The following is a 115,343-nucleotide window of genomic DNA, read 5'->3' as shown; positions in this document are numbered from 1 at the left end:
CGCTTCCTTGAAGTGGAAGACGATGGTCTTGTCGTTCGGCGTCGCCAGGGCCGTGTCCGGCAGCTCCTTGCCGTCGTACGGGCCCTTGTAGGCCTTGCGGTAGTCGACGCCGAGCATCCACTTCTGGACGTACTGCGGGCCCTGCGTCTGGTAGTCCGCGAAGAGCCGCTCGATGCCGTACTTGATGTCCTTGGACGTGATCGGCGAGCCGTCCTCGAACTTCAGGTTGTCCTTGAGCGTGTACGTCCAGGTCTTGGCGCCGTCCGAGGAGGTGCCCGTGTCGGTGGCGAGGTCGCCCACCAGAATCGTTTTGCCGGTCTTGGCGTCGATCTTGTAGCCGGTCAGCGAGCGGTTGTAGAGCAGCTGCAGCGAGAGCATGTCGCTGACGTACTGCTGGCCCGGGTCCAGATAGTCGAAGCCCGCCTGGTCCAGGTCATAGGCCGTGCCCCCCGGCTTGGCGCCCTCGACGGGCACCGCCGGTCCGGTGGAGTCGGCCTTGGAGCCGATGCCGAAGTTCTGCACCGACGCCTTCTTGTCGTCGCCCGCGGGTTTCTTCTCGTCGTCGGCTCCGCCGCTGCTGCACGCAGCAGACAGTGTCAAAGCCCCCACCGCCAGAAACGCGGAGGCGTAGCGCGCCTTGCGAATTCTCATTGATTCCTGCCTGTCAGGATGTGGACGGTTCAGCGGACGGTCTTGGGGTCGAGTGCGTCCCGGACCGAATCCCCGAGCAGGTTGAAGGCGACGACGAAGATCAGCATCGCGATGCCGGGGAAGAACATGAAGGTGACGTCGGACTCGAAGTACGAGGCGCCCGACTGGAAAAGCAGCCCCCAGTCCGGGGTCGGTGGCTGGATACCGACACCCAGAAAGGAAAGTCCCGCCTCCGCGGTGACATTGGCCGGAAGCAGGAGTGTGGCCTGGACGAGGACGGTCGACCAGATGTTCGGCAGGACTTCCTTGCGGATGATCCGCCAGTTCGAGGCGCCGCTGAGTCTGGCCGCCTCGATGAACTCGCGCTCCCGCAGCGAGAGCACCTGGGCCCGCACCAGCCGGCCCACCACCATCCACCCGAGCAGGAACTGCACCAGGATCAGTGCCACGATCCGCACGTACGTGGGCTCCTCGTCCCGGGGCGAGACGAACAGCGCCACGATCACCGGGGTGAAGGCGATGAAGAACAACTGCTGGGGGAACGACAGCATCAGGTCCGAGAACCGGCCGAGGAAGTAGTCGACCTTGCCGTGCATATAGCCCTGGACCAGGCCGATCAGCACCCCGGTGACCACCGAGACGATGGTGACCGCCAGCGAGATGAACAGCGAGGTCCGGATCCCGTAGATCAGCAGCGTGAACACATCGCGGCCCAGGTTCGGCTCGACGCCGAACCAGAAGTCCCCGTCGACGCCGCCGTTGGGCTTCAGCGGAATGCCGTAGCTGTTCAGCAGCCCGCGGTCCTGACCGTAGAGCTGATAAGGATCTTTGCCGTACAGCTTCGCGATCAAGGGTGCCGCGAAGGCGATGAGAATGAAGGCGAGCACCGTGACCGCGCAGGCGATGCCCACCCGGTCGCGTTTGAATCTCGTCCAGGCGAGACTGCCGGGAGAGCGTCCAATGAGTTCGGTCGCCGTCAGTCCCGTGCCCGTTCCGGAATCCCCGCCGGGCGGAAGGGGATCAGTTGGTTCTGTGGCGGCCTGGGTTGAACTCGTCATCGCGCATAGCCCCCGCACCGAGAGAGTCGAACGGCGCCCGAAGGCGTCATTGATTGACCGGAACATTCATGGGCCCGGCCTTGTGCGTCAAGAGGTTTGAGCATGCTTGTGTGTGATCACGGGAGAACTTGGCACAAGATTTCGCACATCGAGGCGACTGCGTGCTTGACAGGGCGGCGGAGCGGGCGACATGACTCCATAAATGCCCATCAATTTCGTTAACAAGCAGGCAACTTGACTGACGCAACACCGATATACGAACGCGTCACGCTGAACACCGTACGGCCGTGCGGGTGCCGTAGGCCGGCCGGGGCGGTCAAGTCGTCCCGGTCGGCCGCCCACGCCACGCCCGGGTCACGCACCCCTCTTGTCCATCCGAGCACCGCGGGTGGAAGATTCGCCCGAGCAGGCGCTCGCCACGCCAACCGGGGGGACGGCAAGGGGCATGACGCAGCCACAGACACTCACGGCCGGAGCCCGGCTGACCGGCGCCGTCCTGTGCGCCTTCCTCGCGCTGCTCGCGGCCGCCTGGGTCGCCCGTGACATCCACGCCGCCCGCAGCCTGGGCGACCTCTGGTGGTTCTGGACCGGCGCGCCCAAGCGCGGCGGCCGCGCCCCGCTGACCACCGGCATCCTCGACCCCGTCCTGCTCGTGGTCTACGCGGTGGCGGCCGCGGTCGTGCCCCGCTCACCGTCCGCCGCGGCCGTGCTGTGCTGCGTCGGCGCGGTCACCGCGGCGCTGCGGGTCTCCTCGCTGTGGGTGCTGCACGACGACTGGACGGACTCGACCGCCCTGCACGATCTGCACCGGCGGGCGCTGCTCAGCACCTTCGCGGCGCTCGCGGCCGGGCTCGCCCTGGTGATCACGGCCGCCGCCGGCCGCAGACCCGACGCGGCCCCGGGCCCGAGGCCGCGGACCCGGCCCGGCGCGGGCGCCGGCACCACCGCGTTCCTGCTGCTCGGCGCGGCCGGCCTGGTGGCGGTGGCCTGGGAGATCTACTGGTCCGTGGAACTCTCCGGCGACCTGTACAGGACGCGGTTCACCGGCAAGCACCTGCCGCTGCTGTGGCTGCCCGGCGGCTGGGCGTCCCTCGTCCTCGCGGCGATCGCGCTGACGGCCGCGGGCGGCGGCCTGGCACGCGCCGTCTACGTACGGCCGCTCGGCCTGGTGGCGGCCGCCGTCCTCGCCGCCTCGGGCGCCACCGGTATCAGCCTGGCCGTACGGTTCGAACTGCTCGACCGCTTCGGGGACTTGGAGGCCAGCGCCCAGCTGCAGGTGGTGACGTGGTTCTTCCAGCTGGCCGCCGGTCTCGCCCTGATCCCGGTGCTCGCCCGGCGCGGCCCCGAGGACCCGGCGGGCGCGCCCGGGACGCCGTGGGCGCCGGCCTACCCGCCGTACACGCCTTACTCGCCGCAGGGCCCGCAGGACAGCCACGGCGGCTTCGGCCCGCCGCCCCGGGGCTTCGGGCCGCCCCCGCCGCCCTCCTCCCCGCCACCCGGCTGGTGAGGTGCGCGAGCGGCGGGGAGCGGGGCTCAGATCCCCAACGAGCGCTTCAGGAAGTCCACTTGGAGCAGCAGAAGGTTCTCCGCCACCTGCTCCTGCGGGGTCATATGGGTCACGCCCGTGAGCGGCAGCACCTCATGGGGGCGTCCGGCGGCGAGCAGGGCCGAGGAGAGCCGCAGGGTGTGTGCGGCCACCACATTGTCGTCCGCGAGACCGTGGATGAGCATCAACGGCCGGTGCTGCTCGGCCGGTTGGGACAGCCCGGAGTCGGTGACCAGCGAGTTCGCCTCGTACACCGAGGGGCTGCCCTGCGGGTCGCCGAGGTAGCGCTCGGTGTAGTGGGTGTCGTAGAGCCGCCAGTCGGTCACCGGCGCGCCCGCGATCCCCGCGTGGAAGACGTCGGGCCGACGCAGCACCGCGAGCGCCGACAGATAGCCGCCGTAGGACCAGCCGCGCATCGCCACCCGGCCCAGATCCAGCGGGAAGGTGCCCGCGAGGCCGTGCAGCGCCTCGATCTGGTCGTCGAGGGTGAGCGTGAAGTCGTCCCGGATCGCCTTCTCCCAGCCGGGGGAGCGGCCGGGGGCGCCGCGCCCGTCCGCCACGATCACCGCGAACCCCTGGTCCGCGAACCACTGCGAGGTGAGATGGGCGTTGTGGGCGGCGTGGACCCGCGGGCCGTGGGGGCCGCCGTAGGGGTCCATCAGCACAGGAAGGGGACCGTCCGATTCCGAGTAGTCGGCGGGGAGCAGTACGGCGCATGGGATCCGCCGTGCGCCCCCCTCGGTCAGCCGGACCCGGGCCGTGAGCACGGGAGTCTCCGCGTACGAGTCGACCACCGCGACCGTCTTGCCGTCCCGCTCCACCCGGACCGTGGTGCCCGGGCTGTCCGGACGGGCCGAAGTGAGAACCGTCACCGGTCCGCCCCGGACCGCCGAGTGCACCCCGACACCCTCCGAAACCCGCTCGATACCCAGCTCATTGACCCGGTACACATGGATCTCCCCGGTTTCGGGAGCACGGGCCGCCTCGCCGGCCGACGCCGAGACCAGGATGTCGTCGTCCCCGATGTCGAGCACGGCCCGGATCTGCAGCTGCCCTCCGGTCAGCGGACGGTCGCCCGCCGCGAGCACGCGCGCCCCGCCCTCGTCCGCGATCCGCACCAGCCGGCCGTCCGGCGCCCAGGCCGGGACACCGGGGAAAAGATCGAGCCACACCGCGTCCTCGTCCGCGTGGACCGTCCGGGTCGTCCCCGAGGCGGGTTCGACGGCCAGGTGCAGCTGCACCCGCTGGTCCCGGGCCTGCACCAGGAGCAGCGGCGCACCCGCCGCCGACCAGTGCACCCGCGCCAGGTACGGGTAGCGCACCCGGTCCCAGACGACCTCGGTCCGGGAGCCGTCGAGCCCGTACAGGAACAGCCGCACCTCGGCGTTGGGCGTGCCCGCCGCCGGATAGGCGACCCGCTGCGGCTCGCGGTCGGGGTTGGCCGGGTCGGAGATCCACCAGCGCCGCACGGGGCTCTCGTCGGCCCGCGCCACGAGCAGCGCGTCCCCGTCGGGGGACCACCAGTAACCCCGCGGGCGGCCCATCTCCTCGGCCGCGATGAACTCCGCGAGACCGTAGGCGATCTCCGGCGACTCCGGCTCGGCCAGCGCCCGGTCGCCCTCGCCGTCCGCTCCGGTGACCCGCAGGGCGCCCCGCGCCACATAGGCGACCAGACGGCCGTCGGGCGAGGGCCTCGGGTCGATCACCGGGCCCGGCACGGGGAGTTCACGGGTGGTCCCGGCCCGCAGCTCGGCCGTGAACAGCCGGCCCGAGAGCGTGAACGCGGCCAACTCGACGGCCGCGTCGGTCGCATAGCCGACGATGCCCGCCGCGCCCTCGCGGCTGCGCTCGCGCCGCGCCTTCTCCTGCTCCGACAGCTCCTCGGAGGCGCCGCCGAGGAGCGCCCGGGGGTCCGCCGCGAGCCGTTCGCGCGCGCCGTCCTCCAGATCGAGCACCCACAGGCTGTTGGCCGGATCCGTACCCCCGGGCGCCCTCAGAAAGGCCACCCGGCTGCCGTCCGGCGCCACCGTGAAGGCGCGGGGCGCACCGAGCGTGAAGCGCTGGGTCCTGGCGTACTGACGGGGAAACGAGGTCTTTCCGGGGGCAATTGAGGTCATGGGGCGAACCTAGCGGCACCCGCCCGCACCTGCTCGTACGTGGGGGGTGTGCGCCCCTTGTGCGCCCGTGCACCGATCAATGCGTTCCGCCGGATAGTTATGATCCATAGTGGGGGGTGGGTATGACTCTGCATGCCCCCTGGCACGCTGCTCTGCCCCTACCGACTGGCTCTGCCCGACCGACAGATGGAGGTGAACCGCCGTGGCACTCTCGATTTCGGCGGTGGTGCTGCTGGCGATCATCGTCTTCCTGCTGGTCAGGAAGTCCGGGCTGAAGGCCGGACACGCGGTGGTCTGCACCCTGCTCGGCTTCTACCTCGCCAGCTCGTCCATGGCCCCCACCATCAACGACCTCTCCAACAACGTCGCGGGCATGATCAGCGACATCAAGTTCTGACGGCCGTGCCGCCGCCCGGCACGGCCGGGGGATCCGAGGCATGCCGCCGCGCGGCATGCCTCGTAGGCTGTCCCGTATGACGGATCTCCCCGCCCGGCGGCTGCTCCTGGTGCACGCGCACCCCGACGACGAGTCGATCAACAACGGCGCCACCATGGCCCGCTATGCCGCCGAAGGCGCGCTGGTCACGCTGGTGACCTGCACCCTCGGCGAGGAGGGCGAGGTCATCCCGGCCGACCTGGCGCACCTCGCCGCCGACCGCGAGGACCGCCTCGGCGCCCACCGGGTCGGCGAACTAGCGGCCGCGATGAAGGAGCTCGGGGTCACCGACCACCGCTTCCTCGGCGGCCCCGGCCGCTTCCGCGACTCCGGGATGATGGGCCTGGAGCAGAACCGCCGCGCGGGCGCCTTCTGGAACACCGACGTGGACGACGCGGCCCCCCATCTGGTCGAGGTGATCCGCGAGGTCCGCCCGCAGGTCCTGGTGACGTACGACCCGAACGGCGGGTACGGCCACCCCGACCACATCCAGGCCCACCGGGTGGCGATGCGCGCCGCCGAACTGGCCGCCGAGCCCACCTACCGCCCCGACCTGGGCGAGCCGCACACCATCGCCAAGACCTACTGGAACCGGGTGCCCCGCTCGGTGGCCGAGGCCGGTTTCGCGCGGCTGCGCGCCTCCGGGGTCTCCTTCCCCGGGATCGCCGACGTCGGCGACATCCCGGGCGTCGTCGAGGACGGGCGGATCACCGCCGAGATCGACGGCGCCGCCCACGCCGGGGCCAAGGCCGCCGCGATGCGGGCGCACGTCACGCAGATCGCCGTGGACGGCCCGTTCTTCGCGCTCTCCAACGACCTGGGCCAGCCGCTCTTCTCCGTCGAGTACTACGAGTTGGTCGACGGCGAGTCCGGGGCCCCGGCCGGAGAGCGCGAGCACGACCTGTTCGCCGGGGTGGACGCGCGATGAGCACTTCGTCCCGTACGTCCGCTCCGTCCGTCAACTCCCGTACGGCGGGCGCCCGCCCCGGGCGGATCGCCGCCTTCGTGGGCCTGTTCGTGCTCGGCGCGCTCACCGGGGCCGCGGGCGCGCTCGTCCAAGCCGCCTGGTTCCCCGGCGGATTGCTGCTCTCGCTGGCCGCCGCGGGCGGACTCTTCTACGTCGGTACGAACCTGACGGGCAGCCGGGCCGGGGTCGGTGCGGCGGGCGCGGGATGGCTGGTCGCCGTGCTGTTCCTGACCGCCACCCGGCCCGAGGGCGACTTCGTCTTCGGCGCGGGGCTCGGCTCGTACGTCTTCCTGCTCGGCGGGATGGCCGCGGCTGTGATCTGCGCCACGGTCGGCGTCCTGGTGCAACCGCCCCGTGATTCGGTCCGACTTGGCAAGTGACGTGCGCGGTCGCGGCGGCGCAGTACAGGGTGTGGTGCCCCGCTTCCCCGGGCCGTCCGGTGCTTCTCGGCGGCGGCCAGTATGGTGGTGCGCGCCGCCGAGCCGCCCGCACAGAGGAATTCGAGACAAGAGCGGGTGGTGGAGCCGATCGGGAGAGAACCTGCCTTGAGTCGTGAAACTGACAGTTCGACCTCCGGCCCCCAGGGGCGCGGCGGAGCTGCGTACCCGTCGGGTACCCCGCCGTACGGAACGCCGCACTCTCCGGCGCACGACGCCCCGGAAGCCGCCGTCGCCGAGCCGGACGAGCCGAAGACCGAGACCACGCTGACGACGCGTATCCGGATCAACATCCCCGGGTCCCGGCCCATTCCGCCGGTCGTGATGAGAACGCCGGTGAGCGACGCCGACAAGGCGTCCGCCGCCGAGAGCGAGCGCGCACAGGCCGCCGAGGCCCAGGAGGCGGCCGCGGCCGCCGCGCCCGCGGCCGAGGAGAAGCCCGCCAGCGACTGGTTCGCGCCCCGCAAGGCGGGCTCCGGCGCGACCCCGCCGTCCGGCACGCCGCGCGCGAACCTCCCGTACTTCTCGGACGGCCCGCAGGGCGCGCCCGCCGACGGCCCGGCCACGGGCGCGGACGCCTTCGGCAACGGCACCGGCACCAACGGCGGGGACTTCGCCTCCGCCAACGGCTCCAACGGCTTCGCGCCCGGCCCCGACGCCAACGGCTTCCGGCCCGGTACGGCCTCCGCCAACGGCTCGGCCCGCTCCGCGCTCGCCGGCAACGGCGGTCCCGCCGGGCCCACCACCGGCCCGGTCACCGGCACCGCCGCGCTGCCCACCCGCCCGGTCGGCAGCCGCAAGGGCCAGCAGCGGCTCGGCGGCGCGCCGGGCGGCCCGCACGGCACCCCGAGCCACGGGACCCCGGTCCTGGGCGCGCAGGGTCCCGGCGGTACGCCGAGTCACGGCACCCCGGTGCCGGGCGGCCAGGGCGTGCGGCCCGGGCCCGTGGCGCCGCCCGTGCCCCAGATGTCCGACGACACGGCGATCCTGACCCCGCAGGCCCCGGCCCCGGTGCCGGGTGCCGGGAGCGGTGGGGGCAATCCGGCCCCGCCGGCCGGGCATGTCTCCGGGGACACGCTGACCAGCGGGATCCCGGTCGTACCGGCGGAGGGCCGGTCCCCGTTCGCGCCCGGCGGCGCGGGCACGGGTCCCGACCTCACGCCCCGGCTGCCGGACGGGCCGCGCGCGGCACAGGAGCCGCCCGCCCCGGCCCGTACGAGCGCGCCCGCGCCCGCCAAGAAGAAGGGCCGCTCCAAGCTGGTCCTGCTCGGCGTCGCGGCCTTCGCCCTGGCCGGTGTCGCGTACGGCGCGGGCCTGCTGCTCAACCACTCCGAGGTCCCCAAGGGCACCACGGTCCTGGGCGTCGACATCGGCGGCGGCAGCAAGGAGCAGGCCGTCGCCAAGCTCGACGCCACGCTCGGCAAGCGCGCGGCCCAGCCGCTGCGGCTCACCGTCGACGGCAAGAAGGAGACGCTCGCGGCCGACAAGGCGGGCCTCACCTTCGACAGCCAGGCGACCGTGCGCAACGCGGCGGGCAGCGACTACAACCCGGTCTCCGTCATCTCCTCCCTCTTCGGCGGCAAGCGCGTCGCCGAGCCGGTCATCCCGGTCGACGAGGAGAAGCTGGGCGTGGCGCTGACCGACCTCGCGGGCGCCTCGGGCTCGGCGGTCGAGGGCACGATCAAGTTCGTCCCGGGCAAGGCCGTCGCCGTACCCGGCAAGGCGGGCAAGGCGCTCGACGTCGACCGCTCGGTGATCTCGGTCAAGGACGCCTACCGGGCGCAGGTCGGGACGGGCAGGCCCAACGAGGTGCAGCTGCCGGTCACCAGCCGCCAGCCGACCATCGCCCAGGCCGAGATCGACCGGGCGATGAACGAGTTCGCCAAGCCCGCGATGTCCGGCCTGATCACCGTCAAGGCGGGCGGCAAGCAGATCAACTTCGGCCCGCAGAAGTCGCTCCCGAAGATCCTTTCCATGAAGCCGATCGAGGGCAAGCTGGTCGAGGTCTACGACAAGAAGGCCATCGAGCAGCTCATGGGCAGCACCTTCAACGGCGTGATGATCACCAAGGGCGACGGCCAGAAGCACCAGCTGACGTCCGACGACGTGGCCAAGGCGATGCAGGGCGCCCTGCGCGGCAAGACCCCGGCGGAGCGCATCGTGACGATCGAGCTGAACCCGAGCTGATTCATCGATGAACCCGAGCTGACCTGCGGTTTCGTTCCCGGCCCCCGTACGTCCTACGCGTACGGGGGCCGTGTCATGCCGTCCGCATGACATCTGTCATCCGACACTCACGACACCCGGCACTGCCCCGGGCCGGGCCCCGCGGGCGAACCTTGGGGCATGACCACAACGACCTCCACCCCCACCTCCGTGGTGAGCTTCGCGCACGTGAACAAGAGCTACGGCGACGTCCACGCCGTCGCCGACCTCTCCCTGGAGCTGCACCCCGGCGAGACGGTCGCGCTCCTCGGGCCGAACGGCGCGGGCAAGTCGTCCACGCTCGACCTGCTCCTCGGGCTGCGGGTCGCCGACTCGGGCGCGGTGCGCCTCTTCGGCACCACGCCCGAGCAGGCCATCAAGGACGGCCGGGTCGGCGCGATGCTCCAGAGCGGCGGTCTGATGGAGGAGGCCAAGGTCCGCGAGCTGGTCAAGCTCGCCTGCGATCTGCACCCGCGTCCACACCCCGTCGAGGAGGTCCTGGACCGCGCGGGCATCGCGCAGATCGCCGACCGGATGGTCAACAAGCTCTCCGGCGGCCAGGAGCAGCGCGTCCGCTTCGCGCTCGCCACCGCCGGCGCCAACGACCTGATCGTCCTGGACGAGCCGACCACCGGCATGGACGTCACCGCCCGCCAGGCGTTCTGGGCGACCATGCGCGAGCAGGCGCAGCAGGGCCGTACGGTCCTGTTCGCCACCCACTACCTGGAGGAGGCGGACGCGATCGCGGACCGCGTCCTGGTCCTGCACAAGGGCCGGCTGCTCGCCGACGGCACCGCGTCCGAGATCAAGGCGAAGGCCGGCGCCCGCCGGATCGCCTTCGACCTGGAGGGCCCGATCGACGAGGGCGTCCTGCGCGAGCTGCCCTTCCTGACCTCGTTCGACGTCTCGGGCCGCACGGTCCGCCTGCAGTCCACCGACGCCGACGCCACCGTGCACGCGCTCTACGGGCTGAGCCTGTACCCCCGCAACCTCGAAGTCGCGGGCCTCGGCCTGGAGCAGGCCTTCGTCGCCATCACCGAGGCCGAGGAGGCAAGGACCGCATGAACACCCTGATCAAGCTGGAAATCACCCGCACCCTGCGGAACAAGAAGTTCATGTTCTTCTCGGTGATCTACCCGTCGGCGCTCTACCTGCTGATCTCCGGCTCGCAGAACACCACGGACAGGATCGGCGGCACCGATCTGACCTTCCCCGTCTTCTTCATGGTCTCGATGGCCTCGTTCGGCGCGATCACCGCCGTCCTGATGGGCAACAGCGAGAAGATCGCCAAGGAGCGCGAGAAGGGCTGGGTGCGCCAGCTGCGGCTGACCGCGCTGCCCGGCCGCGGCTACGTCCTGGCGAAGATCGCCAGCGCCGCCGTGGTCACCCTGCCCTGCATCGTGGTGGTCTTCCTGGTCGCGGCCACCGTCAAGGACGTACGGTTCGACGCCTGGCAGTGGCTGGCGCTGACCGGCGCCATCTGGGCCGGCTCGCTCTGCTTCGCCGCGCTCGGCGTGGCCATCGGCTACCTCGCCAGCGGTGACGCGGTCCGCCCGATCACGATGATCATCTACTTCGGCCTGTCCATCCTGGGCGGCCTGTGGATGCCCACCACGACGTTCGCGCCCTGGCTCCAGTCGCTCGCCAAGTGGCTGCCCACCCACGCGTACGCTGCGCTCGGGCAGGCCATCGAGGCGGGCAACGCCCCGCGCGCCTTGGACGTGGCCGTCCTCGCCGTCTACTTCCTGCTCTTCGCGGGCGGCGCGGCCTGGCTGTACCGGAAGGACACCCTGAAGGCGTGACGATGGTGACGGAAGACCACAAGCCCGTGGCCGGGTTCGGCCGCCCGCCGGAGAACCGCCAGGAGGCGCTGCGCAAGCTGCTGTGGATCGGCATCTGGCTGGCGTTCCTCGGCGCCCCCGTCTCCGACCTCCTCAAGCGCGAGCACACGGCGTGGGCGACCGTGCTCGGCTGGCTCGCCCTGGTGGCGTTCGTCGCGGTCTATCTGGCCCTGGTCTTCCGCCACACCGCCCGCCCCTTCGCCCGCGCCACGGTCGCCTCGATACTGGTCTTCCTGGCCTCCATCGCGGTGGTCACCTCGCTGACCCTGGACGCGCCCTGGCTGGTGCTCTTCGTGTACGTGTCGGTCGGCTGCGGGGCGGTGCTGCCGCTGCCGCTAGCGCGCTGGGCGATCCCGGGCGCGACGGCCGCGATGGCCCTGATCGGCCTGACCACCAGGGGCGACTGGAGCGACTTCGTGCCCGGCCTGGCGATCCCGGCCCTGCTCGGCGGCTTCGCCATGACGGGCGTGCGCCATCTGGTGCGTACGACCGTGGAACTGCGCCAGGCCCGCGCGACCGTGGCCCAGCTGGCGGCCAACGAGGAGCGGCTGCGCCTCGCCCGCGATCTGCACGACCTGCTCGGCCACTCGCTCTCCCTGATCACGCTCAAGAGCGAGCTGGCGGGCCGGATGCTCCCCGACCGCCCCGACCAGGCGGCCCAGCAGGTCGCCGACATCGAACAGGTCAGCCGCCAGGCCCTGGTGGACGTACGGGAAGCGGTCACCGGCTACCGCCGCGCGACGCTCACCGGGGAACTGGCGGGGGCGCGCACGGCGTTGACGGCGGCGGGGGTGGCCGCGGACCTGCCGGTGGCGGCCGAACTCCCGCCCGGCCTGCCCCCGGGCGCGGGGGAGGCCCTGGCCTGGGTGGTCCGCGAGGCCGTCACCAACGTGGTCCGCCACAGCGGCGCCCGCAGATGCGTGATCACCCTCGGGGAGTGCCAGACCCTGGACGGCCGCTTCCTGGAGCTGAAGGTCGCGGACGACGGCCGAGGGGGTTCCGCCGTGACGGCGGGCAACGGCTTGACGGGCTTGGCGGAACGCCTGTCGGAGGTGGCCGGCAAGCTGGAACCGTCGACACAGAAGGGCAAGGGCTTCACGCTTACGGCGAGGGTGCCCCTTCTGTAGCCCGGTGTTCGTCTGCGGGCCGTCTGTGGCTGGTCGCGCAGTTCCCCGCGCCCCTAAAAGCGCCCCTCCGGGGCGCCCAGGGGCTTGCCGCGCAGCGGCATTTAAGGGGCGCGGGGAACTGCGCGACCAGCCCCCCACCCACCCGCAGCCAAACAACGGCGCACCCAGAACCGCGCCTAGAATCCCCGCATGATCCGCCTACTCCTGGCCGAAGACCAGTCCATGGTCCGCGAAGCACTCGCCGCCCTGCTCGGCCTGGAGCCGGACTTCGAGGTGGTCGCCCAGGTGGCCAGGGGCGACGAGGTGCTGGGCGCAGCCCGCGCCTGCACCCCCGACGTGGCGCTGCTCGACATCGAGATGCCCGGCAAGACCGGCATCGAGGCGGCGGCCGAGCTCCACAAAGAGCTCCCCGCCCTCAAGATCGTCGTCCTGACGACGTTCGGCCGCCCCGGCTATCTGCGCAGCGCCATGGAGTCCGGCGCCGACGCCTTCCTCGTGAAGGACGCCCCCGCCGCCCAGCTCGCGGCCGCGGTACGCAAGGTGCTCGCGGGGGAGCGGGTGATCGACCCGACGCTGGCCGCCGCCGCGCTCGCGGAGGGCGCCAACCCGCTGACCGACCGCGAGCGCGACGTCCTGCGCGCGGCGGCGAACGGCGCCACCAACGCGGAACTCGCCCGCACCCTCTCCCTCTCCCAGGGCACGGTCCGCAACTACCTCTCCATGGCCATCCAGAAGCTGGCGGCCCGCAACAGGGCGGAGGCGGTCGGGATCGCGCGGGAGAAGGGCTGGTTGTAGGACTCCTACGGGCCCGGGGTCAGTTCAGCATCGCCCGGGCCGCCCGCGCCCGCCCCCGGATCGTCTCCGCCGTGCGGGGTTCCACCGGCTCCAGGACGTCCGCGTACAGGTCGAGTTCCGCCGCACCCGCGAGGAAGTCGCCCCGCTGGACCAGGAGTTGGGCGCGGTCGTAGCGCAGCCGGGCCGGGTGGGTGGGCAGCAGCAGGGAGAGGTCAAGGGCCCACAGGGCGACCGCGCTCTGCTCCGGGCGGGCCGCCGCCCAGGCGCGGATGTTGTTGAGGATGCGCAGCACGATCGCCAGCGGGTCGGCCGGGGTGAGCATCGACGGGTCGAGCGGGGCGCCGGTGGCCCCGGCCACCAGGAGCTCCGCGTCCGCGCCCGTCAGCGGCCTGCCCCCGTCGAACGGATCCGCGAGCACCCGCTCCTCCGGGCGCCCGAAGCCCACCACGAAGTGGCCGGGCAGGGCCACCCCGTACACCGGCGCCCCGGCCCTGCGGGCCACCTCCATCCAGACCACCGAGAGCAGGATCGGCAGGCCCCGGCGGCGGCGCAGGACCTCCGGCAGGAGCGAGGACTCCAGGCGCTGGTACTCGGCCGGGGTGCCCCGGAACTCACAGCGGCAGCCGAGCAGTTCGGCCAGGGCCAGCGCCCAGGCGCGGGCCCCGGTGACGCCGTACGGGAGCATGCCCGCGAGGCGGTCCAGCTCCATCTGGGCGTCGTCGAGACCCCGCTGCCCGAGCTCCGGATCGGCCACCGCGCCGATCAGCAGGCACAGCGTCGCGAGGTCCGGCCGCTCGGACCGGGCCTCCTCGGTGAACTGCCGCCGCCAGTCCTCGGCGCCGGGGCTCTCGGGATCCATATCCGCCTCGTACCCGTTCATGGAGATCGCAACGTCCGCCGCGGGCTCACCCGTGCCGGAAGTGGTGGTAGGTGTGGTGGGTGGCGAAGCCCTGGGCGTCGTAGAGGGCCCGGGCCCCTTCATTGTCCGTCTCCACCTGGAGCCACGCAGCCGACGCCCCCTCGGCGAGGGCCTGCCGGGCCAGCGCGGTCATCACGGCCGTCGCGAGGCCCCGGCGCCGCTGCCCCGGGTCCACCTCGACCGCCATGAACCCCGCCCACCGGCCGTCGACCACGCACCGGCCGATCGCGGCGGGTGCCCCGCCCGCGTCCCCGGCCACCGTCGCGAACCACGTCGACGGGCCGCTCTCCAGTACCTTCAGCACATGGGGTCCGGGCGTGCCGGTGCGCTGGTAGCGGGCGAGCCAGGCGGAACCGACGGAACGGGACAGCTCGACCTGCGAGACGTCCGCGTCGAGGTCCCCGATCGGGGCAAGTGCGGCGATCCGCAGTTGGGCGCTTATCTCGCGAATCCACCCAAAGTTTTCAAGATCGACACAGAGGCCCTCCTGCGTCCCCTCGGCGCCCGTGGACGCCTGTACGTACGTGGGAAGACCGCGGGCCGTGTACCAGGCGCGCGCGTACGCCAGCGCGTCCGCGAGCGGCATCCCGGGGTCGCCGAGCGGCAGCACCGAATTGGCCCGGCGGGTGAATCCGCCGGCCGCCCGCAGCGTCCAGTCGCCCAGCGCCTCGCTCTCCACGGGCTGCCAGGAGCGTGCGCTGACCAGCGCCAACTCCCGGAAGGTGGCGGCCGGCCCGCGGCGCCGGGCGGGTTCGGCCGGGATGACCTTGCCCGCGACCATCTCGCGCTCGGGGATACGGACCGTCTCCCCGTTCCTGCGCACGATCGACAGCACCCCGGCGTCCCACGATGTGAGAACGCCGACCGTGTCGGTGAACTTCTCGCCCCACTCCCCGGTCATTGCCAGGTGCCTGACTGATACGCGTTTGCCCTGATCTTGTGGCGTGATTCTGACGACCAGCCGTCCGCCGGTGGTGAACTCCACAGCTCTCTTCGCCCCTCCTGTTCGGATCGCGCCCCGGAACGGAGATACTAGGTGTGGGCATCGACGACGCCGCGCTCCCGCGCGCCACGTGGACGGAGCCGCAGACCGGCCCGCCGCGCCCTATCGAGGAGGAACGACAGCGTGACCTACGTCATTGCGGAGCCTTGTGTCGACCTTAAGGACAAGGCATGCATCGAAGAGTGCCCGGTCGACTGCATCTATGAGGGCAAGCGGTCCCTCTACATCCACCCGGACGAATGTGTCGACTGTGGTGCCTGTGAGCCGGTCTGCCCGGTCGAGGCCATCTTCTACGAGGACGACACCCCGGAGGAGTGGAAGGACTACTACAAGGCGAACGTCGAGTTCTTCGACGAGCTCGGTTCGCCCGGTGGCGCCTCCAAGCTCGGCCTGATCGACCGCGACCACCCCTTCATCGCCGCGCTGCCCGCCGATATCAACGCCGACAGCGAGCACTGACACTGACACCCCGTGTCCCCCCGGTCCCGTACGGCGCCCACCGCCCTACGGGACCGAGGCGTTTCGTCCGTACGCGACTGAGTACGGGACCGAGCACGAGAAAGTGAGCACCTCCGTGGGCGCAGTCTCCGCACGCCTGCCCGTCTTCCCCTGGGACAAGCTGGAGCCGTACAAGGCGACGGCCTCGGCCCACCCGGACGGGATCGTGGACCTGTCCGTCGGCACTCCGGTCGACCCGGTCCCGGCGCTGATCCAGAAAGCGCTGGTCGAGGCCGCGGACTCGCCGGGCTATCCGACGGTGTGGGGGACCACGGAGCTGCGCGACGCGCTCACCGGCTGGGTCGGGCGCCGGCTCGGCGCGGTCGGCGTCGGCCACCGCAACGTGCTGCCGGTGGTCGGGTCCAAGGAGCTGGTGGCCTGGCTGCCGACCCAGCTCGGCCTCGGCGCGGGCGACAAGGTCGCCTACCCGCGGCTCGCGTACCCGACGTACGAGGTGGGCGCCCGGCTCTGCGGCGCCGAGCCCGTCGTCTACGACGACCCCACCGAGCTCGACCCGGCCGGTCTCAAGCTCCTCTGGCTGAACTCGCCGTCCAACCCGACCGGTCGCGTCCTCGCCAAGGACGAGCTGGTGCGGATCGTCGCCTGGGCGCGCGAGCACGGCGTCCTCGTCTTCTCCGACGAGTGCTACCTGGAGCTGGGCTGGGAGGCCGAGCCGGTCTCGGTGCTGCACCCGGACGTCTGCGGCGGTACGTACGAGGGCATCGTCGCCGTCCACTCGCTCTCCAAGCGGTCCAACCTCGCGGGCTACCGCGCGGCCTTCCTCGCGGGCGACGAGGCCGTGCTCGGCGAGCTGCTCCAGATCCGCAAGCACGGCGGGATGATGACGGCCGCGCCCGTCCAGGCGGCCACGGTGGCTGCGCTCGGCGACGACGTGCACGTCCAGGAGCAGCGGGCGCGGTACGCGGCCCGCCGCACCGCCCTGCGCGACGCGCTGGTCAAGCACGGCTTCCGGATCGAGCACAGCGAGGCCAGCCTCTACCTGTGGGCGACCCGCGACGAGGGCTGCTGGGAGACCGTGGCGTACCTCGCCGGTCTGGGCATCCTCGTGGCGCCCGGCGACTTCTACGGCGAGGCGGGCGAGCGGTTCGTGCGGGTGGCCTTCACGGCGACGGACGAGCGCGTCGAGGCGGCCGTCAAGCGGCTGGGTCAGCTGAACGAGTAGTACGGGCTCTTACGTACGAGAAGGGGCCCCGGGGACAGGATCCCGGGGCCCCTTCGGCCGTGTTGCCGCGCGGGGCGCGGCCGCGCGGCTCAGCCGACGGGCAGGCCCTTGAGCGGCAGCTGGTCGGTGGAGGGCAGGCCGTCGGTGGGCAGCGGGGCGCCGACCGGGAGGCCGTCCAGGCTGGCCGACTTGGTGGTGGAGCCGAGGAGGTCGCCCGCGTTGCCCGCGGCGTCGCCCGCCGTCTTCTGGGCCGCCGGGGTCGCCGTCCTGCCCGCCTTGCCGACGGCCTTGCCCGCGGCCGGGACCGCCTGCTTGACCGCCTTGCTGCCTGCTTCGCCCGCCAGGCCGGTGGCCTTCTGCGCGGCGCCGTCGACGGTGTTGCCGAGGTTGGCGCCGTCGAGTGCGGTCAGACCGCCCAGGTTCGGGGTCTCCGGAAGGGCCGCGGCGCTCGCCGCGCCGGCCGCGCCGACCACGGGAACTGCACCCGCCGCGATGAGCAGCGCGGCACGGGCGATCCGACGGGTCAGGGGGAGGGACATGATGCTCCTTGAGACGGGAGGAACGGCGTTCGGACGCTGTGACAACTCCTCGGGGTGCGGCGGAGGTTGCGGAGGCCCCAGGTAAAGAGTTCGCAATGCGTCGCATTATCGGTTTCGGATAAAAACGGGCAAAAGAACCGCCGTGACAATACGCTGAACGCCGCCGGGTCCCTTTGTTCCCAAGGGAATTGACGATTCTTCCGACGGGTGCGGGGGTGGGTGTACGAAACGGTGTACGCGAAAGCCATCTGTGCCCCGCACGGGTGGCCGTCCGAACGGGTGTCGCGCGCTATCCGGCGAGCTGGATCCGGACCTGGCCGAACGCGCCGGAATTCTCCGCGCCGCTCGTTTCGCCGCCCGCGTTCTGGCTGGTGGCGGTCGCGTCGGCCGCGGTGTCGTCCTTGTGCCAGCCCTTGCGGGAGCCGTCCACGCGCCAGGTGCGCCCGGCGTACGAGACCTGCTCGACGCGGAACGCCGCGGCGTGCGCGACCGCCCAGTGGGCCAGCTCCCAGCCGCGCTGCTCGGCGCCGCCCTCGGCGTTGGCGCCGGCGCGCGCCGGCGTGCGCACCGGGACCGTGACCTCGCGCCCGTCGCCCCGGTCCGGGGCCACCCCCGCGCCGAACGCCCGGGCCAGCTCGGCGCGCACCTTCGCCGGGTCGCCCGGGTGGGCGTCCTTGGCGATCGTGCAGGTCAGCGAGGCGGGGGTGCGGCCGGTGAGGGCGGCGGTGAGCAGCGCCGCGTCCGGCTCGTGCTTGGCGTAGGCCTGCGGGAAGCCGCTGCGCTGGACCCGCTGCGCGGCGACGGTGAGCGGCAGCCGCGAGTAGCCGGGCACCTCGGCCAGGCGCTGGTAGAACTTCCCGGCCGAGTAGACCGGGTCCATGATCTGCTGCACGGTGCCCCAGCCCTGCGAGGGCCGCTGCTGGAAGAGGCCGACCGAGTCGCGGTCGCCGTGCGTGATGTTGCGCAGACCCGACTCCTGGAGCGCGGTGGCCAGCGCGATCGTCACCGCCCGCTCGGGCATCCCGCGCGAGGTGCCGACCGCGGAGATGGTCGCCGCGTTCTCGGCCTGCTCGGGGCTGAGCCGGAAGGTGTCGTCCCCGGACCCCACCGTGCATCTCGGCGCCCCCGGCCCCCCGCTCACGTACTGCACCACCAGATATCCGGCGACGGCGAGCAGCACGACGGCCGCGGCCACGATACGGAAGAGGCGGCCGCGCCTTACGGGTCGGTCGGGGATGACGGGCTGGGACACGGGGACCACCGTACTGGAGGGCAGGACGGCTGCCCCCGGCCATGCCCTTGTGGACACCCCGGCCCAGCTCGGGACGGCCGCGCTAGGGTCGGGTCCATGGCAGACAGCGCACTCGACCTGACCCTGGACGGCCCCGCGCTCACCGCGTGGCTCGTGGACTTCCCGTCTCAGAGCGGGACGGAGAAGCCGCTCGCGGACGCGATCGAGGCGGCCCTCCGTACGCTGCCGCATCTGACCGTGGACCGCCACGGCAACAACGTCGTCGCGCGTACGAACCTGGGCCGGGCCGAGCGGGTCGTCCTCGCCGGGCACATCGACACCGTCCCGATCGCCGGCAACGTGCCGTCCCGGCTCGACGAGAACGGCGTCCTGTGGGGCTGCGGCACCTCGGACATGAAGTCCGGCGTGGCCGTCCAGCTGCGCATCGCCGCGACCGTCCCCGAGCCCAACCGCGACCTCACCTTCGTCTTCTACGACAACGAAGAAGTCGCCGCACACCTCAACGGTCTCGGCCAAGTGGCAGACGCACACCCTGACTGGATCGAGGGCGACTTCGCGGTCCTCCTGGAGCCGTCCGACGCCCAGGTCGAGGGCGGCTGCCAGGGCACGCTGCGGGTCATCCTGCACACGGCGGGCGAGCGCGCCCACTCCGCGCGCAGCTGGATGGGGTCCAACGCCATCCACGCGGCCGCCCCGATCCTGGCCAGGCTCGCCGCGTACGAGCCGCGCCGACCGGTGATCGACGGTCTGGAGTACCACGAGGGCCTGAACGCGGTACGGATCGAGGGCGGCGTCGCCAACAACGTCATCCCCGACGCCTGCGCGGTCACCGTCAACTACCGCTACGCCCCGGACCGCACCGCCGAGGAGGCGCTGGCCCACGTCCGCGAGGTCTTCGCGGACTGCCAGATCACCGAGTTCACCGTCGACGACCACTCGGGCGCGGCCCTGCCGGGGCTCTCGCACCCGGCCGCCGCGGCCTTCATGGCGGCGGTCGGCGGCACCCCGCAGCCCAAGTTCGGCTGGACCGACGTCTCCCGCTTCGGCGCGCTCGGCGTGCCCGCCGTCAACTACGGTCCCGGCGACGCGCTCTACGCGCACAAGCGGGACGAGCACGTGGCCGTGGACCGGATCACCCACTGCGAACGGCGACTTCACGCCTGGCTGACTGCCTGAATTTCGTCATTCGTAACGTAAGTCGTCCTACCCTGGCCGGACGCGTCATATGACTCAGTCAGCGGAGGGAGCACGCAATGGCCAACCCCGAGGGAGAGTTTCCGGGCGAACAGCGTCTTGAGCAGCGGCTCGGGCCGGTGCTGCGCCGCCGCGACCAGGTCCAGGCCGGGACCACCGACCAGCGGCTCCTCGACACCGAGGGCGACTCGGAGTGGGTGCACACCGACCCCTGGCGGGTGATGCGCATCCAGTCCGAGTTCGTGGAGGGCTTCGGCGCGCTCGCCGAACTGCCCAGCGCCATCAGCGTCTTCGGCTCGGCCCGTACGCCGGTGGGCTCGCCGGAGTACGAGGCGGGCGTGGCCATCGGGCACGCGCTGGTCGAGGCGGGCTTCGCGGTGATCACCGGCGGTGGTCCGGGTGCGATGGAGGCGGCCAACCGGGGGGCGCGCGAGGCGCGGGGCGTCTCGGTCGGCCTCGGCATCGAGCTCCCCTTCGAGCAGGGGCTCAACCCGCACGTCGACATCGGCGTCAACTTCCGCTACTTCTTCGTCCGCAAGACGATGTTCGTGAAGTACGCGCAGGGCTTCGTCGTCCTGCCCGGCGGCCTCGGCACGCTGGACGAGCTCTTCGAGGCGCTCACGCTCGTCCAGACCGGCAAGGTGACCCGCTTCCCGATCGTCCTGTTCGGCTCGGCGTACTGGGCCGGCCTGGTCGACTGGCTCCGCGACACGGTGGTCGGCGGCGGCAAGGCCTCCGAGCGCGACCTGCTCCTGTTCCACGTCACGGACAGCGTGGAGGAGGCGGTGGCACTGGTGACGAAGGAAGTGGGCCGGTAGTTCGTCCGCGGACCGCGGTGGGTTGCTCGCGCAGTTCCCCGCGCCCCTGGGGGGTGCCGCGCAGCGGCATTCAAGGGGCGCGGGGAACTGCGCGACCAGCCCCCACCGGGCCGCAGACGAAAGCGAGGGCCCGGCTACGCCAACCCGCGCCTGGCCACCGCAGGCTCGCGGTGGCCCGCGATGGACGCCACCATGTCAAGGACCTGCCGGGTCTCCGCGACCTCGTGCACCCGGTACACCCGCGCCCCCAGCCACGCCGACACCGCCGTCGTGGCCAGCGTCCCGAGGACCCGCTCCTTGACCGGCCGGTCCAGCGTCTCGCCGACGAAGTCCTTGTTGGACAGGGAGACCAGGACCGGCCACCCCGTCGCCGCCATCTCGCCGAGCCGCCGCGTCGCCTCCAGGCTGTGGCGGGTGTTCTTGCCGAAGTCATGACCGGGATCGATCATGATCCCGTCCCGCCGCACCCCGAGCGCGGCCGCCCGCTCGGCGAGCCCCACCGTGACCCGGAGGATGTCCTCCATCACGTCCTCGTACGCGATCCGGTGCGGCCGGGTGCGCGGCTCCACGCCGCCCGCGTGCGTACACACCAACCCCGCCCCGTACCGCGCCGCGACCTCCGCCAGCTTCGGGTCGACCCCGCCCCACGCGTCGTTCAGCACGTCCGCGCCCGCCTCGCAGACCGCCTCCCCGACGTCGTGGCGCCAGGTGTCGACGCTGATCACCACGTCCGGATGCCGCCGCCGCACCTCGGCCACGAAACCGACCGTGCGCCGCGCCTCCTCCTCGGCCGTCACCTCCTCGCCGGGGCCCGCCTTGACCCCGCCGATGTCGATGATGGCAGCCCCCTCCGACACCGCCTGCTCCACACGGGCCAGCGCGGGCTCGTCGCGGAACGTCGCACCCTGGTCGTAGAACGAGTCCGGGGTCCGGTTGACGATCGCCATGATCACCGGCTCGTGCGCGTCGAACTCGCGCCGTCCCAGCCGCAGCATCCGCTGTTTCCTCCTCGGGTAAGACGCCCGTGACCTCAGGTTCCGTGTCCGGCGGGCCCGGCCTGCGCCGCCCGACAGACCCTAACTCCCAGCCGCGCATGGCACGATCGGACCCGACGGTTTCCGGCTGCCGGGGAGAGGCTTCGCGCGTGTTCTGGTTCTTGCTGATCGCCATGGTCGTGGTGGTCGCCGCGGTCACGCTCGCCGTGGTGGGCGGCGGCGACGGTGCCGTACTGCCCGAGACGGGCCCCGAGCGGCTCTCCGACCCGCTGCCCGAGGGCCGCCCCGTCGAGCGCGCGGACATCGACGCCCTGCGGCTTCCGGTGGCCGCGCGCGGCTACCGGATGGCCGACGTCGACGACGTGCTGAGCCGCCTCGCCGCGGAGCTCGCCGAGCGCGACGCCCGGATCGCCGACCTCCAGGAGGCGCTCAGCGCCGCCCACGCACCCCGCGACGAGGAGCCCCGCAAGTGAGCACCGCCATCCCCGGCCCGGACGGCCGGCTGCGCTGCCCGTGGGGGCTGTCCACCGACGACTACGTCGCGTACCACGACACCGAGTGGGGCCGCCCGGTCCACGGCGACGACGCCCTCTACGAACGGCTGTGCCTGGAGGCCTTCCAGTCGGGCCTCTCCTGGATCACCATCCTGCGCCGCCGCGACGGGTTCCGCCGTGCCTTCGCGGACTTCCGGATCGCCAAGGTGGCCGCCTTCACCGACGAGGACGCGGCGCGGCTGCTGACCGACGAATCGATCATCCGCAACCGCGCCAAGATCCAGGCGACCCTCGCCAACGCGCGCGTACTGGCCGACTGGGCCCCCGGCGAGCTGGACGAGCTGATCTGGTCGTACGCCCCGGACCCCGCCTCCCGCCCGGCCCCCCGCACCCTGGCGGACGTCCCCCCGGTCACCGACGAGTCGACGGCGCTCTCCAAGGCCCTCAAGAAGCGAGGCCTCCGCTTCATCGGCCCCACGACGGCGTACGCACTGATGCAGGCGTGCGGCTTGGTGGACGACCACTTGGCGGACTGCACGGCCCGGGGCGGCCGTACCCCCTAGGGGGTACGGGCCCCGGATGGCTCAGCGCCCTACATATTTCGGCTTCTCCTTCGCCAGGAACGCCGCCACCGCGATCCCGTGGTCCTCGGACGCCCCCGCCCGCGTCTGGAGCTCGTCCTCCTTCTCCAGCGCCTCGGCCAGCGAGTGCCCCGCCCCGTACGCCAGGGACTCCTTGAGGGCCGCGTACGCCAGCGTCGGGCCGTCGGCCAGCGCGCGGGCCACGGCCGCCGCCTCGGCCGCCAGCGCGTCGGCCGGGACCAGCTTGTTGACGATGCCGAGCTCGTACGCCTCCTGCGCGGAGATCGAGCGCGGGAAGAGCAGCAGGTCGGCGGCGCGCGAGTGGCCGATCAGGCGCGGGAGCGTCCAGGAGACGCCCGAGTCGGCGGTCAGGGCGACCCCCGCGAACGAGGTGTTGAAGGCGGCCGTGTCCGCCACCACCCGGTAGTCGGCGGCCAGCGCGAAGCCGAAGCCCGCGCCCGCCGCGACCCCGTTCACCCCGGCCACGACCGGCTTGGGCATCTCGGTGAGGGCCTTCACGATCGGGTTGTAGTGCTCGCGGACCGTGCTCATCGTGGAGCCGGTGCCCGCCGCGCGGTCCGCCGCGAGCAGGGCCACGTGCTCCTTGAGGTCCTGGCCCACGCAGAACGCCCGGCCCGTCGCCGTGAGCAGGACCGCCCGTACCGAGGGGTCCGCCGAGGCGGCCCGCGCCGCGTCCCGCAGGGCGACCTTGGCCTCGGTGTTCATGGCGTTCATGGCGTCGGGACGGTTGATCGTGATCGTCGCGAGCCCGTCGGTCACCTCGTAGAGCACGGTGTCGGCCATTGGGATGGATCCCCTCCGTTGCGGTGTCGTGTCCGCCCAGCATGGCGGAGATCATCGGCGCCGCACATGTGACCTGCGTCAAACAATCCCGGCCACCACCCGGACCGGGGGTGGCGAAGTATCGCAGGCGGATCGCCGAATTGGGTGGTTTTGATAGAGCGCGTTGCGCAAGCGATGCCGACCGATGTTGGTCATCGGGTCCTGCGATGCGGGATAATGACCTGGAAGCAATGTGTTCGATGCCGGTAACACGGTGCCTGTCATGGGGCCGCCGGCTGCGATGAGCTGGTTTCAGGAAGGGGAAACAGCATGGCGGCCATGAAGCCGCGGACGGGCGACGGCCCGCTCGAGGTGACCAAGGAGGGGCGGGGCATCGTCATGCGCGTTCCGCTCGAAGGCGGCGGTCGGCTTGTGGTCGAGCTGACCCCGGACGAGGCCGAGGCGCTCGGTGACGCTCTTAAGAAGGTCGTCGGCTGATTCAGCGGGCTTGACCCCCAATCTGCCCCCGCCCCGGGCCGGTACGCACGTACCGGCCCGGGGCGGAGTAGTTTCCGGGGCCACGCGGAGTGGTTTCCGGGGCCACGGAGCCCCGTAAAAGGCCGTCAGCCGCGCTTCACGGCGCAGAGCAGCCCGTCGCCCACCGGCAGCAGCGACCCGACGAGCTCCTGGCTCTCGCGCACGGCCCGCAGCAGGTCGCGCAGCCGCAGCACCTCGGCGGGCTGGACGCCGGAGTCGACCGTACGGCCGTCGGCGAAGACCCCTTCGAAGCAGACGATTCCGCCGGGCCGCAGCAGGCGCAACGATTCAGCGAGGTAGTCCAGGGACTCCAGCCGGTCGCCGTCGCAGAACACCAGGTCGTATCCGCCGTCGGCCAGCCGAGGCAGTACGTCCAGGGCGCGCCCGGGGATGAAGCGCGCCCGGTTCCCGGCGAAGCCCGCCGCGCGGAACGCCTGCTTGGCGAACTGCTGGCGGTCCGCCTCGGGATCGACGGTGGTCAGCACGCCGTCCGGCCGCAGGCCCTGGAGCAGATAGATCCCGGAGACGCCGGTTCCGGTGCCGATCTCGGCGACCGCCTTCGCGTCGGCGGTGGCAGCGAGCAGGCGCAGCGCCGCGCCGGTCCCCGGGGACACCGAACGCAGTCCTGCCTCCCGGGACCGCTCGCGGGCCCAGCGCAGCGCGTCGTCCTCGGCGACAAAGGCGTCGGCGAACGCCCAGCTCGTCTGCCGGTTGGCGGTAATGGCCCTCTCCTGTCCCCGTAGTTGGCGCGCAACGGTGACTGTATCCGCTGCACCCGGGAACCCGCAGATGGGACCGGGCGTTATGAAGGGCGGGGGGATACATGGACGAGACGGCCGAGTACGGAATCCCGGTCCCCGAGCGGTCCGGGAAGCAGCGCGGTTCGAGGGACACGAAGCCAGTCCCAAATGCGCGTAAAGATTCTTATCCGGAGCTAACGGGCGAGGTGGCTATGGTAGGGGCTCCACTGGACACCACCAGAGCCGACAGGGGAGGTGCGGCTGCGCCTGTGGATCGGGGAGGAGTGCTCCGGCGCTTTCTCAGGTCGGCGGGTGAGCCGAAATCCGTGACCTACACCGCTGACCGTTCCACCGCCGCAGACTCCGCAGCCACCGCGACCTTCGCCGACGCGGATTCCCCGGCGTGGACCCCTCCCACCTGGGAGGAGATCGTCAGCACGCACAGCGGCCGCGTCTACCGCCTCGCCTACCGCCTGACGGGCAACCAGCACGACGCCGAGGACCTCACCCAGGAGGTCTTCGTCCGCGTCTTCCGCTCGCTGTCGACCTACACGCCGGGCACGTTCGAGGGCTGGCTGCACCGGATCACCACCAACCTCTTTCTGGACATGGTCCGCCGCCGCCAGCGCATCCGCTTCGACGCCCTGGGCGACGACGCGGCCGAGCGCCTCCCCAGCCGCGACCCCTCCCCCCAGCAGGTCTTCAACGACGCGCACTTCGACGCCGACGTCCAGCAGGCGCTGGACACCCTCGCGCCCGAGTTCCGCGCCGCCGTCGTGCTCTGCGACATCGAGGGACTGTCGTACGAGGAGATCGCCGCCACCCTCGGCGTGAAGCTCGGCACCGTGCGCAGCCGGATCCACCGCGGCCGCTCGCATCTGCGCAAGGCCCTCCAGCACCGCTCGCCCGAGGCCCGCGCCGAGCAGCAGCGTGCCCTCGCGGGGGTGGCGCCCGGCGCCCCGGGGGCGGTCGGAGAGGGGACCGCGTGACCGGCACCAGTCCCACTCCCGCAGAGCAGCATCTGGGGGACCGCCTCGCCGCCCTGGTCGACGGCGAGCTCAGCCATGACGCGCGCGAGCGCGTCCTGTCGCATCTGGCCACCTGTCCCAAGTGCAAGGCCGAGGCCGACGCACAGCGCCGCGTGAAGAGCGTCTTCGCGCAGACGGCACCGCCCGCCCCCTCCGAGGGCCTGCTGGCCCGGCTCCAGGGGCTGCCCGGGGGGCCCGGAGGTGACGACGACGGTCGGGGACCACTCGGCGGGAGCCGCCTTGCCGACGGGGTCTTCTCGCCCGGAGTCCTGAGCGATCCGCGCGACCCGGGCGGGCGCTTCGGCTATGCGCCCGGCGGGGCCCACGCTGCCGTCCTCGGCGGCGGGCTGCCCGGGCGGGGCTTCCGGATCCACGAAGTGGGCCGCCCGGAGGAGCGTTCGGGCTCGCCGTGGCGCGGGCGCAGGATCGCCTTCGCCGCCGCCAGCGCGGTCTCCTTCGCGGCGATCGCGCTCGGCGGCGCGGTCCCGTCGGACTCGGGAGCGGACACGAGCGCCCGGGGCGACGGCTCGGGCAGCAATGTCACACCGCTGCGGGCCCAGAGCCCGTCGGCCGGTCCGGCCTCGGGGACGTCCCTGTCCGTGGAGTCGGAGCGCAGACGCGGCGGCGCGGCGAGCGCACCGCTGGCCCCGGAGCCCACGGCACCGGTCCCGATGGGCCTGGCCGGGCTCAACGGAATCCCCTCCCAGCCGTCCCCGCAGCAGTTCGGCAATCCGTTCCGTGCGGCTCTGCTGAGCAGTTCGTCCCTGCCTCCGCTGATACGTCCGGCGGTCGCCACCCTGGCGATGCGGCCGGTCCCACCGCCGTCCGCGCTCCCCGGCGCGACCCCGTCCGTACCGCCGACGCAGCTGGCGGCTCCCCGGCACTGACCGTGCCCTGCGCTCCTCCCGGCAAACCTGGTTGAATCCCTGGGAGGGGTGCCCCGGGGGCACGCAGGACAGTTGCGGGGAGAGCATGAACGACGGGAAGCCCACCGGGCCGAAGGGGATGGCGCCGGAGGCGCCGGTACCGGGTGAGTCGGTGGGCGGGGACGGGTCGGTCCCGGGTGAGCCGGTTCAGGGCGAGTCGGTGGTTCCGGGTGCGACGGACGTGCGGGCTTCCGGGGCGGTGGAAGGCTCCGGCGACGGGGAAGAGCCCTACCCGCTTGCTCCGGGGCAGCCCGTCGAGGACGAGTCCGCGTATCGGCTCGCGCCGCCCGCGCCGGCCGAGCCTGTTCATGAGCCTGCTCCCGCCGAGCCTGCTCCGGCCGACGAGCCCGCGTCGGCTCGGCCCGCACCTGCCGCGCCGGTCGACGAGCCCGTCCAGGACCCCGCCCTACCCGAGGGCGAGGGCATTGCGGCCCCTCGGCAGCCCCTGCACGACCCCGATCCGTACGGGACGCCGCCGTACGGCGGGCCGGGGCCGTGGGCGCCCGCGCCGCCCGTGCAGCTTCCGGCGCCGCCCGCCGGGTCGGTCCCGCCCCAGGGGGCCTACCCGGCACCGGAGGCCCCGGCCCCGTACCCCGTACCGGAAGGCGTGCCGCCGGTGCCGCCCTCGTCCCAGTGGGTGCAGTACGACCCCTGGGGCGCGGCCGGGCAGCCGCTGACCACGGCCGGGGTGCCGCGGAAGCGGAAGCCGCGGCGCGGGGGGCTCGTCCTCGGGGCCGTCGTCCTCGCGCTGGTCGCGGGCGGCATCGGCGGCGGGGTCGGCGCGTACATCGAGCGCACCGGCGCCACGCACGTCGATCTGCCGCAGGCCGGCAAGGGGCCCACCGGGCGCGCGCCCGACAGCGTCGCCGGGATCGCCGCGAGCGCCCTGCCGGGCGTGGTCACGCTGCACGTCAGCGGGGAGAGCGAGTCCGGCACCGGCACGGGCTTCGTGCTGGACAACGCCGGGCACATCCTCACCAACAACCACGTCGTGGAGCCCGCGGGCTCGTCCGGCGACATCAGCGTGACGTTCAGCGGCGGCGAGACCGCCCGTGCCACGGTGGTCGGCCGGGACTCCGGGTACGACCTCGCCGTGGTCCGCGTCACCGGTGTCTCCGGGCTGAAGCCGCTGCCGCTCGGCAACTCCGACAACGTCCAGGTCGGCGACCCGGTGGTGGCCATCGGCGCCCCCTTCGACCTCTCCAACACCGTCACCTCGGGCATCATCAGCGCCAAGGAGCGCCCGATCACGGCGGGCGGTGAGAAGGGCGACGGCAGCGACGTCAGCTATGTCGACGCGCTCCAGACCGACGCCCCGATAAACCCGGGCAACTCGGGCGGCCCGCTGCTCGACTCGCGCGCCCACGTCGTCGGCATCAACAGCGCGATCCGCGCCGCGGGCAACAGCGACAGCGGCGGCCAGGGCGGCTCCATCGGCCTGGGCTTCGCGATCCCGGTCAACCAGGGCAAGCGGGTCGCCGAGGAGCTGATCAACACCGGCAAGGCCACCCACCCGGTCATCGGGGTGACCCTCGACATGAAGTTCACCGGCGACGGTGCCCGGGTCGGCGCCAAGGCCGTCGACGGCAAGCCGTCCGTGACCCCCGGCGGCCCCGGCGCCACCGCGGGCATCAAGCCCGAGGACGTGATCACCAAGGTCGACGGCCAGCGGGTGCACAGCGCCGAGGAGCTGATCGTCAAGATCCGCTCGCACCGCCCCGGCGACCGACTGGAGCTGACGCTCAAGCGCGGCGGCCGGGAGCAGCGGCTGACCCTCACGCTCGGCTCCGCCACGTCCTGACGAGCGCCTGACGAGCCCCTGCCGAGCTCCTGACGTGCCCCTCGGCCGCCCGCAGGGCCAGCCGCGCCCCGCCCCCCGGGTCACCTATCGGTCACCCGGGGGGCAAGCGGCGGCCAAAGGTCACCGGGTAGGTACCGTTTCGACAGTTTCGGCGGGTACCGTGGAGCGGTCCATGACTGGACCCGGGAGCAGAGCCACGAGGAGCAGCAGGTGTTCAACGACATAGGGCCCATGGAGCTCGTCACCCTCGTGGTCCTCGCTGTGCTCATCTTCGGCCCGGACAAGCTGCCCAAGCTGATCCAGGACGTCTCCGGCTTCATCCGCAAGATCCGCAGCTTCTCGGAGACCGCCAAGGCGGACATCCGTGCCGAACTCGGCCCGGAGTTCAAGGACTTCGAGTTCGAGGACCTGAACCCGAAGACGTTCGTACGCAAGCAGCTCATGGACAACGACGACCTGGGTCTCAAGGAGATCCGCAACAGCTTCGACCTGCGCAAGGACATGGAAGAGGTCGCGGACGCGGTGCACGGCCGCGAGAGCGCGCCCGCCGGGTCCGCCGGGTCCACGACGGCCGCCAACGGCTCGGCCGCGGGTGTGTCGGGTACGCCCGACCTCCTCAAGAAGCGCGACAAGCTCGACCCCGGCGAGCGCCCCCCGTACGACGCCGACGCGACCTGACACAACCCCCCGGCTTTCGTACAGGGCGTCAATCTGAGCCACGTCAGCACCGTCATTCCCGGTGGGCGGGGCAGGGGTGGCTATCCTCCATAGGTCCGGCAGCCAGGACGCCCGAGGGGGGCGGGCCGCTCCGGACACCTACGGATCGAGGAGGCGGCCGGGCAGTGGAGACGACGAGTCGGGTAGCGGCACAGGGGCCCGCCGAGGACACCCCGTCCACACCGGAAGGGGTGCCGGCGGCCCGGCGTGCGGTCGACGGCTATCTGCGGGCGCCGTTCGCCTGGTACGGCCTGGACGAGGCCTTCAGCGGGCCGCGCTGGCTGATGCAGGTCGCCACGGCGGCCGACGGCACCGTGCAGCACGGGTCCACCGGCCACGGCGACGAGCCGTCGATACGGCCCGACGCGGCCGACCGCTCCGCCGCCGACCGCGAGCGCTTCGCGGTGGTCGTGAGCGTGCCCGCCAACCCCACGCGCCGCAGCGGCGACGGTACGGGAGTGCTGGAGGCCACCTCGGTCTCCTCCGCGGCCTGGCTGGCCGGGTCCGGGCTGCTCTCGTTCACCTGGCCCGCCCAGATGGACCACGTGCTGCGCGGCGAGTGGCTGGACCAGCAGACCGAGGCGGCGTGGGAGCTGGCGGACGATCTGGCCGGGCCGGACTGGACGACGCTGTCGTTGCCGGTGGACGGGGTCGCCACGCCGTTCCACTACCGGGAGTCCGAGTTCGGGTGGGTGCTGGCCGGCTCCGCCGGGCCCGCCGGAGGCGGGGTGCATTTGGGGGCGTACGGGCGTGGGTTGAGCGCGTACGGGCTCGGGTTCGCCGTGGTGCGGGACATCACGTCATACGCCTAGGTCCGCTTCGGCCGGGGGCGTCCTGCGGCTGCGGGTTGTGATGGGTTGCTCGCGCAGTTCCCTGCGCCCCTAGCCGTTCGTGCCGCAGCCATTAGTAAGGGGCGCCCACAGTTGCTGGGCGCCCCTTACTCGTATCTGCTGCTCTAGAACTTGTTGCGCGGCGTGATCCCCAGTGACATGCCCGACAGGCCACGCTGGCGGCCGCCGAGCTTGCCCGCGATCGCTCGCAGGGCGGCGCCCGCCGGGGAGTCGGGGTCGGAGAGGACGACCGGCTTGCCGTCGTCGCCGCCCTCGCGCAGGCGGACGTCGATCGGGATCGAGCCGAGCACCGGCACGTTCGCGCCGGTCGTCTTGGTCAGGCCCTCCGCGACCTTCTCGCCGCCGCCCGTGCCGAACACGTCGACCATCTCGTCGCAGTGCGGGCAGGGCAGGCCCGCCATGTTCTCGACGACGCCGACGATCTTCTGGTGGGTCTGGACCGCGATCGAGCCCGCCCGCTCGGCCACCTCGGCGGCTGCCTGCTGGGGGGTCGTGACGACCAGGATCTCCGCGTTCGGGACCAGCTGGGCCACCGAGATCGCGATGTCGCCGGTGCCCGGGGGCAGGTCGAGCAGGAGGACGTCCAGGTCGCCCCAGTAGACGTCGGCCAGGAACTGCTGGAGGGCGCGGTGGAGCATCGGGCCGCGCCACACGACCGGGGCGTTGCCCGGGGTGAACATGCCGATGGAGATGACCTTCACACCGTTCGCCGACGGCGGCATGATCATGTTCTCGACCTGGGTGGGACGGCCGTCCACGCCCAGCATGCGGGGCACCGAGTGCCCGTAGATGTCGGCGTCGACGACACCGACCTTCAGCCCGTCCGCCGCCATCGCCGCGGCGAGGTTCACCGTCACCGAGGACTTGCCGACGCCGCCCTTGCCGGACGCCACCGCGTAGACGCGGGTCAGCGAGCCGGGCTTGGCGAAGGGCACCTCGCGCTCGGCCGTGCCGCCGCGCAGCGACGTGGCGAGCTCCTTGCGCTGTTCGTCGCTCATCACGTCGAGCGTGACGTCGACGCGCGTGACGCCCTCGACCCGCTCGACCGCCTCGGTCACGTTCTTCGTGATCGTGTCGCGCATCGGGCAGCCGGAGACCGTGAGGTACACCGTGACCGCGACCGCCCCGTCCGTCCCGATCTCGACCGTCTTGACCATGCCGAGCTCAGTGATCGGTCGGTGGATCTCTGGGTCGTTCACCGTCGCCAGTGCCTCGCGCACCGCGTCATCCGTAACCATATGGAGATGGTACGGCGCCGGGTCCCGCCCCCGGAAAGCCCTAACGGCGGTCTGATTCGTCACTTCCGTACGGGGCCTCCGGCGGGAATACGACGCGCCGGTCCTCCATCTCCTTGATCATGTCCTGTAGCTCCGAGCGGATCCAGTCGCGGGTGGCGACCTCGCCGAGGCCCATCCGCAGCGCGGCGATCTCCCGGGTCAGGTACTCGGTGTCGGCGATGGAGCGCTCGTTGGACTTGCGGTCCTGCTCCAGGTTGACCCGGTCGCGGTCGTCCTGCCGGTTCTGCGCGAGCAGGATCAGCGGGGCCGCGTACGAGGCCTGGAGGGACAGGGCGAGGGTCAGGAAGATGAACGGGTACTCGTCGAAGCGCACCGACGGCGGCGCGAAGATGTTCCAGACCACCCACAGGATGATGACCAGGGTCATCCAGACGATGAACCGCCCGGTCCCCAGGAAGCGGGCGATCTTCTCGGAGAAGCGGCCGAACGCCTCCGGGTCGTACTCGGGCAGCAGGCGCGGCCGGGGCGCGCGCGGCAGGTCGAGGCGGGTGCGCGGGCCGCGCGGCACGGCGCTCGACCCCGACGCGCGCGTGCGGTCGCGCTCCTCGGTGCGGTCAGCCATGCGAGCCCCCCTCGGCGGCGTGGAACTCCGCCTCGCGCCAGTCCTCGGGCAGCAGGTGGTCGAGCACGTCGTCGACGGTGACCGCACCGAGCAGCGAGCCGCTGTCGTCCACGACGGGCGCGGCGACCATGTTGTACGCGGCGAGGAACGCGGTGACGGCGGGCAGCGGGGTCTGCGGGGACAGCGGCGGCAGGTCGTTGTCCACGATCGAGGAGACCAGGGTGAACGGCGGGTCCCGCAGCAGCCGCTGGAAGTGCACCGTGCCCAGGTACTTGCCGGTCGGCGTCTCGTCGGGCGGCCGGCACACGTACACCTGAGCGGCGAGCGCGGGCGAGAGGTCCTGCTGGCGTACGCGCGCGAGGGCGTCCGCGACCGTGGCGTCCGGGCGCAGCACGATCGGCTCGGTGGTCATCAGACCGCCCGCGGTGCGCTCCTCGTAACTGAGCAGCCGGCGCACGTCCGCCGCGTCGTCCGGCTGCATCAGGGTCAGCAGCCGCTCCTTGTCCTCCTCGGGCAGCTCGGAGAGCAGGTCGGCGGCGTCGTCCGGGTCCATCGCCTCCAGGACGTCGGCGGCCCGCTCGTCCTTCAGCTTGCCGAGGATCTCCACCTGGTCGTCGTCCGGCAGCTCCTCCATCACGTCCGCGAGCCGGTCGTCGTCGAGGGCCGCGGCCACTTCGCCGCGGCGCTTGGGGGAGAGGTGGTGCAGCACGTTGGCGAGGTCGGCGGGGCGCAGCTGCTCGAAGGTGGCGAGCAGGCTCTCGGCGCCCTGGCCGTGCTCCTCCAGGGAGAAGCCGGTGACCGCGGACCACTCGACGGTCAGCGTCTCGCCCTTGCGCCGCAGGGCGCCGCCCTTGCCGCGCCGTACGAAGACCTTGTCGATCTCCCAGTCGCGGCGGGCGGGCAGCTGCTGGATGGCCACGTCCAGGACCGTCACCTCCTCGCCCTTCTCGACGAGGGTGACCCGGCGGTCCAGCAGCTCGCCGAGCACCAGCCGCTCGGTGGGGCGCTGTTCGAAGCGGCGCAGGTTGACGACGCCGGTGGTGATGACCTGGCCGGACTCGACGCCGGTGACCCGGGTCATCGGCAGGAAGATCAGCCGGCGGCCGGCCACCTCGACGACGACGCCTAGCAGCCGGGGCGGGCGGCGGCCGACCCGCAGTATGGCGACGAGGTCGCGCACCCGGCCCACCTGGTCGCCGTTGGGGTCGAAGACGGCGACGCCGGAGAGGTGCGAAACGAAGATCCGGGGGGCGCCTGCCGCCATGCTGAGCGCCTCCTCTTGGGCGTGATCCGACCTTGTCGTGGCCTGAAATTGGCGCTGAATATCTGATTCAGGCTAGCCGGTGACCATCCGGTGCGCCTTTGAGGGGCGTCCGTACGGCTCTCTGCCGGGCAGCGTAGACGGCCCGGGTAGGGTGCGGTCTGCCGACCCCGACTTCGCGCCCCCCACCCCGCGCGCTCCGACGAAAGGCCGTGTGCCGGTGACCACTCGCTCCCTGTCCGTACGGGCCCGCCGGGCCGCGCTCCCCGTCGCGCTCTGCGCGGGGCTCGCCACGGCCGTCACGGCGTGCTCCGCGGACCCGGACGAGGGCACCAACGGCGTCGGCAAGCTCTCCGCGACCGACATCGAGGGCAAGGCGCGCACGGCGGCGGACGGCGCCGACGCGGTGCACCTCAGCGGCACGCTGGTCAGCAAGGGCGGCTCGTACAGGATCGACATGCGGCTGAAGGGGACCGGCGCGACCGGCACGGTCACCTCGAAGAACAGCACGTTCGGGCTGCTGCGGGTGGGCGACGAGCTCTTCCTGAAGGCCGACGCCGGGTTCTGGTCGCACAAGGACAAGGGCGGCGACTCGGGGAGCGCGGCCGCGGCGGGCAAGCAGCTCGACGACAAGTACGTCAAGGTGCCGTCGGGCGACCCCTCCTACCAGGAGCTGCGCGGCTTCACGGACAAGAGCGCGCTCCTGAAGGGCATGCTCGGGCTCCAGGGCGAGCTCTCCAAGGGCGACCGGTCCAAGGTGGGCGAGGTGCGCACCATCCGCGTCAAGGCGGGCGAGGACGGCGAGGGCGGCACGCTCGACGTGTCGCTCCAGGGCACCCCGTACCCCCTGCGCTTCGAGCGCGCGGGCGGCGCGGGCGTGCTGGAACTGGGCGACTGGAACCAGGACTTCGCGCTGGCACCGCCGTCGAAGGACGCGACGGTGGACTACGGCCGCCAGCTCCCGAAGACGTAGGGCCCGCGCGCGTTCTTCGGCTGCAGGTGTTCGTGGGTTGCTCGCGCAGTTCCCCGCGCCCCTAGCCACCTAGGGGCGCGGGGAACTGCGCGACCAGCCACAGACGGCCCGCAGACGAACAGCCGCCCTTCAGGCCCGCTTCCGCTTGCGCTTCAGCAGCAGCCGCGGCAACCCCGCCGGGACCGGCTGCCGCGTCGTGGCCGACGTCTCCACCGGGCGGGCGGCCAGCGAGCCCGAGGGCATCTCGGTACGGACCTCGACCGGCGCCAGGCACAACACCCGGCACTCCCGCGCCCAGCGGCCCGTCACCGCCTCCCCGTCCGGCGCGTTCAGCCGCTTCGCCTTCAGCTCGGCGGCCACCGCCTCCCACAGCTCGCTGTGCGGCGCGACCTCGCTCACCGCGGCCGTCCAGGCCACCAGGCGGCCGCCCTTGTCCTTGCTGCGGACGGTCACCTCGGCGGTGCCGCCGTCGGCCAGGCCTTCGAGGGGCTGCTCGCCGGGGCCGCCGCCCACCACGTACGCGGCGCCGTCGTGCCACACGTGCCACAGTGCGCGGTCGGCGGTCCCGGTGCCCCGCACCCAGATCAGCCCCGACTTCTTGGTGGCCTCCTCGACGAGGGCCCGGTCGAGCAGCGCAGGTGTCATGGGGTCACTTTATGGGACGGCCGGGACGGGTGCGGCGGCGTTGTCCACCGCATGGACCGACAGTTCCGTAAATATGTTTAGCGCCTTACTCTCTTGTCGTGCCTACCACCACCGCGCCCGCCGCCACCCCGGCACTGACCGCCGCTCCGGCCGTCCCCCGGGTGGACTTCGCGCTGCTCGCCGTCGCCATCACCAGCGTGTCGCTCTCCGCGCCGCTCATCGCCGCGACGGCGGCCCCCGCGCTGGCCATCGCGTTCTGGCGCAACGCCATGGCCGTCGGGGCGCTCACCCCGCTGGCCGCGGTCAAGTACCGGGCGCAGCTGCGCGGGCTGACCCGGCGCGAGGTGGGCCTGGCGGTCGCCGCCGGGGCGCTGCTCGCGCTGCACTTCGGGCTCTGGCTGCCGAGTCTGCGGATGACGTCGGTGGCGTCCTCGACCGCGCTGTGCACCACCACGCCCATCTGGACCACCATCGCGCTGCGCCTGCGCGGCCACCGGCCGCCCGCGATGGTGTGGGCCGGGACGCTGGTCGCCTGCGCGGGCGTGGTGATGCTCACCGGCGTCGACATGACCACCTCGCCGCGCGCCCTCGCCGGTGACGCGCTCGCGCTCGGCGGCGGCATCGCGGCCGCCGGGTACGTGCTGCTCGGCGCCGAGGTCCGGCGGACCGTGGACACGGTCCCGTACACGTACCTCTGCTACGGGACGGCCGCCGCCGGGCTGCTCGCCGCCTGTCTGGCGAGCGGCGCGGACCTCACCTCGTACTCCGGGGAGACCTGGGCCAAGCTGGCCGCGCTCACCGTCGCCGCCCAGCTGCTCGGCCACTCCCTGCTCAACCGGGTGGTGCGCAGCCTCGGGGCGTCCGTGACGTCCACGGCGATCCTCCTGGAGACGCCGGGCGCCGCCCTCATCGCGGCGCTCTGGCTGGGCCAGCAGCCGCCCGCGCTGGCCTGGCCCGCGCTCGTGGTGATCCTCGCCGGGCTCGCGCTCGTCGTCAGAGCCAACCGTTCCGCTTGAGCGTGCGGTGGATGACGAGGCAGCTCCCGGCGATGGCGGCCAGTACGAGCGGGTAGCCGTACTTCCAGTGCAGCTCCGGCATGTGGTCGAAGTTCATGCCGTACACCCCGCACACCATCGTCGGTACGGCGATGATCGCCGCCCATGAGGTGATCTTGCGCATGTCCTCGTTCTGCGCGAACGACGCCTGGGCCAGGTTGGCCTGGAGGATCGAGTTCAGGAGCTCGTCGAAGCCGACGACGTGCTCCTGCACGCGCGCGAGGTGGTCGGCGACGTCCCGGAAGTACTTCTGGATGTCCGGGTCGACCAGCCGCATCGGCCGCTCGCTGAGCAGCTGCATCGGCCGCAGCAGCGGCGCGACCGCCCGCTTGAACTCCAGCACCTCGCGCTTCAGTTGGTAGATCCGACCGGCGTCCGTGCCGCGCGGGCTGCCCTTGGAGGGGGCCGAGAAGACGTCGATCTCGACCTCGTCGATGTCGTCCTGCATCGCGTCCACGACCGCCAGATACCCGTCGACGACCTGGTCCGCGATGGCGTGCAGCACGGCCGAGGGACCCTTGGCGAGCAGCTCGGGGTCGTCCTGGAGGCGCTTGCGCAGCGCGCGAAGGGAGCCCTGGCCGCCGTGCCGGACGGTGATCACGAAGTCCCGGCCGGTGAAGCACATGACCTCGCCGGTCTCCACGACCTCGCTGGTCGCGGTGAGTTCGGCGTGCTCCACGTAGTGGACCGTCTTGAAGACGGTGAAGAGCGTGTCGTCGTACCGCTCCAGCTTGGGCCGCTGGTGGGCGTGGACCGCGTCCTCCACGGCCAGCGGGTGCAGCCCGAACTCGGCCGCGATACCGGCGAATTCGGCCTCGGTCGGCTCGTGCAGCCCGATCCAGGCGAAGCCGCCGTCCTCCCGTACGCGCCGCATCGCCTCGCGCGGCGACAGGCACGAGTCGGCCTGGGTGCGCAGCCCGTCGCGGTAGACCGCGCAGTCGACGACCGCGCTGCTCGCGGACGGGTCGCGGGTGGGGTCGTACGAGTTGTACGGGGCGGTGCTCTTGCGCAGCGACGGACGCAGGGAGGGGCGGACCGCGGCGCGCAGGTCACGGATCATGGACATGGCAGGACTCCTTCACGGAGGGGCCGCCGGCGGGCGTGGCACTGCCCGGAATGGGGACGTGACGCGACGACTGCGTACATCTGCGTACGTCCGCAAAGCGGGCGGTACCGCGGGTGCGGTGACGGCGTTCGCTACTGAAACGGACTGGGCGAGGCGATGTGCTCTTCCGTCGTGCGAAATGCCATGAGACTCAGAGGTTTCCCGGTGAAACGGCCGGGTAGGGAGGTCTCGATCACAGGGAACAACGAAGGCGCACGGAAGAGCGGTTGGTACTGCCAGGCCGACTTCGATCCATCGCAGCCCCACCTCCTCCGGCCGGTCCCCCGTGAGGGACGTCCTGCTGCCCTGAACAGCGGCCAAGACTATCAGCCGACGCAAGTGTCAAGTCCGTACTTTGCTCGTTCGATACGGCTTCTATGCTCAACACATGGTTGATGTTCTTGCTCTCGTCGAGGCCAGGCTGCGCACCGCCCTCGGCGAACCGGACGCGCGCGCCGCGGTGACCTTCCTCGGCACGGACCGCATCGAGGTGCTGCGCTTCGCCGACGGGGACATCGTCCGCTACGCCACGCTCGGTATGTCGGCCCAGCCCATGACCGACCCGGCCGCCGCCCTCGCCGACCCGGTCAAGGGCCCGCGCGCCGAGCTGGTCCTGTCCGTACGGGCCGGGCTCGCCGACACCGACAAGGTGCTGCGGCCGCTCGCCGTCCTCGCCTCCACCCCGCAGGTCGAGGGCGTGATCGTGGCCCCCGGCGCCTCGCTCGACATCGGGGAACCGCTGTGGCCCGGGGCGCCGTTCAGCTCGGTCCTGGTCGCCGAGCCGGGCGGCCTCGTCGAGGACCTGGAGCTCGACGACCCGATGGACCCGGTCCGCTTCCTGCCGCTGCTGCCGATGACGACCAACGAGGCGGCGTGGAAGCGGGTGCGGGGGGCGCAGGAGCTGGAGGAGCGGTGGCTGGCGAACGGGACGGATCTGCGGGATCCGTTGCGGACGTCTGTGCGGCTGGATTAAGCGTTCCGCCAGGAGTGCGGTCCTTCGGGTGCGGGCCGTCTTGGGCTGGTCGCGCCCACGCGGCGGAGCCGCATATGTCACAGCCCCGCGCCCCTTATGGGGCATGCCCAGCAACCCCGATCCTTCCCGGTCCCCACACGCCGGACGGGTGATCGTCCTTGACGCGGCGCGGGACGGGGAGGACCGTGGGCATTTATGAGGGGCGAACCCAGTTGCCCGAAGTGCGGAGGCCGGGTCAGGGCGCCCGGTCTCTTTGCCGACTCCTGGCAGTGCGACGTGCACGGGACGGTGCATCCGCTCCAGCCGGTGGTCCCCCCGAGCGTCGAGGCGCTCGGCGTCGTGGTGCACCGGTCGAAGGTGCCCGTCTGGATGCCGTGGCCGCTGCCGATCGGCTGGCTCTTCACGGGCGTGGCGTGCGCGGGCGACGACCGCAGCGGCGGGCGCGCGACCGCCGTGGCCTGCTCGGGCCCAGGACCGCTGGGCGGCATCGGTGAGCTGCTGCTCGTCGCGGAGGAGCTGGGCGTCGGCCTCGGCGCGCGGTACGCGGGCATCGACGGCCCCGACCCCGGCCCGTACATCAGCGTCGACAAACCGCCGCACGCCAAGGTCCTCGCGGCCGGGCGCCCCACCCCGCTGTGGCACGTGACCGGCACGCCCGACGACCGCGCGGTCTTCGCGGGCGAGGCGCGCGGGCTGTGGCTGTGGGCGATCGTCTGGCCCGAGCAGTCGGGCCTGCTGCTCTACGACGAGCTGGTCCTCACCGATCTGCGCGACGCGGGCGCCGAGGTCGAGCTGGTGCCGTGCGGGGCGCTGTCGCCGCGGATCCTGTCGTGACGCGCGCGTGGCGGAGCGCCCCGAGTGCGGTGACCGCCACAGCCGTTACGGGCGGGACAGGGGCTACGCGCAGTTATCCTTGATTGTCCCCCCTGCCGGTTCTACGCCCTGGAGTCACGCGTGCGCATCGATCTGCACACCCACTCCACGGCCTCCGACGGTACGGACACTCCGGCCGAGCTGGTCCGCAACGCGGCTGCCGCCGGTCTCGACGTCATCGCGCTCACCGACCACGACACCACCCGGGGCCACGCCGAGGCGGCCGCCGCGCTCCCCGCGGGCCTGACCCTGGTGACCGGCGCCGAGCTCTCCTGCCGGGTCGACGGCATCGGGCTGCACATGCTGGCGTACCTCTTCGACCCCGAGGAGCCGGAGCTGGCGCGCGAGCGCGAGCTGGTCCGCGACGACCGGGTGCCGCGCGCCCGGGGGATGGTCGCCAAGCTCCAGGAGCTGGGCGTCCCCGTCACCTGGGAGCAGGTGGCGCGGATCGCGGGCGACGGCTCGGTCGGCCGCCCGCACGTCGCCGAGGCGATGGTCGAACTGGGCGTCGTCGGCTCGGTGTCGGACGCGTTCGTGCCCGAGTGGCTGGCGGACGGCGGACGCGCGTACGTCGGCAAGCACGAGCTCGACCCGTTCGACGCGATCCGGCTGGTCAAGGCCGCCGGAGGGGTCACCGTCTTCGCGCACCCGCTCGCCGTCAAGCGCGGCCGGGTCGTGCCCGAGACGGTCATAGCCGAGCTCGCCTCGGCCGGCCTCGACGGCATCGAGGTCGACCACACGGACCACGACGCGCCCACGCGCGAGAGGCTGCGCTCCCTCGCCGCCGAACTCGGTCTGCTGACCACCGGCTCCAGCGACTACCACGGCGGCCGCAAGGCCGTGCGGCTCGGGGAGTGCACCACCGACCCCGAGATCTACGGCGAGATCACCCGCCGTGCGACGGGCGCGTTCCCCGTCCCCGGCGCGGGCGGAACCGGCCGCTAGCCCCGGGCGGCCCCGGCCCCTTCGCTTCCCCTCTTCAGAGGACTCCGCCTGGCGGGGTCCCCCTCTGCTCCGTACACCCCTCTTCCTGCAAGGCACCACCGTGTTCGACGCTGCCGTCTTCGGCTCCCTGTTCCTCACCCTTTTTGTCATCATGGATCCCCCCGGGATCACGCCGATCTTCCTCGCGCTCACCTCCGGCCGCCCCGCCAAGGTGCAGCGCAAGATGGCGTGGCAGGCCGCGGCCGTGGCCCTCGGTGTGATCACCGTGTTCGGTCTGGTGGGTCACCAGATCCTGGCGTATCTGCACATCGACGTCCCCGCGCTGATGATCGCGGGTGGTCTGCTGCTCCTGCTCATCGCGCTCGACCTGCTCACCGGCAAGACGGACGAGCCGAAGCAGACCAAGGACGTCAACGTGGCGCTGGTGCCGCTCGGCATGCCGCTGCTCGCCGGGCCCGGCGCGATCGTCCAGGTGATCCTCGCGGTCCAGAACCACGACACGTTCTCCGGGCAGGTCGCCGTGTGGACCGCGATCCTCGCGATGCACATCGTGCTCTGGCTGGCCATGCGGTACTCGCTGCTGATCATCCGGGTGATCAAGGACGGCGGTGTGGTCCTGGTGACGCGGCTCGCGGGCATGATGCTCTCCGCGCTCGCGGTGCAGCAGATCATCAACGGCGTCACCCAGGTCATCCACGGCACCTGACCGCCGCCTGCCGCACGCACAGCAGACCAGGCACAGCAGAAAGCGCCCCCGCACCGACGATCGGTGCGGGGGCGCTTCGGCTTGCCGCGTAGAAGATCCTTACGCGTTACGAAGCCGGGCTGTCGGCCGGGCGGATGTAGATGCGCTGGCCGATTGCGGCGGCCTGCTGCACGATCCGGTTGACGGAGGCGGCGTCCACGACGGTGCTGTCCACGGCGGAGCCGTCGACGTCGTTGAGGCGCATGATTTCGAAGCGCATGGCTTCTCCCTTCGTCTGATCCTCCTGGAGGAGAACTACTGGTGCGGGGGGCTCGGCTTCTTCAGCCTGCACCCTCACGGAGTCCGGACGATTGCCCGCCCGTTACGACTGTTCAACGGGTTGCCCTTGGCAAACATTCCCTACGCTAAGGAAATTTTTTCACGGGCTAAATACTGGCAGGTAAGGCACCGGTTGTGTGGGATCGGTCACGCCGCGGAGAATGGGGGGCAATGAGCGAAGCAGGCGACATCCCAGGCATCCCCGACGGCCCGACCGACCCGGGCTACCCCACCGACGCGGGCGGCTCCGCGGCGTCCGACATCGGCGCGCAGCTGGAGCGCACCAACCAGCTGCTGCGGCGGATGCTGGCCGAGGTGGCCAAGACGCCCTCCACCCACGCGATCTTCGTGGACGCGGGCTATGTGTACGCGGCGGCGGGCCTGCTGGTCGCCGGGACGGAGGACCGCCGGTCCTTCGACCTCGACGCCGAGGGGCTGATCGAGGCCTTCATCGACAAGGCGCGCACGATCTTCGCGGACAGCCGGCTGCTCCGCGTGTACTGGTACGACGGCGCGCGCCGGCGCATCCACACCTCCGAGCAGCAGTCGATCGCCGAGCTGCCGGACGTGAAGGTCCGCCTCGGCAACCTCAACGCCAACAACCAGCAGAAGGGCGTCGACTCGCTGATCCGCTCCGACCTGGAGTCGCTCGCCCGCCACCGCGCCATCAGCGACGCGGCACTCATCGGCGGCGACGAGGACCTGGTCTCGGCGGTCGAGGCGGCGCAGGGGTACGGCGCCCGGGTCCACCTCTGGGGCATCGAGGCGGCGGAGGGGCGCAACCAGGCGGAGCCGCTGCTGTGGGAGGTCGACAGCCAGCGCACGTTCGACCTGGACTTCTGCAAGCCGTACGTCACTCGGCGGCCGGTGACGATGTACGAGGACAGCGGGCCCGCGCCGACGCGGGACGACGTGCGGTTCGTGGGGGCGCAGATCGCCGCGACGTGGCTCTCCTCGCGGGGGCGGGCGGCCCTGGCGCAGCTGCTGCCGGGCCACCCGTATCTGCCCGGCCCGGTCGACCAGGACCTCCTGGTGGAGGCGGAACGGCTGCTCCAGCGGTCGCTGCGGGGGCACGCGGATCTGCGGCGGGCGCTGCGGGACGGGTTCTGGCAGCACTTGCAGTCCCAGTACTAGCGGTTGTTCGGCCGCGCGCCGTCGTGGGCTGGTCGCGCAGTTCCCCGCGCCCCTGAAAACCACCGTTCGTCTGCGGGCCGTGCTGGGTTGCTCGCGCCCACGCGGCGGAGCCGCAAAATGTCACAGCCCCGCGCCCCTGAAGGGCTGTGGCTGAGCTGTGTTCTCCGGCTGCGGCGGACCACCTAAGGGGCGCGGGGAACTGCGCGACCAGCCACACAGAGCCCGCAGACGGACACCGGGCCGATTAGGGGCGCGACCAGCCCACGACGGGCCGCAGTCGAACAATCAGCGGGGCCGCCAGAACTCCGTCAGGGCCGTGGCCAACTGCTCGGGGTGCGAGACGTTGGGGGAGTGGCCCGCGCCCGGGATGACCGTGTGGCGGGCGTCGGTGTCGCGGGCGAGCGCGGCCAGCTCCTCGACCGTCCACACCGACTCCCCGTCCCCGTACGCGACATGCAGCGGCAGGGGAAGCGCGGCGATGTTCTCCGTCCGGTCCGGCTCCGTCCTCAACTGCCGCCCGGCGGCGATGAGTTGACCCGGCCGGGTGTTGAACCACCGCTGCCGCAGGAACGCGGCGATGTCCGGGGCGTCCGCCTCGTACGCCGGATCGCGGCTGTCCAGCCAGCGCGTCACCGCCCACACCGCCGCCGGGGGCAGCACCGGCAGCGCGGCCCGCAGCAGCCGGATCTTGGCCCGCTGCTCGGGGCCGACATGGCCCGGCCCCGACGACAGCAGCGTCAGCGAGCGGAAGGAGCGCGGGGCGAGGCGGACGGCCGAGCGGGCCACCAGACCGCCGAAGGAGTGGCCGACGAGGTGCACGGGCCCGTCGCCGAGCGCCGCCGCCTGCGCGATCACGTCCTCGGCGAGGGTGCGGGGCGTGTACCCGGCCGCGCCGCGCGGCCCGGGGCTCTCGTGCTGGCCCCGCCCGTCGACCGCCACCGCCCGGTACCCGGCCCGGGCGAGCGGCTCCAGGAGCGCGAGGAAGTCCTCCTTGCTGCCGGTGAAGCCGGGCAGCAGCAGCGCGGTCCCGAGCGCGGGCCCGACGGGTTCGGCGTCGAGCACGGCGAAGCGGCCGCGCGGTGTCACAAGCGCGTACGCGCGCGTGCCCGAAGGCAGGGCCAGGGACCGGGGCTTGCTCATATGCCGAGCGTAACGGGGGTGCGTGGGGCTCGGAGCGGCGGCCCGGACGCACTTCGGCCCGGCACCCCCGTGGGGATGCCGGGCCGAAAGAGCGGTGTGCTTACGCCTCGGGCGCCGCGACCTTGCGGGTGCGCGTGCGGCGGGGCTTGGGCTCGGCCTCGGTCGCCTCGGGGGCGGCCTCCACCGTCTTCTTCGCGCGCGTACGACGCGGCTTGGGCTCGGCGGCGACCGACGCGTCGGGCTCGGCGGCGACCGCCTTCTTGCGCGTACGCACCGGCTTCGCGGTGGCCTCCGCCGCCTTCGCGGCGGCGATCTCCAGCGCGGCCGACTCCGGCGTCAGGAAGCCGACCTCGGCCGACTCCGCCACCTTGCGGACGCGGCGGCGCGGCTTCGCGGGAGCCTCGACGACGGCCTCGACGACCGGCGCCGCGACCTTGCGGGTGCGGCGGCGCGGGGCCGCCACCGGCTCGGCGACGGCGACCGCGACGGGCTCGGCCGGTGCCGGGACGACGGGCGCCTCGGCCACGGCCGCGACGGCCTTGCGGGCCCGGGTGCGGCGCGGCTTGGGCTCGGCCTCCACCACGGCCTCGGCGACCGGAGCGGTGACGGGCTCGGCGACGGCCACGGCCACCGGAGCGGCGACGGCCTCGGCCACCGGAGCCGCCTCCACCGGGACCACCCGGGTACGGCGGCGACGGCGCGGGGTGCGCGGCTCCGTGTCCGCGGCAGCCGCATCGGCCGGCTCCGTGGCCACGGGCGCCGGAGCGTCCGCCTCGACCGTCGAGCCGCCGCGGGTGCGGCGGCGCTGGCGCGGGGTGCGGGTGCGCTCGGGGCGCTCCTCGGTCACGACCGGCGCGGCGGCGGACTTGCGGCCGCGGCCGCCCGTCTCGCCCAGGTCCTCCAGCTCCTCGGCCGCCAGACCCGCACGGGTCCGCTCGGCGCGGGGCAGGATGCCCTTGGTGCCCGCCGGGATGCTGAGCTCCTCGAACAGGTGCGGCGACGTCGAGTACGTCTCGACCGGGTCGTGGAACTTCAGGTCCAGCGCCTTGTTGATGAGCTGCCAGCGCGGGATGTCGTCCCAGTCGACCAGCGTGACGGCGGTGCCCTTGTTGCCCGCGCGGCCGGTGCGGCCGACACGGTGCAGGAAGGTCTTCTCGTCCTCGGGCGACTGGTAGTTGATGACGTGCGTCACGCCCTCGACGTCGATGCCGCGGGCGGCGACGTCGGTGCAGACCAGCACGTCGACCTTGCCGTTGCGGAACGCGCGCAGCGCCTGCTCGCGGGCGCCCTGGCCGAGGTCGCCGTGGACCGCGCCGGAGGCGAAGCCGCGCTTGGCGAGCTGCTCGGCGATGTCGGCGGCCGTCCGCTTCGTACGGCAGAAGATCATCGCGAGTCCGCGGCCCTCGGCCTGCAGGATGCGCGCGACGAGCTCCGGCTTGTCCATCGAGTGGGCGCGGAAGACGTGCTGCGAGATGTTGGCGACGGTCGCGCCCTCGTCGTCCGGCGCGGTGGCGCGGATGTGCGTGGGCTGCGACATGTAGCGACGGGCGAGACCGATGACGGCGCCCGGCATGGTCGCCGAGAACAGCATGGTCTGGCGCTTCGCCGGAAGCATGTTGATGATCTTCTCGACGTCGGGCAGGAAGCCCAGGTCGAGCATCTCGTCGGCCTCGTCGAGGACGAGCGCGCGGACGTGGGAGAGGTCCAGCTTGCGCTGGCCCGCCAGGTCGAGCAGCCGGCCGGGGGTGCCGACGATGACGTCGACGCCCTTCTTGAGGGCCTCGACCTGCGGCTCGTACGCCCGGCCGCCGTAGATGGCGAGCACGCGGACGTTGCGGACCTTGCCGGCGGTGAGCAGGTCGTTGGTGACCTGGGTGCAGAGCTCGCGGGTGGGGACCACGACGAGCGCCTGCGGGGCGTCGGTGAGCTGCTCGGGCTTGGCCCGGCCCGCCTCGACGTCCGCGGGGACGGTGACGCGCTCAAGGAGCGGCAGACCGAAGCCGAGCGTCTTGCCGGTGCCGGTCTTGGCCTGGCCGATCACGTCGGAGCCGGAGAGCGCGACGGGGAGCGTCATCTCCTGGATGGGGAACGGGGACACGATGCCGACGGCTTCGAGGGCCTCGGCGGTCTCGGGAAGGATCCCGAGCTCTCGGAACGTAGTCAGGGTGCTGCCTCTTCTGTGAGACGCGGTACGGAGGCGAACGCGGCGGGTCGTACCGTGCCGGGTACATCCGGCCGGAGTCGGGAATCGAACCGGGCCGGGTGGCGCGGGACCACTGCCGTCGCTCAAGCGCTCGTGCCGCTGAGGGTCCCTCGTCTGCGGTTACGCACTGTCACGTGCCGCACTGGAGGGCTGTCGGGTCGGAGCCGACCGGGCGACCGACCGGGCATCCTCATTCATCAAGCCGCCCGCCGAATACATGATCCTCGGCAGGCTCATTACCACTGTACCCCGGATTCGCGCATGTGTGTTGGGCGAATTCCCGGGAACCGGTCACACGCTCTGGCTGACCAGGCCCTTCCTCCCCGCCGGGAGCGGGCTATTGTGCGCTCCATGGAGACGCCTGACAACGCCAACGCGGCCGGAACCGAAGCCGACGCGCACGCCGGAGAAAACACAGTGGAACCCACCGGGATCGCCGCCCAGGACTGGGCGACGGCCTCCGCCGAGCCGCAGTACCGGGCCGCCGTAGTGGATCTGCTCGGCGCGCTCGCGTACGGCGAGCTGGCGGCCTTCGAGCGCCTCGCCGACGACGCCAAGCTGGCGCCCTCGCTCGCCGACAAGGCGGAGCTGGCGAAGATGGCCTCGGCCGAGTTCCACCACTTCGAGCGGCTGCGCGACCGCCTCGCGGAGATCGACGCGGAGCCGACCGCCGCCATGGAGCCGTTCGCCAAGGCGCTGGACGACTTCCACCACCAGACCGCGCCGTCGGACTGGCTGGAGGGCCTGGTCAAGGCGTACGTGGGCGACTCGATCGCCAGTGACTTCTACCGCGAGGTGGCGGCCCGGCTCGACTCGGACACGCGCGGTCTGGTGCTCGCGGTCCTCGACGACACCGGCCACGGCAACTTCGCCGTCGAGAAGGTGCGCGCCGCGATCGAGGCCGACCCGCGGGTGGGCGGCCGTCTCGCGCTGTGGGCGCGCCGGCTGATGGGCGAGGCCCTGTCGCAGGCCCAGCGCGTGGTCGCGGAGCGTGACGCGCTGTCGACGATGCTGGTCGGCGGGATGGCGGACGGCTTCGACCTGGCCGCGGTCGGCGAGATGTTCACCCGGATCACCAAGGCCCACACCAAGCGGATGGCCGCGCTGGGCCTCGCGGCCTAGTCGAAGGGGGTGCCGCCTACGCCGCTGAGCGGCGCAGGCGGCCCGCCGGGCGCAGCAGCAGCGACAGCGCGACCACCGCGATGCACGTGGCGCCCACGACCGTCGTCACCGCATGGCCGGGGCCGACCGCCGAGTGGGTCAGGAAGGCGCCGAACAGGGCGCCGAGCGTGCCCACCGCGAAGACGGTCCGGCGCTCGGGCAGACGGTGCGGCAGGCGGGTCGCGGCGGTCCAGGCGAGGGCGATTCCGAGCAGTACGGAGCCGAGCGCTTCCAGGAGCATCTGCGTCCCTCCCGCGGTGTGGCCAGGCGTATCAGGTCAACAGCCGTCCTACCCGACGCTTGCGGAGCGCAATCCTCCCCTCACCGTGTGGAGCACAGCGAGGGCACGGCCCGGACACAGCGGAGCGGCCCGGCGGTCGATGACCGCCGGGCCGCTCCCTTGCCGCGTGCTCTCGGGGCTACAGCTGGCCGAAGCCCACCCGGCGAACCGTCGGCTCGCCGATCTCCACGTACGCGATCTTGTCGGCCGGCACCAGGACCTTGCGGCCCTTGTCGTCCTGGAGGCTGAGCAGCTGCGCCTTGCCGGCGAGGGCGTCGGCGACGGCGCTCTCGACCTCCTCGGCGGACTGCCCGCTCTCCAGAACGATCTCCCGGGGCGCGTGCTGCACGCCGATCTTGACCTCCACGGCTATGTCCCTCCGACGGTCTGCGGTGCGCGGTCAGCCGCGCCGTACCCCGCACACATTAGCCCGGAGAGGGGACCCGGTCGGGCGCGGCGCCGCACGCTACGAGCGAACACCCGCACCCCGCAAGCGCTGTTCAGTGCACCTCGGAGCCGTGCAGCGGGAAGCCCGCGATACCGCGCCAGGCCAGTGAGGTGAGCAGCTGCACCGCCTTCTCGCGGGGGATCGCCGACTCGCTGGAGAGCCAGTAGCGGGCGACCACCTGGGAGACCCCGCCGAGGCCGACGGCCAGCAGCATCGACTCGTCCTTGGACAGGCCGGTGTCCTCGGCGATCACGTCCGAGATGGCCTCGGCGCACTGGAGGCTGACCCGCTCGACGCGCTCGCGCACGGCGGGCTCGTTGGTCAGGTCGGACTCGAAGACGAGGCGGAACGCGCCGCCCTCGTCCTCCACGTACGCGAAGTAGGCGTCCATGGTGGCGGCGACGCGCAGCTTGTTGTCGCTGGTGGAGGCGAGCGCCGTGCGCACCGCCAGGAGCAGTGCCTCGCAGTGCTGGTCGAGCAGGGCCAGGTACAGCTCCAGCTTTCCGGGGAAGTGCTGGTAGAGGACCGGCTTGGAGACGCCGGCCCGCTCCGCGATGTCGTCCATCGCGGCCGAGTGGTACCCCTGTGCGACGAAGACTTCCTGGGCCGCGCCCAGAAGCTGATTGCGGCGGGCCCGGCGGGGCAGGCGCGTGCCTCGCGGGCGCGCTGCCTCGGTCTGCTCGATGGCTGTCACGCCGCCTCCCAAAAATTGATCTCGTGCGCGATGTACGCGCGCCGCCATCGTACTTTTGGGTAACCCGGCTGTGCGCGGCGCGCACGCAGAATTTCACGGACCGGACGCGCTGGGTAGCTGGAGATACACCGGCTTATCCGAACAAATCAGCGGTAGTCGTCCTCGTCGAGGGAGACGACCCGGGTCTGTTCGACGGCGTCGGCCTCGTCGGCGGCGTCCGGGTGGACGTGGCTGAGCGGTTCGTCGCGCTCCTGCCGTACGTCCGTGTGCTGTTCGGCGGCGTCCGCCTCGGGAGTCTCCTGGGCGAGCTCCACGGCGTCGTCGTCTTCCTGGAACACTTCGGGGTCACTGGGGTCGAGGGGCATGATTGCTCCCTTTTGGAGGGCTTGGTTACGAGCCTATGGGCTAGCTCTGCGCACCGCTATGCGATCTGTGACGGCGAACACATGAACCACGGTGTGATCGTCTCGTAACATTGCCGCATGTCTTCGACCGAGCCGCCGGAAACCCTTGCCGCCGCCGTCGCCCCGGCTCCCCGGGTGGGCGCGGTCCGGGTGGCGGACGGCGAAGAGCTGCGCTCGGTGAGTCTGCCCGGGCTGACGCTGAACATCCGCACCCGTCCGAGTACGAGATCCGGTCTCGACCCGGCGCTGTTCGTGCACGGGCTCGGCGGCTCGTCGCAGAACTGGTCGGCCCTGATGCCGCTGCTCGACGACACGCTGGACTGCGAGGCCGTGGACCTGCCCGGCTTCGGGGACTCCGCGCCGCCGGACGACGGCGACTACTCGGTCACCGGCCACGCGCGCGCGGTGATCCGGCTGCTCGACTCGGCGGAGCGCGGGCCCGTCCACCTCTTCGGGAACTCGCTGGGCGGCGCCGTCGCCACCCGGGTCGCCGCGGTTCGCCCGGACCTCGTCCGCACCCTCACCCTGGTCTCGCCCGCGCTCCCCGAGCTCCGCGCCCAGCGCACCGCCTGGCCGACCGCCCTGCTCGCGGTGCCCGGCGTGGCCTCGCTGTTCACGCGGATGACCAAGGACTGGACGGCCGAGGACCGCACCCGCGGGGTGATGGCCCTCTGTTACGGCGACCCGGGCAAGGTGAGCCCCGAGGCGTTCCGGGCCGCGGTCGAGGAGATGGAGCGCCGGCTGCGGCTGCCGTACTTCTGGGACGCGATGGCCCGCTCGGCGCGGGGCGTCGTCGACGCGTACACCCTGGGCGGGCAGCACGGGCTGTGGCGGCAGGCCGAGCGGGTGCTCGCCCCGACGCTGCTGGTCTACGGCGGCCGGGACCAGCTGGTCGGCTTCCGGATGGCGCGCAGAGCGGCCGCGGCCTTCCGCGGGTCGAGACTGCTGACCCTGCCCGACGCCGGGCACGTGGCGATGATGGAGTACCCGGAGGTGGTCGCGCAGGCCTTCCGGGACCTGGTCGACGACTGCGGAAACAGGAGCTGATCCGGGGCGTGGGACGACACAGCCGACCCAAGGGCGCCTCGGGCACTCCCGAGTCCACCCGCACCGCCGACACCACCGGGCCCGTGCCCGTCGTGGAGGGCGTGCATACGGCGGGCGGACGCCGCCGCGCCGACGGCCCGCCGACCGGCCAGGTGCCGCGGATCCGCCCGGTCCCGGGCGACCCCGCCCCGCAGCACTACGGCGGCACCCCCGCGCACGGCGTGCCCCAGGTGCGCGGCGGCCACCCCGAGCACCACGAGGGCGGGGGCGGCTGGGGCGAGCCCGCCGCGCCGCACCCCGGCGACCGGCAGGCCGTGTCCGGGCCCGGTGTCCGAATACCGGGACCCAGGCGCGAGTACGTGGACGCCTTCGACGGCGCCGACTGGACGGACACCGGCACGCACCGCGTGGCCGAGCCGGGCGACACGGGCTCGTACCGCAGGCCGGAGCCCACGGACACGGGCACGTACCGCAGGGTCGCCCCCGTCGACACCGGTTCCCACCGCAGGGTGGACCCGATGGACACGGGCTCCCACCGCAGGGTGGACCAGACCGATACCGGCTCCCACCGCCGGGTCGCCCCCGTGCCCCCCGCGCCGCGGCCGGTCCCCGTGCCCGAGCGGGTCGAGTCGGCCCCCGAGACCGAGACGGCCAAGACGGCCAAGGCGGGGAAGTCCGGCAAGGGCTCCAAGGGCCGTACCCTCACCGGGATCGCGGCGGCGGCCGTCACCACCGTGCTCGCGGTCGTGGTGGCCGGTCAGGTCACCGCCGACGGCGGCCACAGGACCGGCGCCCAGTCGGCCGACGACAACGGCCGCGGCGGGGACGGGCCCGCCTCCCGCTCCAAGGACCGGGCGACGCCCGAGCAGGCGGCCCCGGCCAAGCCCGCCTCGTACGAGCAGAAGATGGCCCTCCAGTACCCGATCGACCCGAAGCTGAAAGGTTCCGGCGAGTTCGAGGCGGTGCCCGGGTTCGCGGCGGCACCGGGCAAGGGGCGCAAGTACCGCTACCGGGTGGACGTCGAGAAGGGCCTCGGCCTGGACGGCGGGCTCTTCGCCGAGGCCGTGCAGAAGACCCTCAACGACGACCGCAGCTGGGCGCACGCCGGGGCGATGACCTTCGAGCGGATCTCCTCCGGCAAGCCCGACTTCGTGATCACCCTGGCCAGCCCGGGCACCACGGCGACCTGGTGCGGCAAGTCGGGGCTCGACACCACCGTCGACAACGTCTCCTGCGACTCGGCCGCCACCGACCGCGTGATGATCAACGCGTTCCGCTGGGCGCAGGGCTCCACGACCTTCGGCGCCCAGGCGATGTACGCGTACCGGCAGATGCTCATCAACCACGAGGTGGGACACCGGCTCGGCCACAGCCATGTGAGCTGTCGCACTCCCGGGGCGCTCGCTCCGGTGATGCAGCAGCAGACCAAGTCCTTGGACATAGACGGGATCAAGTGCCGTCCCAACCCCTGGGTCTACCCGACCGGTTGAGACCGGCCGGGCCCTGCTGTCCACAGTGTGGGACAACCGTCCCAATCTCGGTTGACAGTGGACAGCGGGGCTTTGCATAGTTCTCGGCATGCCGCACCGCCCCGTCACCCCCGCACGCGCCGCCATCGAGCTGGCGCTGATCGGCGTGACCGGGCTCTGCGTAGCCGACATTCACTGTTGCTGACGCCCACTCGCGCGCAGTTTTCTTTCTCTTGCGCCCGGGTACTTCCGTCTTTGCTCATCCGCGCGGGCGCAGCACTCCCTCTTGTTCGAAGACCATGACGTCGTCATGGGCCGAGACGCAGGCCCGCGTCCCCTTTGCCCTGTACGTGCAGTCACCGAGAGGTCTTCATTCCGATGCGTCAGATGTCCGGAAACGTCGCAAGAGCGGCAGCGATAGCCGTGGTTCTCGCCGTGGGCGCCGTCGCCTGCGGCCCCGATGACAGCGGCGCCAAGAACGCCGGCGGCAGCTCGGACGGCAAGCCCCAGAAGGGCGGCACGCTCTCCGTCCTCAACAACGAGCCGCAGACCGACTTCGACCCGGCGCGGCTCTACACCTCCGGCGGCGGAAACGTTCCGTCCCTGGTCTTCCGCACGCTCACCACGCGCAACCGCGAGGCCGGCGCCGAGGGCACCAAGGTCGTCCCGGACCTCGCCACCGACACCGGCAAGCCCAACGCCGACGCCACGGTGTGGACGTACACCCTCAAGGACGGCCTCAAGTACGAGGACGGCTCGCCGATCACGACGGCCGACATCAAGTACGGCATCGAGCGGTCCTTCGCGGCCGAGCTCTCCGGCGGCGCGCCCTACCTGCGCGACTGGCTGGTCGGCGGCGACAAGTACGAGGGCCCCTACAAGGACGGCGGCAAGGGCCTCGCCTCGATCGAGACGCCCGACGCCAAGACCATCGTCTTCCACCTGAACAAGCCCGAGGGCGAGTTCCCGTACCTGGCGACCCAGACCCAGTTCGCGCCGGTCCCCAAGGCCAAGGACACCGGCACCAAGTACGAGTCGCACCCGGTCTCGTCCGGCCCGTACAAGGTCGTCAAGAACGAGAACGACGGCGAGCACCTGGTCCTGGAGCGCAACCCCAACTGGTCCGAGGCGACCGACGCCGAGCGCAAGGCGTACCCGGACAGCATCGACGTGCGCTCCGGCCTCGACGGCTCCGTCATCAACCAGCGCCTGTCCGCCTCGCAGGGCCCGGACTCGGCCGCCGTCACCACCGACACCAACCTCGGCCCGGCCGAGCTGGCCAAGGTCGGCGGCGACAAGGCGCTCGCCGCGCGCGTGGGCACCGGCCACTTCGGCTACACCAACTACATCGCCTTCAACCCGAAGGTGAAGCCGTTCGACGACCCGAAGGTGCGCCAGGCCATCGCGTACGCGGTGGACCGCAGCTCGGCCGTCAACGCGGTCGGCGGCTCCTCGCTCGCCGAGCCCGCCACCACCTTCCTGCCCAACCAGAAGGCGTTCGGCTACACCGAGTTCGACCACTTCCCGGCCGGCGCCTCCGGCAACGCCGCCAAGGCCAAGGAGCTCCTGAAGGAGGCGGGCCACGCGGACGGCCTCACCGTCACGCTCACCCACTCCAACACCAAGGGCGGCCCCAAGGGCCCCGAGGTCGCCACCGCGCTCCAGGACGCCCTGAAGAAGGCCGGGATCACGGTCAAGCTCCAGGGCCTGGAGGCCAACGACTACAACGAGACCATCCAGAGCGTCAGCAAGGAGCCCGGCTTCTTCCTGCGCGGCTGGGGTGCCGACTGGCCGTCCGGCGGCCCGTTCCTCGCGCCGATCTTCGACGGCCGCCAGATCGTCAAGGACGGCGCCAACTTCAACACCGGCCTCCTGGACGACCCCTCGGTCAACAAGGAGGTCGACGAGATCAACAAGCTGACCGACCTGGCCGCGGCCGCGCCGCGCTGGGGTGCCCTCGACAAGAAGATCGGCGAGCAGGCCGTCGTGGTCCCGCTCTTCCACCCGGTCTACAAGCGGCTGGTCGGCAAGGACATCAAGAACGTCGTCATCAGCGACTGGACCGGTGTGCTGGACATCTCCCAGGTCGCGGTCAAGTAGCCATGGGCGAGGCCTTGTTGGCCCCGGAGGCGGGAGCGGCCCAGGTGGCCGCTCCCGCTTCGGGGGCCCGTCAGTTCTGGCGGCGGCTGCGCGCCCAGCGCGCGGTGACCGTCGCCGCCGTCGTGTTCGCGCTGCTGGTGCTCGTCGCGCTCACCGCGCCGCTGCTCACCGCCCTGGAGGGGCAGGACCCCAACGCCTTCCACCCCGCTCTGGTGGACTCGGCGGCCGGCGGCGTGCCCAAGGGCTCCTTCGGCGGGATCAGCGGCGACCACTGGCTCGGCGTGGAGCCCCAGACCGGCCGCGACCTGTTCGCCCGGCTCGTCTACGGCGCCCGGGTCTCCCTCGGCGTCGCCTTCATCGCCACGCTGGTGCAGGTGTTCATCGGGGTCGGCCTCGGGCTGCTCGCCGCGCTCGGCGGGCGGTGGGCCGACCAGGTCGTCAGCCGTATCACCGATGTGATGGTGGCGCTGCCGCTGCTGGTCATCGGGCTCGGCCTGATCGCGGTCGTGCCGCAGTCCGTGCCGCGGCCGGTGCTGGTCACCGTCGTCATCTCGCTGGTGCAGTGGTCCGGCATCTCCAAGATCGTGCGCTCGTCGGCGCTCAGCCTGAAGTCGCTCGACTACGTCGCCGCGGCCCGGCTCAGCGGCTGGGGCAAGCTCGCCGTCGCCCGGCGTGAGCTGCTGCCCGCGCTCGGCGCGCCCGTCATCACCTACGGCGTGCTGCTCGTACCCGCGAACGTCTCTGTCGAGGCGGCCCTGTCGTTCCTCGGCGTCGGTATCAAGCCGCCGACCCCGTCGTGGGGGCAGATGCTCACCGATGCCAACACCTGGTACCAGTCGGCGCCGACCTATCTGCTGCTGCCCGCGGGCTTCCTGTTCGTCACCGTGCTCTCCCTCACCGTCGTCGGCGAGGGCGTGCGGACCGCGCTCGACCCCCGGGCCGCCTCCCGGCTCAAGGTCGGCGTCAAGTCCCGTAAGACTCTGAAGGAGGCCTCGAAGTGACGGGCTTCCTGCTGCGGCGGCTCGGCGGCGCGGTCTTCGTGCTGCTCGCCCTCTCCGTCGTCGTCTACCTCGTCTTCTACGCCGCTCCCGGCAACGTCGCCCAGATCGTCTGCGGCGAGCGCTGCTCCCCGGCGCAGGTCGCCCAGGTGCACGACCGCCTCCAGCTCGGCGACCCCATCTACGTGCAGTACTGGCACTTCCTCCAGGGACTCTTCGCCGGCCGCGACTTCTCCTCCGGCGTCGGCGTCGTCCACTGCGACGCGCCGTGCCTGGGCCTGTCCTACCGCCAGGACTCGCCGGTCACCGACATCCTCCTGAACAAGCTGCCGGTCACCGGCTCGCTGGTGCTCGGCGCGTTCGTGCTGTGGATCCTGCTCGGCGTCGGCACCGGCCTGCTCTCCGCGTGGAAGCGCGGCGGGGTGGTCGAGCGGACGCTCACCGGGATCACCCTGATCGGCGTCTCCACCCCGGTCTTCGTGATCGGCCTGGTCCTGATCATCGTCTTCTGCTCGACGCTCGGCTGGCTGCCGTTCCCGCAGTACACCCCGTTCTCGGACAACCCCGAGCAGTGGTTCTGGGGACTGCTGCTGCCGTGGATCTCGCTGGCGCTGATCGAGAGCGCCAAGTACGCGCGCCTGGTGCGCAGCTCGATGCTGGAGACCCTCGCCGAGGACCACGTACGCACCTTCCGGGCGTACGGGCTCACCGAGCGGGCCATCGTCGGCAAGCACGCCCTGCGCGGCGCGCTCGCCCCGGTGATCGCGCTCGGCGCGCTGGACGCGGGCTCGGCGGTCGGCGGCGCGGTGCTCACCGAGTCGCTCTTCGGCCTCCAGGGCATCGGCAAGCTCCTGGTGGACTCGGTCCGCCAGGTCGACCTGCCCATCGTGGTCGGCGTCGTCATGACGACCGGATTCTTCGTCGTACTGGCCAATGCCGTCGCGGACGCGCTGTACGCGGTGGCGGACCGACGGGTGGTGCTCCAGTGACCGAGGCTACGACTGAGGCCCTGGTGGAGGTCGCCGACCTCGGCATCTCCTTCGGCGAGACCCGGGCCGTGGACGGGCTCTCCTTCAGCCTGGCGCCCGGCGCCGCGCTCGGCGTCGTCGGCGAGTCCGGCTCCGGCAAGAGCGCGTCCGCGTACGCCCTGCTCGGCCTGCACCGGGGCACCGGCGCCGTGGTCGACGGGACCGTCCGGGTCGCGGGCACCGATGTGCAGCGGGCGTCCGACGCCGAACTGCGGCGGCTGCGCGGGGAGTGGCGGCGATGGTCTTCCAGGACCTGCTCTCCTCCCTCGACCTGTACTGCGCCATCGGCGACCAGATCGCCGAGGTCTACCGGGTGCACCGGGGCGGCTCCAGGCGGCACGCGCGCGTGCCGTCGAGGTGCTCGACCGCGTCGGCATCCCGGACGCGGCCTGCAAGGGGCGCTCGCGCCCGCACGAGTTCTCCGGCGGCATGCGCCAGCGCGCTCATCGCGATGGCGCTGGCCTGCGAGCCGAAGCTGCTGATCGCGGACGAGCCGACCACCGCCCTCGACGTCACCGTCCAGGCCCAGATCCTCGACCTGCTGCACGGGCTGCGCCAGGAGACCGGGATGGGGCTGCTGCTCGTCACCCACGACGTGGGCGTCGCGGCGGAGAGCGTCGACGACGTCCTGGTCATGCGGCAGGGACGCGCGGTGGAGCGCGGGCCGGCACGGGACGTGCTCGGCGCGCCGAAGGCCGCGTACACCAAGGAGCTGCTGTCGGCGGTGCCGCGCCTCGACACCGCGAAGACGGCGGCCGCCACCGCCGGAGAGCCGCTGCTCGAAGCCCTGCGCAAGGTCTTCGGGCGCGGCAAGTCGGCGTTCACCGCCGCCGACGGCGTCTCGCTCACCGTGCGGCGCGGCGAGACGCTCGGCGTGGTCGGGGAGAGCGGCAGCGGCAAGACGACGCTGGGCCGGATGCTGGTGGGCCTGCTCGACACCACGTCCGGCACGATCCGCCGCGACGGCACGGCCGTCCAGATGGTCTTCCAGGACCCGGTCGCCTCCCTCAACCGAGGCGCTCGATCGGCGAGTCGGTCGCGGACCCGCTGCGCGCCTCGGGCGTACAGGACGACAAGCCGCGCGCGCGTGGGCGAACTCCTGGAGCGGGTCGGCCTCGACCCGCTACGACCGCTACCCGCACGAGTTCAGCGGCGGCCAGCGCCAGCGCGTCGGCATCGCACGCGCGCTCGCCGCCGAACCGCAGCTGATCGTCTGCGACGAGCCGGTGTCCGCGCTCGACGTGACCACCCAGGCCCACGTCACCGAACTCCTCGCGGAGCTGCAGCGCGAACTCGGGCTCGGCTCGTCTTCATCGCGCACGACCTCGCCGTCGTACGGCAGGTCAGCGACCGGGTCGCGGTGGTGCGGCGGGGCGGATCGTGGAGGAGGGCGCGGTGGACGAGGTGTACGGCTCGCCCAAGGACCCGTACACCCGGCAACTGCTGGCGGCCGTTCCGACCGTCGACCCGGTGCTCGCGGCAGTGCGCCGCGCCGCCCGCAAGGGGCTGCGCGAGCAGCTCCGCGAGCAGGCGCGCGGCGCTGACCGCGATGAGTGGCCGCAGCCTGACGCTCTGTCCTCCCCGCCCCGTAGCGCGACAAAACGCGACCGGGGTGGGAAAGTCGTGCATTCACCTTTCGGTGGCGCGATGGACAACCGTCCATCGCGCCACCGTCTATCCGCTTACGTTCTTCCCGCTGCGAGTCGCCGGTGCAACGGCGGCCGCCCACCAGGGAGATCGGGGGTGCGTACATGCGGATCGGACTGCTCACCGACGGCGGCTATCCGTACACGACCGGCGAGTCCAGGTTGTGGTGCGACCGGCTCGGCGCGGGCTCGCGCGGCACGAGTTCGACATATACGCGCTGAGCCGCACGGCGGCCCAGGAGGAGCGCGGCTGGGTGGCCCTGCCGCCCCAGGTCCGCCGGGTGCGCACGGCCCCGCTCTGGTCCCCGCAGGAGTGGGCGCACTCCCGCACGACCGCCCACCCGCCGTCTGTTGGCCACGCGCTTTCGCCATAAACTGGCCGGAGCGATCTGCATGGCCGGACCGGGCGGGGCGGCGGACGGCGGCAGCGCGTCTTCGGGACCGGACGCGGTGCCCGGCCGGGGAGGGCTGTCGAGGGTGCCCGGGCAGCGCCTCGGCGGAGCGGCTGCGCGCCGGACCCGAACGCCCTGACCATCACCGACTTGACCGTCTCCTTCGACGCGCTCGCCATGGAGGGGCTGGTGGTGGTCGGTACGGCGGCCGGGGGGCGGGCTTCGGTTGCCGCTGCCGCTGCCCCGGGCGGCTGTTCGCGGTTCGCCGAGGCGTTGGGCTGGCCGACCTCGCCCGCGAGTGCGGCGGGCTTTCCGGCGCGCTGCGCTCCGAGACGGCCGTGCGCGTACTGGAGGCCGCCTGCCGCACCCCCGCGCGAGCCGCGCGGTGCAGGCCGCGCGCGTCCCCGACTACCTGGCCTTCGCCGACCTCCTGGAACGCGCCCTGCGCCTCGCTCGCTCACTGGTACGACGCGGCGGGCCTCGGCGACGTCGACCTCTGCCATGCGGCCGGAGGCGGCTCGGCCGCCCTCCCGGGCCTGCTGGCCAAACGCTTCTTCAGGGTTCCGCTGCTGGTCACCGAGTACGGGGTGCAGCTGCGCGCGCAGTACCTGGCGGCGAGCGACGCGCGCGTGCCGGTACGGGCGCTGATGGCCGCGTTCCACCGGCGGCTCGCCGCCGAGGTGTACAGCGGGCCGCTCATCACCCCCGGCAACACCCACACCCGCCGCTGGCAGAAGTGCGGCGCCGACCGCGCCAAGCTGCGCACGGTGGTACCCGGGCATGGCCGCCGACCGCTTCCAGACGGTCGGCGAGGACACGAACGGGGGCGACCCCACCACGCTGGTCTGGGTCGGCCGCATCGACCCGACCAAGGACCTCATCGCCCTGCTCCCGCCGCGCGGAGCGGACGCCCGCCTGCGCATCTTCTACGCGGGCCAGGCGTCCGGGTCCGCGCCGCGCAGTCGTACGGGGTGGGGCCGGGCTTGTACGGGGACGCGCCGGGTGGGGGCGCGGTGGAGGTGGGGCCGGGGTCGTCGACGGTGGTGGTGGCCGAGGGATCGGCTCGGTCGGGTGCGAAGGCACGGGCCACGGGGTCGGTGCGGCCGCTGGCAGGTCGGGCGGTTCGGCGTACGCGAGCGGTTCGAGTACGGGCCTGGGTGGGCCTTGGGTTGGTTCGGGGTACGGCGCCGGATCGGCTTACGGCGCTGGATCGGCTTACGGGGCCGACGGCCCGGGATACGGCGTCAGCCCGGGATACGCGGCGGCCCCGGCTACGGCCCCGCGCACGGCTCCCACGGCCTCCCCCCTGTCGCCCGAGTCCGCCGCCTACCTCGCCCACTGCCGCGCCCTCGCGGCCCAGCTCTTCCCCGACGAGGCCGTGGACGCGCACGCGGTCGGCGACAACCCGGTCTCCTTCGAGGAGATCGGCGGGCCAGGCGCCGGAGCTGGCCGACGCGTACGCCAGCGGCAGCGTCGTCGTGCTCTCCAGCGTCGTCGAGGGCTTCCCGGTCAGCCTGGTGGAGGCGATGTTCTGCGGCCGGGCCACGGTCTCGACGGACGCGGGCGCGGTGGTCGAGGTCATCGGCGGCACGGGCCTCGTGGTGCCGCCGCGCAACCCGCGCGCTGGCCGACGCGTGCGTGGCGCTGCTGTGCGACCCCGAACGCCGCGAACGGCTCGGCGCCGCCGCCCGCGCCCGCGCGCTCGAACTCTTCACCGTCGAGCAGAACCTCGCGGCATTTCGCGGCATTTACCTGGAGCTGATGTCCCACTGCCCGGTGCACCGGGATGCCGTGGACGAGAGCGGCGACCCGGTGCCCTTCGCCCACCCGGCCGAGGCCCACGTCCCGGGCAACTGGGCCGCCATGGCCCCCGTCCAAGGCCGCCGGGCACGCCCCGAGCTGGGCGGACGGGGTGCGCGCGGCGGCGGTACGAGGAGCACGGGCCCGGGCGCGACCGCCCGGGGCGGCCCCGGGCCGGGGCGTCGGCACCCGCCTCCGGCCCGGAGGCGGGTGCGTACCGCGGCGGGACGAGGAGTACGGGCCCGGCCCGCTCGACTGCCGGGGCACGGCCCCGGACCAGGTGGGGTCCCGGCGGCCGACCCCGGCGCTCCCGCCGGATCCGGCCACCGCACAACTGGGCACTCCGGCCCCTCCCGTACCGCGTACGGACACTCGGCCTCTCCCCCTCGGACCCGATCGGCCCGCCCGGCACCGGCCGCTCCGGCTCCGCCCACGCCGAGGAGGCGACCCGATGACCCGCCCCCGACGACCCGGCCGACGGACGGCCCCGCCGACAACGACATCCCGCGCGCTCCCGAGAGCTCGGGCGCCTGGGACATCCGCTCGGAGGCCCTGCTGGCCGACCCGGCCCCCAAGCGCCCCACGGGCGTACGAGGCCAGCGCCTTCCGATCCCGAGGGTCAACTCGTCTTCGGTGGAGGGGAGTTCGAGGGGGCGCGTCGAGCGCCACGCGTACGGAGTCCAGCACCGCGAACTCCGCCCGCCCCGCGGCCGGTTCGCCCTGGGAGTCCCCGGCACCCGAGGAAGACCCGCAGCCCCGTGATTCCGCCGCGGCCGAGGAGCCCGTCGCGGTCGAGGAGCCCACCGAGGCCGAAGAGCCCCGCACCCCGGCGGTCCGCGCCCCGGACCAGCCCCGCGCGGCAGCCCCCGCCCCCGTCGTGGCCCCGCCGACCCAGTCAAGGCGCTCATGCACCGGCACCGGGACCTGTGCGAGCGGGCCGTCGACCCGCTGGAGATCGCCGCCGGCCTTGAGGCGCACGGGGTGACCGACCTGACCGCCGCCCGCTTCCGGCACCGGGACGTGTTCTCGCTCGCCGAGGAGCTCTACGCGCGCGTGCCGCGCGGCACCGAACCGCCCCGCCGCGACCTGGAGCGCAACCCCAGCCCGCCGGGCGGCCGTTCCTGGTGCTGCGCGCGCTGCCCGGCGCGCTGTGCGCCCTCACCGCGACGGAGCCGGATCACCGTCGGCGGGGCACGGCTCGCCGCGATCGCCGCCGGGGCCGCCGCCGTCGGCGCCGCACTCGCGTACGCCGTCCGCCGCCCCCTGCGGACCCGCCGCGGCGCCGGGCTGCCATGGGCGCTCTGGCTCGCCGCCTACGCCGTCGCGGGCAACGGCCTCCTGGACGCGCTGGTCGCGGCGGCCCGGACGGCGGCCCCGGCAGCCCGAGCGGCTGGGCCGCCGACCCGGCGGCCGCGGTCGGCCTCACCCTGGCCGTCGCCCCCGCCACCTGGTGCGCCCGCCTCTTCGCCGTACGCGCCCGGCGCGTCCTCGCCACCAGCCGCGGCCTGGAGGAGTTCACCGGCTGCTCCCGCCCGCTCCTGCTCGGCGCGGTCGCCCTGTTCCTGGCCGTCCTCGCCGCGATCCTGCTGACCGGCCGACCCGCGTACGGGCACGGCTCGTTCGCGTCCGCCGCCGCACCCGGCGCGCTGCTCTTCCTGGCGCGGCTGCTCACCCTGCACGGCTTCGCACCGGCCGCCGCCGCCGGACTGCGGGCGGCGGCCTGCGCCGAGGCGCCGCCCTCGCCCTGGTGCTCGCCGGCCGTCTGCCGGGCTGCGGAGTCCTCGCCCGCCCGGTGACCGCCGCCGTCGAGGAGGCGGCGCGGGCCGTCCCGGCCGCCGTCTGCGGCGCGGTCGCCCTCGCCCTGCTCGTCCGGACCACGGTCCTCGCCGCGCCTCGGCCCACTCCGTACGCCCACCGACCCCCGAACAGCACTACACGCATTGACGCGCACTGATGCCCGAAGGAGAACGAGACACATGACCGCCCTGCCTCCTGCCGACCGCACGGAAAGGCCGTGCGATGAGGGTGCTACTGCTCGGTGCCAACGGATATCTGGGCCGTTTCGTCGCCGACCGCCTGCTCGCCGACCCGGCCGTCCAGCTCACCGCGCTCGGGCGCGGCGACGACGCCGACGTACGGTTCGACCCCGCCTCCGGCAGCGGGAGCCCTCACCCGCTTCCTGGACGCCGTCCACCCCGGGGTCGTGATCAACTGCGCCGGCGCCACCCGCGGCGGGGCCCGCGAGCTGACCCGGCACAACACGGTCGCCGTCGCCACCGTCTGCGAGGCCCTGCGCCGCAGCGGCGCGGGGCCCGCCTGGTACAGCTCGGCTGCGCCTCCGAATACGGGCCCTCCCAGCCCGGGTCCTCCACCGCCGAAGACGCCGTGCCGCGCCCCGGCGGCCCGTACGGCGGCAAGCTCGCCGGGACCGAGCTGGCCTCGGCTCCGCCTCGACGCCATCGTGCTGCGGGTCTTCTCGCCGGTCGGGCCCGGCACGCCCGCCGGCTCCCTGCTCGGCCGCCTCGCCGAGGCGATGCGCCGGGCCATGCAGTCCGGCGACGGCGAGCTCAAGCTCGCCGGGCTCGGCGTGCAGCGCGACTTCGTGGACGTCCGCGACGTCGCCCGCGCCGTGCACGCCGCCTTCCTCCGCCGCCCAGGGCGTCGTCAACATCGGGACCGGCCGCTCGGTGAAGCTGCGCGACGCGGCCGCCGTCCTCGCCCGGGTCGCCGGGTACGGCGGCGCGCTCCACGAGGTGGACGCCGGGCCGGGGCTGCGGCCGGGCGTCATCGGCGCCCGCCCGTCCGCCGACGCCGTACTGGAGCATCTGGCGGCCTCCCCGGCCCTTCCCCGACGGCTGCGGCAGCTGGCAGCAGGCCGACGTCCGCACCGCGCGCGACCGGCTCGGCTGGCGGCCGCGGATCAACCTGGAGGAGTCGCTGGCCGACATCTGGATGGAGGCGGCGTGCCGCATCTGACCACCACCGGCGTCCCGCGCGCGGCGACCTCGGGACGGCTCGGGTTCGGCGTCCCTGGCTGCGCGCACCTGCTGGTCGCCCTGGTCGAGTGGGCCGAGCTGACCCGCCCGGGCACCCGCTGCACTGGGCGGTCCTGAACGTCGCCGACGGCCCGGGCACCCGGCCCGACCCGCACCGCCTGGAGGCCGCCGGAAAGCTGCGCAACGCGGGCATCCGGGTCCTGGGCCACCTCGACACCGCGTACGGGACGCGCTCCTTCGGCGAGCAGATCTCCGACGCGCACCGCTTCCTCGACTGGTACCGCGTCGACGGCTTCCTGCTGGGCCGCTGTCCCACGGACCGGGACGCGCTGGCGGAGGTGCGGCGCACGGTGTCGACCCTGGAGCCCTGCGCGAGGGCGCCCACCTGGTCCTCGGCCAGGTGCCCACCTGCCCGGGTAACGCGGAGACCGCCGACCAACTGGTCACCTTCACCGGGCCGTGGAGCGAGTACCGGTGGTCGCAAGTGGCCGAGTGGACCGCCACCTACCCGGCGGAGCGCTTCTGCCACTTCGTCCACGGGGTGCCCCGCAGCCACCTCGACGAGGCCCTGCGGATCGCCTGGCAGGGCGCGGGCACGATCTACTTCACCGACCGGGGCGACGCCGGGGGACAAATGAACCCATTCGAGACACTGCCCGGCTACTGGGACGAAATCGTCTCGCGTATCGGACCAGGTATCTCGGAATGAGAAGTGGCGTGGCAGTGTTACGGCAAGAACAACCGTACTGACATACCGACCGACGGAGCTTCCGTGTCGCTGCCACCCTTGGTAGAGCCGGCTGCCGAGCTCACCGTAGACGAGGTCCGCAGGTACTCGCGCCACCTGATCATTCCCGATGTCGGGATGGACGGGCAGAAGCGGCTGAAGAACGCCAAGGTGCTCTGTGTGGGCGCCGGCGGCCTCGGCTCGCCGGCCCTGGTACCTGGCCGCCGCCGGTGTCGGCACGCTCGGCATCGTCGAGTTCGACGAGGTCGACGAGTCGAACCTGCAGCGCCAGATCATCCACAGCCAGGCCGACATCGGCCGCTCCAAGGCCGAGTCCGCCAAGGACTCGGTGCTTGGGATCAACCCGTACGTGAACGTGGTCCTGCACGAAGAGCGGCTCGAAGCCGAGAACGTGATGGACATCTTCAGCCAGTACGACCTGATCGTCGACGGCACGGACAACTTCGCCACCCGGTACCTCGTCAACGACGCGTGCGTGCTGCTCAACAAGCCGTACGTGTGGGGCTCGATCTACCGGTTCGACGGCCGGGCCTCGGTCTTCTGGTCCGAGTACGGCCCCTGCTACCGCTGCCTCTACCCGGAGCCCCCGCCGCCGGGCATGGTCCCTCCTGCGCCGAGGGCGGCGTCCTGGGCGTGCTCTGCGCGTCCATCGGCTCCATCCAGGTCACCGAGGCGATCAAGGTCCTCGCGGGCGTCGGCGAGCCGCTGGTCGGCCGACTGATGATCTACGACGCCCTGGAGATGCAGTACCGCCAGGTGAAGGTCCGCAAGGACCCCGACTGCGCGGCTCGCGGTGCGAACCTGACCGTCACCGAGCTCATCGACTACGAGGCCTTCTGCGGCGTTGTCTCCGAGGAGGCCCAGGAGGCGGCGCTCGGCTCGACGATCACTCCCCGGCAGCTCAAGGAGTGGATCGACGCCGACGAGAAGATCGAGATCATCGACGTCCGCGAGCCGAACGAGTACGAGATCGTCTCCATCCCGGGCGCCAAGCTGATCCCGAAGAACGAGTTCCTGATGGGCAACGCCCTCCAGGACCTGCCGCAGGACAGGCGCATCGTGCTGCACTGCAAGACGGGCGTCCGCTCGGCCGAGGTGCTCGCGGTCCTGAAGTCCGCGGGCTTCGCGGACGCGGTCCACGTCGGCGGCGGCGTGATCGGCTGGGTCAACCAGATCGAGCCGGAGAAGCCCGTCTACTGATAGCGGTCCCGGGCCGTAGGACATTTGTCCTGCGGGACCCGGGACAGTCATCTCTGCCGTGGTCGGTGCCCCCTGAGCGAAGCTCTCTGTTGTCAGCGAGAGAGCGCGAGCGAAGGGGGCACTGTGATGAGCACGGTGGCAATCGAGAACCAGGTCCGCACGGGTGGAACCGAGGCCCAGGCGGAGACCGAGGCCGGGACCTCGGTACAGGCCGGGACCACGGTGCAGCCGGAGATCAAGGGCCTGCCCACCTGGTACTTCCCGCTGGTCGGTTGCTTCGCCGGGGTCTTCGACATCGCCCGCGCGTACCCGGTGGTCTACTGGCTGATCCCGGTCGTGGCCGCCCTGAACATCGCCCTCACCCTCACCGTGCTTCGCGCCCGGATGCGCTACATGCAGGCGCTCTGGAAGAACAAGCGCACCCGCCTGCTCGCCCTCGACCTGCTCGGTGTGCGCTTCGCGGTCCGCTTCGGCCTGGGCTTCGCCGGCCTCGCGATGGGCGCGGCGAGCGGCGGCCTCGTCGTCGGCATCGTGATGGCGGTGCTGGGCACGGCGATGGCCTGGGGCGACCAGTGGCTGATCCTGCGCACGCTCAAGCGCGCCCAGGCCTGACGGCCACCTGACCGGACCCGAGCCCGGCCGCTCCCGGTCCGCGTCCGCTGGGACGAGCAGACGGTCCTGTTCGCCGGGACCTTGCCCTCCAGCAGATACGCGTCGACGGTCCGCACCACACAGGTGTTGCCCTCGGTGTACGCGCCGTGGCCCTCGCCCTTGTTGGTCAGCAGCACCCCCACTTTGGCGCCCAGCTTGTCCGCCATCCTCTTCGCGCCCTCGTACGGGGTCGCCGGGTCGCCAGTGGTGCCCACCACCAGGACCGGACCCGCCCCCGGGGCGCTCGCCCGGCACGTCCTGCTCGCCCGGCACCGGCCGGTTCGCGCACCAGCCGGCCGTGTCCCAGGCCAGGAACTCCCCGAAGACCGGCGATATCTTCCGGAACTCCGGCAGCAGCGCCCTCGCCTGCGCGGCGGTCGGCCGGGCCTTGCTGTCGTCGCAGGAGATCGCCCGCTGCGAGTGGCTCTGCGTCCTGCAACGCCCGCTCTTGGAGCGGTCGTTGTACAGTCGGCCATCGCGAGCAGCAGATTGCCGGTGCCGCGCTCCTGGACCTCGGTGAGCGCCTGGGTGAGGTAGGGCCAGCTCTCCTTCGAGTACAGCGGCATGACGATGCCGGTCAGTGCCAGGGTCTGGTTGAGCCCCCGCCCGCTCGACGTGGGCAGCGGCCGCTCGTCGAGCCGCGACAGAGCTTCGCGATCCGCTCGGTGCCCGCCTCGGGTCCTGGCCGGTCGACTTCAGGTAGTCGTCGAGCGCCCGCTGGAAGCCGGTGGCCTGGTTCCGGGCGTGGCCCACCGTGTCGGCGGTCGGGTCGACCACCGCGTCCAGGACGGTCCGCCCCACGTTGTGCGGGAACAAGTGGGCGTAGGTGCCGCCCAGTTCGGTTCCGTACGATATTCCGAAGTAGTTGAGCTTGCGTCGCCGAGGACCTGGCGGAGCAGGTCCATGTCCCAGGCCGCGTTGCTCGTCCCCACATACGGCAGGACCTTCCCGGCGGCGTGCGCAGCCCGCGCCAAGTCGGCGCCGTCCTTGAGGAAGGCCTCCTCGGCCGGGTGTCCGGGTGGCGTCGATCCGCCGCTCGGCGTCCGCCTGTTCCTTGTCGTCGCGGCACACCACGCCGGAGCTCTTGGCGACGCCGCGCAGGTCGAAACCGACCAGGTCGTAGCGGGAGTTGAGGGAGCGGAAGGTGTTCGCGGCCTGCGGCAGGATCTCGACGCCCGAGCCGCCGGGGCCGCCGAAGTTGAAGAGCAGCGAGCCGATGCGCTTGTCCTTGTCGCGCGCCTGCTTGCGCACGAGCGCGACGGAGATGGTGTCACCGGCCGGTTTCGCGTAGTCCAGCGGCACCTTGACCTCGGCGCACTGCCACCCCGAGCTCTTGCATGAACTCCAGCGCGGCCGCTGCCCGGTGAGTGCGTCCGGCAGCGCCCGCGCCTTGTCGTCCGTGCTCCGCGTCGGCGCGGCGGATGCCGTGCTCTTCGGCGGGCCGTGGCGCCCGGGTCCTTCCCGCCGGAGTCGCAGCCTGCGAGGAGCCCGGCCGCCAGCACGGCGACCGCGGCCAGTGCTCCTGCCCGTACACGTACAAGACCGTTCATGAACGCCCCCGCAGGCCGAGTGAATCAAGTCCAGTCATCGTAGGCGGGCCCACGGACAATGCCCCGCGAGCCCGTTTGGCACCGGCCCGGGCGCCGCCCGGCACCGGCCCAGAGCCCTGCCCGGCGCGGGCCGGGAGGTCGCCCGACACCGGCCACCGAGCCTGCCGGCGCGGGCCGGGGCTCGCCCGGGCTACTGGCAGACCGTCCCGGACGCCGGGGCCCTGCCGTCCAGCAGATACGTGTTCACCGCGTCCTGCACGCACTTGTTGCCGCTGTTGTACGCCCCGTGCCCCTGCCCTTGTACGTCAGCTCCACGCCGACGCCCGGCCCGAGCTCCGCCATGTGCTTGGCGCCCTCGTACGGCGTGGCCGGGTCGCCGGTGTTGCCGACGACCACGATCGGCGCCGGAGCGCTCACGTCCGGGGTGCTCCACTGGCCGGGCACAGGCCGGGCGGTGCAGCCCAGCAGACCCCAGCCGAGGAAGTCGCCGAAAACGGGGACGCCTTGCGGAACTCGACAGCTTGGCCTTCGTTTGGTCCAGTGAGTAACGGTCCTTGAAATCAGCACAGTTGATGGCGGTGTTGGCCGCCTGGATGTTGCTGTACGTACCATCCTTGGCCCGGCCGTTCATCGCGTCGGACAGGGCGAGGAGGAGCGCGCCGCTCCTGCCCTCCGCCTCGTCCACGCCCTGCTCCAGGAGCTGCCGGTACCCTTGGAGTAGAGGGCTGGGCGATGCCGTTGGTCGCCTCGGTCTGCGTCAGCATGCGGTGCCGCTGCCCGGGATGGGCTGCTTGTCGAGCCCGGCGAGCAGCTTGACGATGACGTCCTCGACCTCCTTCGCGTTCGACCCGGCCAGCTGGCACCGGTCGCCCCGGTCCACGCAGTCCTGGGCGAAGTTGTCCAGGGCGAGCTGGAAGCCCTTGGCCTGCCCGAGCGCGCCCTGCTCGGCGGTGCTGGTGGGGTCGACGACGGCGTCGAAGACGGCCCGGCCGACGTTCTTGGGGAACAAGTGGGCGTACACGCCGCAAGTTCGGTCCCGTAGGAGATCCCGAAGTAGTACAGCTTGTCGTCGCCCAGAACCTGGCGCATCAGGTCCATGTCGCGCGCGGCGCTGGTGGTGCCGACGTGGGGCAGGACCCGCCCCGAGTTGGACCGGCAGGTCGCGGCGAACGACTTCATGTTGTCGGTGAGGGACTTCTCCTCGGCCGCGTCGTCCGGAGTGAAGTCCTGCGCGAAGTAGCGGTCCAGCTGGCTGTTGCTCTCGCACTCCACGGGCGCGCTGGAGCCGACCCCGCGCGGGTCGAAGCTCACCAGGTCGTAGCGGGCCCGGAGTCGTCGTAGTCGCCCGCGGCGGCGGCAGGGTGGTCACCCCGGAGCCGCCCGGCCCGCCGAAGTTGAAGATCAGCGACCCGATGCGCTTGTCCTTCTCGCGGGCCTCGGCCCGGATGAGCGCGAGCTCGACCGACCCGGCGTCGGGCTTGTCGTAGTCGAGGGGCACGCGCATGGTGGCGCACTTCCACTCGCCACCGCCGGGCGGCGGCGAGGGCGCGTCCCCGCTCCCCTCCGCCTGGGAGGGCGCGCCGCACTTCTTCCAGTTCAGCTTCTGGGAGGCGAGCGCCGACGCCTTGGCCGGGGACGACTCCTTGGTCCCGCTGTCGGAGCACCCGGTGGCGGCGAGCAGCAGGGCGGCGGTGGCGGTGGCGAGAGAGGCGGCACGCAGGGCGGCGGAGTTCTCCATGCCCTCCATCGTGGGCCCTGTCAGCCGGGACCCGCGCGAAACCGCAGGCCATGCGGGTGGCCGCCCTGCGCGGGCCCGTCAAGCTCGCCCCTGCGGGTCAGATAGTTGAAGCACAGCCAGCCCGGCAGCACCGGCAGCCAGAAGGTGAGCAGCCGGTAGAGCAGCACGGCGGAGGCCGCCGTCTCGGCCGGCAGGCCCGCGATGGTCAGGGCCGTGGAGAGCGCCAGCTCGACGGCGCCGACACCGCCCGGCGTCGGGGCGGCCGATCCCAGCGCGTTGGCGGTGAGGAAGACCACCGCGACGCTCGCGTAGCTGAGGGTGTTGTCGCCGGAGCCGAACGCCCGGATGGACGCGTCCAGGCACATCACGAAGGTGCCGGTGATCAGCAGTATTCCGCCGATGCCGGTGAGCAGCTTCTGCGGCCGCTGGAGCACGTCCAGCATGCGCGGCACCACTCCGGCGAACAGCGACCGGACCCGGTGACGACGAACTTCCGCAGGAAGGGAATGGCGGTGACCACCAGGATCAGCACCGCGGCCGTCAGCAGACCCGCGATCACGGTCCGGGACGGCGACAGGTCCGGCGTCTTCTCGGTGCCCGTCACATAGCCGAAGACCAGCAGCAGCGAGATGTGCGAGGCGAGCCCGAACAGCTGCGAGGCGCCCACACTCGCCACCGCGAGCCCGGGGCGGACCCCGGCGCGCTGGAGGAAGCGGGTGTTGAGGGCCACACCGCCGACCGCCGCCGGGGCGGCCAGCTTCACGAACGAGCCCGCGACCTGCGCGATCACGGCCCGTCCGAACGGCACCTTCTCGGGTACGAAGCCCAGCAGGCTCGCCGCCGCCGCCGGGTAGGAGAGCGCCGAGAAGAGCACGGCCGCCGCCACCCAGCCCCACTGCGCGTTCGCGACGAGATCGCCGAACTTGATGTGGGTGATCTGCACCAGCAGGTAGTACGCGGCGATGGCACCGGCGACGAACGTCAGCAGGGTCTTCACCTTGATGCGCTCCAGGCGCACCGGCTCCACCGGCGCCTGCGGGCGGATCAGCAGCACCTGGGCGCGGATCTGGGTGAGCAGATCGTCCTCGCGCGCGTTCTCCAGGGCCTCGTCGATGGCCTCCTTCTCGGCTTTCTTCTCGGCGCGCACGGCCTTGTTCTCGGCCCGTACGGCCTTGCGCTCCTCCCCGGCGGCCGACGGCTGCTCGGGGGCGCTCGGCACCTCGGCGTCGCGCTGTCTGGCCTCCGCCACCTCGGCGGCCCGTGCCTCCTTGGCAGCGAGCGACGCCTCGATGACGGCCTCGCGCTCGCGCTGCGCCTGCTCGCGCGCCAGGCGGCGCAGCGTCGCGCGCGTGGAGCAGCTCAGCGCGATCGGCTGGAGCAGCGGCAGGCTGTCGGCGACGGTGTCCAGGCCGAGCACGTCCACGGCGGCGGCCACCGCGCGCTCGGCGCCGACCCGCAGCCCCAGGGTGACCAGGAGCTGCGCGATGTCCATCCGCAGGACCACATCGCCGGCCGCGATCTCGCCGCCGCGCAGATCCGTGAGGATCACCGTGCCGGAACGATCCACCAGGATCGCGTCCCCCGCGAGCCGGCGGTGGGCGATGCGCCGCGACTGGAGCGCGCGCACCTGCCGCCAGGCGCTGCGCATCAGCTCGTCGGTGATCTCCTCGTCGTCCAGCGAGTCCAGGGGCGCCCGCCGGTGTGCTCGTACACCAGCATCACGGCGTCCAGGCCGAGCTCGGAGGTGGCGATGAGCTTCGGCGCGTGCGCCCCGGCCGCGATCGCCGCGTACGCGAGCAGCGCCTCCTGCTCCAGGGCCTGGCGCAGCGACTGGATGGAGCGGCGGGTGGTGATGGAGCGCAGGGTCAAGCGCCGCCACACCCGGTAGAAGAAGCCCTGGGCCTGCTGCTCGCGGTCGACGACGGTGACGTCGAGCGGCGGCGCGTCCTCCAGGGTCACGAAGTAGCGGCGGCCCCGGTCGCCCTGCTCCATGGAGTCCGGGACGTCCTCGGCGCGCATCGCGGTGAGCGGCCGGAAGCCCACGTTCCGCAGCCCGGCGAGGAGGGTCTGCCCGGTGGGCCGGACGTTGGGCGAGCCCACCGCGTACAGCGTTCCGTAGGCGACCGTCCAGCCGATCAGGACCGTGACGAGGATCGAGAAGGCGGTCGTCTGGCCGCCGACGAGCACGGCGAACGAGTTGAGCAGCAGGACCGCCCACAGGGCGACCCGCCAGCGCGGTCTGCGGGCCATGCCGACGGCCGTCATATAGGCGATGACCAGGGCGAGGTAGCCGTGCACAGGGTCGGTGAGACCGCCCGAGCCGGACTGCTGGGTGAGCGCGCTGGTGATCGACTCGGGTGCCGACTTGGCCACGCAGAGATCGGTGGCGAGGGCGGCGCCGTGGGCGAGCACGGCCGCGAGCACACCGTCCGCGATGCGCAGCCCGTCGCGTTTGATCAGCCGCTCGATGGCGAAGGCGACCGGCAGGATCAGCACGGCGATGGAGGAGACCAGACCGGCCAGCCGGATCAGTACGTCCGGCGCCTGGTCGAGGCCCTTGCTGATGTCCTGTTCGAGGCCGGACGTGGTGTGGTGGGCGATGGCGGCGATGGTGAGCACGATCGCGATGGCCAGCACACCGCTGATCAGCCGTACGAGGTCGGAGGGGCGGTGCACGCGCGCGGGGAGCGGCGGTTCGTCCACGGAGACGCGTTCGATGGAGGCCGAACCCTCACAGGCCTCGAAGCCGGACCCGGACTCCTTCTCCGCCGCCCCGCGCAGCGGAGGCGGCCGTCGCCGGAGGGGGCCACGGACGAGGCCCTGGCGCCGGGCGCGGCCTTCGTGCCGGAAGCGGGTACGTCGGACCGCGCCCCCGTCTCCGGGGGTGCCGGCCGCCGCTCGGGTGGCTGACCGCCCGCTCCTTCGCCGTCTGGTCCGCTGTCCGCCGGTCTGGCCTTCGGTCTGGTCTTCGTGCTCTCGTACACCGGTCACCGCCCGCATGATGGTGGCCTGACCAGGCTCCGCAGGGGGCATCAGGGTGCGTCGAGAGGGCGTACGCCGTGCGGTACGCGCCCTGTGGCCATGGTGCGCGCGGTGAGGGGGCGCCTGCTCCCCGGTCCACTGTCGGTGGCGTACGGCAGGATGGACAGGGTGAGCGATGAGCTTCCGGAACTCCCGGAGTATGCCGAACGGGTCCTGGACGTCGCCGAGCAGATCCCGCCCGGCCGGGTGATGACGTACGGGGACGTCGCCGAATGGCTGGGCGAGGGCGGCCCCCGCGGTCGGCCGCGTCATGGCGCTGTACGGCGGCGCCGCGCCCTGGTGGCGCGTGGTGCGCGCGGACGGAGCGCTGCTGCCCGGCCATGAGCTGCGCGCCCTCGGCCACTACCGGGAGGAGTCCACGCCGCTGCGCGAGGCGAGCCGGGCCGCCGAGGGGCATCTGCCGCGCCTCGACATGCGCCGGGCGCGCTGGGACGGCGGCGCGGAAGGCGCCGGGGGCGCGGAGAGCCGTTCCGGCGCGCCGGGGACATACCGGCCGCGCGTGCGGCGGGCGCGGAGCGCGAGGTCGGCGGCGGGCGGCTCATATCTGACAGCTTCGGCCATCGGGCGTCCCCGGGGCGGCCGCAGGCCCGTACGGATGACTCGCGGCGTGCCGGGCGCGCTTCGGCGTACCGTCGACAGTCGGCACGGCCCCCGTCCGTACCCCCATCACCAGCACCACCCACCAGGACCGGCGATCCACGTGAGCTCCTCCTCCTTCACCGGGCGTACGACGTACCCCCAGGTACGACGGCAGTCCGCCGGCGCGTACCGACTGGTACGTACCCCGTGAGCCAGGTGGACCCCTTGCTGGACGCACGGCAGCGGGCGGTGGTTGACCATGGCCGGGGGCCGCTGCTCGTCCTCGCCGGGCCCGGCACCGGCAAGACCACGACGCTCGTCGAGGCGGTCGCGGCCAGGGTGGCCGCCGGGACCGACCCCGAGCGGATCCTCGTCCTCACCTTCAGCCGCAAGGCGGCGGTGGAGCTCCGCGACCGGATGGCGCTGCGGCTCGGCGGCACCCGGGGCCCGCAGGCCACCACCTTCCACTCCTACTGCTACGCCCTGGTCCGCGCCCACCAGGACGCCGACCTGTTCGCCGAGCCGCTGCGCCTGCTGTCCGGCCCCGAGCAGGACGTGGCCGTGCGCGGTCTGCTGGCCGGTCAGCTCGACCTGGAGCGCGAGGGCTCGCCCCGTCCGCTGGCCCGACGAGCTGCGCGCCTGTCTGACCACGCGCGGCTTCGCCGACGAGGTGCGCGCGGTGCTCGCCCGCAGCCGCGAGCTGGGCCTCGGTCCTGACGCGCTGGCCGACTTCGCCCGGCGCACCGGCCGCCCGACTGGCGTGCGGCGGCCGCCTTCTTGGCCGAATATCTCGACGTCCTCGACCTCCAGGGCGTACTGGACTACGCGGAACTGGTCCACCGGGCGGTGCTGCTCGCCGAGCGCGCCCCGCACTCCGGCACGTCGTCCCACGTCTCCTCCTCCGCCCCGTCGTACGGGCCCGCTCTGGCCGATGCGTACGACGCGGTGTTCGTGGACGAGTACCAGGACACCGACCCGGCTCAGGTCCGCCTGCTGCGGGCCCTCGCGGGCGGTGGCCGCACGCGGCGCCTTCGGCGACCCGGACCAGTCGATCTACGCGTTCCAGGGCGCCGACGTCAGCTAGATCCTCGACTTTCCGGACACGTTCCGGCGCTCCGACGGCACTCCGGCGCCGGTCGAGGTGCCGACGACGTCGCGCCGCTCGGGCGAGGCGCTCCTGGCGGCGACCCGGCTGCTGACCCGGCGGATGCCGATGCCGCGCCTGCCGTCCGAGAAGGTACGGGCCCACCGCGAGCTCGCGGCGGTACGCGCGGGCGGGCGCGTCGAGGCGTACACCTACCCGACGGCCTCCACGGAGCTGGAGAACATCGCGGACATCGTCCGGCGCGCCCATCTGGAAGAGGGCGTTCCGTGGCACGACATGGCGGTCCTGACCCGCGCGGGCACCCGTGCCCTGCCGGCCCTGCGCCGCGCCCTGACGTCGGCGGGCGTCCCGGTGGAGGTGGACGGCACGGACATCCCGCTGCGCCACGAGCCCGCGGTGACGCCCCTGCTGACGGCCCTGCGAGCGGTGGCGACGGCGGCGCTGCTCGGCCCGGCGGAGGGGGCGAGGAGAGGGCGGGTGCGGCCGCTGACGGGGACGTTGCTGCCGACAGTGACACGGCCGATGGCGGCGTGGCAGGGGGCGGCGGCTCGGCAGGTGAGTCCGACGCGGCAGATGACGTCGCCACGGCAGATGTCGGCGACGTGGCCGCCGACGGTCACACGGCCGGTGACACCCCGCCCACCTGGCTCGACCCCGAGACCGCCCTCGACCTGCTCACCTCGCCCTCGGAGGCATGGACAGCGCCGACATCCGCCGCCTCGGCCGCGCCCTGCGTGACGAGGAGCGGGCGGCGGGCAACGTGTGCCGCCGCCCTCGGACGTCCTCCTCGCGCGTGCTCGCCGAGCCCGAGCGGCTCGTCGCGCACGACCCCGCGTACGCCGGGGCGCCCAGCGCCTGAGCGCGCTGCTGCGCAAGGCCCGCGAGCTCCTGGAGGGCGGCGGCACCGCGCCGAGGCCCTGTGGAGCTGTGGAGCGGCACCCCGTGGCCCCAGCGCCTGGAGCGCACCGCGCTGCGCGGCGGCACGGCCGGACGCAACGCCGACCGCGACCTGGACGCGGTGTGCGCGCTGTTCGACACCGCGGCGCGCGCCGAGGAGCGCACCGGCGGCCGGGGCGCGCTCAACTTCCTGGAGGAGGTCGACGCCCAGGACATCGCCGCCGACACCCTCACCCGCCGCGCCGTGCGCCCCGACGCCGTACGCCTCATGACCGCCCACCGCTCCAAGGGCCTGGAGTGGAGCCTGGTCGTCGTCGCGGGCGTCCAGGAAGGGCTCTGGCCCGATCTGCGCCGCCGGCCTCGCTCCTGGAGGCCGACCGCATCGGACGCGACGGCCTCGCCGAACCGCTCACCCCGGCGCCCTCCTGGCCGAGGAGCGCCGCCTCTTCTACGTCGCCGCCACCGGCGCGCGCGACCGTCTCGTCGTGACGGCGGTCAAGGCCCCGGCCGACGACGGCGACCAGCCCCCGCTTCCTCGCCGAGCTCGGCGAGGAGCCGAACATAACGGGCCGGCCGCCGCCCGCTGGCCGTCGCCGCGCTGGTGGCGGAGCTGCGCGCCACCACCGTCGACCCGGAGGCGTCCGGCGCTGCTGGACGCCGCCGCCCGCCGTCTCGCCCGCCTCGCCGCCCTCACCGACGACGAGGGCCAGCCGATGGTTCCCGCGGCCCACCCGTACCGCTGGTGGGGGCTGAACGAGCCGACGCGCTCCGCGGTTCCCCTGCGCGACCGCGATCACCCGGTCGTGCTCTCCGGCAGCGCGCTCGACCAGCTCGCCAACACCCGTGCGCTGCAGTGGTTCCTGGGCCGGAGGTGAAGGCCGACGCGCCCGCGACCGCCGCGCAGGGCTTCGGCAACGTGGTGCACGTCCTCGCGGACGAGGTCGCCTCCGGACGTACGCCTGCCGACCTGGCCGTGCTGATGGAACGGCTTGACTCGGTGTGGGACGCGCTGGCCTTCGACGCGCCCTGGAAGTCGGCCCAGGAGAAGAACAACGCGCGCGTGGCGCTGGAGCGGTTCCTGCGCTGGCACACGCTCGACCGGACGGGCCGCACCCCCGTGGCCACCGAGCACGACTTCGACGTGACGCTGGAGGCGGGCGAGTACGAGGTCCGCATCCGCGGCTCCATGGACCGGTGGAGCGGACGAGGCGGGCCGCGCCTACGTAGTCGACTTCAAGACCGGCAAGCAGGCGCCCACCGCGAACGAGGTGGCCGCGCATCCGCAGCTGGCCGTCTATCAGCTGGCGGTCGAGCGGGGCGCGGTCGACGAGGCGTTCGCGGGCGGGCGCCCCGCGCCCGGCGGCGCCGAGCTGGTCCATCTGCGCCAGAGCGCCCCCAAGAAGGAGGGCGGCGAGGCGTACCCGAAGGTCCAGGCGCAGGAGCCGCTGGCGGGGAGTGGGTCGGCGACCTCCTCGCCACGGCGGCGGGCCGCGTCCTGGACGAGCACTTCACCCCGAACCCGGGCCAGCACTGCACGAACTGCACATTCCGACGTCGTGCTCGGCCCAGCCGGAGGGGCGGCAGGTGCTGGAGTGACGGATGCGGCGGTGGGGGCGCTGTATTGATGGGGCCACGACAGTCGCCCACGTCGCGGGTTCATCGGTCTGTGAGGAGAGACGCATGCGGGTCAGTCGGAAGGTTCTGGTCGTCGCGGTGGTCTGTACGACCGCTGTCGCCGGTCTTGCGGGCTGCGGCAAGGACGGCGACACCAAGGCCAAGGGCGTTTCCGAAGCCAAGAAGCCGTCCGCCACGGCGTCCCCGACGCCCGCCGACCTGTTCGCGGGGATGACCCCCGACGCGATCGCCGACAAGGCGGTCGGCGTGACGAAGGCGGCGAACACCGTCAAGGTGGCCGGCGCGGGCATCTCCGACGGTGAGCACATGACCATGCAGGTCACGGTCACCCGCCAGGGCAACTGCTCGGGCAAGGCGACCGTCAAGGGCGGCACGGTCAGCGTGCTCAAGGCCGATGCCAAGTCCTACTACGTGAAGGGCGACGAGAAGTTCTACCGGGCCATGGCGAAGGAGGACGGCACCCCCAAGCGGGAGGCCGACGCCATGATCGAGGTCCTCAAGGGCCGCTGGATGAAGATGCCGGCGGACGCCCTGAAGAAGTCCAAGAAGCGCCGCGGCAAGGCGTCCGGCGACGACATGGGCCAGTTCTGCGTGCTCTCCGAGCTCGTCGCGGGCATGGACGACGACAAGGCCGACCGCACCGGGATGACCAAGGGCGCCGACACCGTCGTCGCCGGTGTGCCCGCGGTCACGCTCACCAAGAAGAAGAGCGACGGCTCCGTCACGATGTACGTCGCCAAGCAGGGGCCGGCCCGTCTGCTGAAGGTCGCCGAGACGGGCGGCGACGAGCCGGGCACCGTCACCTTCAGTGACTACGACAAGCCGGTGACGATCACCCCGCTGCCCGCCGACCAGATCATGGACCTGGAGAAGCTGGGCATGAAGCCGGGCGGCGGCTCCGGCTCGGGCGGGACCGACGAGCTGAAGGTCTGACGCACGGGGCGCGCCCCGTGCGGGGTGCAGGGAGCGTCACACCGACGCCGACGGGGACCACGGTTGTCAGTGGCCCCCGTTAGCCTCTCTGGGTGTTCCCTCCTCACCGACCCCGAAGAGCTCAAGGAGCTCCTCGGCATCCCGTTCACCCCGGAGCAGACGGCGTGCATCACCGCCCCGCCCGCCCCGCAGGTCGTCGTGGCCGGCGCCGGGTCCGGGAAGACCACCGTGATGGCGGCCGGGTGGTCTGGCTGGTCGGCACCGGGCAGGTCGCCCTCGAGCAGGTCCTCGGCCTGACCTTCACCAACAAGGCCGCGGGCGAGCTCGCCGAGCGGGTCCGGACCGCCCTGGTCCGGGCGGGCATCACCGACCGGACGCGATCGACCTGGACAACCTGCCGGGCGAGCCCCTGATCTCGACGTACCACGCGTTCGCCGGACAGCTCCTGACCGATCACGGCCTGCGGATAGGGCTGGAGCCCACCTCCCGGCTGCTCGCGGACGCCACCCGCTACCAGCTCGCGGCCCGCGTGCTGCGCGAGGCGCCCGGCCCCTACCCCGCGCTGACGAAATCCTTCGCCTCCCTCGTCAGCGACCTGCTGGCGCTGGACGCGGAGCTCGCCGAGCACCTCGTACGACCGGAGGAGCTGAGGGCGTACGACCGGGCGCTGCTCCGCGCCCTTGAGGGCGCCAGGCTCAGCAACGCGGATCTGCGCAAGGTGCCCGAAGCGGCCGAGGGGCGGCTGGAACTCCTCGACCTCACCGTCCGTTACCGGGATGCCAAGAAATCCCGTGACCTGCTCGACTTCGGCGACCAGATCGGGCTCTCCGCCGAGCTCGCCCTCACCCGCCCCGAGGTCGGCCGGATCCTGCGCGACGAGTTCCGCGTCGTGCTGCTCGACGAGTACCAGGACACCTCGGTCGCCCAGCGCCGGCTGCTCGCCGCCCTGTTCGGCGAGGGGACCGGACACGCGGTGACCGCCGTCGGCGACCCCTGCCAGGCCATCTACGGCTGGCGCGGCGCCTCGGTGGCCAACCTCGACGACTTCCCGCGCCACTTCCCGTACGAGGACGGCAGCCCCGCCACCCGCCACTCGCTCGGCGAGAACCGCCGCAGCGGCGGCCGTCTGCTCGACCTCGCCAACTCGCTGGCCGCGCCGCTGCGCGCGATGCACGCGGGCGTGGAGGCGCTGCGCCCCGCCCCCGGCGCCGAGCGCGACGGCACGGTCCGCATCGCGCTGCTCGACACCCACCAGGAAGAGATCGACTGGCTCGCGGACTCCCTGGCACACCTCGTCCGTACCGGCAAGGAGCCCGGCGAGATCGCCGTCCTGTGCCGGACCGCGGGCGACTTCCGCAGATCCAGGGCGCACTCGTCGCGCGCGACATCCCCGTCGAGGTCGTCGGCCTCTCCGGGCTGCTCCACCTCCCGGAGGTCGCCGACCTCGTGGCGGTCTGCGAAGTCCTCCAGGACCCGGGCGCCAACGCCTCGCTGGTCCGTGTCCTGACCGGCCCGCGCTGGCGCATCGGCCCCCGCGACCTCGCCCTGCTCGGCCGCCGCGCCCGCCATCTCGTACGGCGCGAGAGGGCCGGGTCCGACGACCCGGACCAGCGGCTCGCGGACGCCGTGGAGGGCGTCGACCCGGCGAGGTGATCTCCTCGCGGACGCGCTCGACACCTTCCTGGAGTCGGGCGACGGCGAGGACGACGAGCTGCCGTTCTCGGCCGAGGCACGGGTCCGCTTCGCCCGGCTCGCCGCCGAGCTGCGCGATCCGCGCCGCTCGCTCGCCGACCTGCTCATGGACGTGCTCCACCGCGTGCTCACCACCACCGGCCTGGAGGTCGAGCTCTCGGCCTCGCCGCACGCCCTGGCCGCCCGCCGCCGCGAGACCCTCGCCAACTTCCTGGACATAGCGGCGGGGTTCGCGGCCCTCGATGGCGAGGCCTCGCTCCTGGCCTTTCTCGGCTTCCTGCGCACCGCCGCCCAGTACGAGAAGGGCCTGGACAACGCCCTGCCCGGCGGCGAGAACACGGTGAAGGTGCTCACCGCCCACAAGTCCAAAGACTTGAGTGGGACGTGGTCGCCGTCCCCGGCCGGTCACCGGAACCTTCCTCCACCCAGTCACGAGAGGCCTGGACGGCCCAGGCCAAGGCCCTCCCGCACGCGCTGCGCGGCGACGCCCAGACCCTCCCGGCCACTCGGAGTGGGACGCCAAGGGCCTCAAGGCCTTCAAGGAGGAGCTGAAGGAGCACCAGCACACCGAGGAACTGCGCCTGGGCTACGTCACGTTCACACGCCCCCGCTCGCTGCTCCTCGGCTCGGGCCACTGGTGGGGCCTGAGCCAGAAGAAGCCGCGCGGCCCGTCCGGGTTCCTGCACGCGCTGTACGCCCACTGCGAGGCGGGCCACGGCGAGATCGAGGCCTGGGCGGACGAGCCGGCCGAGGACGCCGAGAACCCGGCCCTGAGCGAGTCGGCCGCCACACACGCGTGGCCGCTCCTGCTCGACCCCACATCCCTGGCACGCCGACGGGCGGCGGCGGGACGGTCCTGGCGTACCTGGACGGGGGCGGCGGGTGCGGAAGAGCCGTACTACGCGCGCGAGGACGAGGACTCGGTTCACGCGCGCGTGAAGGACGGCTTCCTCTACGAGGCCGACTTCCTTTACGAGGACGGGCCCTACGAGGACGACCCGCTCCCGCCCGACGACTTCGACGGCTTCGACGCTTTCGGTGACGCGGACGACCTGGCAGACGACCTGGATGCCCTCTCCGCGCTGGAGGACGGCTGGGAGAGCCAGCCGACGCAGCGCCCGGCACCGGCGGAGCACCTGGCACCGACGCAGCGCCCGGCACCGGCGGAACACCCGGCACCGGCGGAACACCGGGCACCGACCCAGCGCCGGGCACCGGCGGAGTCCCGCCCCGGCCGACGCCCACGCGCGCCGACGCCCGCCCAGCCCTCCCGCCCCCGTACTGACTCCCGTACCGACTCCGCCCCGCAACCCGTCCTCACCCCCGAGGAGCGCCGCGCCATCGCCTCCTGGGACCGCGACCTGGAGGCGCTCACCACTGAGCTCCGCCGCGCCCGCGCCACCAGCCGCGAGGTCCAGGTGCCGCCCTCGCTCACCGCCTCCGACCTGCTGAGGCTGGCCGCGGACCCGGACGGCTTCGCCCAGGAGCTGGCCCGCCCGATGCCGAAGCCGCCGCAGCCCGCCGCCCGCCGCGGCACTCGGTTCCACGCCTGGGTGGAGTCCGCTTCGAGGAGTTGCCGCTGCCCATGCTCGGCCCCGACGAGCTCCCCGGCGGTGACGAGAGCGACGCCGACATCGCGGACGAGCGCGACCTGGCGGCCCTCAGGGAGGCGTTCGAGCGCTCCCCGTACGCCCGGCGCACCCCGCTCCGCACCGAAGCGCCGGTCCAGCTCACGCTGGCGGGCCGGGTCATCCGCGGCCGCATCGACGCGGTGTACCCGGGCGAGCGGCCGGGCACGTACGAGATCGTCGACTGGAAGACGGGCCGCGGTGCCACCGGCGACCCGCTCCAGCTCGCCGTCTACCGGCTCGCGTGGGCCGAGCAGCACGGCGTCCCGCTGGAATCCGTCACGGCCGCCTTCCGTACGTACGTACAGGGGACACGTCCGCCCCGCCCGCCTCCCGGGCCGCGCCGAGCTGGAGCGGATCCTGCTGGGGAGCAGGGGAGAGGGCGACGGCGGGGCCGAGCACGGGCACGTGCGCGAGGAGGCCGCCCTCGCATCCCCACCCCACCCGGCCGGGACACCGGCGGACATCCCCCACCACCGGCCGGATAGGCTCAATGGCATGAGCGAGACCCCGGACAGCGCCGTCCAGACCGCAGCCGACGACACCGTGCGCGCGTACATCGAGCAGCACCGCGCCGCCTTCCTCGACGACCTCGCGCAGTGGCTGCGGATCCCGTCCGTGTCGGCCCAGCCCGAGCACGACGGCGACGTACGGCGCAGCGCCGACTGGCTGGCCGCCAAACTCAAGGAGACCGGCTTCCGGTCACCGAGGTCCTGCAGACGCCGGGTGCCCCGGCCGTCTACGCGGAGTGGCCCTCCGGCGACCCCGAGGCCCCCACCGTGCTCGTCTACGGCCACCACGACGTGCAGCCCGCCGCGCGCGAGGACGGCTGGCACACCGAGCCCTTCGAGCCGGAGCTGCGCGACGGCCGGCTGTACGGGCGGGCGCGGTTGACGACAAGGGCCAGGTGTTCTTCCACACCCTGGGCGTGCGCGCGCACCTCGCCGCCACCGGCCGCACCGCGCCCGCCGTCAACCTCAAGCTCCTGGTCGAGGGCGAGGAGGAGTCCGGCTCGCCGAACTTCCGCGCTCTCGTCGAGGCGCACGCGGACCGCTTCGCCGCCGACGCCGTGATCGTCTCCGACACCGGCATGTGGTCGGAGAACACACCTACGGTGTGCACGGGCATGCGCGGCCTCGCCGAATGCGAGATCCGGCTGTACGGACCGGACCAGGACATCCACTCCGGCTCCTTCGGCGGCGCCGTGCCCAACCCGGCCACCGCCGCCGCCCGCCTGGTCGCGGCGCTGCACGACGCCGACGAGCGGGTCGCCGTGCCCGGCTTCTACGACGGCATCGCCGAGCTGACGGACGCCGAGCGCGAGCTCGTCGCCGAGCTGTCCTTCGACGAGGCCGAGTGGCTGCGTACCGCCAAGTCCCGCGCCGCCCACGGCGAAGCCGGATCGACCCTTGAGCGCGTCTGGGCCCGGCCGACCGCCGAGGTCAACGGCATCGGCGGCGGCTACCAGGGCCCCGGCGGCAAGACGGTCATCCCCTCGTCGGCGATGGTGAAGTTGTCGTTCCGGCTGGTCGCCGGGCAGGATCCGGAACGGATCGAGAAGCTCGTCACGGAGTGGGTCGCCACGCAGGTCCCGGCCGGCATCCGGCACGAGATCGCCTTCAGCGCGGGCACCCGCCCTGTCTGACGCCGCTGGACCACCCGGCCCTGCAGTCCGTCGTACGGGCCATGGGCCGCGCCTTCGGCCAGAAGATCCGCTTCACGCGCGAGGGCAGCTCCGGCCCGGTCGCCGACCTCCAGGACGTGCTCGGCGCGCCGGTGCTCTTCCCGGGGATCTCCGTCCCGTCCGACGGCTGGCACGCGCGCAACGAGAAGGTCGAGGTCGACCTCCTCCTCAAGGGCGTCGAGACCACCGCCCACCTGTGGGGCGACCTCGCCGCCGTACGGCGGTGAAGGGCCCCGCCCGACGCACCACCGCCGAACGAACACCGCTGAACCCATCCACCCGGGGAGTTGGAAGCACCTGTGAGCACCACCAGCACCACCAGCAGTGACGCCACCGCGGACCGGCCGATCGGCCTCGCCACACCCATCAGCCTCACCGAGCCGAGCGGCATGACCGCGCGGCCCACCACCGCCTGGACGAGGCCTGGCTGGCGGCGGCCTGGAGCCACCCGACGACCAGGGTCTTCGTGGTCTCCGGCGGACAGGTCCTGATCGACGACACCGCCGACGGCCGTACGGAACTGGTGATGACCCCGGCCTTCGAGGCCCCCGTCACCGAGACCCACCGCTACTTCCTGGGCACCGACGACGACGGCGTCAGCTACTTCGCGCTCCAGAAGGACTCCCTGCCGGGCCGGATGGACCAGTCAGCGCGCGCGGCGGGCCTGCGCGAGGCCGGGCTGCTCCTGTCGCCCCGGGACGCGGGCCTGATGGTCCACGCGGTCGCCCTGGAGAACTGGCAGCGGCTGCACCGCTTCTGCTCCCGCTGCGGCGAGCGCACGGTCATCGCGGCCGCCGGCCACATCCGCCGTTGCCAGGCGTGCGGCGCCGAGCACTACCCGCGCACCGACCCGGCCGTGATCATGCTGGTCACGGACGAGGAGGACCAGGCGCTGCTCGGCCGCCAGGTGCACTGGCCGGAGGGCCGCTTCTCGACCCTGGCCGGCTTTGTCGAGCCCGGCGAGTCCATCGAGCAGTCGGTGCGCCGTGAGGTCTTCGAGGAGGCGGGCGTCACGGTCGGCGAGGTCGAGTACGTGGCCAGCCAGCCCTGGCCGTTCCGTCCAGCCTGATGCTCGGCTTCATGGCGCACGCCACGTCGTCCGAGATCAACGTGGACGGCGAGGAGATCCACGAGGCCTGCTGGTTCTCCCGCGAGGACCTGCGCGCCGCCTTCGAGTCGGGCGAGGTCCTGCGCCGTACGGCATCTCGATCGCGGCCCGCCTCATCGAGCTCTGGTACGGCAAGCCGCGCCCAGGCCCACGCACTGAGCCCGGCGCCCACGGGCCCCGGCACACGGAGGACCCCACCGCGCCGGTGGGGGCCCTCTACCGCGCGTGGTGCGGAGGCTCAGACGCCTATCTTCTGCTTGACCTGCGCGAGCGACGGGTTCGTCAGCGTCGAGCCGTCGGCGAAGAGCACGGTCGGCACCGTCTGGTTGCCCCGTTGGCCTTCTCGACGAAGGTCGCCGACTCCAGGTCCTGCTCGATGTTGATCTCGTTGTACGTGATGCCCTCGCGGTCCATCTGGCTCTTCAGCCGACGGCGGGCCGCACCACGTGGTGCTGTACATCGTCACAGTGCCCGGCATGCTCTCGCACTCCTCATGTTCGGCTCGATGGGTGGATCTCGGTCGGTGGCGCTCAGCGGGTGAGCGCCAAGGGTTGAACGTACGCGATCGGGCCGCCATTCCCGAGCGACGCGGGGAGACAGCGGGGCGGCAGCGGGAGGCATTGGTACGACGAATCCCGCCCCCTGTGGACAACGCGTCCCGTCCGCCCCCGCCGACCTGGCAGCATGGCGGGGTGACATCAGCAACGCACTCCTCCCTCTTCCCACAGGTCCCCGACTCGGCGGACGCGGTGCTCGACGGCCTCGACCCCGAGCAGCGCGAGGTCGCGACGGCCCTGCACGGACCGGTGTGCGTGCTGGCCGGAGCCGGGACGGCAAGACCCGCGCGATCACCCACCGGATCGCGTACGGGGTGCGGGCCGGGATCCTGCAGCCCGGTGTGCTGGCCGTCACGTTCACCAATCGCGCGGCGGGCGAGATGCGCGGCCGGCCCAGCTCGGCGCGGGCGGCGTCCAGGCCAGCACCTTCCACTCGGCCGCCCTGCGCCAGCTCCAGTACTTCTGGCCCAAGGCGGTCGGCGGTGGGCTGCCCCGGCTGGTCGAGCGCAAGGTGCAGCTGGTCGCGGAGGCGGGCGCCCGCTGCCGCGTCCGGCTCGACCAGGGCGAGCTGCGGGACGTCACGGGCGAGATCGAGTGGGCGAAGGTACCCAGACCGTTCCCGCCGACTACCCGGCGGCGGTCGCCAAGTCCCAGCGCGACGCCCGCGCGACCCCGCCGAGATCTCCCAGATCTACGGGACGTACGAGGAGCTCAAGCGCGACCGAGGGATGATCGACTTCGAGGACGTGCTGCTCCTCACGGTCGGCGTCCTCCAGGACCGGCACGACATCGCCGAGCAGATCGAAGCCAGTACCAGCACTTCGTGGTCGACGAGTACCAGGACGTCAGCCCCCTCCAGCAGCGCCTCCTGGAGCTGTGGCTCGGCGAGCAGGACAGCCTCTGCGTCGTCGGCGACGCCAGCCAGACGATCTACTCGTTCACCGGCGCCACCCCGACCACCTGCTGAACTTCCGCACCCGCCATCCGAACGCGACGGTGGTGAAGCTGGTGCAGGACTACCGCTCGACCCCCAGGTGGTGCACCTCGCCAACGGCCTGCTCGGCCAGGCGCGCGGCCGCGCCGCCGAGCACCGCCTCGAACTCGTCTCCCAGCGCGAGGCGGGCCCCGAGCCGGTCTATACGGAGTACGGGGACGAGGCCGAGGCCGAGGGCGTCGCCCGGCGCATCCGCGACCTGATCGCCTCCGGGGTCTCGGCCGGCGAGATCGCCGTGCTCTACCGGATCAACGCGCAGTCGGAGATCTACGAGCAGGCCCTCGCCGACGCGGGCGTGCCCTACCAGCTGCGCGGCGCCGAGCGGTTCTTCGAGCGGCCCGAGGTCAGGAGGCGGGCGTCGCCCTGCGCGGCGCGGCCCGCGCGGGGGCAACGACTCGCTCCTCGACGACGCCGTGGACCTGCCGTCCCAGGTCCGGGCCGTCCTCGGCACCAAGGGCTGGACGTCCGCGCCCCCGGCGGGCTCCGGCGCGGTCCGCGACCGCTGGGAGTCGCTGGCAGCGCTGGTCCGGCTGGCGGAGGACTTCGCGCGTGCCAAGCCCGGCGCGACGCTCTCCGACCTGGTGGCCGAGCTCGACGAGCGCGCGGCCGCGCAGCACGCGCCGACCGTCGAGGGCGTCACCCTGGCCTCGCTGCACGCCGCGAAGGGTCTGGAGTGGGACGCGGTCTTCCTGGTCGGTCTCACCGAGGGCTTGATGCCGATCACATATGCGAAGACCGACGAGCAGGTCGAGGAGGAGCGCCGACTGCTGTACGTGGGCGTCACCCGGGCCCGGGTGCACCTGGCCCTGTCCTGGTCGCTCTCGCGCTCTCCCGGCGGTCGGCCGTCGCGACGCCCCAGCCGCTTCCTGAACGGCCTGCGGCCGGGCTCCGCGGCCCTCGGCGCCCGCTCCTCGTCGGCGGGCTCCACGGGCGGGGTCGAGCGCGGCGCCGCCCGCGGAAGGACCCGGCGCGGCCCGGTCCTGTGCCGGGTGTGCGGCAAGACGCTCACCGAAGCCGGTGAGATGAAGCTGATGCGCTGCGAGGACTGCCCCTCCGACATGGACGAGGGTCTGCACGAGCGGCTGCGCGACTGGCGGGCGGGCCAGGCGAGCCTGCTGGGGCAGCCGCCGTACTGCGTCTTCACCGACAAGACCCTGATGGCGATCGCGGAGGCCGTGCCGTCCAGCGGCGGGGAGCTCGCGGTGATCTCGGGGTCAGGGTCCGCAAGCTGGACCGCTTCGGCACCGATGTCCTGGCCATCTGCGCAGGCCAGGAGGTTGGCGGAAGCGATGAGGAGCCCTCTTGAAAACTCGTGGGAAAAATAGTTTGCGCCCGCCCCAGGAATCCCCATAGGTTCTTAACCACGGAAACAGCGGCTTCTCAGAGGCCCTGCGGCCGTGCTCTACTTGCCGTACTTATCCGAATACGCATGGGATCAAGGCCCCCGGGCCCCAGCTCCCCGAGACGCCGAGAGGAGGCGAGACCAGTGACCAGCTTCATGAACTTCACCGGCATCAGCACCGCCAAAATGACCGATCGCTCGGTCGTCGCCACCTGCCCGCTCGGCTCCTCGTTCCAGGGCACCGGTCTGTCCACCGGTGTCTCCGGTCTGCTCGGCCTCTCGGTCGTCATTCCGTCCTCCCTGGCGAGCCTCCCCGTGCGGAACGGCAATGAGCGACCGACCCAGGCACCGGAAGCAGCAGTGGTGAAGGGACAGGCCCAGGCCTATGTCTTCGCGGCGGCCGGTGCCGGAGCCGAGAAGCGACGACGCAGCACCACACGATGTGGGCCTTCCGTGGGCTCGAACCCTGGAGTGATCCAGCCTGATCCAGGATCAGGCGGGCGCCTTCAGGGCCGCGGAACCCCACCGGGGATCCGCGGCCCTTCTGTTTGTCCCCGAACGGGGACGACAGCGCGAAGGGTCTCGGTACCAGCCGAAACCCGGCCGACCGGCCGGACCGACAACAAGACGAGGAAGAAAACACCGTGCAACTCGAAGCGCACGCCCCGTCCGTACCGCCCCAGACGATCCCCCGCCCGGTCGAGGACCCCGCCTTGACCCCTCACCGCGCACCGCGCTCGACGACGCCATCGAGAACCCGGCGTACCCGTCCCCTGCCGCTCGTACGACCCGGAGGTCTTCTTCGCCGAGTCCCCGGCGGACGTCGAGTACGCCAAGTCCCTCTGCCGCACCTGCCCGCTGGTCGGGGCCCGCCTCGCCGGGGCCAAGGAGCGGCGCGAGCCCTGGGGCGTCTGGGGCGGCGAGCTCTTCGTCCAGGGCGTGGTCGTGGCCCGCAAGCGGCCGCGTGGCCGCCCGCGCAAGAACCCGGTCGCGGCATGAACCGCCCGGGAACCATCGACCGCCCCCTCACGAACGACCCCCAGAAGCAGGCCCGATGACGACGTCCGCCAGCGAGCCCATGGGCTCCGCGACCCCAGACTTCACCACCACCGGCGCGAACGCCTCGCGTCAGAACAGGACCCTCGAAATGCAACTCATGCCAGAAGCCCTCGCCCGTGCCCATATGCACGAGCGCCTGCGGCAAGCCGAGGCCGAGCAGCAGGCCATGCGCCTGATCGCCGCCCGGCGGATGCAGCGCCGCGCCGAGCGCGTGTCGATGCGTGCCCGCCGCGCCCTGGCCATGGCCGTCATGCAGTAACGGCCGCACCGTCGGCCAGTGCGCGAAGTGATGAATGAGCGCGCGGGGGCCGGTCCGGACCGGCCCCCCGCGGTCTATGCGCAACCACCGGCCGCGGCGGTATCGTCACGAAATGGACGACCCGACCCAGCCGGTTGCCGAGACCGTTGTGTGCTCGAGCTGCGGCGCCCTGCCGAGAGCACTCCGCCGACCTGGACCTACTCCGTCGAGAACGGCGAGCGTCTCTACTTCTGCGACGCCTGTGCGCGCGCCAACATCCAGGCGATCGAGAGCAGACTCGACTCCGTGTGGTGGTGACCCGCGCGGAGCCCCAGGCCCGCCGGACCGCCCGGACCTCACGCCCCGGCGGGCTGCTCGTCCTCCTCCTCGTCCGGCTCCCCGGCCTCCAGGACCGTCAGGTTCTCCAGCCCGCCCAGCTCCTCCGCGGCCACGGGCAGGAACCCGGGCACCCACCGCTCCAGCTCGTCCCGCAGCCGGACCGTCGCGTCCAGCTGGCGCAGCACCCCGATGGTGGAGAGCGTCACCCGGTGGATCAGCAGATACGCGGGCGGCAGGTTGAGCTGCTTGCCCAACTGGTGCGGGGAGCGCGGGTCGGCGATCCAGGCCGCCTGCCCGCGCATCCAGGCACAGGTGAAGGTGAACTCGTCCGCCTGCGCGGGCTCGATGATCGGCAGCAGATAGTCCAGGACCGCGTCCGGGTCGAGGTCTATGGACTCCTTCACGAAGCCCTCCTCGCACAGCAGCGCGTAGACCGCCTCGGCGTCGCCGTCGAGCGTCATCCGCAGCGAGTCGCCGATCGTCCGGGGCAGCCCGCCCGGCAGCCAGTCCACCGTCCCGAAGTCCAGTACGCCCAGCCGCCACGCGCCGCCCTCCTCCTCCGGCGGCAGCAGCCGGAAGTGCCCGGATGCGGGTCCGCGTGCAGCAGCCCGGTCCGCGCCGGGCCCGAGAAGAGGAATCTCGCAAGCAGCTGACCCGCCCGGTCGCGCTCCTCCTCCGTACCGTCCGCGATCACTTCGGACAGCGGGGTCCCCTCGATCCACTCGGTCACCAGGACCTGGTCGCGCTGGTGCACCACATCGGGCACCACCACGTCCGGGTCGTCCGCGAACTCCGCCGCGTGCTCCCGCTGGGCGCGCGCCTCCAGTTCGTAGTCCAGCTCCTCCGAGACCCGGTCGCGCAGCTCCGAGATGAGCGGCTTGATGTCCATGCCGGGGATCAGCGGCCCGAGCAGCCGGGCGAACCGGCTCGGCTGCGTCAAGGTTCGAGAGGAGCGCCTCCCCGGCGCCCGGGTACTGCACCTTGACCGCGACCTCGCGCCCGTCGTGCCAGACCGCCCGGTGCACCTGCCCGATCGAGCCGCCGCGGCGGGCTTCTCGTCGAACTCCAGGAACAGCTCGCGCCACTCCTCCCCGAGCCGCTCCGTGAGCACCGCGTGCACGGTACGGGTCGGCATGGGCGGCGCCGCCTCCTGCAGCTTGGTGAGCGCGGCCCGGTAGGGACCGGCGACCTCCTCGGGCAGCGCCGACTCGAAGACGGACATGGCCTGCCCGAACTTCATCGCCCGCCCTTCAGTTCGCCCAGGACCTTGAAGAGCTGCTCGGCGGTGCGCTGCTGGAGCTCGCGGCCGACTATCTCCGCGGACTTGCCTCCGATCCGCTTGCCCAGGCCCCAGGTGGCACGCCCGGCGAAACCAAGTGGCAGCGCGGCCAACTTGGCGGTCCGGGTGACCGCCTTCCGGGAAGATCGGACATGCGCCCCTCCAATTCCCAGCCGGCCGTGCCGCGCGCCTCGCGGCAGTGCGTCGTTGACAGCGGTTACCGGGCCATTGTGTCCTGCGGCCGTGCGCCCCCCGAGGTGTCCTCCCCTTCACTGTTCCCACCAGCGCCGCAGGGCAGTCGAGCCGGGCCCCGAGGCGCCGGGCCCGCCAGCGGAGCGCGGGCAGCGACGCCTCCCAGCGCGTGCCCGTACTCGCGGGGAGGTCGCCGTCCAGAAAGGCCAGCGCGTGCGCCGCGGCCAGCCCCGCCACGGCGGTCGCCAGCGCCAGATCACAGGCCGGTACGGCACCCTGGCGGCGGCCGGAGCGCCACTGCGCCAGCATCCGGGGCCAGCCGGGATCGCGCTCGGCCCGCTCCAGCGCCGAACAGCCCGCGCACCCGGTGCCACCGGGCAGGACCAGCGGCCCCACGAGCCCGGTCGTCTCCACAACTCCCGCGTACAGATGGGGGATGCCCGCTGCCACCCACTCCCCGCCGGTCACCGGATCCGGTGCGTACACATCGAGCCCGTCCCTGGGGGCCACCACGATCAGTGACAGCCCGGTCGGCCCGTCGCGCTCGCCGGACCGGGGCGGACGGCCCGGCGCCGAAGCCCGCACGAGCTGCTGGGCCGCCGGGACCCGGCGCTCACCGACCGCCTGCTCGGGCAGCCCGCCCGGCGCCACGTCCCACGGCTGGACCGTCCCGCCGTCCAGCACCTCCACCCGCCCCACCCCCGACGCGGCCAGGACCGAGGCGATCGTCGCCCCCACCCGCCCCGCGCCCCGCACCTGCACCCTCAGGGACCGGCGGGCCGCCAACCGCCGTGCCCCGCCGCCCGGTTCGGGATGGACCAGGGAGAGCGAGGCCAGATCGGATCTGGTCCGGTCGAACGCCTCGGTCCGCCCGCGCGGCGCCGCGCCGCCGGGCCGCCGGCCGTCAGGTCGTCGACCACCCCCGCCTCGGTCAACCGCTCCACCAGCGCGTCGACTTGGCCGGGCGACAGGTCCAGAGCCCTGGCCTCCTCGTGCAGCAGCAGCAGGCCGCGGGTGCCGTCCAGATCCAGGAGCCCCCGTCGCCGTGTCCACGGGCGAGACCACCACCGCCCGCGCCGGTGTCACCCCGAATTGCACGGTCTGCCGGTCCCGCCATGCCCGGCGCGGTGCCGGTTTCAGCATCGGATGCATTTCCACCCCCGTCGTGTGATCCCGTTGCCAGAATGCCGGGTGCGGCGAACTCGTGCGGAAAGTTGTCCACAGGCGGGGCATTAGTCGTTCAAATGGTGCACGCCCTGAATGGATCATGGGCCAGCCCTCCCGGAGGCGGGACTTCCCCACTGACAGCGGGTAACGTCGGGGCGTGCCCGCCGACCCACTACAGAGTGCCGGAAGCCCGCCCCGCAGTCCGACAAGTCCGCCGCCCCGCGGTCCTTCGACGAGCGCGGTCGAGGTGCGCAGGAGCGCCCGGCGCAGCAGGACGGTCTCCGCGTACCGCGAGGGCGACCGCACCATCGTGCTGATCCCGGCCCGGATGTCCGGGGCCGAGGAGCAGCGCTGGGTGAGCGTGATGCTCGACAAGCTCGCCGCCCAGGAGAGCAAGCGGATGCTGGGCGACGCGGAACTGACCGAGCGCGCCGAGCGGTTGTCCGAGCTGTACTTCGACGGTCGCGCGCGTCCCGCCTCGGTGCGCTGGGTGACCAACCAGAACACCCGCTGGGGCTCGTGCACCCCGGCGGAGGGCAGCATCCGCCTCTCGCACCGGCTCCAGGGCATGCCCGAGTACGTCGTCGACTATGTCCTCGTCCACGAGCTGGCCCACCTCCTGGTGCCGGGCCACGGGCCGCGCTTCTGGCGGCTGCTGGAGGCCTATCCCCGTACGGAACGCGCGCGTGGCTACCTCGAAGGGGTGGTGGCGGCCGACCGGCTGCCCCATCTGCCCGCCGCACGCGGAGAGTGATCTCGGCGATCGTGTACCGAATGCGTACCGGCTTGGCCGATTGTCGTGGCCAGCCGTTGGCCTGGCGCGACCAATCACACTCGGGATGGGGGACGGTCGTTACGCATGGCCAGGGAATTCCAGCGCGGCCACAAGGCCAAGATCAGTGACCTGACAGCGGGGACCGATCTGCATGTAGGCGTGCAGATCGGCGCCCCCGGGCTGTCCTTCGACATCAGCTGCTTCGGCCTCGACGCCAACGAGCAGCTGTCCGACGACCAGTATTTCATCTTCTTCAACCAGCCCAAGTCGCCCGAGGAGTCCATTCAGCTCCTGGGCGCCCAGGTCGGCGACACCGAGTCGTTCCGCGTCACCCTGGACCGCATCCCGGCGCACGTCCACAAGCTCTCGTTCACCGCGACGATCGACGGCGCCGGCCAGATGTCACAGGTCGGCCCCGGGTACATCAAGTCGTCGCCGGCGGCGAAGAGGTCGTCGAATACGCCTTCACGGGCGCCGAGTTCAGCACCGAGCGCGCGGTGATGCTGGGCGACTTCTACCTCAAGGACGTCTGGCGCTTCGCGGCCGTCGGCCAGGGCTTCGACGGCGGCCTGGAGGCCCTGCTGAAGAACTTCGGCGGCGAGGTCGCCGAGGAGGAGCCCGCGGCGCCGCGGCAGCCGCAGGGCGCCGCCCCGGGCTTCGCCCCGCCCGCCCAGACGGCCCCCGCGCCCCAGTTCGGCGCCCCGGCCGCACCGCAGCCAGCCCCCGCAGCCGGCCCCGCAGTTCGGCACGCCCGCGCCCGCCCCGGCCCCGGCTCCCGCGCAGCACTACGCACCGCCGCCGCCGGGATCCACGCCGCCCCCGGCGCCCGCGCCCAGCCCGCAGATCCACGCGGCGCCCACCATCGCCGCGCCCATGACCGCCGCCGGGCACCGTCCCGCCCCGGCCGCCCCGGCCCCGTACGGACAGCCGCCCCAGCAGCCCTCGTACGGCCAGGTCCAGGCCAGTACCCCGGCCAGGCCCAGCCGCCCGGCGCGCCCGCCCGTACGGCCAGCCCACCCCGTACGGTCAGCAGCCCGGTGTCCAGGGATGTCGCAGGGCGGCGGCCTCGCGGGCGCCATCCAGCAGTACAAGGAGCTGCCCACCGGACAGCGCTGGACCCCGCAGAACAAGCAGCTCGTCCGGGTCGACCTCGGCGTCGGCGGCTCCCCGGTGCTGGCCCGCCAGGGCAGCATGGTGATGTACCAGGGCAAGGTCGACTTCGGCTACAAGGGCGCCGGGTTCGCCGGCCGGATCGTCGGCAACGCGACCGGCCAGGAGATGCAGCTGATGCGCTGCAGCGGCCGCGGCCAGGTCTTCCTCGCCGAGAACAGCGCCCATCTGCACCCCATCGAGCTTCAGGGCGACGGCATCTGCGTCTCCGCCGAGCACGTCCTGGCCTTCGACGAGTCCCTCCAGTACGAGGTCCGCCGCATCGAGGGCCACGGGATCCCCGGCGGCGCGCTGTTCACCATGCAGTTCCAGGGCACCGGCACGCTCGTGGTGATGACCCACGGCACCCCGGTGGTCCTCCCGGTCACCCCGACCACCTTCGCGGACAGCGACGCGATCGTGGCCTGGTCGTCCGCCTCGCAGGTGATCGTCTCCAGCCAGGTCCGGCTGCGCCGCAACGCCTACCCCGGCCACAGCGGCGAGTCCGTCAACCTGCAGTTCCGCGGCGCGCCCGGGAACTTCATCGTCGTCCAGCCGTACGAGGTCTGAGGGAGCCCGGACAATGAACCAGCAGCTCGCGGGCTATGCCCCCACCCCCGTCGCCGCCCGGATGGAGAACCACGGCAGCGCCATGCTCAAGGTGGCCATGGCCACCGGACAGGACCTCTTCGCGCGCGTGGGCTCGATGGTCGCCTACGAGGGCTTCATCCAGTACGAGCCGAACCTGCCGGCCGTGCGCCAGATCGCCCGCGACTGGATCACCGGTGAGGGCGCCCCGCTGATGAAGTGCACCGGCGACGGACTGCTCTACCTCGCCGACTACGGCGCCAATGTGGTCGTCGTCCAGCTCAACAACGACGCGCTGTCCGTCAACGGCACCAATGTGCTGGCCTTCGACGCGAGCCTCCAGTGGGGCGTCGAGCGGGTCAAGGGCCTCGCCAAGTTCGCGGGTCAGGGCCTGTTCAACGTGAAGATCTCCGGCACCGGCTGGGTCGCCCTGACCTCACGCGGCACCCCGGTCGTCGTCGACTGCGGAAGTGGCGAGGACGAGACGTACGTCGACCCGGACGCCCTGGTGGCCTGGTCCCCGAACCTCAAGGTGAAGGGCAAGCGCAGCTTCAAGGCGTCCTCGCTGATCGGCCGGGGCAGCGGAGAGGCTACCAGATGGCCTTCTCGGGCCAGGGGATCGTCGTCGTACAGCCGAGTGAGGACAGCACCGACCGCCTGCGGGCCCGGGGCTGAGGGGGAGCGAGAACACCATGCAGAGCCCGCTTTTCAGCTACACCGAGCAGCAGTCCCAGGAGCGCTACAGCGCGCAGAACGCGCAGATGCTGCGGGTGGTGCTCACCGGCCACGACGACATCCTCGCCCGCAAGGGCTCGATGGTCGCCTACCAGGGGCCGATGGAGTTCGACGGCGAGTACCAGTCGAACGGCCACCAGCGCGCCCGCGCCCACACCGGCGAGGGCCTGGACCTGATGCGCGTCTCCGGCCAGGGCACCGTCTACCTCGCCAACCTCGCGCAGTACGTCCACGTAGTGGACGTGGACCGGGACGGCTGACCGTGGACAGCGGCTACGTCCTGGCCATGGACTCCTCGCTGCACTACGAGGTCATCGCCGTGGACAGCCAGTACGGCATCTCCGGCACCGGCAAGTTCCAGCTCAACATCACCGGCACCGGCAAGGTCGTCCTGATGACCTCGGGCCAGCCGCTGATGCTCCAGGTCACCCCCGACAAGTACGTCAACGCCGACGCCGACGCCATCGTGGCCTGGTCCACCTCGCTCAGGGTGCAGATGCAGGCGCAGACGCACTCCACGGGCGTGTGGCGGCGGCGCGGCAACACGGGCGAGGGCTGGGAGCTCAGCTTCCTCGGGCAGGGCTTCGCGCTCGTCCAGCCCAGCGAGGTGCTGCCGCCGCAGAGCGCGGTGATCGGCCAGGGCCTGCGGGCCCAGTACGGCGTGGGCCAGCAGGGCGCCCACGCCCAGAACCAGGGCAACGCCTGGAGCTGACCGGGCATCTGCAAGCGGTCATCGGTACAGGGCGGTCGCCATGGCGACCGCCCCCTTACCCGTCCATCCGTTGCCGCCCGGCGATCGGCCGGCCTGTCAGCCCGTCACAGACGGGCCCGCGCGGCCTCCATCAGCCGGACCACCGAGTCGTCGGCGACCTCGGCCACCTCGTCGTAGCCGAACCAGCGCAGGTCCAGCGACTCGTCGCTGATCGCCTCGACCGCTCCGACCGGGGCCAGCGCCGCGTACTGGACGTCCAGGTGCCAGTTGCAGGGCGAGGGGATCGGGTGCCGGTCGAGCCGGACCGGCCGGCCCGGCAGCAGTGTGAGACCGGACACACCGGACTCCTCGGTCGCCTCGCGCAGGGCGGCGGCCGTCAGCGAGACGTCCTCGGGCTCGCAGTGGCCGCCCATCTGCAGCCACATGTTCAGCTTGCGGTGCAGCGTCAGCAGCACCTGTCCGCGCTCCGGAGCGATGACCAGCGCGCTCGCCGTGAGGTGGCCGGCCTCGCAGGCCTTCCACATCCCGTCCGGGTGCGCCGACAGATGGTCGAGGTACGTCCGGCGCAGCTCGGGCTGGTCCTCGTACGCCTTCAGGACGAGGACCGCGTCTTCGTACAGGCTCACTTGCTGTCGTCGTCCTTGCCGTCGCCGCTGTCCCGGGGCTTGTCCTTGGGCTCGTCGGGCTCGTCCTTGCGGGAGGCCGCCTCGCCGAGCATCTTGTCGAGCTCCGAGAAGTCCAGCTGCTCGTGGTGGACAAAGCCGTCCGGGTCGTCCAGGTCGGAGGCGGTCGGCAGCATGTCCGGGTGCTCCCACAGGCCGTCGCGGCCGTCGACCCCGCGCGCGTCCGTGAGCGAGGCCCACAGGCGCGAGGCGTCCTGCAGCCGACGCGGCCGCAGCTGGAGGCCGATCAGGGTGGCGAAGGTCTGCTACGGCCGGACGCCCGGCGCCTGCGCAGCGTCTCGCGCAGGGCGTCGGCCGAGGTGAGGCGCGGCTTGGCGGCCTCGTGGACCACCGCGTCCACCCAGCCCTCGACCAGCGCCAGGGCCGTCTCCAGACGGGCCAGCGCGGCCTTCTGCTCCGGGGTGTCCTCCGGCTGGAACATGCCCTGCTGAAGGGCTTCCTGAAGCTGCTCGGGGTTGGACACGTCGAGCTGGCCGACCGCGTCCTCCAGCTTCGCCGTGTCGACCTTGATCCCGCGCGCGTAGCCCTCGACCGCGCCGAACAGGTGCGAGCGCAGCCACGGCACATGGGCGAAGAGACGCTGGTGAGCCGCCTCGCGCAGGGCCAGGTAGAGCCTGACCTCGTCCTTCGGGACGCCGAGGTCCTTGCCGAACGCCTCGATGTTCAGCGGCAGCAGCGCGGCCTTGCCGGCCGGGCCGAGCGGCAGGCCGATGTCGGTCGAGCCGACGACCTCGCCCGCGAGGACGCCCACGGCCTGCCCGATCTGCTGGCCGAACATGGCGCCGCCCATCGAGCGCATCATGCCGATCAGCGGGCCCGCCATGGCCTGCATCTCCTCGGGCAGCACGCCGCCCATGGCCGCGCCGACGCGCTCGGCGACCGGGTCGACGAGCTCCTTCCAGGTCGGCTGGGTCGCCTCGACCCACTCCGCGCGGCTCCACGCCACGGCCGTCGACGCGCCCGAGGGCAGCGACGTCACCCTGTCCAGCCACAGGTCGGCCAGGCGGACGGCCTCCTCGACGGCGGCGCGCTCGGCCGGGCCGACGCTCTCGTCCTTGGTGCCGTCGGCGGTGCCCTGGGCCACCGTCTGGCGCGCGATCTGCTTGGCCATGTCCCAGTTCACGGGACCGCCCTCGTAGCTGAGCATCTGGCCGAGCTGCTGGAAGGCCGCTCCCAGGTCGTTCGGGTTCAGCGAACTGAACATCGCCGCGAACGGATTGTCCGCGCCGCCGGCCCCGGTACCGAACCCGAACGGATTCGCCGGGCCGCCCTGGTTGCCCTTGCCCTTCTCCTTGCCCTCGTCGCCGTTCTCCGGCTCCTCCGGCGGAAGGCCGAATCGAATGGGTTGTCACTCACGGGTTTCCTCGGCTCCTAGGGCCGCCGGCTCCTGCCGACGGCGACTGCCCACCAACACCACCAGCGTAGACATCCGGGCCGGATAAGGGCTCGGTGCTCCGCCGACTCTTGGCCTGCGGCAGGATGGACGTCACCTGGTCCGTACGCGTCATTCGTGTACGTACTGAAGACAACCGCTGGAGACGCCCGGTGAGTTCCCCAGATCCGCAGGTTCGCGCAGCGCGAAACCATTCCCCCTCAGCCGCGCGGGGTCCCGTAGTCGCGGTCACCGGTGCCGCGGCCGGAATCGGCGCGCTGCTCACCGCGCGGCTCGCCGCGTCCGAGGAGATCAAGCAGGTCATCGCCATCGACGAGCGCCGGGGCGAGGTGTCCGAGGCCACCTGGCACATCCTGGACGTGCGCGACCCGGCCATCGCCGAGAAGCTGCGCGGCGCCGACGTCGTCGTCCACCTGGCGCTCGACCTCGACCTGGAGACCGACGCGGCCGCCCGTACGGCGTACAACGTACGCGGTACGCAGACCGTGCCGACGGCCGCCGCGGCGGCCGGGGTCCACCGGGTCGTGCTGTGCACCTCGGCCATGGTCTACGGGGCGCTGCCCGACAACGACATCCCGCTCTCCGAGGACGCCGAGCTGCGGGCCACCGCCGAGGCGACCGGCGTCGGCGACCTGCTGGAGATCGAGCGCCTGGGCCGCCGCGCCCGGCGCGCCCACCCCGGCCTGAACGTCACGGTGGTCGCCCGCCGTCCTGGTCGGCGGCACCGACACCGCGCTCACCCGGTACTTCGAGTCGCCGCGCCTCCTGGTGGTCGCCGGGTCCCGTCCGACCTGGCAGTTCTGCCACGTCGAGGACCTGTGCAGCGCTCTGGAGTACGCGGCGCTGGAGAAGGCCGACGGGGAGTTCGCGGTCGGCTGCGACAGGTGGCTCGAACAGGAGGAGGTCGAGGAGCTCAGCGGCATCCGGCGGATGGAGTTGCCTCGGCGGTCGCGCTCGGCGCCGCGGCCCGGCTGCACCGGATCGGGCTCACCCCGTCCCCTGCGGGCGACCTGGCGTACACGATGCACCCCTGGGTGGTCAGCGTGGGGCGGCTGCACGACGCGGGCTGGCGGCCGCAGTGGACCAACGAGGAGGTCCTCGCGGAGCTCCTGGAGGAGGTCGCGGGACGACACACCGTGGCGGGGCGCCGGCTGGGCCGGAAGGACGCCACCGCCGCCGGAGCCGCCGGAGCGACGGTCGCCCTGCTGGGCGCGGCCGCGGTGGTCCGCAGGGCGCGCAAGCGCCGGGGTCTGTGGGACCCTCCTACGGAGGGTTTCGGTGACGGGGTGAAAGAGCTATACCGCGATGTCAGTGCGGTACGGCACGATGGATCCATGGCACAGACGCACCCCGACCACCCCGGCGAGCAGGCGGCGGACGACCCGATCCGGCTGCTCGAGATCCGTGACACCCCGCTCTCCCTGGACGAGGTGTTCCGCGCCGTGGGAGACCCTCGGCGGGCGGCACCGCGCTCTTCGTCGGCACCGTGCGCGATCACGACGGCGGCGCCGACGTGGCCGCGCTCGGGTACTCGTGCCATCCGACGGCCGAGGCGGAGATGCGCCGAGTGGCCGACAAGGTCGTCGCCGAGTTCCCGGTCCGCGCGCTGGCGGCCGTCCACCGGGTGGGCGAACTGGCCGTGGGCGATCTGGCGGTCGTCGTGGCGGTCTCCTGCCCGCACCGCGGCGAGGCCTTCGCGGCGTGCCGCAAGCTGATCGACGACCTGAAACACGAGGTCCCGATCTGGAAGCACCAGAAGTTCTCGGACGGAACCGACGAGTGGGTCGGCGCCTGCTGAACCCGGGGTGCCCCCAACGGGTGAACGGGCCGCCCGGTCAGGGTGTCTGAAACCCTGTCGGGGGATCCGCCCCGATTTGCGTAACCGCACCCCTGGCGCGAGCGTTGATCTCGCAGATGGTTAATCTGCTGATCTGTCAGCTGTGGTCGCTCATTTGGGGACGGAGGACGGAATGGCTGCACTCACCTGGCTGCTGATTCCGCTTTTCGCTGCTGTCGGCGCGGCGATATGGGCGAGCTGGGCCGCCCGCAATCGCACGACCGGCGACGTCGCGGAACTCGCCGGCTACAGCCGGTTCCGAGAGGCGATGGAGAAATCCCACTCCGGAACCGAGCCCGCCTGACCCTCCGGCGCGCTCCTCGCGCCCTTCCGGTACGCGGATGCCGACCCTCCCCGTACGGACCGGCCCCGGCAGTGCTCTGACGGCACGTCCCGTACTGTCGTTCCATGCCACGCCGCACCGCGACGATGCTCGCCTCCACCTTGATCCTGATCGCGCTGCTCTGCGCAGGCGTCCTCATCAAAGTGCCGTACTCGGAGATGTCGCCCGGCCCCACGGTGAACACCCTCGGCGAGGCGCGTGGCGAGCCCGTGCTGCAGATCTCCGGGCACAAGACCTACCCGACGACCGGTCACCTCAACATGACGACGGTCAGGGTCACCGGTGCGGACTACAACATGAACCTGGTCGAGGCCGTCTACGGCTGGCTGGCCCATGACAACAAGGTCGTGCCGCACGACACGCTCTACCCGGACGGCAAGACCGAGGAGCAGTCCTCGCAGGAGAACGCCGAGGAGTTCAGCCAGTCCCAGGAGAGCGCCAAGGTCGCCGCGCTCAACGAGCTGAAGATCCCGGTGAAGTCCCAGGTCGTCGTGGCGTCCGTGGTCAAGGGCAGCCCGGCGGAGAACAAGCTGCACGCGGGCGATGTGATCAGGTCCGTCGACGGCTCGCCCGTCAAGGAGCCGGCCGACGTGGCGAAGCTGGTCACCAAGCACCGCCCGGGCCAGAACGTGGTCCTCGCCGTCGTCCTCGCCAAGGAGGCGGCCGCGGCGGAGAAGGCGGGCAAGGAGCCCGAGGGCAGCGAGAACGTCACGATCACCACGGAGAAGGCCAAGGACGGCGACCGGGCGGTCGTGGGATCCAGTCGGGACCGACCACACCTTCCTGTTCTCCATCGACATCAAGCTCGCGGACGTCGGCGGCCGAGCGCGGGGCTGATGTTCGCCCTCGGCATCGTCGACAAGCTGACGCCCGGCGATCTGACCGGCGGCAAGTTCATCGCCGGTACGGGGACGATCGACGACGCGGGCAAGGTCGGCCCGATCGGCGGCATCGAGATGAAGCTGATCGGCGCGCGCGGCGCGGGCGCCCGCTACTTCCTGACGCCCGCCGAGAACTGCGCGGCGGCCGCCTCGGACACGCCCAGCGGGCTGACCCTGGTGAAGGTCTCCACCATCGACGACGCGACCAAGGCGCTGGAGAAGATCCGCAAGGGCGACACGGCCGGTCTGCCGAGCTGCTCGGCGAAGTAGAAGTAAGGGGTCGGCCGCGCCTACGCGCGCGTGACTGTGTCTGCGCGTCACTCGCGCGCAGGCGCACCCGTCTCGTAGCGTCAGCGGCTCGCGTTACTCGGCGAACGTCGCGGCCAGCGCCTCGGCGAGGCCCGGGACCAGACCGGCGCCGGTGAGCACCTCGGTCGGCGAGTCCTTCTCGCGCAGCCGCACCGCCGGCTCGCGGGCGCCGTCGCGCAGCACCGCCACGGTCATCCGGACCTCCTGGCGGTCCGGGTGCTTGGCCACCCACTTCGCCAGCTGCTTGTCGTTCATGCCCTCGGGCACGGACGTCTCGGCCGACGGCGGAAGCATCAGGCGCTCCACGGTCAGCGCGCAGCCGACCACCGCGTCCGGCCAGGCGATGGTGCCCAGGAACTGGTCGAGGGCCGTGCCGGCCGGGATCTCGTCCTGCTCGATCGGGGTCAGCTGGGCGGCCGTGTCGCCCTGGTCGAGGCCGAGCTGGGCGGCGAGCCCCGGCTCCTGGTTGCGGAGCTTGGCGGTGTCGACGAGGGCGAACAGGCGGGCCGGCTGGTCCCAGCCGAGGCCGGACGCGTACTCGTCGATTTCCAGCACTGCGCGGGTGAGGGGCTCGCGGCCATCGGGGGCCGGAGGGGAAACGTTGGACATGACCAGCATCCGCCCTCTTTCACCCCGGGATCGGGAACTGAGTAAAGCCTCAGTAAGTTGCATGAGTGGGCCCTACGATCGCGGGGCCTGCTCAATCCACAGCGAACTTCGAGGTGCGCACCTTGGCTTTCCAGATGCCGGACCGCGGCGGAGGCCCGTCCGGGCCACGGATCAGAGTCGGCCGGCCGTCCCGCCGGGTCCGGACCCTGCTCATGACACTGGGCATCCTGGCCGTGCTGGCCATGGCGTTCGTCATGTTCGCCGGGTTCTGGACGGACTGGCTCTGGTACCGCTCGGTGCACTATTCGTCCGTCTTCACCACCACCCTGTGGACCAAGATCGGCCTGTTCTCGGTCTTCGGTCTCCTGATGGCCGTGGCCGTCGGCCTGAACATCTGGCTGGCGCACTGGCTGCGGCCGCCGCTCAGCGCGATGTCGCTGGAGCAGCAGAGCCTGGACCGCTACCGAATGGGCATCGCCCCGTTCAAGAAGTGGCTGCTCCTGGGCATCACCGCGCTCGTCGGCCTGATCGCCGGCGCCTCCGCCTCCGGGCAGTGGCGCACCTGGCTGCTGTGGGTCAGCAGGGTGCCGTTCGGGCAGAAGGACCCCCAGTTCCACCTGGACGTGTCGTTCTACGCCTTCGACCTGCCCTGGTACCGGTTCCTGGTCGGCTTCGGCTTCGCGGCCACCGTGCTGTTCCTGATCGCCGCCGCCCTGACGCACTACCTGTACGGCGGGCTGCGGATCACCAGCCCCGGCGCGCGCGCCACCGGCGCGGCCACCGGCCACCTGTCGGTGCTGCTCGGCGTCTTCGTCGCCCTGAAGGCCGTGGCGTACTGGCTGGACCGGTACGGGCTCGCGGTGAAGTCCAGCGACTTCAAGGCCAGCAGCAACTGGACCGGCCTGCGGTACGTGGACGCCAACGCCTATCTGCCGGCGAAGACGATCCTCTTCTGCATCGCCGTCATCTGCGCGCTGCTCTTCTTCGCGACGCTGTGGCGCCGCACCTGGCAGCTCCCGGTGATCGGCTTCGGCCTGATGGTCCTCTCGGCGATCCTGATCGGCGGGCTCTACCCGGCGATCGTCCAGAAGTTCCAGGTCCAGCCGAACGAGCAGGCCAAGGAAGCGCCGTACATCCAGAAGAACATCGACGCCACGCGCAAGGCGTACGGCATCGACGCCACCGAGGTGAAGGACTACAAGGGGACGACCGCGGCGGAGGACAACGCCAAGCTGCGCGCGGACGCCGACACGGCCGCCAGCTACCGGCTGATCGACCCCAATGTCGTCACCCCCGCCTTCCAGCAGCTCCAGCAGGAGCGCAAGTACTACCAGTTCGCCGTACCGCTGGACGTGGACCGCTACACGGACAAGGACGGCAAGGAGCAGGACACGGTCGTCGGTCTGCGCGAGCTGAACCTCAACGGCATCGACAAGCGCAACTGGATCAACGACCACTTCACCTACACCCACGGCTACCGGTGATCGCGGCCAAGGGCACCAGCGTGGACTCCAACGGCTCGCCGGACTTCACCGAGTCCGGTCTGCCCACCACAGGCCTGTTCGACGGCTACGAGCAGCGGATCTACTACGGCGAGAAGACCGAGCAGTACTCGATCGTCGGCGGTCCGCAGAAGGAGCTCGACTACGAGGCCGAGGGCAAGGGCCAGGAGACGACGAGCTTCAAGGGCAAGGGCGGCGTCAGCCTCTCCAACCCCTTCAACCGCGCCGCGTACGCGGTGGCCTTCAGCGAGCCGCAGATCCTGTACTCGGGAGCCATCGGCGAGGGCTCGAAGATCCTCTACAACCGCACCCCGAAGCAGCGCGTGGAGGCGGTCGCCCCGTGGCTGACCATCGACGGCGACCGGTACCCGGCCAAGATCGGCAAGCGGATCCAGTGGGTCGTCGACGCGTACACCACGACCAACGGCTATCCGTACGCTTCGCGTACGACGCTCGGTGAGACGACGGCGGATTCGCTGACCACCCGCCAGCGCGCGGTGGTGGCCCAGCAGAACCAGGTCAACTACATCCGCAACTCGGTGAAGGCCACCGTCGACGCGTACGACGGCACGGTCACGCTGTACCAGTGGGACACCAAGGACCCGGTCCTGAAGACCTGGATGAAGGCGTTCCCGGGCACGGTGAAGCCGAGGACCGACATCTCCCCGGAGCTGCTGGCCCACCTGCGGTACCCGCAGGACATGTTCAAGGTCCAGCGCGAGCTGCTCACCCGCTACCACGTCACCAACCCCGCGCAGTTCTACAGCGGCAGTGACGCCTGGCAGGTGCCGGACGACCCGACCAACAAGGACGGCGTCGCGGTTCCGCCGTACTACCTGTCGATGAAGATGCCGGGCGCCGAGACGCAGGGGAAGAAGTTCTCCCTGACCACGACGTTCACGCCGAACGGACGGCCGAACCTCGGCGGGTTCATGGCGATCGACGCGGACGCGGCCAGCAAGGACTACGGCACGATCAGACTGCTCAGGGTCACGGACAACGTCCAGGGCCCGCAACAGGTGCAGAGCAAGCTGAACGGTCTGCCGGAGGTCGCCGAGTTCGTACGGAACCTGCGCGGCAGCGACTCCGAGATCGACTACGGCAATCTGCTGACCGTGCCGCTGGGCGGCGGGTTCCTGCCATCGAGCCGGTGTACGCGCGCGGTGGCTCCGCCAACTACCCGCTCCTGAAGAAGGTCGGCGTCTCCTACGGGGACAAGACCGTCTTCAAGGACACCCTGGCGCAGGCGCTGAACGCGGTGTTCGGCGTGGAAGGCCCGAGCCGCCGCCCGCGACCAAGCCGCCGACGGACACCACCAAGCCGCCGTCCACCGGGACGAACGCCACGGTGGAGCAGGCCATCAAGGACGCCCAGAAGGCCTGGGACGACGGCCAGAAGGCGCTGCAGAAGGGCGACTTCGCGGCGTACGGCAAGGCCCAGCAGGAGCTCCAGGCGGCGCTCCAGCGGGCCGCCGACGCCGGGCCAAGGCCAAGGGGGCGACCGGGGGTCCGGCAGCGGCGGGTAAACCGGTCAAGGCTCCGTTCCGCGTCGTGATACGTTGTATTCACCGACGCGGGGTGGAGCAGCTCGGAGCTCGCTGGGCTCATAACCCAGAGGTCGCAGGTTCAAATCCTGTCCCCGCTACTCACGGACGAGGGCCCGGCATCAGGATCCGGGCCCTCGTCCGTGTCCGGGATGTGCCCTGCTGCGTTTGGCTTATCTCTCTGTGGGCATGTCGACAAAACGCTGAAGTGACCTCACTGGCTGCGGTATACCAGGTGTACGGCGGTTGCGGGTGGTGCGACGATGGTATTTATGGGGGACAAGGCAACTCTGGTGGAGACAGGGCGGTTTGCGCAGATGCGCTCCGATGACGCCGCCGATGCCGAGACCGAGGCACGGCACCGGCGTGCTGCCGACGGCGGCGACGCCGCGTCCATGAGCGTTCTCGGATCCCTGCTGCTGCGCCGCGGCGACCTCGACAGCGCCGAGCCCTATCTGCGCGGCGCCACCGCCGAGGGCGACCGCGCCGCGGCCAACAACCTGGGCGTGCTGCTGCACCGGCGCGGCTACGCGGACGAGGCGGCCGGATGGTGGCGCATCGCCGCCGTCGCGGCCGCCGCCGCGGCGCACGCGCTGGGCCGGCACTACCGCGAGCGCGGCGACGAGCCGGCGGCCGAGTACTGGCTGCGCCAGTCCGCCGAGCAGGGCCACGCACTGGGGGCGTACGCCCTGGCGGACCTGCTGGAGCACCGCAGCGACGTGGGCGCCGAGCGCTGGCTGCGCGCCGCCGCCGAACAGGGCCACCGGGAAGCCGCGTACCGCCTCGCCCGGCTGATCGACCAGCGCGCCGAGCGCGACAGCGGGAAGTCCGACATCGCTGTCGAGGCCGAGCCGGACGCCGAGGCCAAGGGCGCCGAGGCCGAGCAGTGGTACCGCCAGGCCGCCGCGCGCGGCCACCGGCGAGCCGCGCTGCACCTCGGCGCGATCCTGGAGAAGCGCGGCGAGCTGAAGGAGGCCGGGCGCTGGTACCTGACCTCGGCCAAGGACGGCGAGGCCAAGGCGGCCTGCGCGCTCGGGTTCCTGCTGCGGGACGCGGGCGACGAGGAGAGCGCGGCCGTGTGGTGGCTGCAGGCCGCCCAGGACGGCGACGGCAACGCCGCCAACGCGCTGGGCGCGCTGCACGCGGCCCAGGGCGAGACACCGACCGCCGAGCGCTGGTACCGGGCGGCGATGGACGCCGAGGACGACAACGGGGCGTACAACCTGGCGCTGCGTGCGCCGCCCAGGAGCGGACCGCGCGGGCCGAGCAGTGGTCCGGCGCGCCGCCTGCGCGGGGCACCGCGAGGCGGCCAACGCGCTCGCCGTGCTGCTGCTCCAGGCCGGCGACGCGACCAGGGCCGAGCCGTGGTTCTCCAAGGCGGCCGAGGCGGGCATGGACGCGGCCTTCAACCTGGGCATCCTCTTCGCCAGCCGCGACGACGACCGCGCCGCCCTGAAGTGGTACGAGCGGGCGGCGGCGCCCAGCACACCGAGGCGGCCCTCCAGGTCGGCATGGCGCTGCTCGGGGACGGCGAGGAGGCGGCCGCCGAGCAGCACCTGCGGTGCGCGGCGGGCGGCGGCAGCGGAGGCGGCGTTCCGGCTCGCCACCGTGCTCGACGCGCGCCAGCCGCCGCCAGGCGCGCCGGTGCTCGGCGAGCCGGTGGCCGAGAGACGGAGTGCGAGGAGTGGTACGAGCGGGCGGCCGGGCAGGGGCACCGGCGGGCCCAGGTCCCGTCGGCATGCTCGCGGCGGCCCGGGGCGACCAGGAGGGCGCCGCGCGCTGGTACCGGGAGGCGGCCGAGGCGGGCAGCCGCAACGGCGCCTTCAACCTCGGGCTGCTGCTCGCCCGCGAGGGGCGGGAGCGGGAGGCCGCGCTGTGGTGGACCCGGGCCGCCCACGCGGGCACGGGCGCGCGGCGCTGCGGCTGGCGCTGCTGGCCGCGCGGTGCGGGGAGCTGGCGGAGGGGCAGCGGTGGTGCGCCCGGGCCGTGGAGCTGGGGCCGGCGGAGGTGGCGGAGCAGGCGGCGCGGCTGCGGGAGGCTCTGCATCAGGAGCTGACGGCTTGAGCGTCGCGCAAGCCGAGGTGCGCCGATCAGGTTTGCGCTGGTCCGCGCGGTGACGTACTGTTGGGTTCACCGACGCGGGGTGGAGCAACTCGGTAGCTCGCTGGGCTCATAACCCAGAGGTCGCGGGTTCAAATCCTGTCCCCGCTACAGTATTCAGGCCCGGATCCAATGGATCCGGGCCCTGACTTGATCTTTAAGTGCTGCTGTCGAACGGTTCTGGTACGCGTTCGCTCGGCTGGGTATTTCCCGCATGTCAGGGCGGCTTCGCCTGATCCTGTGTCCCGGATCAAGAAACACATGGGACCAGTACGAAGGCCGTGGACATGAGTGTGCTGCAACATGGGGTCCGGCGGGACGCGTTCGCCTGGGCGTCACACTTCCGGGACATCTTCCATGCTGACTGCGCGGGGCGACGCGCTCTTCGAGCTCACCGACGCGCTGCTGTGCGTCGAGGGGCCCGGTGACCACACCGGTGGACCTGACCCTGACCGCCGAGCACCGGCGTGGGCACGGCGCCATGTTGACGCGCTGAACCGCGGGCGGATCGACACTGCCCGGCTCGGCCGACTGCTGGCCGCGCTGCCGCAGCCACAGGCCGCGGACGGACGCCTCGTGCTGGCGGTGGATGTGACCAACTGGCTGCGCCCGGACGCACCCTGCAGCCCGGAGCGTCTGTTCTGCCATGTCTACGGCCGCAGCGGCCGCGCCTCGGACCAGCTTGTCCCGGGGTGGCCGTACTCCTTCGTCGCCGCGCTGGAGAGCGGGCGGACCTCGTGGTGCCAGCTCCTGGATGCCGTCCGGCTGGGCCCCGCCGACGACGCGGCCGAGGTCACCGCCGTCCAACTGCGCAGGGTCGTGCAGAACTTGATCTCCCAGGAGCGGTGGCGCGAGGGCGATGCGGACATCCTGATCGTCTGCGACGCCGGCTACGACGCCCCGCGCCTGGCCTACCTCCTTGGTGACCTGCCCGTGGAAGTACTGGGGCGACTGCGCTCGGACCGCGTGATGCGTCGTCCCCCGACACGGACGACCGCGCTGCCGCAGGGCGGGAGGATCCCCAAACACGGCCCGGAGTTCCGCCTGGCCAAGCCGCAGACCTGGGGCGAGCCGGACGCAGCCACCGCACAGGCCACCGAACGCTACGGACAGGCCCGCACCATGGCCTGGGACCACATTCACCCCCGGCTGCGTCACCTGTCCGCCTGGATCGACCACAACGGCGAACTCCCCGTACTCAACGGCACGTTGATCCGGCTCGAAGTCGACCACCTGCCCGGCGACGCTGCCCCCGTTCCGGTCTGGCTGTGGTCCTCCAAGACGGGTCTGACCGGCACGGACGTCGACCTCCGCTGGCAGGCGTTCTTGCGCCGCTTCGACCTGGAACACACCTTCCGCATGATCAAGACAACGCTCGGCTGGAGCCGCCCCAAGCTCCGCACTCCCGAGGCCGCCGACCGCTGGACCTGGCTCATCATCGCCGCCCACACCCAACTACGGCTCCTGCGCGCTGCCGCCGCGGACCTCCGGCGTCCCTGGGAGAAGCCCGCCGAGCCCGGCCGCCTTACCCCGGCCGGGTCCGGCGAGGGTTTCGGAACCTCCGCCCGCACCTCGCATGCCCGGCCCGGGCCCCGAACCCCACCCCGGCCCGGGCCGACCGGATCCAAGAACAGACGGCCCGCCACCAGGCACGACGTCGGCAAAACCGTGAAACGGGCTGACACCTTCGGAGAGCACGTTCGGTTGAAGACTTAAAGATCAAGCTGAGGCATTTCCGGGTATGGCGCGCCCCGTAAGGGGCGCGGGGAACTGCGCGACCAGCCACGCACGGTCCGCACCCGGAATCCGCGCCCGCCGGCCGCTCTAGGCCGTCGCGCAGTCCGGGCAGACGCCCCGGTACGTGACCTCGACGTCCGAGATCGTGAAGCCGAAGCGTTCCGTCGCGGGGAGGTCGGAGAGCAGGTTGCCCGTGGGGTGGACGTCGCGGATCGCGCCGCACCGGGCGCAGACCAGGTGCTGGTGCGGCCGGTGCGCGTTCGGGTCGTACCGCTTGGCGCGGCGGTCCGTGGAGACCTCGATGACCTCGCCCAGCGTCACCATCTCGCCCAGCGTGTTGTAGACGGTCGCGCGGGAGATCTCGGGCAGCTTGGCCACCGCACGCGCGTGGACCTCGTCCGCCGTCAGGTGCATGTGGTCCCCGTCGAGGACCTCGGCCACGACACGCCGCTGTGCGGTCATGCGCCAGCCGCGTCCGCGAAGTCGTTCCAGGAGGTCACTCATAAGGGCCAGCCTAACAGTCGGGGGAGCGCTATCCCGAACGGGTGTGACTTTGGATGGTCACTTGACTTAGACAATGTCCATTGTAGGATCGGGAAGGGTAAACGCCAAGGGACAGGACTTGCAGGTAATGACGCAGGAGGCGCACGTGACGCAGGGACCGCTCACCACGGAGGCCGGCGCACCGGTAGCCGACAACCAGAACAGCGAGACCGCCGGCGTCGGCGGCCCGGTGCTCGTCCAGGACCAGCTGCTCCTGGAGAAGCTCGCGCACTTCAACCGGGAGCGCATCCCGGAGCGCATAGTCCACGCGCGCGGTGCGGGCGCGTACGGTACCTTCACGCTCACTCGCGACGTCACGCAGTGGACGCGCGCGAAGTTCCTCTCCGAGGTCGGCAAGCAGACCGAGACGTTCCTGCGCTTCTCCACCGTGGCCGGCAGCCTCGGCTCGGCCGACGCCGTGCGCGACCCGCGCGGCTTCGCGCTGAAGTTCTACACGGAGGAGGGGAACTACGACCTGGTCGGGAACAACACGCCCGTCTTCTTCATCAAGGACGCCATCAAGTTCCCCGACTTCATCCACACCCAGAAGCGCGACCCGTACACGGGCTCCCAGGAGGCCGACAACGTCTGGGACTTCTGGGGTCTGAGCCCCGAGTCGACGCACCAGGTGACCTGGCTCTTCGGTGACCGCGGCATCCCGGCCACGCTGCGCCACATGAACGGGTACGGCTCGCACACGTACCAGTGGAACAACGAGGCGGGCGAGGTCTTCTGGGTCAAGTACCACTTCAAGACCGACCAGGGCATCAAGAACCTCACCCAGGCCGAGGCCAACAAGCTCGCCGGTGAGGACCCCGACAGCCACCAGCGCGACCTGCGCGAGGCCATCGAGCGCGGCGAGTTCCCGAGCTGGACGGTCCAGGTGCAGATCATGCCCGCGGCGACGCGGCGGCCTACCGCTTCAACCCGTTCGACCTCACCAAGGTGTGGCCGCACGAGGACTACCCGCCGATCAGATCGGCAAGCTGGAGCTCAACCGCAACCCGGAGAACGTCTTCGCCGAGGTCGAGCAGTCCATCTTCAGCCCCGCGCACTTCGTGCCGGGGATCGACCCTCGCCGGACAAGATGCTCCAGGGCCGCCTCTTCGCGTACGGCGACGCCCACCGCTACCGCGTCGGCATCAACGCCGACCACCTGCCGGTGAACCGCCCGCACGCCACCGAGGCGCGCACCAACTCCCGTGACGGTTTCCTGTACGACGGCCGCCACAAGGGCGCGAAGAACTACGAGCCGAACAGCTTCGGCGGCCCGCACCAGACGGGCCGTCCGCTGTGGCAGCCGGTTCCGGTCGCCGACGCGACGGGCAACCACGCGGCCCCGGTCCACGCCGAGGACGACGACTTCGTCCAGGCGGGCACCCTGTACCGGATGTTCTCCGAGGACGAGAAGGCCCGTCTGATCGAGAACCTCTCCGGGTTCATCGCCAAGGTCTCGCGCGACGACATCGCCGAGCGCGCGATCGAGAACTTCCGCAAGGCGGACACAGACTTCGGCAAGCGGCTGGAGGCCGCGGTCCAGGCCCTGCGCGGCTGAACAGCACTGGATCGCTTGTCGTAGGCAGTCGGAGGGCCGGATCCCCGCGGGGCCGGCCCTCCGCGCGTGCGCGGGCGCCGGACGGTTCAGCCGACCAGTTCGGCCGGGTGGCGCCGGGTCGGGGCCCAGCAGCGGATGATGTCGCGGACCGAGACCACGCCGACCGGGCCGGCCCCGTCGAGGACGATCAGGTGCCGGAAGCCGCCGTGCGACATCGCGTCGGCGGCCTCGTCCAGGGTCCAGCCCGGCGCCGCGAACACGACGTCGGTGGTGGTGTGCGTGCCCGCGGTCTCGCGGTCCGGGTCCTGGCCCTGGCCCAGGGAGATGAGGATGTCGCGCTCGGTGAGGATGCCGAGCCCGCTGGTGTCGGGGTCGAGGACGACGGCCGCTCCGACGCGGCGCGCGGCCATCAGCCGGGCCGCCTGGCGGAGGGTGTGGGCGGGTCCGATGGTGAGGACCACCGTGCTCATGGCGTCACGGACGAGCATGGATGGAGCCACCTCCTTGGTGAACCCCGTGGCCCGTACGGAAGTACGGGAACGAGAACGGTTTCACAAGTTCACAAGTGGGGGGACTCCTAGAGTCGCATCACGGGGTGCGCGTCAACAAGAGGGTGGTAGAGGTCAGTTGAGGGGCGCGTAAAACTACGACCCACGCCCCTCTCGCGCCCCAGCGGCGCGACCGCGCCGGGGACGCGCCCCGGTCCGCCCCGCCCGCCGCCTCAGTCCGCCGTGCCCACGTGGTTCAGCAGCTCGTCGTGGAGCAGGCCGTTGGAGGCCGCCGCGTTGCCGCTGTGCGGGCCCTCCTGACCGTCCAGACCGGTGAAGACGCCGCCCGCCTCCTGCACCACGATCACGTTCGCCGCCATGTCCCACAGCGACAGCTCCGGCTCGGCGCAGATGTCCACCGACCCCTCGGCGACCATCATGTACGGCCAGAAGTCGCTGTACGCGCGCGTGCGCCAGCACGCCCGGGTCAGATCCAGGAAGTCGTCGAGCTTGCCGCGCTCCTCCCAGCCGCTCAGCGAGGAGTACGCGAACGACGCGTCCGCCAGCTTCGACACGCTGGAGACCTTCAGCCGGGTCGCCTGCGACAGGCTGCGGCCGGTGTACGCGCCGTGCCCCTTCGCCGCCCACCAGCGCCGGTTCAGGGCGGGCGCCGACACCACGCCGACCACCGGCCGGTAGCCGCCCTCACCCGCCTCCATCAGCGCGATCAGCGTCGCCCAGACCGGCACCCCGCGCACGTAGTTCTTGGTGCCGTCGATCGGGTCGATCACCCAGCGGCGCGGACCCGTGCCCTCCAGGCCGTACTCCTCGCCCAGGATCGCGTCCCGTGGCCGTGCCCGCTGGAGATGGCCGCGGATCAGCTCCTCGGCGGCCTTGTCGGCCTCGCTCACCGGCGTCATGTCCGGCTTGGTCTCGACCTTCAGGTCGAGCGCCTTGAACCGGTCCATCGTGGCGGCGTCGGCGGCGTCCGCGAGGACGTGGGCGAGACGCAGATCATCGTGGTAGTCGGGCATGGCCACCACCGTATCGACCAGCACCTCCGGCGACCACACGGCCCGGGATGCGGACACCGGCGGTGTCCCGTACCGCCCGCCGCGGCTATTGACAGTGCGGGGTGCGCGTCAACCCTGAGGACGAGCCGCTCGCACGGCTCGAGGAGGCGCGATGCCCACAGCGCGGGAAGCCTTACTGGACGCCACTGTCGCGGCGCTCTCCGCACGGCCCTGGTCGGCGGTGCGGATGGTGGACGTGGCCTCGGCCGCGGGGGTGTCCCGGCAGACGCTCTACAACGAGTTCGGCAGCAAGGAGGGCCTCGCCCGCGCCCTGGTGCGGCGCGAGGCCGACGTCTATCTGCGCGGGGTCGACCGCGTCCTCGCCGAGCGGGCGGTCCCGGCCGACCGGCTGGTCGCGCTCGCCGAGTGGACCGTGCGCTCGGCCCGCACCAGCGCGCTGATCCGGGCGCTGCTCACCGGCTGCTGGGGCGAGCGGCTGCCCGCCCCGCGCGCACACCGCACGCTCGGCGCGCACTCTCCGGTACCGGCGCAGCGGCGCGCGGACGCCGGGGTTCCGGGTCCGTCCGAGCTGGTGGCGACGGTACAGGACCGCTCGCTCGCGGTGCTGGAGAAGGAGCTGCCCGCGGTGGAGCCGGTGGAGCTGGCGCGCTGCTGCGAGACGGTGGTGCGGCTCGCCCTGTCGTACGTGCTGGCGCCGGATCCGAGCCTGCCCGGGCCGCACGGCGGGGCGGGCACGCGGCCCAGGTCCGCGCGGTGCTCGCCCGCACGCCGATGCGGCCGGTGCCGTAACGACAAAAGCGCGGCGTCAGTGCGCCGAGCCCGAGATCTGGAGGCCGATCACGCCCACGATCACCAGCGAGATCGACACCAGCTTCAGCGTGGAGACCACGTCGTCGAGGAAGACCATGCCGTAGATCGCGGTGCCCGCGGCCCCGATGCCGGTCCACACCGCGTACGCCGGACCCACGTCCAGCTTCTTCAGGGAGAGGGTCAGCAGGCCGAAGGAGCCGAGCGCGAAGACCGCGAAGGCGATGGTCGGGCCGAGCCGGGTGAAGCCGTGCGACAGCTTGAGACAGACGGCGAACCCCGTCTCCAGGATTCCGGCGACCACCACCAGCAGCCACGCCATGTCCAGGGCCTCCCACAACGCCTAAGTGACTGCTCGTCATTGCTGGATGCGATTATGCACGGGGGCCGGATCCCTCGCGCCCGGACGGGCACCCGGGTTCCTGTCAGTCGCCCTCGTGTCGCTCCCGGGTGGCGAGGAGGCGGCGCAGCGAGTAGAGCCGGGCCGGGTCGGCGTGGCCCTCCGCCACCCAGGCGTCGAGCGCGCACTCCGCCTCGTCGTGGCTGCACGCGCGCGGGCAGTTCTCGGTGCCCGGCACCAGGTCCGGGAAGGCGAGGATGACCCGGGACAGGTCGACGTGGTGCAGGCCGAACGACCGTACGCCCGGGGTGTCGATCACCCAGCCGCCGTTCTCGCTGGCCAGCGGCAGCGCGAGCGCGGAGGTGGTGGTGTGGCGGCCGCGGCCGGTGACCGCGTTGACGTGGCCGGTGATGCGGCGCCGGTCCTCCGGGACCAGCGCGTTGACCAGGGTCGTCTTGCCGACTCCGGAGTGGCCGACGAAGGCGGTGGCCTTGCCGTCGAGCTGCTCGCGCACCCGGTCCGCCGCGTCGCCGTTGTAGAGCTCCTCGCGCGAGGTGACGACATGGGGGACGCCCAGCGTCCCGTACATCTCCAGGAGTTCGTCCGCCGGGGCGAGGTCCGACTTGGTGAGCACGAGCAGCGGCGAGAGGCCCGCGTCGTACGCCGCGACCAGACAGCGGTCGATCATGCGCGGGCGCGGCTCGGGGTCGGCGAGCGCGGTGACGATGGCCAGCTGGTCGGCGTTGGCGACGATCACCCGCTCGAACGGGTCGTCGTCGTCGGCCGTGCGGCGCAGCACCGAGGTGCGCTCCGAGATGCGCACGATGCGCGCCAGGGTGTCCTTGTCGCCCGAGAGATCACCGACGATCATGACCCGGTCGCCCACCACCGCGGCCTTGCGGCCCAGCTCACGGGCCTTCATGGCGTGGATCGTACGGTCCTCGACGAGACAGGTGAGGCGGCCCCGGTCGACGGTGAGGACCATGCCCTCCGAGGCGTCCTCGTGCTTGGGGCGGATGTTGGTGCGGGGACGGTTGCCCTTGCGGTTCGGGCGGACCCGGATGTCGTCCTCGTCGGGGTTCTTGCCGTAGCGGCGCATCTGCTCAGGCCCCGCTCAGTTTCCGGCCCCGGTCAGCATGTCGGTCCACATCCGCGGGAAGTCCGGCAGGGTCTTGGCGGTCGTCGCCACGTTCTCGATCTGGACGCCCTCGACGGCGAGGCCGATGATCGACCCGGCCGTGGCCATCCGGTGGTCGTCGTACGTGTGGAAGATGCCGCCGTGCAGCCGGCGCGGGCGGATGTGCAGACCGTCGGCGGTCTCGGTGACGTCGCCGCCGAGCTCGTTGATCTCCTTGGTGAGGGCCGCCAGGCGGTCCGTCTCGTGCAGGCGCAGATGGGCCACGCCGCGCAGCGTCGAGGGCGAGTCGGCGAGCGCCGCGACCGCCGCGATGCCCGGGGTGAGCTCGCCGACCTCGCTCAGGTCCACGTCGATGCCGTGGATCGAGCCGGAGCCGGTGAAGACCAGGCCGCGCTCGGTGAGCTCGTAGGAACCGCCCATCTCGGTGAAGATCCGGCGCAGCTGGTCGCCCGGCTGGGTGGTGCGCTCCGGCCAGTCCGGGATCGTCACCTTGCCGCCGGTGATCAGGGCGGCCGCCAGGAACGGCTGGGCGTTGGAGAGGTCCGGCTCGACGGTGAGATCGCGGCCGAGCAGCGCGGACGGCGAGACCCGCCACACGTTCGGCTCGCCGCCGGTCTCCGGCTCGTCCACCTGCGCGCCGACCGAGCGCAGCATGTCGACGGTCATCCGGATGTGCGGCATGGACGGCAGCGAGGCGCCGGTGTGCCGCACCTCCACGCCCTGGTTGAAGCGGGGCGCGGAGAGCAGCAGGGCGGAGACGAACTGCGACGAGGAGGACGCGTCGATGCGGACCCGGCCGCCGTCGAGGGCGCCGCCGCCGTGCACGGTGAGCGGGAGCGCGCCCCGGCCGTCGTCGTCGATCCGGGCGCCGAGCGCGCGCAGCGCGTCGATCACGCCGTTCAGGGGCCGTTCGTACGAGCGGGGGTCGCCGTCGAAGCGGATGGGGCCGTCGGCGAGGGCGGCGACGGGGGCAGGAAGCGCATGACCGTACCGGCGTTGCCGACGTCGATCGTGGCGGGGCCGTGCAGACCCGCCGGGATCACGCGCCAGGCCTCGCCGGAGGCGTCGGGGCCCCGCGGCGGAGGAGCTGGACGACACGGTCTCCTCGATGCCGACGCCGAGGGCGCGCAGCGCCTCGGCCATCAGCAGGGTGTCGCGGGAGCGCAGGGGGCGGCGCAGCCAGCCGGGCTCGGCGGCGAGCGAGGCCAGCACCAGCGCACGGTTGGTGACCGATTTGGATCCGGGCACGGTGACCGTCGCGTCGACGGCTCCGCTCGCGACGGGGGCGGGCCAGAGGGCGGGGTGCACGGGCGTTTCGGTCATGGCTCTCACTTTAGTGGGGGAGAACCTAGAGTCCGAGCAGCCACCGTCCGCCGCCGATGAGCGAGCAGATCGAGACGGCGTGGAAGAGGAACAGCCAGAGCGCCGGTGGTACGGACGTGAGTCGCGCCAGCTGATCGGCGTCGGAGTCTCCGCTGTTGTGCCGCCGACGCTTGCCCTGGAGCTCGAAGGCCGGCCGTACGCCTCCGAGCAGCAGGAACCACACCACCGCGTACGCGAACGCCGACTGCACATCGGGCGAGGTCAGCCAGGACACCAGCAGGAAGGCGGCGCCGCTGAGGACCACGGTGAGCACGCCGTACGCGTTGCGGATCATCACCAGCATCGCGATCAGCAGGGCGGTGGCGAGCCAGAGCAGCAGGGTGACGTGGTGGGCGGCGAGCAGCCAGGCGCCGCCGAGGCCGAGCAGCGGGGAGCGGTGTAGCCGGCGGCGGCGGTCAGGATCATGCCGAGGCCGGTCGGGCGGCCCCGGCTCACGGTGAGGCCGCTGGTGTCGGAGTGCAGCCGGATGCCGTCCAGGCGGCGGCCTGTGAGCAGGGCGACCAGGCCGTGGCCGCCCTCGTGGGCGATGGTGATCGCGTTGCGCGAGATCCGCCAGACGCCGTGCGGGAGGACGACGGCGAGGGCGGCTATCCCGGTGACGAGAACCAGCCACTGGGCGGGTGCGGCCTGGGTGCCGAAGATGTGCAGGTCGGGCATTTCGTCGGCCATTTCCGGGACGGCTCCTCTGGATCGGCTGCCGCGTGGCGTGTGACGGTCATGTGCGGTAGGTATGCAGCGAGTCGTGGGCCCGAGGATCTCGCGGAAATCTTCGAAATAGAGAAGTGGGACCGGGATCCGGAGGAGACGCTGGCGCCCGACTGGAACGTTGCCCCGACCAAAGAGGTCTACGCGGTCCTGGAGCGTCCACTGAAAGACGCGGACGACCGCCGTCCGGTTCGCCAGCTGCGCAAGCTGAAGTGGGGGCTCGTGCCGTCCTGGGCGAGCTCGCCGGACGGGGCGGCGCGGATGATCAACGCGCGGGCGGAGACGGTGCACGAGAAGCCGTCGTTCCGCCGGCCCTTCGCGGCCCGCCGCTGCATCATCCCGGCGGACGGCTACTACGAGTGGGTCACCGGGGCGGACGAGCGGGAGCTGGAGGTCGAGGGGAAGAAGAAGCGGGCGCGCAAGCAGCCGTACTTCATCTCGCCGGTGGACGGGTCGGTGTTCGCCATGGCCGGGCTGTACGAGTTCTGGCGCGACCGGTCGCTGCCGGACGACCATCCGGGGGCGTGGTGGGCTACGTGTTCGGTGATCACTACGGAGGCGGAGACGGGGCCGCTGGGGGTTGCTCCGGCGGAGGGCCTGTCGTCGCTGGCGGCGATCCATCCTCGGATGCCGCGATGCTGCCGCGTGCTCGGTGGTCATCTTGGCTGGATCCGTCTCTCTCCTCGGTGGAGGAGGTGCGGGGGTTGCTGTCGGCGCCGCCGGAGGGGTTGATGCGGGCGTACGCCGTCTCGACGGCGGTCAGCAATGTCCGGAACAACGGGCCGGAGCTGGTGGAGGAACGGGCGGCACCGGAGGAGCCGACGCTGTTCTAGCCCCACCCCGCCCCTTCACCTGGCCCTCCGGGGTGGGTGGGGTGGAGGGGCTCTCCGGGCTACGCCCCGGACGCCTGGGGGGGCCTGCGCCCTGCACTTTCGGGGCTTGCGCCCCGGCCCCGTTCGTCTGCGGGCCGTCGGTGGCTGGTCGCGCAGTTCCCCGCGCCCTTGAAATGCCGCTGCGCGGCATCCGGGGGCGCCCCGGAGGGGCGCTTTTAGGGGCGCGGGGAACTGCGCGACCAGCCCCCACCCACCCGCAGGCGAACCCCATGCCCGGCACCATGGACCTGTGACTCAAACCCATCTCATCGAGACCCCCCCCGGGCCGCCCGGATCACCTGGTATCGGGCGGCGGGGGCGCGGCTGGTGCTCGCTCTCGGACACGGTGCCGGCGGTGGCATCGAAGCCCGTGATCTTCAGGCCATTGCCGCCGCGCTGCCCGGCCGGGGCGTGAGCGTCGCCCTCGTCGAGCAGCCCTGGCGCGTGGCCGGGAAGAAAGTGGCGCCCGCGCCCAAGACGCTCGACGTGGGGTGGCGGGGCGTATGGCCCGCCCTCGCAGCGGAGGGGCTGC

The 115,343-nt window shown here is 72.3% G+C and carries 75 protein-coding genes, 2 tRNA genes and 38 pseudogenes (2 of these 115 cut by a window edge); 77 read left to right on the top strand and 38 right to left on the bottom strand.

Going from position 1 to position 115,343, the window contains the following annotated elements; genetic code table 11:
• Positions 1-609: the 5' end (the start) of an ABC transporter substrate-binding protein gene (locus QIY60_RS07765; protein ID WP_349253985.1), read on the bottom strand. The gene continues 1,131 nt to the left of window position 1, outside the view; 609 of the gene's 1,740 nt are visible here — the first part of the coding sequence; its start codon is at positions 607-609; its stop codon lies off the left edge, out of view.
• Positions 610-680: 71 nt separating this feature from the next.
• Positions 681-1,709 carry an ABC transporter permease gene (locus QIY60_RS07760; protein ID WP_283141733.1) on the bottom strand — a complete coding sequence of 343 codons (1,029 nt, stop codon included), beginning with the start codon at positions 1,707-1,709 and terminating at the stop codon, positions 681-683.
• A gap of 445 nt (positions 1,710-2,154) precedes the next feature.
• Here QIY60_RS07760 and QIY60_RS07755 point away from each other — a divergent pair, with 445 nt between their 5' ends.
• Positions 2,155-3,216, top strand: coding sequence for a hypothetical protein (locus QIY60_RS07755; RefSeq protein ID WP_283141732.1), 1,062 nt, complete (start codon positions 2,155-2,157; stop codon positions 3,214-3,216).
• A gap of 26 nt (positions 3,217-3,242) precedes the next feature.
• On the opposite strand, the gene QIY60_RS07750 is transcribed toward QIY60_RS07755, so the two are convergent.
• A complete protein-coding gene (locus tag QIY60_RS07750) occupies positions 3,243-5,372 on the bottom strand; it encodes a prolyl oligopeptidase family serine peptidase (RefSeq protein ID WP_283141731.1) in 2,130 nt (709 codons plus the stop codon).
• Between the two features lie 202 nt (positions 5,373-5,574).
• On the opposite strand from QIY60_RS07750, the gene QIY60_RS07745 reads away from it, so the two are divergent.
• From QIY60_RS07745 to QIY60_RS07710, 8 genes are all read left to right on the top strand, one after another.
• Positions 5,575-5,769 (top strand): hypothetical protein, encoded by a 195-nt coding sequence (locus QIY60_RS07745; RefSeq protein ID WP_101389912.1) that lies wholly within the window; start codon positions 5,575-5,577, stop codon positions 5,767-5,769.
• A gap of 76 nt (positions 5,770-5,845) precedes the next feature.
• On the top strand, positions 5,846-6,736 hold the full coding sequence (gene mshB, locus QIY60_RS07740; protein ID WP_283141730.1) for an N-acetyl-1-D-myo-inositol-2-amino-2-deoxy-alpha-D-glucopyranoside deacetylase: 891 nt from the start codon (positions 5,846-5,848) through the stop codon (positions 6,734-6,736).
• Positions 6,733-7,155, top strand: a complete 423-nt coding sequence (locus QIY60_RS07735) for a DUF6113 family protein (RefSeq protein ID WP_283141729.1) — start codon at positions 6,733-6,735, stop codon at positions 7,153-7,155. Before mshB ends, QIY60_RS07735 begins: the two co-directional genes overlap by 4 nt.
• 165 nt (positions 7,156-7,320) lie before the next feature.
• Entirely contained in the window at positions 7,321-9,399 is a 2,079-nt protein-coding gene (locus QIY60_RS07730) for a hypothetical protein (protein ID WP_283141728.1), read from the top strand.
• 159 nt (positions 9,400-9,558) lie between these two features.
• A complete protein-coding gene (locus QIY60_RS07725; RefSeq protein ID WP_283141727.1) occupies positions 9,559-10,482 on the top strand; it encodes an ABC transporter ATP-binding protein in 924 nt (307 codons plus the stop codon).
• A complete protein-coding gene (locus QIY60_RS07720; protein WP_283141726.1) occupies positions 10,479-11,219 on the top strand; it encodes an ABC transporter permease in 741 nt (246 codons plus the stop codon). Before QIY60_RS07725 ends, QIY60_RS07720 begins: the two co-directional genes overlap by 4 nt.
• A gap of 2 nt (positions 11,220-11,221) precedes the next feature.
• Complete coding sequence (locus tag QIY60_RS07715) at positions 11,222-12,385, top strand: sensor histidine kinase (RefSeq protein WP_283145850.1); 1,164 nt, start codon at positions 11,222-11,224, stop codon at positions 12,383-12,385.
• Between the two features lie 189 nt (positions 12,386-12,574).
• The gene (locus tag QIY60_RS07710; protein WP_283141725.1) at positions 12,575-13,180 is read left to right on the top strand and encodes a response regulator transcription factor; all 606 of its coding nucleotides are present in this window, start codon (positions 12,575-12,577) and stop codon (positions 13,178-13,180) included.
• A gap of 19 nt (positions 13,181-13,199) precedes the next feature.
• Here the strand turns inward: QIY60_RS07710 and QIY60_RS07705 are convergent, their stop codons facing one another.
• Both QIY60_RS07705 and QIY60_RS07700 read right to left on the bottom strand, forming a co-directional pair.
• A complete protein-coding gene (locus QIY60_RS07705; RefSeq protein WP_283141724.1) occupies positions 13,200-14,039 on the bottom strand; it encodes a transglutaminase-like domain-containing protein in 840 nt (279 codons plus the stop codon).
• A 46-nt stretch (positions 14,040-14,085) separates the two neighbouring features.
• Positions 14,086-15,084 (bottom strand): GNAT family N-acetyltransferase, encoded by a 999-nt coding sequence (locus tag QIY60_RS07700; protein ID WP_283141723.1) that lies wholly within the window; start codon positions 15,082-15,084, stop codon positions 14,086-14,088.
• 141 nt (positions 15,085-15,225) lie between these two features.
• Between QIY60_RS07700 and fdxA the strand changes: the two genes are divergently transcribed.
• Both fdxA and QIY60_RS07690 read left to right on the top strand, forming a co-directional pair.
• Positions 15,226-15,561, top strand: coding sequence for a ferredoxin (gene fdxA / locus QIY60_RS07695; RefSeq protein ID WP_283141722.1), 336 nt, complete (start codon positions 15,226-15,228; stop codon positions 15,559-15,561).
• Positions 15,562-15,676: 115 nt separating this feature from the next.
• Complete coding sequence (locus tag QIY60_RS07690) at positions 15,677-16,783, top strand: bifunctional succinyldiaminopimelate transaminase/glutamate-prephenate aminotransferase (protein ID WP_283141721.1); 1,107 nt, start codon at positions 15,677-15,679, stop codon at positions 16,781-16,783.
• A gap of 89 nt (positions 16,784-16,872) precedes the next feature.
• Here the strand turns inward: QIY60_RS07690 and QIY60_RS07685 are convergent, their stop codons facing one another.
• Both QIY60_RS07685 and QIY60_RS07680 read right to left on the bottom strand, forming a co-directional pair.
• Positions 16,873-17,322, bottom strand: coding sequence for an ATP-binding protein (locus QIY60_RS07685; RefSeq protein WP_283141720.1), 450 nt, complete (start codon positions 17,320-17,322; stop codon positions 16,873-16,875).
• Between the two features lie 289 nt (positions 17,323-17,611).
• Positions 17,612-18,574 carry a hypothetical protein gene (locus QIY60_RS07680; RefSeq protein ID WP_283141719.1) on the bottom strand — a complete coding sequence of 321 codons (963 nt, stop codon included), beginning with the start codon at positions 18,572-18,574 and terminating at the stop codon, positions 17,612-17,614.
• A 96-nt stretch (positions 18,575-18,670) separates the two neighbouring features.
• Between QIY60_RS07680 and dapE the strand changes: the two genes are divergently transcribed.
• Together dapE and QIY60_RS07670 are read left to right on the top strand one after the other, a co-directional pair.
• Entirely contained in the window at positions 18,671-19,750 is a 1,080-nt protein-coding gene (gene dapE, locus QIY60_RS07675; protein ID WP_283141718.1) for a succinyl-diaminopimelate desuccinylase, read from the top strand.
• Positions 19,751-19,827: 77 nt separating this feature from the next.
• On the top strand, positions 19,828-20,586 hold the full coding sequence (locus QIY60_RS07670; RefSeq protein ID WP_190089996.1) for a TIGR00730 family Rossman fold protein: 759 nt from the start codon (positions 19,828-19,830) through the stop codon (positions 20,584-20,586).
• 134 nt (positions 20,587-20,720) lie between these two features.
• On the opposite strand, the gene folP is transcribed toward QIY60_RS07670, so the two are convergent.
• Positions 20,721-21,581, bottom strand: coding sequence for a dihydropteroate synthase (gene folP / locus QIY60_RS07665; protein ID WP_283141717.1), 861 nt, complete (start codon positions 21,579-21,581; stop codon positions 20,721-20,723).
• Positions 21,582-21,730: 149 nt separating this feature from the next.
• Between folP and QIY60_RS07660 the strand changes: the two genes are divergently transcribed.
• The gene (locus tag QIY60_RS07660) at positions 21,731-22,054 is read left to right on the top strand and encodes a DivIVA domain-containing protein (RefSeq protein ID WP_283141716.1); all 324 of its coding nucleotides are present in this window, start codon (positions 21,731-21,733) and stop codon (positions 22,052-22,054) included.
• The gene (locus QIY60_RS07655) at positions 22,051-22,638 is read left to right on the top strand and encodes a DNA-3-methyladenine glycosylase I (protein ID WP_283141715.1); all 588 of its coding nucleotides are present in this window, start codon (positions 22,051-22,053) and stop codon (positions 22,636-22,638) included. Before QIY60_RS07660 ends, QIY60_RS07655 begins: the two co-directional genes overlap by 4 nt.
• Before the next feature lie 21 nt (positions 22,639-22,659).
• Here QIY60_RS07655 and QIY60_RS07650 read toward each other — a convergent pair whose 3' ends face one another.
• On the bottom strand, positions 22,660-23,460 hold the full coding sequence (locus QIY60_RS07650) for an enoyl-CoA hydratase-related protein (RefSeq protein ID WP_283141714.1): 801 nt from the start codon (positions 23,458-23,460) through the stop codon (positions 22,660-22,662).
• 309 nt (positions 23,461-23,769) lie between these two features.
• Here QIY60_RS07650 and QIY60_RS07645 point away from each other — a divergent pair, with 309 nt between their 5' ends.
• The gene (locus QIY60_RS07645; RefSeq protein ID WP_009997451.1) at positions 23,770-23,937 is read left to right on the top strand and encodes a DUF3117 domain-containing protein; all 168 of its coding nucleotides are present in this window, start codon (positions 23,770-23,772) and stop codon (positions 23,935-23,937) included.
• Between the two features lie 125 nt (positions 23,938-24,062).
• On the opposite strand, the gene QIY60_RS07640 is transcribed toward QIY60_RS07645, so the two are convergent.
• Positions 24,063-24,767: an O-methyltransferase gene (locus tag QIY60_RS07640; RefSeq protein WP_283145849.1), complete on the bottom strand. Its 705-nt coding sequence runs from the start codon at positions 24,765-24,767 to the stop codon at positions 24,063-24,065.
• Positions 24,768-24,928: 161 nt separating this feature from the next.
• Here QIY60_RS07640 and sigE point away from each other — a divergent pair, with 161 nt between their 5' ends.
• The 5 genes from sigE (at position 24,929) to QIY60_RS07615 (ending at position 30,000) form a co-directional block, all read left to right on the top strand.
• The gene (sigE, locus tag QIY60_RS07635) at positions 24,929-25,705 is read left to right on the top strand and encodes an RNA polymerase sigma factor SigE (protein ID WP_283141713.1); all 777 of its coding nucleotides are present in this window, start codon (positions 24,929-24,931) and stop codon (positions 25,703-25,705) included.
• Positions 25,702-26,631, top strand: a complete 930-nt coding sequence (locus tag QIY60_RS07630; protein ID WP_283141712.1) for a zf-HC2 domain-containing protein — start codon at positions 25,702-25,704, stop codon at positions 26,629-26,631. Before sigE ends, QIY60_RS07630 begins: the two co-directional genes overlap by 4 nt.
• A gap of 85 nt (positions 26,632-26,716) precedes the next feature.
• Complete coding sequence (locus tag QIY60_RS07625) at positions 26,717-28,471, top strand: trypsin-like peptidase domain-containing protein (protein WP_283141711.1); 1,755 nt, start codon at positions 26,717-26,719, stop codon at positions 28,469-28,471.
• A 210-nt stretch (positions 28,472-28,681) separates the two neighbouring features.
• Positions 28,682-29,149, top strand: a complete 468-nt coding sequence (locus QIY60_RS07620) for a sec-independent translocase (protein ID WP_283141710.1) — start codon at positions 28,682-28,684, stop codon at positions 29,147-29,149.
• Between the two features lie 164 nt (positions 29,150-29,313).
• Positions 29,314-30,000: a hypothetical protein gene (locus tag QIY60_RS07615; protein ID WP_283141709.1), complete on the top strand. Its 687-nt coding sequence runs from the start codon at positions 29,314-29,316 to the stop codon at positions 29,998-30,000.
• A 143-nt stretch (positions 30,001-30,143) separates the two neighbouring features.
• On the opposite strand, the gene QIY60_RS07610 is transcribed toward QIY60_RS07615, so the two are convergent.
• From QIY60_RS07610 to QIY60_RS07600, 3 genes are read right to left on the bottom strand one after another with little or no spacing between them, the layout of a single operon-like run.
• Positions 30,144-31,277, bottom strand: a complete 1,134-nt coding sequence (locus QIY60_RS07610) for an Mrp/NBP35 family ATP-binding protein (protein WP_283141708.1) — start codon at positions 31,275-31,277, stop codon at positions 30,144-30,146.
• 40 nt (positions 31,278-31,317) lie between these two features.
• Positions 31,318-31,899 carry a DUF1003 domain-containing protein gene (locus QIY60_RS07605; protein ID WP_283141707.1) on the bottom strand — a complete coding sequence of 194 codons (582 nt, stop codon included), beginning with the start codon at positions 31,897-31,899 and terminating at the stop codon, positions 31,318-31,320.
• Complete coding sequence (locus tag QIY60_RS07600) at positions 31,892-33,163, bottom strand: CBS domain-containing protein (RefSeq protein ID WP_283141706.1); 1,272 nt, start codon at positions 33,161-33,163, stop codon at positions 31,892-31,894. The genes QIY60_RS07605 and QIY60_RS07600 overlap by 8 nt, the downstream gene beginning before the upstream one ends.
• A 217-nt stretch (positions 33,164-33,380) precedes the next feature.
• On the opposite strand from QIY60_RS07600, the gene QIY60_RS07595 reads away from it, so the two are divergent.
• Positions 33,381-34,133, top strand: coding sequence for a hypothetical protein (locus QIY60_RS07595; protein WP_283145848.1), 753 nt, complete (start codon positions 33,381-33,383; stop codon positions 34,131-34,133).
• Positions 34,134-34,262: 129 nt separating this feature from the next.
• On the opposite strand, the gene QIY60_RS07590 is transcribed toward QIY60_RS07595, so the two are convergent.
• Positions 34,263-34,778, bottom strand: coding sequence for a hypothetical protein (locus QIY60_RS07590; protein ID WP_283141705.1), 516 nt, complete (start codon positions 34,776-34,778; stop codon positions 34,263-34,265).
• A gap of 134 nt (positions 34,779-34,912) precedes the next feature.
• Between QIY60_RS07590 and QIY60_RS07585 the strand changes: the two genes are divergently transcribed.
• Entirely contained in the window at positions 34,913-35,794 is an 882-nt protein-coding gene (locus tag QIY60_RS07585; RefSeq protein WP_283145847.1) for a DMT family transporter, read from the top strand.
• Here the strand turns inward: QIY60_RS07585 and QIY60_RS07580 are convergent.
• Positions 35,772-36,899, bottom strand: a complete 1,128-nt coding sequence (locus QIY60_RS07580; protein ID WP_190090010.1) for a magnesium and cobalt transport protein CorA — start codon at positions 36,897-36,899, stop codon at positions 35,772-35,774. The two genes, QIY60_RS07585 and QIY60_RS07580, sit on opposite strands and share 23 nt — an antisense overlap.
• Positions 36,900-37,326: 427 nt before the next feature.
• On the opposite strand from QIY60_RS07580, the gene QIY60_RS07575 reads away from it, so the two are divergent.
• From QIY60_RS07575 to QIY60_RS07560, 4 genes are all read left to right on the top strand, one after another.
• Positions 37,327-37,911, top strand: a complete 585-nt coding sequence (locus tag QIY60_RS07575; protein WP_283141704.1) for a suppressor of fused domain protein — start codon at positions 37,327-37,329, stop codon at positions 37,909-37,911.
• Between the two features lie 195 nt (positions 37,912-38,106).
• Positions 38,107-38,745 (top strand): DUF6758 family protein, encoded by a 639-nt coding sequence (locus QIY60_RS07570; RefSeq protein WP_283141703.1) that lies wholly within the window; start codon positions 38,107-38,109, stop codon positions 38,743-38,745.
• A gap of 120 nt (positions 38,746-38,865) precedes the next feature.
• Positions 38,866-39,729 carry a PHP domain-containing protein gene (locus tag QIY60_RS07565; RefSeq protein ID WP_283141702.1) on the top strand — a complete coding sequence of 288 codons (864 nt, stop codon included), beginning with the start codon at positions 38,866-38,868 and terminating at the stop codon, positions 39,727-39,729.
• A gap of 100 nt (positions 39,730-39,829) precedes the next feature.
• Positions 39,830-40,435: a MarC family protein gene (locus QIY60_RS07560; RefSeq protein ID WP_283141701.1), complete on the top strand. Its 606-nt coding sequence runs from the start codon at positions 39,830-39,832 to the stop codon at positions 40,433-40,435.
• Positions 40,436-40,541: 106 nt separating this feature from the next.
• Here QIY60_RS07560 and QIY60_RS07555 read toward each other — a convergent pair whose 3' ends face one another.
• Positions 40,542-40,694 carry a hypothetical protein gene (locus QIY60_RS07555; RefSeq protein ID WP_180357254.1) on the bottom strand — a complete coding sequence of 51 codons (153 nt, stop codon included), beginning with the start codon at positions 40,692-40,694 and terminating at the stop codon, positions 40,542-40,544.
• Positions 40,695-40,924: 230 nt separating this feature from the next.
• Here QIY60_RS07555 and QIY60_RS07550 point away from each other — a divergent pair, with 230 nt between their 5' ends.
• Complete coding sequence (locus tag QIY60_RS07550) at positions 40,925-41,887, top strand: NYN domain-containing protein (RefSeq protein WP_283141700.1); 963 nt, start codon at positions 40,925-40,927, stop codon at positions 41,885-41,887.
• A 285-nt stretch (positions 41,888-42,172) separates the two neighbouring features.
• Here QIY60_RS07550 and QIY60_RS07545 read toward each other — a convergent pair whose 3' ends face one another.
• Positions 42,173-43,027, bottom strand: coding sequence for an alpha/beta hydrolase (locus QIY60_RS07545; protein WP_283141699.1), 855 nt, complete (start codon positions 43,025-43,027; stop codon positions 42,173-42,175).
• Between the two features lie 100 nt (positions 43,028-43,127).
• Entirely contained in the window at positions 43,128-45,101 is a 1,974-nt protein-coding gene (locus QIY60_RS07540; RefSeq protein WP_283141698.1) for a DEAD/DEAH box helicase, read from the bottom strand.
• 480 nt (positions 45,102-45,581) lie between these two features.
• On the opposite strand from QIY60_RS07540, the gene QIY60_RS07535 reads away from it, so the two are divergent.
• A complete protein-coding gene (locus QIY60_RS07535; RefSeq protein WP_283141697.1) occupies positions 45,582-46,352 on the top strand; it encodes a ferritin-like fold-containing protein in 771 nt (256 codons plus the stop codon).
• Positions 46,353-46,368: 16 nt separating this feature from the next.
• Here QIY60_RS07535 and QIY60_RS07530 read toward each other — a convergent pair whose 3' ends face one another.
• From QIY60_RS07530 to QIY60_RS07515, 4 genes are all read right to left on the bottom strand, one after another.
• Positions 46,369-46,632, bottom strand: coding sequence for a hypothetical protein (locus QIY60_RS07530; protein WP_283141696.1), 264 nt, complete (start codon positions 46,630-46,632; stop codon positions 46,369-46,371).
• A 178-nt stretch (positions 46,633-46,810) separates the two neighbouring features.
• Positions 46,811-47,038, bottom strand: coding sequence for a DUF3107 domain-containing protein (locus QIY60_RS07525; RefSeq protein ID WP_101389947.1), 228 nt, complete (start codon positions 47,036-47,038; stop codon positions 46,811-46,813).
• 133 nt (positions 47,039-47,171) lie between these two features.
• Positions 47,172-47,813 (bottom strand): TetR/AcrR family transcriptional regulator, encoded by a 642-nt coding sequence (locus QIY60_RS07520; RefSeq protein ID WP_283141695.1) that lies wholly within the window; start codon positions 47,811-47,813, stop codon positions 47,172-47,174.
• Between the two features lie 146 nt (positions 47,814-47,959).
• Positions 47,960-48,178 carry a hypothetical protein gene (locus QIY60_RS07515; RefSeq protein ID WP_283141694.1) on the bottom strand — a complete coding sequence of 73 codons (219 nt, stop codon included), beginning with the start codon at positions 48,176-48,178 and terminating at the stop codon, positions 47,960-47,962.
• A 117-nt stretch (positions 48,179-48,295) separates the two neighbouring features.
• On the opposite strand from QIY60_RS07515, the gene QIY60_RS07510 reads away from it, so the two are divergent.
• The 17 genes and pseudogenes from QIY60_RS07510 (at position 48,296) to QIY60_RS07450 (ending at position 64,253) form a co-directional block, all read left to right on the top strand.
• Complete coding sequence (locus tag QIY60_RS07510; protein WP_283141693.1) at positions 48,296-49,264, top strand: alpha/beta hydrolase; 969 nt, start codon at positions 48,296-48,298, stop codon at positions 49,262-49,264.
• Positions 49,265-49,272: 8 nt separating this feature from the next.
• Positions 49,273-50,754, top strand: coding sequence for a DUF3152 domain-containing protein (locus tag QIY60_RS07505; protein ID WP_283141692.1), 1,482 nt, complete (start codon positions 49,273-49,275; stop codon positions 50,752-50,754).
• A gap of 88 nt (positions 50,755-50,842) precedes the next feature.
• Positions 50,843-50,938 carry an Ms4533A family Cys-rich leader peptide gene (locus tag QIY60_RS32755; RefSeq protein ID WP_317453741.1) on the top strand — a complete coding sequence of 32 codons (96 nt, stop codon included), beginning with the start codon at positions 50,843-50,845 and terminating at the stop codon, positions 50,936-50,938.
• Between the two features lie 173 nt (positions 50,939-51,111).
• Positions 51,112-52,833, top strand: coding sequence for an ABC transporter substrate-binding protein (locus tag QIY60_RS07500; protein WP_283141691.1), 1,722 nt, complete (start codon positions 51,112-51,114; stop codon positions 52,831-52,833).
• Positions 52,834-52,835: 2 nt separating this feature from the next.
• Complete coding sequence (locus tag QIY60_RS07495) at positions 52,836-53,834, top strand: ABC transporter permease (protein WP_283141690.1); 999 nt, start codon at positions 52,836-52,838, stop codon at positions 53,832-53,834.
• Positions 53,831-54,820, top strand: a complete 990-nt coding sequence (locus tag QIY60_RS07490) for an ABC transporter permease (RefSeq protein ID WP_283141689.1) — start codon at positions 53,831-53,833, stop codon at positions 54,818-54,820. Before QIY60_RS07495 ends, QIY60_RS07490 begins: the two co-directional genes overlap by 4 nt.
• Entirely contained in the window at positions 54,817-55,341 is a 525-nt protein-coding gene (locus QIY60_RS32750) for an ATP-binding cassette domain-containing protein (protein WP_349253904.1), read from the top strand. The genes QIY60_RS07490 and QIY60_RS32750 overlap by 4 nt, the downstream gene beginning before the upstream one ends.
• Positions 55,311-55,925: pseudogene (locus tag QIY60_RS32745) on the top strand (ATP-binding cassette domain-containing protein); the annotation flags it as partial. The gene QIY60_RS32750 and the pseudogene QIY60_RS32745, both read left to right, overlap by 31 nt.
• A gap of 100 nt (positions 55,926-56,025) precedes the next feature.
• Positions 56,026-56,403 (top strand): annotated as a pseudogene (locus QIY60_RS32740) (hypothetical protein); the annotation flags it as partial.
• 207 nt (positions 56,404-56,610) lie between these two features.
• Positions 56,611-56,819 (top strand): annotated as a pseudogene (locus QIY60_RS32735) (DUF3492 domain-containing protein); the annotation flags it as partial.
• Positions 56,820-57,148: 329 nt separating this feature from the next.
• Positions 57,149-59,459 (top strand): annotated as a pseudogene (locus QIY60_RS07480) (glycosyltransferase).
• A gap of 530 nt (positions 59,460-59,989) precedes the next feature.
• Positions 59,990-60,493: a hypothetical protein gene (locus tag QIY60_RS07475; RefSeq protein WP_283141688.1), complete on the top strand. Its 504-nt coding sequence runs from the start codon at positions 59,990-59,992 to the stop codon at positions 60,491-60,493.
• Positions 60,490-60,651: a hypothetical protein gene (locus tag QIY60_RS07470; protein ID WP_283141687.1), complete on the top strand. Its 162-nt coding sequence runs from the start codon at positions 60,490-60,492 to the stop codon at positions 60,649-60,651. Before QIY60_RS07475 ends, QIY60_RS07470 begins: the two co-directional genes overlap by 4 nt.
• A gap of 65 nt (positions 60,652-60,716) precedes the next feature.
• Positions 60,717-61,673: pseudogene (locus tag QIY60_RS07465) on the top strand (NAD-dependent epimerase/dehydratase family protein).
• Positions 61,661-62,402, top strand: a pseudogene (locus tag QIY60_RS07460) (spherulation-specific family 4 protein). The pseudogenes QIY60_RS07465 and QIY60_RS07460 overlap by 13 nt, the downstream one beginning before the upstream one ends.
• Before the next feature lie 63 nt (positions 62,403-62,465).
• A pseudogene (gene moeZ, locus QIY60_RS07455) lies at positions 62,466-63,641 on the top strand (adenylyltransferase/sulfurtransferase MoeZ).
• A 126-nt stretch (positions 63,642-63,767) separates the two neighbouring features.
• Positions 63,768-64,253 (top strand): hypothetical protein, encoded by a 486-nt coding sequence (locus tag QIY60_RS07450; RefSeq protein WP_283141686.1) that lies wholly within the window; start codon positions 63,768-63,770, stop codon positions 64,251-64,253.
• A 53-nt stretch (positions 64,254-64,306) separates the two neighbouring features.
• Here QIY60_RS07450 and QIY60_RS07445 read toward each other — a convergent pair.
• The 3 pseudogenes from QIY60_RS07445 to QIY60_RS07435 all read right to left on the bottom strand — a co-directional run.
• Positions 64,307-65,842 (bottom strand): annotated as a pseudogene (locus QIY60_RS07445) (alpha/beta hydrolase); the annotation flags it as partial.
• A gap of 190 nt (positions 65,843-66,032) precedes the next feature.
• Positions 66,033-67,580, bottom strand: a pseudogene (locus QIY60_RS07440) (alpha/beta hydrolase).
• A gap of 80 nt (positions 67,581-67,660) precedes the next feature.
• Positions 67,661-70,301 (bottom strand): annotated as a pseudogene (locus tag QIY60_RS07435) (lysylphosphatidylglycerol synthase domain-containing protein); the annotation flags it as partial.
• Between the two features lie 420 nt (positions 70,302-70,721).
• Here QIY60_RS07435 and QIY60_RS07430 point away from each other — a divergent pair.
• The 6 genes and pseudogenes from QIY60_RS07430 to nudC all read left to right on the top strand — a co-directional run.
• Positions 70,722-71,064 (top strand): annotated as a pseudogene (locus QIY60_RS07430) (MGMT family protein); the annotation flags it as partial.
• A gap of 386 nt (positions 71,065-71,450) precedes the next feature.
• Positions 71,451-74,799, top strand: a pseudogene (locus tag QIY60_RS07425) (ATP-dependent DNA helicase).
• Positions 74,800-74,883: 84 nt separating this feature from the next.
• On the top strand, positions 74,884-75,771 hold the full coding sequence (locus QIY60_RS07420; RefSeq protein WP_283141685.1) for a hypothetical protein: 888 nt from the start codon (positions 74,884-74,886) through the stop codon (positions 75,769-75,771).
• A gap of 63 nt (positions 75,772-75,834) precedes the next feature.
• A pseudogene (locus QIY60_RS07415) lies at positions 75,835-79,457 on the top strand (UvrD-helicase domain-containing protein); the annotation flags it as partial.
• A gap of 132 nt (positions 79,458-79,589) precedes the next feature.
• A pseudogene (locus QIY60_RS07410) lies at positions 79,590-81,002 on the top strand (dipeptidase).
• Positions 81,003-81,122: 120 nt separating this feature from the next.
• Positions 81,123-82,022: pseudogene (nudC, locus tag QIY60_RS07405) on the top strand (NAD(+) diphosphatase); the annotation flags it as partial.
• A 99-nt stretch (positions 82,023-82,121) separates the two neighbouring features.
• Here the strand turns inward: nudC and QIY60_RS07400 are convergent.
• A pseudogene (locus QIY60_RS07400) lies at positions 82,122-82,361 on the bottom strand (mycoredoxin).
• Between the two features lie 330 nt (positions 82,362-82,691).
• Here QIY60_RS07400 and QIY60_RS32730 point away from each other — a divergent pair.
• The 8 genes and pseudogenes from QIY60_RS32730 to QIY60_RS07365 form a co-directional block, all read left to right on the top strand.
• Positions 82,692-82,778 (top strand): annotated as a pseudogene (locus QIY60_RS32730) (hypothetical protein); the annotation flags it as partial.
• Positions 82,779-82,882: 104 nt separating this feature from the next.
• On the top strand, positions 82,883-83,407 hold the full coding sequence (locus QIY60_RS07395) for a UvrD-helicase domain-containing protein (protein ID WP_283145846.1): 525 nt from the start codon (positions 82,883-82,885) through the stop codon (positions 83,405-83,407).
• Positions 83,408-83,474: 67 nt separating this feature from the next.
• Positions 83,475-83,723 (top strand): annotated as a pseudogene (locus QIY60_RS07390) (ATP-dependent DNA helicase); the annotation flags it as partial.
• Positions 83,724-83,847: 124 nt separating this feature from the next.
• Positions 83,848-84,759 carry a 3'-5' exonuclease gene (locus tag QIY60_RS07385; protein ID WP_283141684.1) on the top strand — a complete coding sequence of 304 codons (912 nt, stop codon included), beginning with the start codon at positions 83,848-83,850 and terminating at the stop codon, positions 84,757-84,759.
• A gap of 173 nt (positions 84,760-84,932) precedes the next feature.
• Positions 84,933-85,261: pseudogene (locus QIY60_RS07380) on the top strand (hypothetical protein).
• A 159-nt stretch (positions 85,262-85,420) separates the two neighbouring features.
• Positions 85,421-85,775: pseudogene (locus QIY60_RS07375) on the top strand (WhiB family transcriptional regulator).
• Positions 85,772-86,094 (top strand): annotated as a pseudogene (locus QIY60_RS07370) (hypothetical protein). Before QIY60_RS07375 ends, QIY60_RS07370 begins: the two co-directional pseudogenes overlap by 4 nt.
• Before the next feature lie 112 nt (positions 86,095-86,206).
• Positions 86,207-86,391: pseudogene (locus QIY60_RS07365) on the top strand (hypothetical protein).
• 38 nt (positions 86,392-86,429) lie between these two features.
• Here QIY60_RS07365 and QIY60_RS07360 read toward each other — a convergent pair.
• Together QIY60_RS07360 and QIY60_RS07355 are read right to left on the bottom strand one after the other, a co-directional pair.
• Positions 86,430-87,858 (bottom strand): annotated as a pseudogene (locus tag QIY60_RS07360) (AarF/ABC1/UbiB kinase family protein).
• A 50-nt stretch (positions 87,859-87,908) separates the two neighbouring features.
• A pseudogene (locus QIY60_RS07355) lies at positions 87,909-89,035 on the bottom strand (ThiF family adenylyltransferase).
• A gap of 172 nt (positions 89,036-89,207) precedes the next feature.
• Here QIY60_RS07355 and QIY60_RS07350 point away from each other — a divergent pair.
• From QIY60_RS07350 to QIY60_RS07335, 4 genes and pseudogenes are all read left to right on the top strand, one after another.
• The gene (locus QIY60_RS07350; protein ID WP_283141683.1) at positions 89,208-89,804 is read left to right on the top strand and encodes a M48 family metallopeptidase; all 597 of its coding nucleotides are present in this window, start codon (positions 89,208-89,210) and stop codon (positions 89,802-89,804) included.
• Between the two features lie 105 nt (positions 89,805-89,909).
• Positions 89,910-91,544, top strand: a pseudogene (locus QIY60_RS07345) (TerD family protein).
• Positions 91,545-91,557: 13 nt separating this feature from the next.
• Positions 91,558-92,237, top strand: a pseudogene (locus QIY60_RS07340) (AIM24 family protein).
• Between the two features lie 17 nt (positions 92,238-92,254).
• Positions 92,255-93,009, top strand: a pseudogene (locus QIY60_RS07335) (AIM24 family protein).
• 104 nt (positions 93,010-93,113) lie between these two features.
• On the opposite strand, the gene QIY60_RS07330 reads toward QIY60_RS07335, so the two are convergent.
• A complete protein-coding gene (locus QIY60_RS07330) occupies positions 93,114-93,635 on the bottom strand; it encodes an NUDIX hydrolase (RefSeq protein WP_283141682.1) in 522 nt (173 codons plus the stop codon).
• Positions 93,632-95,034, bottom strand: a pseudogene (locus QIY60_RS07325) (zinc-dependent metalloprotease). The gene QIY60_RS07330 and the pseudogene QIY60_RS07325 overlap by 4 nt, the downstream one beginning before the upstream one ends.
• Positions 95,035-95,237: 203 nt before the next feature.
• Between QIY60_RS07325 and QIY60_RS07320 the strand changes: the two are divergent.
• From QIY60_RS07320 to QIY60_RS07305, 4 genes and pseudogenes are all read left to right on the top strand, one after another.
• Positions 95,238-96,338 (top strand): annotated as a pseudogene (locus QIY60_RS07320) (SDR family oxidoreductase); the annotation flags it as partial.
• 81 nt (positions 96,339-96,419) lie between these two features.
• Positions 96,420-96,883: pseudogene (locus QIY60_RS07315) on the top strand (molybdenum cofactor biosynthesis protein MoaE).
• 172 nt (positions 96,884-97,055) lie between these two features.
• A complete protein-coding gene (locus QIY60_RS07310; RefSeq protein ID WP_283141681.1) occupies positions 97,056-97,226 on the top strand; it encodes a hypothetical protein in 171 nt (56 codons plus the stop codon).
• Between the two features lie 104 nt (positions 97,227-97,330).
• Positions 97,331-98,416 (top strand): annotated as a pseudogene (locus QIY60_RS07305) (PDZ domain-containing protein).
• A 93-nt stretch (positions 98,417-98,509) separates the two neighbouring features.
• Here the strand turns inward: QIY60_RS07305 and QIY60_RS07300 are convergent.
• Entirely contained in the window at positions 98,510-99,073 is a 564-nt protein-coding gene (locus QIY60_RS07300) for a PPA1309 family protein (protein ID WP_283141680.1), read from the bottom strand.
• A 125-nt stretch (positions 99,074-99,198) separates the two neighbouring features.
• On the opposite strand from QIY60_RS07300, the pseudogene QIY60_RS07295 reads away from it, so the two are divergent.
• From QIY60_RS07295 to QIY60_RS07275, 5 genes and pseudogenes are all read left to right on the top strand, one after another.
• Positions 99,199-102,091 (top strand): annotated as a pseudogene (locus tag QIY60_RS07295) (UPF0182 family protein).
• A 46-nt stretch (positions 102,092-102,137) separates the two neighbouring features.
• A tRNA-Met gene (locus QIY60_RS07290) sits at positions 102,138-102,210 on the top strand.
• A 162-nt stretch (positions 102,211-102,372) separates the two neighbouring features.
• Positions 102,373-104,173 (top strand): annotated as a pseudogene (locus tag QIY60_RS07285) (sel1 repeat family protein).
• Between the two features lie 73 nt (positions 104,174-104,246).
• A tRNA-Met gene (locus tag QIY60_RS07280) sits at positions 104,247-104,320 on the top strand.
• Positions 104,321-104,566: 246 nt separating this feature from the next.
• On the top strand, positions 104,567-105,925 hold the full coding sequence (locus tag QIY60_RS07275; protein WP_283141679.1) for an NF041680 family putative transposase: 1,359 nt from the start codon (positions 104,567-104,569) through the stop codon (positions 105,923-105,925).
• Between the two features lie 108 nt (positions 105,926-106,033).
• Here the strand turns inward: QIY60_RS07275 and QIY60_RS07270 are convergent, their stop codons facing one another.
• Entirely contained in the window at positions 106,034-106,450 is a 417-nt protein-coding gene (locus QIY60_RS07270) for a Fur family transcriptional regulator (protein ID WP_283141678.1), read from the bottom strand.
• Between the two features lie 127 nt (positions 106,451-106,577).
• Between QIY60_RS07270 and QIY60_RS07265 the strand changes: the two are divergent.
• Positions 106,578-108,044: pseudogene (locus QIY60_RS07265) on the top strand (catalase).
• An 86-nt stretch (positions 108,045-108,130) separates the two neighbouring features.
• Here QIY60_RS07265 and QIY60_RS07260 read toward each other — a convergent pair.
• On the bottom strand, positions 108,131-108,532 hold the full coding sequence (locus QIY60_RS07260) for a CBS domain-containing protein (RefSeq protein ID WP_283141676.1): 402 nt from the start codon (positions 108,530-108,532) through the stop codon (positions 108,131-108,133).
• 233 nt (positions 108,533-108,765) lie between these two features.
• Positions 108,766-109,566 carry a histidinol-phosphatase gene (hisN, locus tag QIY60_RS07255; RefSeq protein ID WP_283145845.1) on the bottom strand — a complete coding sequence of 267 codons (801 nt, stop codon included), beginning with the start codon at positions 109,564-109,566 and terminating at the stop codon, positions 108,766-108,768.
• 151 nt (positions 109,567-109,717) lie between these two features.
• Between hisN and QIY60_RS07250 the strand changes: the two are divergent.
• Positions 109,718-110,263 (top strand): annotated as a pseudogene (locus tag QIY60_RS07250) (helix-turn-helix domain-containing protein); the annotation flags it as partial.
• A gap of 108 nt (positions 110,264-110,371) precedes the next feature.
• Here QIY60_RS07250 and QIY60_RS07245 read toward each other — a convergent pair.
• From QIY60_RS07245 to QIY60_RS07230, 4 genes and pseudogenes are all read right to left on the bottom strand, one after another.
• The gene (locus QIY60_RS07245; protein WP_266983457.1) at positions 110,372-110,695 is read right to left on the bottom strand and encodes a multidrug efflux SMR transporter; all 324 of its coding nucleotides are present in this window, start codon (positions 110,693-110,695) and stop codon (positions 110,372-110,374) included.
• Positions 110,696-110,798: 103 nt separating this feature from the next.
• Positions 110,799-111,812, bottom strand: coding sequence for a ribosome small subunit-dependent GTPase A (gene rsgA / locus QIY60_RS07240; protein ID WP_283141675.1), 1,014 nt, complete (start codon positions 111,810-111,812; stop codon positions 110,799-110,801).
• Between the two features lie 15 nt (positions 111,813-111,827).
• Entirely contained in the window at positions 111,828-113,174 is a 1,347-nt protein-coding gene (aroA, locus tag QIY60_RS07235) for a 3-phosphoshikimate 1-carboxyvinyltransferase (RefSeq protein WP_283141674.1), read from the bottom strand.
• A gap of 25 nt (positions 113,175-113,199) precedes the next feature.
• A pseudogene (locus QIY60_RS07230) lies at positions 113,200-113,903 on the bottom strand (M50 family metallopeptidase).
• Between the two features lie 48 nt (positions 113,904-113,951).
• On the opposite strand from QIY60_RS07230, the pseudogene QIY60_RS07225 reads away from it, so the two are divergent.
• Together QIY60_RS07225 and QIY60_RS07220 are read left to right on the top strand one after the other, a co-directional pair.
• Positions 113,952-114,772 (top strand): annotated as a pseudogene (locus QIY60_RS07225) (SOS response-associated peptidase).
• A gap of 289 nt (positions 114,773-115,061) precedes the next feature.
• A pseudogene (locus QIY60_RS07220) lies at positions 115,062-115,343 on the top strand (alpha/beta family hydrolase); it runs 354 nt beyond the window's last position.

The sequence above is a fragment of the Streptomyces sp. BPTC-684 genome (assembly GCF_030028635.1).
Taxonomy (GTDB): Bacteria; Actinomycetota; Actinomycetes; order Streptomycetales; family Streptomycetaceae; genus Streptomyces; species Streptomyces noboritoensis.
The sequence above is the reverse complement of the archived record's forward strand: the minus strand, read 5'-3'. Positions and strand labels throughout refer to the sequence as shown.

What these genes read in the sequence shown, in the direction of transcription:
- QIY60_RS07760 (WP_283141733.1), bottom strand. Translation starts at nt 1,709, where the DNA reads ATGACGAGTTCAACCCAGGCCGCCACAGAACCAACTGATCCCCTTCCG.
- QIY60_RS07755 (WP_283141732.1), top strand. Translation starts at nt 2,155, where the DNA reads ATGACGCAGCCACAGACACTCACGGCCGGAGCCCGGCTGACCGGCGCC.
- QIY60_RS07750 (WP_283141731.1), bottom strand. Translation starts at nt 5,372, where the DNA reads ATGACCTCAATTGCCCCCGGAAAGACCTCGTTTCCCCGTCAGTACGCC.
- mshB (WP_283141730.1), top strand. Translation starts at nt 5,846, where the DNA reads ATGACGGATCTCCCCGCCCGGCGGCTGCTCCTGGTGCACGCGCACCCC.
- QIY60_RS07735 (WP_283141729.1), top strand. Translation starts at nt 6,733, where the DNA reads ATGAGCACTTCGTCCCGTACGTCCGCTCCGTCCGTCAACTCCCGTACG.
- QIY60_RS07725 (WP_283141727.1), top strand. Translation starts at nt 9,559, where the DNA reads ATGACCACAACGACCTCCACCCCCACCTCCGTGGTGAGCTTCGCGCAC.
- QIY60_RS07720 (WP_283141726.1), top strand. Translation starts at nt 10,479, where the DNA reads ATGAACACCCTGATCAAGCTGGAAATCACCCGCACCCTGCGGAACAAG.
- QIY60_RS07715 (WP_283145850.1), top strand. Translation starts at nt 11,222, where the DNA reads ATGGTGACGGAAGACCACAAGCCCGTGGCCGGGTTCGGCCGCCCGCCG.
- QIY60_RS07710 (WP_283141725.1), top strand. Translation starts at nt 12,575, where the DNA reads ATGATCCGCCTACTCCTGGCCGAAGACCAGTCCATGGTCCGCGAAGCA.
- QIY60_RS07705 (WP_283141724.1), bottom strand. Translation starts at nt 14,039, where the DNA reads ATGGATCCCGAGAGCCCCGGCGCCGAGGACTGGCGGCGGCAGTTCACC.
- QIY60_RS07685 (WP_283141720.1), bottom strand. Translation starts at nt 17,322, where the DNA reads ATGTCCCTCCCCCTGACCCGTCGGATCGCCCGTGCCGCGCTGCTCATC.
- dapE (WP_283141718.1), top strand. Translation starts at nt 18,671, where the DNA reads ATGGCAGACAGCGCACTCGACCTGACCCTGGACGGCCCCGCGCTCACC.
- QIY60_RS07670 (WP_190089996.1), top strand. Translation starts at nt 19,828, where the DNA reads ATGGCCAACCCCGAGGGAGAGTTTCCGGGCGAACAGCGTCTTGAGCAG.
- folP (WP_283141717.1), bottom strand. Translation starts at nt 21,581, where the DNA reads ATGCTGCGGCTGGGACGGCGCGAGTTCGACGCGCACGAGCCGGTGATC.
- QIY60_RS07650 (WP_283141714.1), bottom strand. Translation starts at nt 23,460, where the DNA reads ATGGCCGACACCGTGCTCTACGAGGTGACCGACGGGCTCGCGACGATC.
- QIY60_RS07645 (WP_009997451.1), top strand. Translation starts at nt 23,770, where the DNA reads ATGGCGGCCATGAAGCCGCGGACGGGCGACGGCCCGCTCGAGGTGACC.
- sigE (WP_283141713.1), top strand. Translation starts at nt 24,929, where the DNA reads ATGGTAGGGGCTCCACTGGACACCACCAGAGCCGACAGGGGAGGTGCG.
- QIY60_RS07625 (WP_283141711.1), top strand. Translation starts at nt 26,717, where the DNA reads ATGAACGACGGGAAGCCCACCGGGCCGAAGGGGATGGCGCCGGAGGCG.
- QIY60_RS07610 (WP_283141708.1), bottom strand. Translation starts at nt 31,277, where the DNA reads ATGGTTACGGATGACGCGGTGCGCGAGGCACTGGCGACGGTGAACGAC.
- QIY60_RS07605 (WP_283141707.1), bottom strand. Translation starts at nt 31,899, where the DNA reads ATGGCTGACCGCACCGAGGAGCGCGACCGCACGCGCGCGTCGGGGTCG.
- QIY60_RS07600 (WP_283141706.1), bottom strand. Translation starts at nt 33,163, where the DNA reads ATGGCGGCAGGCGCCCCCCGGATCTTCGTTTCGCACCTCTCCGGCGTC.
- QIY60_RS07590 (WP_283141705.1), bottom strand. Translation starts at nt 34,778, where the DNA reads ATGACACCTGCGCTGCTCGACCGGGCCCTCGTCGAGGAGGCCACCAAG.
- QIY60_RS07580 (WP_190090010.1), bottom strand. Translation starts at nt 36,899, where the DNA reads ATGTCCATGATCCGTGACCTGCGCGCCGCGGTCCGCCCCTCCCTGCGT.
- QIY60_RS07575 (WP_283141704.1), top strand. Translation starts at nt 37,327, where the DNA reads ATGGTTGATGTTCTTGCTCTCGTCGAGGCCAGGCTGCGCACCGCCCTC.
- QIY60_RS07570 (WP_283141703.1), top strand. Translation starts at nt 38,107, where the DNA reads ATGAGGGGCGAACCCAGTTGCCCGAAGTGCGGAGGCCGGGTCAGGGCG.
- QIY60_RS07555 (WP_180357254.1), bottom strand. Translation starts at nt 40,694, where the DNA reads ATGCGCTTCGAAATCATGCGCCTCAACGACGTCGACGGCTCCGCCGTG.
- QIY60_RS07550 (WP_283141700.1), top strand. Translation starts at nt 40,925, where the DNA reads ATGAGCGAAGCAGGCGACATCCCAGGCATCCCCGACGGCCCGACCGAC.
- QIY60_RS07545 (WP_283141699.1), bottom strand. Translation starts at nt 43,027, where the DNA reads ATGAGCAAGCCCCGGTCCCTGGCCCTGCCTTCGGGCACGCGCGCGTAC.
- QIY60_RS07540 (WP_283141698.1), bottom strand. Translation starts at nt 45,101, where the DNA reads ATGACGCTCCCCGTCGCGCTCTCCGGCTCCGACGTGATCGGCCAGGCC.
- QIY60_RS07535 (WP_283141697.1), top strand. Translation starts at nt 45,582, where the DNA reads ATGGAGACGCCTGACAACGCCAACGCGGCCGGAACCGAAGCCGACGCG.
- QIY60_RS07530 (WP_283141696.1), bottom strand. Translation starts at nt 46,632, where the DNA reads ATGCTCCTGGAAGCGCTCGGCTCCGTACTGCTCGGAATCGCCCTCGCC.
- QIY60_RS07515 (WP_283141694.1), bottom strand. Translation starts at nt 48,178, where the DNA reads ATGCCCCTCGACCCCAGTGACCCCGAAGTGTTCCAGGAAGACGACGAC.
- QIY60_RS07510 (WP_283141693.1), top strand. Translation starts at nt 48,296, where the DNA reads ATGTCTTCGACCGAGCCGCCGGAAACCCTTGCCGCCGCCGTCGCCCCG.
- QIY60_RS32755 (WP_317453741.1), top strand. Translation starts at nt 50,843, where the DNA reads ATGCCGCACCGCCCCGTCACCCCCGCACGCGCCGCCATCGAGCTGGCG.
- QIY60_RS07500 (WP_283141691.1), top strand. Translation starts at nt 51,112, where the DNA reads ATGCGTCAGATGTCCGGAAACGTCGCAAGAGCGGCAGCGATAGCCGTG.
- QIY60_RS07495 (WP_283141690.1), top strand. Translation starts at nt 52,836, where the DNA reads ATGGGCGAGGCCTTGTTGGCCCCGGAGGCGGGAGCGGCCCAGGTGGCC.
- QIY60_RS07475 (WP_283141688.1), top strand. Translation starts at nt 59,990, where the DNA reads ATGGGCGCTCTGGCTCGCCGCCTACGCCGTCGCGGGCAACGGCCTCCT.
- QIY60_RS07450 (WP_283141686.1), top strand. Translation starts at nt 63,768, where the DNA reads ATGAGCACGGTGGCAATCGAGAACCAGGTCCGCACGGGTGGAACCGAG.
- QIY60_RS07420 (WP_283141685.1), top strand. Translation starts at nt 74,884, where the DNA reads ATGCGGGTCAGTCGGAAGGTTCTGGTCGTCGCGGTGGTCTGTACGACC.
- QIY60_RS07310 (WP_283141681.1), top strand. Translation starts at nt 97,056, where the DNA reads ATGGCTGCACTCACCTGGCTGCTGATTCCGCTTTTCGCTGCTGTCGGC.
- QIY60_RS07300 (WP_283141680.1), bottom strand. Translation starts at nt 99,073, where the DNA reads ATGCTGGTCATGTCCAACGTTTCCCCTCCGGCCCCCGATGGCCGCGAG.
- QIY60_RS07275 (WP_283141679.1), top strand. Translation starts at nt 104,567, where the DNA reads ATGCTGACTGCGCGGGGCGACGCGCTCTTCGAGCTCACCGACGCGCTG.
- QIY60_RS07270 (WP_283141678.1), bottom strand. Translation starts at nt 106,450, where the DNA reads ATGAGTGACCTCCTGGAACGACTTCGCGGACGCGGCTGGCGCATGACC.
- QIY60_RS07260 (WP_283141676.1), bottom strand. Translation starts at nt 108,532, where the DNA reads ATGCTCGTCCGTGACGCCATGAGCACGGTGGTCCTCACCATCGGACCC.
- hisN (WP_283145845.1), bottom strand. Translation starts at nt 109,566, where the DNA reads ATGCCCGACTACCACGATGATCTGCGTCTCGCCCACGTCCTCGCGGAC.
- QIY60_RS07245 (WP_266983457.1), bottom strand. Translation starts at nt 110,695, where the DNA reads ATGGCGTGGCTGCTGGTGGTGGTCGCCGGAATCCTGGAGACGGGGTTC.
- rsgA (WP_283141675.1), bottom strand. Translation starts at nt 111,812, where the DNA reads ATGCGCCGCTACGGCAAGAACCCCGACGAGGACGACATCCGGGTCCGC.
- aroA (WP_283141674.1), bottom strand. Translation starts at nt 113,174, where the DNA reads ATGACCGAAACGCCCGTGCACCCCGCCCTCTGGCCCGCCCCCGTCGCG.